This window comes from Aureimonas endophytica (assembly GCF_014642635.1).
Taxonomy (GTDB): domain Bacteria; phylum Pseudomonadota; class Alphaproteobacteria; order Rhizobiales; family Rhizobiaceae; genus Plantimonas; species Plantimonas endophytica.
Window position 1 is genome coordinate 1,057,000 of sequence record NZ_BMIQ01000001.1, and the last position, 109,454, is coordinate 1,166,453.

Genomic DNA, 109,454 nt, shown 5'->3' on the forward strand with positions numbered 1-109,454 from the left:
CACGGCCGGGAAAGACGAACTCATTTTGGCGGAGCTCTGCTGCCGCTTTCAGGATCGCGATAGCGCGTTTCGAGAGAGGAACCCGGTGCTCTTTGCCCATCTTCATCCGCCTTGCCGGGATCGTCCAAACTTCGTCTTTCAGGTCGATCTCGGACCAAAGCGCTCCGTGTACCTCACCAGAGCGGGCCGCTGTAAGAATGGCGAATTCGAGCGGTGCGGCGCCAAGCGCCGCTGCAGCTCGGATTTCCTTCATAAGAGCCGGAAGGCGTTGGTATGGGAGCGCGGCATGATGCCCGCGCGAAAGTCGTGGCCGGGCAGGCAGAATGTTCTCTAGGTGGCCACGCCAAAGCGCTGGGTTCTCTCCCGTTCGCCAACCTCGCGCCTTAGCGAAGTTCAGGACGGTTTCAATTCGACCGCGAAGGCGTGAGGCTGTTTCCGGCTTGCTGGACCACAGAGGGCTGACGACCTTCAACACCTCATCAGTGCCTATTTCTGAGACGCGTATGCCACGGAGGGGCTTTGCATAAATCTCCAACGTCATTTTCCATTGTGCGGCATGCTTCTCATTCCGCCATGACGTCGTCTTCGCGCTGATTACCATGTTCGCGCATTCGCCGAACGTCGGCTCCGTTGCGGCCAGACGTTGCGCCTTTCTTTCCGCGATCGGGTCTCGCCCCGCCCCGACATGCTCCCGGCACTCGGCAGCCAGCTTCCGGGCCTTTGCAAGGCTGATGCTGGGATAGGCGCCCATCCCCATCTCGCGCCGCTTGCCATCGCGGACCCACATGAAGAGCCAGGACTTCGATCCGGCCGGGGCTACGTTCAGGTAAAGCCCACCACCATCCGAGTGCCGACCTGCCTTCAAGTTGGCCGACTTGATCGCCGTATCGGAAAGCTTGTTCAATCCGCGCGCCATATCATCCCACTTCCTTCCCCACTTGAGAATGGGGATGTCTGGACACTATGCGAGACAACGAGAGATAGAAAGCCGCACTGAAGTTGATGCCTGAACTGCCTTTTGAGACGTAGGGATACAAAGAGAACGGTCGGTTGGGCGGTCTCGCCATCCGCCCAGATGCGGCGGATGCCGGCGATCGGCCCCTCGCAGAGACCGATCGCGACATTGCCGAAATAGCGATAGGTGGTGACGCTCGCTCCCCGCGAGGCCCCGCCCTTGCCGCCGCGCCGCTCGGTCGAGCGTTCCTCCTCGAAGCGGGTCGTCCAGATCACCTGGCCCGCGAGACGCGCGGTGCCGTAGACCCGGGCGATGCCGGCGCCCTCGTCGGCATCCTGGATGCGGGAGGCGGCGAGCCGCGCCCCTTCCAGGTGGCGCTTCGGGGACAGAAGCGCGTTGTCGATGGCCGCGCCGCCGAGCGCGCCGAGCGCCCGGCCGACGACGCCGCCGAGCGGGCCGCCGATCAGCGTGCCGAGCGCGCCGCCGGCCGCCTGAAGAAGAATGGTCGCCATGGTTCAGCGCTCCGGGAAACGGAAGACACCGGCGATCCGGCGCGTCCAGGCCGGCACGAGCGGCGAGGACAGGACGGCCATACCTTCATAGGCATGGATCAGCCGCTCGCCCTCGTCGAGAATGCCGCAATGCTTGGCGACCGCGCCGCTCCGCCAGCGGAAGACCAGGACGTCGCCGGGCTGCCGCGCCGCGATGGGCAGGGGTTGCAGATGCCGCGCCGCCGCCGCCAGCAGGCGTTCCGGCCCGCCGCGCTCGGCCCAGTCCGGCGCATAGGGACCCGGCTCCTCCGGCTCCGCGCCATGGAGTTCGCGCCAGACGCCGCGCACGAGGCCGAGGCAGTCGCAGCCGACGCCGCGCCGCGAGCCCTGGTGGCGATAGGGCGTGCCGAGGAAGCCGCGCGCCGCGAGAAGCACCCTCTCCCGCATCACGGCACCACCGGCCCGCCATCGTGGCGCCCGTCCTCCTTGGCGATGGCGAGCGCCCGGTCGTTGCCCGGCAGATGCGGAAAGCCGCGAAAGTTGAGGCCGTTGGCGAAGCGCGCCCGGCAGGTCGCGAAGGACTTGTCGCAGCCCGCATGAAGGCGCGCCGCGTCGCCCGGCGCCTGCCCGCCCGAAAGGCCGCCGAGCGGCACGAGGCGGATCGCGCCGCCTGCCAGGAGTTGCAGGCCGGCAATATCGGAGGAGAGGCCCGCTCCTTCCCCGCTGCGCCAGGAGACGCGACCTTGGGCATAGAGGGCGGGATCGACGGGTCCGGCCGGCGCGAGGATGGCGGCGCCCGCCTCCTCGATGCCGCTCACCACCGCGTCGAGGAAGAGATCGGCGCGCGCGGTGTCGATACCGCAGCCCGCGTCGCCGAACTGCGCGTCGCAGCGCCGACGATAGAGCCGGCCGCGCCGCCGGTCGAGCCGGCTCGCCAGCCCCCGCAATTCGGCGGTGAAGGCGCTGTCGCCGCGCTTCACCTCGCCGAGTTCCGCCTTGTCGACAAGAAGGTGCTGCTCCGGCGCGCTCCAGTTGACGAGAAAGGTCTCGACCTCCGCCCCGTCATAGCGTCCGGCGAGGATGTCCTTCTCCGCGATCGAGGTCGAGGACAGCGCGCCGCTCACCTCGCGCGTCCCGGCGGCGAGACCGAGTTCCGCCTCAGCCTCGCTGGCCGAAAGCCCGCTCGCCGCCTCGAAGACCGTGCCGTCGAAGGCGAGCGCCTCGTCGTGATCGGTGAAGCCGAGGACGGTGCCGTCGCGGCGCGTCAGGCGCCAGCACTGGCAGAGCGTCGTCGCCGAAGCGGCGAGATGCGCCGCGAGAGGTTTGGGAACGGTTCTCACGGACGGATCTCCACGAGCGGGATCGAGGGGATTTCGCCGGCCTCGAAGGCTCGGACATTGAGGACGAGCTGGTCGAGATCGAAGCGGACGGGCACGTCGAACTCGAAACCGGCCGTCACCGCCGCGCCGGCCGTCGGCGCCGTCGCGAAGGTGATCCTCCCGGTCGCGGCCTCCAGCGTGAAACCGGCCTCCAGCGCGGCGCCCGCGAGCCCCGGCTTCACCGTGCCGGGCACGGGCTTGGCGATCGGCCGGACATAAGCCTCCGCGCCGCTGCCATAGGTCTTGGTCAGCGCGAAACTCCTCGTCGCTCCGTCGCCCGTGCCGATGATCTGGTCGAACGGCGTCACCGGCGCGCCGTAAGGGCCGGAGCGATGGTCGAAGGGATCGCGGAAGCGGAAGCCGACGAGCTTGCCGCGCCGCGCCTCGAAGAAGGCGAGCACCGCGCCGAGATCGGCGAGGCTTTTCACTCCGCTGCCCGCGTCGTAGCGACGGAAGGCGTGGCGGTGGCGCTGGTTGCGCGTCTCGAAGCCGGTGGCGAGCCGCACCACCTCGATATGCCGCTCCGGCCCGCCGCTGGCGCCGAAGGCGACGCCCAGCGGAAACCGTTCTTCGCTGAAGGAGGCGAGCCCCATCAGAGCCCCCGCCGTCCGCGCTCGGCGGCGCGCGCCAGCATCGCCTGGATCTGCGCCTCGGAGCGGCGGAAGCTCGCCGCGTCCGCCGTCGTCACGTTGAAGACGATGCCGCCGGTCCCGCCCCGGCCCGGTCCGGCGGCGACGCCGAGCGTGCCGTCCGGCCCGCGCCGAAGCGGCAGGATCGCCTCGGCGCCCGCCTCGCCCATCAGGCCGATCCGGCGGCCGCTCGGAAAATAGCTGGGGCTCGCGACGACGCCGCCCTTGGCGAAGGGCTGCACCTGTCCGCTCGCGGCGCCGCCACCGCCGAACAGCGCTCCGAGCCCGCCGGCCAGCTGGCCGAACAAGCCGCCCGCCGCGTCCGTCACCGGCTTCAGCGCGGCGTTGAGCGCGATCGTGGAGAGGCGCAACGCCAGCTGGCGCAGCACCGTGTCGAGCGACTGCGTGCCGGCCACCGCGCCCTTCAACGCCCCGCTGAAGGCCGCGCCGAAGGCATCCGCCTTCGCCGTCATGTCGCCGAGCGCCTTATCGAAGGCGCTGGTATCGGCCTCGATGCCGATCCGATAGGTCTCCTCGGTCGTCATGCGGGTCTCCGGTGTTGATCGGGAAAGCGCGCGAGAAGCGTCTCGAAGGCATGGCGCGAGGGCGCCTCGCCATGCGTGACGGCGAAGGGGGCGAGCGCCCGGCCGAATTCGCGCGGCGTCATGCGCCAGAAGGCGTCGGGGGCGAGGCGCAACAGGCCGAAGGCGGCCGACATCGCTTCGTCCCAGGGAAAGGGCTCGGCCGCGCCGGAGGCCCCCGGCTCCGGCGCGGCGCTCAAGGGTTTGCGGACCGCGCCTCGCCGAAGGCGGCGCCCAGAAGCTCGGCGACGAGCGCCGCCGCGCCCGCCATGCCGCCTTCGAAACGCATCGCCGCCACGGCCTCGTCGCTGACGGAAGAGCCGGCACCGCGCAGGCCCGCGCCGAGGATGCGGACGATGTCGCGCGCCGCGAGCTGGCCGGAGCCGAAACGGCGCGTCAGGCCGGCCAGATCCTCCGCGCCGAAGGCGTCCTCCAGTTCGGCGAGCGCTCCCAGCGTCAGGCAGAGCACCCGCGCCTCGCCGTCGATGATGGCGCCGACCTCGCCGCGCCGCCGATTCGCCGCCATCAGAGCACCGCGAAGGACAGGGCGCCGGCCGATTCCAGCGTCGCCTCGAAGGTGACCTCGCCATTGAACTCGCCCGCATATTCGAGCGCCGTCACCTGGAACGGCCCGGCGATGCGGCCGAAATCCGGCACCGTCACCTCGAAGGCGCCGATCCTGCCTTCGAAGAAGAGCTGGCGGATCGCGGCATCGGAAGCGGCGTCCTTGAAGATGCCCGTGCCCGAGATCGAGGCGCGCTGGACGCCCGCTCCGCCGAGCAGTTCGCGCCAGCGCCCAGCGCTGTCGGCATCGGTAATCTCGACGGTCTCGGCATTGAAGGCGATGCGCTTCGTCCGCAGCCCCGCGACGGTCTGGAAGCTCGTGCCTCCCGAGGCGTCGAGCTTGAGTAGAAGGTCCTTGCCCCGTTGCGCGCCCATGCGGCCCTGTCCTTTCGGCAAAAGAAAAAGGGCGATCCGCGAGGACCGCCCTTGATGGAATGATCGTGGCGGGGCCGTCTCCGCCTCGCGCCGCCCGTCAGGCCAGCGGTTCGGTCACTGCGCGGAAGCGCAGGATGCCGTGGAAGTTCGGCGAATCCGGCTCGCGCCGCGCCTCGGCGAACTGAAGCTGGAGATTGACCAGCCGATGGCCCTCGACCGGCAGATGCGCGTCGTGCAGCTTCGTCGAGACCTCGTGCATGATCGCGTAGGTCTCCGCCTTGCCGCCGCCCCGCCCCCACACATGGAGCGTCAGGATGTGCTCGGCGCCGTCTTCCGTGCCGGTGGACCAGTCGACCACCGTGGAGCGTCCGAGCGTCAGATAGGGAAAGGCGACCCGATCGGGCGCGCCGTCGAAGATCTTCGGGCCGCCGAGCATCGCGACGATCGCCGCATCGGTGCTCAGGGCCTTGAACACGGATTTCTGCAGTTCAGCGCTCGAATGCATCATGCCGGGCCTTCCTCCTCGCAATCACGCTAGACCTTGCCTCGAAATATGGCGTGACAAGGGCCTTATTTTCGCCGCAAGCCTGAATTCGCCGCGTTCCCGCCTTCGTGATCGCCCGGCGAGCGCCGGCCGATAACCGCAAGCATGGAGCTTCCGGGCAGCGGACCCAGAGTCTCGGCCGTCGCCTGCCGCATCGCCGCGGCGAGCGCGGCGGCGCGGAAGCGGTTCGTGAGCTTCGTCAGGCGCGGCGGCGCGGCGCGGAGGCGCATCACGCCTCCTCCTCGCAGCGGCAGACGAGATAGCGCCCGCTCTCGTCCGGGTCGTGCACCGAGCGGATGAGAAGGCGCCGCGTACCCAGGAGAAAGGCCATGCCGCGCTCGAGCCCGACGCGCCGGCGGCAGATCACCCGATGGGTGATCGTCGCCTCGCGCCGGTCGAAGCGCTCGGCGGCATCGACCGCCAGCGGCTCGACATGGACGAAGAGTTCCGCCACTTCGCGCCAGGGGCCCGCCTGCCCGCCCGCGCCGTCGGACGACAGATCCGCCACCTGGAGCGGCACACGGCGATTGAGGAGGCCCGGATCGATGAAGAGGAGCGCCATCTAGAGCCGGACCTCGCGGAAGGCGGCGATCGCCGCGCGGGCGGCGGGCGGGATCAGCGCCGGCTGCATCTCGGGCGCCAGGGCCGCCCGCGTCTCGTAGGAGACGGCGACCATGCGCTTGATGGCGAGCTTCAGCGCCTCCGGCACGTCGGCCGGCGCGAAGCCGGCCGTCACGTCGATCTCCAGCCCGTTCGCCGCCGCCAGGACGATCTCCGTCAGTCGCACCGTCTCGCCGGCGCCAAACCGTTCCAGAACGGCATTCGCGGCCGCGAAGGCGCGCGGCAGGCCGTCGGCGCCATAGGCGGTGAGGCCGAGGACGGTGGCGACCGGCCGGCGCGGCAAGGCCACGCGGCCGTCCGGCGGCAGGTCGCCGATCGCGATCCGAAGATCGCGGCGCCGGAGCGCCAGACCCGTCTCGCGTTCCACCGTCTCGCGCGCGGCGCCGATAAGGGCGGCGATCAAGACGTCCTCGTCGTCGCGCTCGATGCGGCACCAGGTCTTCGCCTCGGCGAGCGCGACGGGTTCCGGTCCCGCGTTTCCCAGTTCGATCAACACCATGTCCGGCCATCCCTCGCGCGATACGAAAGAAGGCCGGGCATTCTCGCCCGGCCTTCCGCTGGTTCGATGCCGGCCCGTCAGCCGGCGAAGACGAGGAACTTCGCGGCGTCGAAATCCTGGATGCCGCCGCCGACGCGCTTCGTCGTGTAAAAGAGGACGTAGGGCTTCGCCGAATAGGGATCGCGCAGCACGCGCACGCCCTGGCGATCGACGATGAGATAGAAGCGGGCGAAATCGCCGAAGGCGACGGCCTTGGCGCCCGGCGCGATGTCCGGCATCTCCTCCGCCTCGACCAGCGGAAAGCCCATCAGCGTCGCCTTGCCCCCCGCCGTCGCCGGCGGCTGCCAGAGGTAGAGGCCGTTCGCATCCTTCATCTTGCGGATGACGCTCTGGGTGCGCCGGTTCATCACGAAGCCGGCGTTCTGCCGGTAGCCGGCCTTCAGCGTATAGACGAGATCGACCAGCGCATCGCCGGCACCGGGGCCGAAGGTGCCGGCCGCGCCGGTCGCGACCGTGCCGACGCTGCCCCAGGCCCATTTCGCTTCCGCCACCGTCGGGGCGGTCATGAAGCCCTTCGGCTTGTTCACCCCGTCGCCGTTGACGAAGGCGGCGCCTTCCTGCGCGGCGAAGGACTGCTCGACCTCGGCGCCGATCCACTGGTCGATATCGACGGCCGAGTCGTCGAGCAGCGCGTTGGTCGCGGCCGGCATCGCGTAGAGTTCCATCGTCGGGAAGGCGAGCTCGGCGAGCGTCGGAGTCGTGGTCTGCGGCCGGGCGTCCGTCTCGCCCACCCAGCCGGCCTGCGCGCCGGCGATGGAATAGGGCTTCTTCAGAACGGCGGCCGAGACGGTGCGCACCGAGGCGATGGCGCGGATCGGCGACAGCGTGGCGAGCCGCCGGCCGATCTCGCGTTCCGTTTCCGGCGGCACAGTGAAGCCGCCATCCGCGCCGACGAGGCCGGACAGCGCCTTCTCCTCCAGCTGGCGATAGCCGCGCTCGTCGCCGCCGCGCATATCGGCGTCGAAGGCCTGGCGATGCTCGCTCGGCTGCGCGGCCGCCGTCTCGCCCCCGGCGAGGCGCGGGCGCATCTCCTTCAGCGCCAGCCGGTCCATGCGCTTCTGCTGCTCGTCGATCGTGCGATTGAGGCGCTCGACCTTCTCCTCGGTGAGGACGTCGGCGCTCATCCGCTTCTCGATGGCACCGACGCGCTGGTCGTTCTCGCCTCGGAACTCCTCGAGGGCCCGCATCATCGTGGCGAAGGCCTCGTGGAGATCGCCCGTCTGGGCCTTCGTCTCCGGCAGGGAGGAAAACTCGGTCATTCGCTTCTCCTGTTTACGATATGTTCCAGACAGGACGGGATCCCGACCCCGCCCTGCCGATCCGCGCCGCCGCCTCGCGCATCCGCGCCGCCAGCCGCTGAAGCGCCTCGCCCGTTTCCCCGCGCCATTCGGCGAGCCGGGCCCGCTCCTGCATCGGAAAGGTCACGACCGAGACTTCCCAGAGATCGATCCCGACGAGGCGCCGCTTCGCGCCGGGCGCCGAGAGCCCCTGCCGCTCGGCCCACCGCGTCTTGAAGCCGATCGACAGGCCGTCCAGCGCCCCGGCGAGGATCAGTTCGTGCGCCTCGCGCCCGCCGCTCGTTCCGAGCGCCAGACGGCCCTCGGCATAGAGACCGGTCCGGTCCTCGACGAGCCGCGTCCAGACGCCGATCGGCCCGGCGGGATCGTGCTGCCAGAGCATGCGCACGCCCGCCGCGCCGCGCCGGCGCAGCGAGGCGGCGAAGGCGCCTGGCGCCACCTCGTCGCCCGAAAGGTCGACGGCGCCGAAGACGCTGGCATAGCCCTTGATCACGCCCGGCTCGGCGCTCCCGGCCAGTTTCGCCGGCGTGGGGTCCGCCCTCATCGCCCGCCCTCCCGTCCATGCCGCGCCGGAAACAGCGTCGCCGCGAAGCGCGCCAGGATGCCGAGCGCCCACCAGGCGCAGAGGCTGGCGGCGGCCGAGCCCATCAGCGCGAGCTCCGCAGGCGCCAGCCGGTCGGCCAGCGCCAGATGCTCGGCAAGCGCGAGCCCGGCCGGGGCGCCGAAGACGAGGCCGGTGACGAGGCCGATCAGGAAGCGGGCCGCTGCCTCGCGCCGGCCGCGCGGCAGGAGATAGGCGACGGAGATCGCCGAGCCGGCCGCGGCGCCGAGGAACTTGGCGCTCCAGAGCGCCGCGAGCGAACCGCCCTCCACGCTCATGCGTCCCTCCCCGCGCCGGCCTCGCGCGGGCCGTAGCCCACCGCCTCGCGCTTCTCGTCCTCGGACAGGAAGCTTGCCGCGCCGAGCCTTGCCCAGAGCGCCTCCCGCTCGGCGGCGAGCCCCTCGATCCGGTCGGGATCGAAGGCGAGGCGAAGCCCCTCCGCGCCGAACTGCGCGCCGAGCCAATGGCCGAGCGCCGAGGTCAGCCGCGAGAGGAGCGGCAGTACGGTGAGGCGCAGGAAGGCGCGATTGGCTTCCTGGTAATTGGCGAAGGTATTGTCGCCCGGCAGGCCGAGCAGCATGGGAGGAATGCCGAAGGCGAGCGCGATGTCGCGCGCCGCCCCGTTCTTGGCTTCCATGAAGTCCATTTCCTGCGGCGTCAGGCCCATGGCCTTCCAGTCGAGGCCGCCTTCCAGCAGCATCGGGCGGCCGGCGCGGGCCGCGCCCGCATAGCCGCTTTCGAGCTCGCTCTTCAGGCGGTCGAACTGGTCGGGCGAAAGATTGGCGCCGTCGCCCGGCCGATAGACCAGCGCGCCGGAGGGCCGGGCGGAATTCTCGATCAGGGCGCGGTTCCAGCGGGCGGCGGCATTGTGGAGGTCGAGCGCCTGGCCGGCGGCGCCGAGCGGCGCGAAGCCGAGCCCGTCGCTCAACGGATGGAAGAGCCGCAGGTGGAGAAGCGGCCCGACACCTTCGGCCTCCGCCGCCGGAATGCGGCGCAGCGTCGACCCGACCCGGTATTCATAGGCCTCCGGCCAGCCGTCCGCCCCGTCCACCAGCCGCACCCGGTCCGGCCGCAGCGCATGGAGCATGCGCGGCCGGCCGTCGAGGCGCGTCGCCTCGACGAAGGCATTGCCGGACAGGAGCAGGTGGCCGACGATCCGCTCGACGAAGCCCGCGCCGTCGAGTCCGAGCTCCGGCTGGCGCAGGAGGTCGAGAAGCGCATGCTCCGCCAGTTCCTCGCGCCCGTCATAGAGCAGCAGCGGCACCGCCGCGACGGTCTCCGCCACGAGGCGCACCGCGCGATAGACGACCGGGTTGCGCATGAAGCCGTCGCGCGCCAGGGCGCCGTAGGAGCGCTCGCCCTCGCCGGTTCCCGTCAGGCCCGTGAAGAGCAGCGTGCCGCCCAGCGTCGCGGTTTTCGCCTCGCCCGGTCCGCCGCTGGCGCGCCTGTCCGGCGCGCGCGGCCGCCACGCCGCGATCAGCGATCGCAGTCCCATGCCGATCTCCTCAAGGTTCGAAGTCTACAATCCGCGAATGCGCGGTTCGGCGCTCGGCGCGGCGAGCGCCGTCACCGCCCAGACCAGCGCGTCGAGCCGGTCGGGCGAGCGGCCGGAGGTCAGGCCCTCCGGCCCGAAATCGGCCATCTCGTCTTCCAGCGCCGGGAAAGTCCCGGCATGTCGCACGCGGCCCTGCTCGTAGAGCGCGGCGACGGGCTCGGCCCGCAGCCACTTGCCGCGCGTCGCCCGGACCGCCTGGACCGGGATGTCCGGCTGGACGGTGCGAAGCACCGCCTCCACCATGTCGCCGCCCTGATTCACCTCGGCGACGATCCGGTCCGCTTCGAGCCGCACGAAGAGCGCGACGGCGGCCCGCGCCCATTCGGGCGGCTTCAGTCCGCGCCGGCTCTCGTCGGCGAGCACGTAGATCGTCCCGTCGATGCCCATGCCCGCCGCGACGATGCCGCAGGCATCCGATCTCGCGGTGCCGGTCGCCGGCGGGTCGACGGCAACGACGATGCGCCGCAGTTCCGGCGCGTGGCGCAGCCGCAGCCGGTCGATCGAGGCCCGGTCGAACAGCGCGTCCTCGCGCCCGTCGATCATCTCGCCGTCGAGTTCCTGCCGGCCGATGCGCGTCCCGCCATAGAGCGCCCGCATCGCCGCGACGAAGCCGCCGGCGAGATTGGCCTCGTTCGCGGCCGTCGTCATATGGGTCGCGACCGTCGCCGGGTCGGCGAGGAGCCGCTTCAGGATCGGCACCGGGCGCGGCGTCGTCGTGAACAGCGCCCTTGGCCCCGAGCCGAGGCGCAGCGCCAGTTGCAGATTGTCGAAGCTCGCCTCGCCATGCACCCATTTCGCCAGCTCGTCGCCCCAGGCGGCGTCGAACTGGTAGCCGCGCAGCGCGTCTGGGTCCTCGGAGGAGAAGACCTGCGCCACCGCGCCATTGGCGAAGACCAGCCGCCGCCGCGTCGTCTCGAAGACCGGCTTCTCGCCGAGCGCGACGGCGCGGATGCCGCTTTCGCCCTCGATCATCACCTCCCGCGCGTCGCCGAGCGTTTCGGCGACGAGCGCGATCCGGCCGTAGCGGCGGGCGGCGGCGAAGGGCGGCGTTCCGGCGACGAGGCCGAGCACCCATTCCGCCCCGGCCCGCGTCTTGCCGGAGCCACGCCCGCCGATCAGCAGCCATTGCCGCCAGTCGCCCGGCGGCGGCAATTGCTCGGGCCGGGCGATGGCCGGCCAAGGCGGCATCGCCTTCAGAAGCGCCGCGCGGCTATATTGGCCGATCTCGGTCGCCGCGAGGCGCCAGAAATCGGCCTCCGCCAGTTCGCCGTCCCCTCCGGTCAAGCAAGGCTCGCGGTCGTTTCGGCATTGCCGAACAGGCGCCGCCCGCCAAGACGGCGCGCGTCGAGCGCCCGCAGCCGCTTCATCAGCTCGGCCCGCAGCCGCTCGGCCTCCGCTTCGTCGGCCGCCTCGCCCGCCACGGCCGCCGCCTCCGCCCGCGTCAGTTCGAGAAGCTTGTAGAGCGTGCGCGTCAAAGCGCCGATCGCCTCGACGCGGGCCTTGGCGCCCCCCGCCGTTTCCGCTCCCACCCGCGCCGCCTCGGTCCCCTCGCCCCGCGCCTTCGCGATCGAGCGCTCCAGGCCCAGCACCTCGCCCGTCAGGGCGCGCAGCAGGCGCTGCGACAGCGTCCGCCTCGGCTTGCCCGCCTTCGCCTTGTCCGCATCCACCGTGCCGCCGACCGTCATGCCAGCCCCCAAAAACAAAAAGGGCGACAGGACCCTTCGGTCCGCCGCCCGCAATTTCTCGACTGTAGCTGAAGACTACCCAAGCACCGTCACGCAGTCAAGGACAATTTTCCTATCTCATCTTCGTGGCCGCGCGCCGGGGCAACCTTCCCGCTGCCGCCTCATTCGGAAGGGGACAGCCGCAAGGAGACTGCGATGAGCAAGCACCACAAGGCCGGCAGCGCCGCCGCCATTCGTCCGATCGACGATCTCATCCGCAATCCGGGCATCAACAGCTCGAAGGGCATGACCATGGCCGGCGCGGAACCGGAGGACATCGAAGGCGAGTCCACCTTCGAAGGCGATGTCGAGAACGATGTCGTGCCGAACCGGCCGGTCACTGCCAACCAGCGCGGCCGGACGAATTCCTGACGCGATCCGGCCCGGCGTTCCGGCGCCGAGCCGAGCCTCAGCGGCGCGGTCGCCGCATGCGCGGCACCTGTCCCGGCCAGGCGGCGAGATGGTGCTCGAAATCCTCCAGTTCCATGCCCTCCTCGCTGACGGTCCGGCCGCGCACCGAAACGCCGGCCTCGTGCACGCTGTCGGGATCGCCCGACACGAGATGGTGCCACCAGTAGAGGTCGCGCCCCTCCGCCACGAGGCGATAGCCGCAGGTCGGCGGCAACCAGGAGATCTCGCGCACCTTTTCAGGGCTCAGCGGAATGCAGTCGGGCACGGTGGCCTGCCGGTTCGGATAGTCGACGCAGCGGCAGCTCCCGTCGTCGAGGAGGCGGCAGGCGACGCTCGTCCAGGCGATCTCGCCCGTCTCCCAGTCCTCCAGCTTGTTGAGACAGCAGCGACCGCAACCGTCGCAGAGGCTCTCCCACTCCGCCGGAGTCATGTCCTCGAGCCGCTTGGTCTTCCAGAAGGGGCTGTTGCCGTTTTCCATCGCTTCGCCATTCACCGGCACCGCATCCGCGACTTCGTTGTTGCCGCCGCATGCGCGCCATACTTAAACTCGTAGAAGGGAAGAAACCGATAGAATCAAGGCGGGTTAGCTTCTGGCGAGGCCCGCGGAACCATGACGGGTCGATATTGCGCCGCTCTCCCGACCGGAAGATGAAACGCTGGGTCCCGTCGCGTCTCATCGAGATCGACGCCTGGATCGACTCGACGCTGTGGCGCTTCTTCCACGGCTCGGGCGGCCTTTGGGAAAAGATCACCATCGTCTCGCGCCGGTTCCGCGCGCGCGGCTTCAAGAAAGGTCTCGTCGAACTCTGCTGCGAGGGCCTGACGCTCGGCCTCGGCGGTCTCGTCGTCCTCTACGTCCTCGCCCAGCCCGCCATGCGGATGACGGCGAACGGGTTGCCGCGCGAGACCGACTATTCGGTCCTCTTCCTCGATCGCCACGGCAACGAGATCGGCCGGCGCGGCGTGCTGCGCTCCGATTCCGTGCCGGTGGACGAGATGCCGGACCATTTCATCAAGGCCGTGCTCGCGACGGAGGATCGCCGCTTCTTCGAGCATCTCGGCATCGACTTCATCGGCCTGTTCCGCGCCCTCAGCGAGAACGCGCGGGCCGGCGGCGTCGTCCAGGGCGGCTCCACCCTCACCCAGCAGCTGGCGAAGAACCTCTTCCTCACCAACGAGCGCACGATCGACCGGAAGATCAACGAGGCCTTCCTGGCGCTCTGGCTGGAATCGCATCTCACCAAGCGCCAGATCCTCGAGACCTATCTCAACCGCGCCTATATGGGCGGCGGCGCCTTCGGCGCGGAAAGCGCCGCCGAGTTCTATTTCAACAAGGACATCCGCGACGTCAGCCTCGCGGAAGGCGCGATGCTGGCCGGCCTTTTCAAGGCGCCGGCGAAATATGCGCCGCATATCAATCTGCCGGCGGCGCGCGGCCGGGCCAACGAGGTCCTGTCCAACATGGTGCAGGCCGGCTTCATGACGGAGGGACAGGTCGTCGCGGCCCGCCGCCAGCCTGCCACCGCCGTCGATCGCGGCACCACCGCCTCGCCCGACTATTTCCTCGACTTCGCCTTCGCCGAGGTGCAGCGCATCGCGGAGGGCATCCCGCATCGCAATTTCGTCGCGCGCACGTCCTTCGACGCTTCCATGCAGCAGCTGGCGGACGAGTCGATCCAGTATCACCTGCGCCAGTTCGGCAAGACCTTCGACGTGGACGAAGGCGCGATGGTCGTCATCGACAATGACGGCGGCGTGCGCGCCATCGTCGGCGGCCCGGATTACGGCGTCTCGCAGTTCAACCGCGCCACCAAGGCGCTGCGCCAGCCGGGCTCGTCCTTCAAGGCCTATGTCTACGCAGCGGCGATGGAATCCGGCATGAAGCCGAACGACATCGTGTCCGACGCGCCGGTCACGGTCGGCGGCTGGTCGCCGCAGAACTACGGCCGGTCCTATGCGGGCCGGATCTCGATCGTCGATGCCATGGCCCATTCGCTCAACACCGTCGCGGTGCGCCTCAGCCAGAAGGTCGGAATGGCGAAGGTCACGGCCCTCGCCAAGGCGATGGGCGTCGAGTCGCCGCTGCGCGGCGACAAGACCATGGCGCTCGGCACCTCGGAAGTGACGGTGATGGACCAGGCGACGGGCTATGCGGTCTTTGCCGCCGGCGGCATGGATTCGCATCGCCACGCCATCCTCCAGCTCTCCGACACCAATGGCGAGACGCTCTGGGACGCCGCGCGCGACATGCCGCCGCGCCACCGCGTCCTGTCGGAGCCGGCGGCGAAGTCGATGAACGAGATGCTCGTGCAGATCCCGATCCGGGGCACGGCGCGCAAGGCGGCGCTGACGATGACGCGCGCCGCCGGCAAGACCGGCACGACGCAGAGCTATCGCGACGGCTGGTTCGTCGGCTTCACCGGCAATTTCACCGCCGCCGTCTGGTTCGGCAACGACGACTTCCATCCGACGAACAAGCTCACCGGCGGCTCGATCCCGGCCATGGCCTGGCAGCGCGTGATGGAGGCCGCCCATCAGGGCATCGACCTGAAGCCCATTCCCTATATCGCCGACCCGCTGCCCAAGCCCTCCGAGGCGGTGGCGCAGGCGAAGGGCGACGGCCCGCCGCCGCCGGTCCGACCGCCTTCCCTCAATGCCGAGACGCAGAAGGTGCTGAACGGCATTTCCGAACTCATGCGCGGCGCGCCGCCGCTCGCGCCCGAAAAGGTCGCGGCCAATACGGGTCCTTCCGCCGTGGATTCCCGCCCCCAGTGAGCGCCGTTCCGATCGCCCTCCCCGCCGCGCCGCAGCCTGCGGCCCGCTGATGCGTTTCCTGCTTCTCGTTCTCACCGCCGTCGCGATCGCTCTCGGTCTCGGCGGCTGGAGCGCCAAGCGCGCGCTGGATGCCGGCGCCGGCAGCGGTCTCGTCAGGATCGGCGTCTGGACGGCGGACCCGACCGCCGGTTCCGTCGATGCCGACCCTTACGAGAAGGCGCGCCTGTCGCGGGCCGGCAACCTCACGCTCGGCATCGGCGAAGGCGTCCAGTTCAAGGCGGCCGTCGATGCCGGTGGCACGCCGCTGCGCCGCGAATGCAGCTATCGGCTGTCGGGCGAATTGCCGCTCGCCCGGGTCTGGACGCTGGCGGCCTATACGCCGAACGGCCGGCTGATCCAGCCGCGCGCCGGCCGCCCGAGCCGCCTCGTCTCGCATGGCCTGATGCGGGCGGAGGACAATTCCGTGGAGATCGAGGTGGCGCCGGACGCCCGTCCCGGCAACTGGCTGGCGATCGACGGCAAGGGCCCGCTGGTGCTCGCGCTGACGCTCTACGACACGCCCGCCAGCACGTCGAGCGGCCTCGGTCGCACGCCGATGCTCGCCGTCGAGCGGAAGGGCTGCCCCCGTGTTTAAGGCCGTCATCGCCCTGATCGTCGGGCTCGTCGGGGCGGCGATCGTCCATATCGCCGTGATCTTCGCGATGCCCTGGGTCGCGTCCAACAATTCCTGGGGCCGGCTGGCGCGTCTCGGCGCCCTCTTCGACGTCGTCCGCATCGATCCGCAGCTCACCGCCCCGCCGGAAGGCGTCGGCCCGCCGGCCGGCTCGCTGCGCCACGAATTCCCCTTCGTCGATCCCGCCTTCCTCACCGCCAGTTGCCGCTTCTCCCTCGCCGAGGGTCCGGTGCGGCTGCGCAGCGACGTGTCGACCAGCTTCTGGTCGGCCTCGATCTATTCGCGGCGCGGCGACAATCTCTATTCGATCAACGACCGCTCGGCCGTCGGCGGCCGGTTCGACCTCCTCGTCGGCTCGGCCGATCAGCTCGGCGACGCGAAGGCGGCCTCGCCCGATCCGAACGAGACGACGATCCCGGTGGAATTTTCCGAAGGCTCCGGCTCGCTGACGATCCGCGCCCTGGTCGATGGCGAAAGCATGCAGCCGGAGGTCGAAGCCTTCCTGCGCGGCCTGTCCTGCAAGGCCGAAGCGCCGCCCGAGGACGGCGACGCGACCGAGGACGCGCCGGCCGGCGGCTGACGCGGCCCGGCCGGCGCCGTCAGTTCGCCTTGGCCACCAGCGCTTCGCGGCGCACGCAGGGCAGGATCACGATCGCTGCGGATGCCCGCTTCATCGCGGCATCCAGGGTGCCCGGACGCGGGGGGATCTGCTGCGGAAAGCGAAGGACCGTCGCCATTTCCATCAAAGCCTTCTGTGCCGTTGGCGTTACTTCGTTATAAAATCAAGACCTTATCCGAGCCTTGGAACTCGTCGCGGCGACCAGGAATGCGTTTCGCGCCGCCCCGGTCCCGGCGACGTCCCATGAAAGCGCCGGCAGGGTTAACAGCTTGCTAAGGCTTGCCCGATAACGTCGGCGCCAGTGTCATCGCTTTCGGACTCCGCATGTCGGACGCCAGCCCGCGCATCTTCCGCAATCTCGAACGCAGCGCCGGCCGCGACGGCTTCGACACGATCGTGCGCGCCGCCGTGGCGGCCTATGCCGCGCTGCGCCGCCCGACCGATCGGCAGTGCCGGGATTTCGGAGGCCTCGTCGGGCCGGTCTTCGCCAAGACGGATCGCGAGACCCGCCGCATCGTCGCCGCCTCGCTCGCCAATGCTCCCAAACTGCCGCAGGCCCTCGTCGAACGTCTGCTGGCCGAGCCGGTGGAGATCGCCGCGCCCTTTCTGCTCGGCAGTCCGCTTCTGACGGAAGCGGATCTCGCCCGCCTGCACGCCCGCAACGATCCGGCCCTGTCCCGCATCCTCGAGGCGCGGCGCCCGACGCCTGCTGCCGCCCGCCCGGAAGCCGCCGCGCCGCGTCGGCCGCCGGTCGCCCGGACGCCGACGACGGACGCGCCTCCGGTAAAAGGCGGCGTGTCGCGGCAGGCGGCACTCCTGTCGCTCGGCTCGGCCGAGACGAGCGAGCCCGTGCCGGCACCGAACGCGCCGGAACCGCAGTCGCCGGCGCCGCCGCGCAGCGCCGCTTCGACCCGGGAATGGCTCCGCCGTCAAGCGACCGGCCAGACGCGCCCCGCCGCCGAGCCCGCGCGGCCGGAACCGGACCTCACCGGCCTCGGCGATCTTGTCGCCCTCGCCTCGGTCGGGGATCGCGACGGCTTCGCCGCCGCGCTCGGCCGCCGCCTGCTGATCGACGCCGCGACGGTGGCCGAGATGCTGGACGACGCGAGCGGCGCGCACCTCGCCACGGCGCTGAAGGCCTGCGATTTCGGCACAGCGGATGCGATGACGGTGCTGATGACGCTGGCGCCGAAGCTCGGCACCGACGTCGCCGCCTTCAAGGAGATGCAGCGGCGCTACGAGGCGCTGGATGCCGAGGCCTCAGCCGCGCGCTTCGGCCTTCTCGCGCCGCCGGAAACGCGCGCCGCCGCGCCGGTGCCGCAATATGCCGCCGAAGCGCCGTCCATCCGCCGGCCGGGCGCGCGCGCCGCCTTCGGCCGCCGCAAGCCCGTCGCCATCGAGACCGGACGCCTGCGCAACGATCGCTGAGCGCTCAGCCGACGAGAGGCAGATAGTCGCCGGCGCGTTCCGTCTCGATCTCGATCACCCAGAAATCCGGGTCGAACCGCGCCTCCCGCGCGAAGCGCGCCTCGATCGCCGCTTCGTCCGCGATCGGCTCGGCGAGGAAGCGGCGCTCGCCGCCATCCTCGTCCGAGGCGAAGCTCTGCGGCGCCGGACCATAGAGCGTCACCGCCCCGTCCCGCGCCCGCGCGACGACGAAGATCGCGCCGGCCGCCTCGGCGCCCTTGCGCAGGATCGCCGCGAAGCCGCCATCCTTGAAGATCCGGCGGGTGAGCTGCGCGACGAAAAGCTCGGAGGTGATCCTCACTTGCGGGTGCCGAGCGCCTTCAGCCGCTTGGCCAGCGCCTCGTCGGGCACGCCGTTGACGTTCAGCCCCTGCGAGGCCTGGAAGGTGCGGATCGCGGCTTCCGTGCGCGCGCCCATGATGCCGTCCGCATCGAGCTCGGCCACCTTCGCCGCGCGCAACCCTTCCTGCACGCGCCTGACGAGGTCGCGCGACGGACCCGCCGGCACGGCGGCCGGTACGGCGGCGGCCGGCACCGGCGCGCGGCTGGCATCGTCGCTGCGCCCGGTCTCGAGGCTCGCGACGCGTTCCGTGCGCTGCGGCAGGCTGCCGGTCTCCTCGTCCGTCGGCCGCGCCGCCGCGCGCAGCGCCGCGAGAAGGCGCGGCGAGGCGTCGCCGTCGACCGCGAGGCCGTGATCGGTCTGGAAGGCGCGGATCGCGGCCGCCGTCGCCTTGCCGGGCCGCCCGTCCGGGGCCGCCGTGTAATAGCCGGCCTCGGCGAGCGCGTCCTGCACGTCCTTCACCAGCGGCACCGGCAGGCTCGGCAGGTCCACCGCCGCGTCGCCGGGCTGCGGCCGCGTCGCGAGCAGCGGGTGCGAATGGCGGCCGGACTGGCCGGTGAGCGCATTCGTCCCCACCCAGCCGGACAGGACCGCGAAGGCGAAGAGGCTCCCAGCGAGAACCGGGCGCGCGCGGACGGGCGCGACCAGCGCGCGAAGCGCGTGCCGCGACCCGCCGAGAAGGCGCTGGCCGAGGCTAGGCGGAGCGGCGCGTTTCGCCGGCCGCCGTGGGGAGATCGTCTGTACGGGCATGCTTCAGGGCTACAACTCGTTCCGTCGTGTCTTTCGTGGCTGTCGGCACCGCCGCCGTTCCGTCCCGCCGGATGCGGACGAGGACGCTTGTACCATATCCGAGCTCGCTGCGGATCGTCATCGAGCCGCCGTGGAGTTCCGCCAGCCCCTTCACCAGCGACAGGCCGAGACCCGTTCCGGTATGGCGGCGCGCGAGACCGGCCGAGCCTTGCACGAAAGGCTTGCCGAGGCGCGTCAGATCGGCGGGGGCGATGCCGGCGCCCGTGTCGCGCATCTCGATGTCGAGATAGGCTCCGTCGAAACGCGCCGCGAGCGTCACGCCGCCGGCATCGGTGAACTTCACCGCGTTCGACAGGAGGTTGAGCAGCATCTGGTAGACCGCCCGGCGGTCGGCGGTGACGAGCGCATCGCCGCAGGCGCTGTCGAGTTCGAGCGTCAGCCCCTTGCGCTCCGCCTCGTCGCGCATCGCCGCCAGCGCCTCGGCGAAGAGCGCGTCCACCGCGAAGCTCTCCATCATCAGCTCGTAGCGGCCGGCCTCGATCTTCGAGACGTCGAGCAGCCCGTTCACCACGCAGAGCAGATGCTCGCCCGACTGGCGGATCAGGCCGACATATTCCTTCTGGCGCGGCGTCTCCAGCTTGCCGAAGAATTCCTGGTCGAGAATGTCCGAGAAGCCGATGATGGCGTTGAGCGGCGTGCGCAGCTCGTGGCTGATCATCGCGAGGAAATTGCTCTTGGCCTCGGAAAGGCTGCGCGCCTCGTCGAGCTCGCGGCGCAGCGCGTCGGCGGCCAGCCGCTCGTCGGCGCTCGGCCGGACGACGACGAGGAGGATCGATGCGAGCCGGCCGGCGCCGTCGCGGATCGCGGTGAGTTCGAGCGCGATCTCGGAAAAAGCCGGGGCGTCCTCCGCCATGACGCGCACCGTGCAGGCGGCATGAGACGCGCCGGCCCGGATCTCGCCGAAGGCCGAGAGATAGCGGACACGATCGGCGACATGGACGCAGGCCATCAGGAAGGGATGGCGCGGATCGCGCGATTCACCGCCGAAGATCCGCGCGGCCCCCTCGCAGGCATGGATCAGCGTGCCGTCCGGCGAGAAGCGCAGCACCGCCTCGCCCAGCATCGTCTCGACGACGCGCCGCTCCATCGCCTCCGCCTCGGTGGCGCGACGTCGGCGCGCCTGGCGGGCACGAAACCGCAAGCCGTGGAGGCCGAGATAGAGAAGCGCCGCAGCGGCGCTCGCCAGCGCGACGGACGGCGGCACCTGGCCGCCGATCGGCAGCACCTGTTCCGCGCCGAGCACCAGACAAGCGGCGAAGCTCGCGATGCCGAGCGAGACGCGCGTCAGCGCGGCCCGGCCGGCGAGAAGACATTCGGCGGGGGCGACCGCGAGCAGCCAGAGAAGCGGCGAGCCGAGGCCGCCGGTGGCGAGCGAGGCGAGCGCGATCAGCATCGACAGCGCGGCGATCGCCGTGCCGAGCACCACCTCGAAGGCACCGGTCGCGGCGAGCACGGCGGCGAGGACGAGGCAGAGACTGGCGACGAGGGCGGGCAGCGCCACCAGCGCCATGGCCGCGCCGAAGAGCGCCGCCACCGGCAGCGCCAGCGCGATCGCGAGGCCGGCCCCGGTCAGCGCCAGGAGCAGCACGGCCTGTCGGCGCCGGGCGGTCCTGCCGCGAATGCGCGCGGCGACGATCGCCTCGAACCGGCCGATGGTCGCCGCCTCAAGCGTCTGGATGGGGAATATGCTCTCTCCCCTTCTGTCGCGCGCTCGACCCATCACTCACTCTTCGTCGCCGCCCGGCCCGATCGCGAGACGCGTGCCGGAGCATGGCCCTTTATGCCCCTCAACCCTTCAAGGAAGCCTTAAGCGGTGGTTGCGAAGCGGGGCGCGATCTTTGCGTCTCGCAAAGCATATCCACCGAAGCGATCCTGTCGGATGGGCCGGATTCATCCTGTTTTCGTCAAATTCAGCGTGAAGTTTGGCGAAGGGCCGCGCGCGCGGTAGATCAGTCCGCGCGGCCGCAGATTCGCGAACCGAAGGACCGGCAGGAACAGGTCGACGTGATCCGCTTCGTCATCAAATGCGCCCTCGGTCTCGGCCTCGTCGCGATGGTGCTGCCGCTCGGCCGGGCGACGGACGCCGCCGCGCCGGCGCTCGATCCCTTGCGCATGTTCGCCGGCATCCAAGAGGCCGCCGCCGATATCGGCAGCTTCTGCACGCGCGCCCCGGCGGCCTGCGCCGCCGCCCGCGATCTCGCGGCCTTCGCGGGCGATCGGATCGAGGCGGGCCTGCGCATCGGCTATCGCCTGATGGATGACGGCCTCGCATCGCGCGAGCCGGGTGCCGCCACACCGCAGAACTCGGCCGAGGCGGCGCGCGAGGCGGCGGCCGATCCGGCCGCGCTCCATCCCGAGATGCCCCTGCCCCAGCCCTATCAGCCGCCGCGCCATCCGGGCCCCGCCGCCACCGCTCTGCCAGAGAAGATAGGAGAGGCACGCCCCGCCGCCGTGCCGATCCCGACGCCGCGCGGCTGACGCGCGCCTCTCGAAGGCCTATATGACGGACATCGCGCCGGCCTCGCGCCGACGCTGGCGATGGATAGTCCGATGCAGAGCTTTGCCGATATCGAAGCGGATTTCGACCTTCTCGACGATTGGGAGGATCGCTACCGCTATCTGATCGAACTCGGCCGACAGCTGCCGCCGCTCGGCGCGGAGGAATGCAACGAGGCGACGAAGGTGCGCGGCTGCGTCAGCCAGGTCTGGCTGGTGAGCGAGACGGACGGCGCCGAGCCGCCGCATCTCCGCTTCCGGGGCGAGTCGGATGCCCATATCGTGCGCGGTCTCGTAGCCGTGGCGATCGCGCTCTTCTCGGGCAGGACTGCGGCGGAGATCGCGGAGATCGACGCGGAAGCCGCCTTCGGCCGGCTCGGCCTGAAGGAGCATCTGACCCCGCAGCGCTCCAACGGGCTGAAATCCATGGTCGCGCGCATCAAGGCCGATGCGCGCGAGGCCGTAGCGGCCTGAGACACTATAAAGACGACGGTCCCTTCGGCTTGGCGTCGGGGGCCGCCCAGCGGCGGATGCGGCTGTTGCCGGCTTCGGCCTGCCGCTCGAAGCCGTAATGGCGCGCCAGCGCGCCGAGCGCCGCCTTCAGGAGAAGCTTCGCCGAGCGCGCCGGCCAGCGCCTTTCGCGCTCCACCAGTTCGAGCCCCTTCAGGAAGCAGCAGATATCGAGAAGGATGTCGGCGAGCTCCGGGCCGACGGCATGAAGCGCGGCATCGACCCGGCGCCGCGCGTCGAGCGCCGAGAGGGCCAGATCCCCTGCCCCGCCCGCCATGCCCTTTCCGGCGCGCGGCGTACCGTCCCAGCGCTGCGTCACCGAGGGCATCAGCCCGCCGCGGGTGAAATCGGCGCGCAGCCGTTCCCCCGCCATCGCCTCCGCCGGCGCCAGAAAAGGCTGGCCGTCCGGGCCGCGCCGCGTCGCCAGCCGCGCCAGCGGCGATTCGTTCTCGTTGAAGCCGGGCGTCGCGTTCATTCGGGCTTGGTCTCGTCGAGGAGGGTCAGACAGCTGGCGGCCAGGGCTTCCAGCCGCTCCAGGCAATGATCGAAGGGCGGATCGTCGCGTCGGTCCTCCACCCGCCGGATGGCATGGCCGACACTGGTGCGATCGCGGCCGAATTCCTGCGCGATGACGACGAGCGGGATCTGAAACACCACATTCGCCAGATACATGGCGGCATGCCGCGCCTCGCAGCTCGCGGCCGCCGCGCGATTCGGCCGCTCGATCTCGACCAGCGGCACGTCGAAGAAGGCGCTCGCGATCTGCCGGGCCAGACGGCACAGGAGCCTGGCCCGGCGGAATCCATTCTGCAAAGGCGGGGTTGCGTCCCGCATCGGCACTTGTTCCCTATTTGTTCTAGTCGTCGGTTCGGGCATCATGGATCTCGCGCCGCATGGCAGACCCCGACTCCTACACCCGCCACACGATAGTAGGATAACTTTCCTATATCTGCAGCGTTTCAATCCCCAGCATTGATGGGCATGCGCCTTGAAAATGCAGGCCCGGCTCGCCGCTCGCGCCCTGTCCGTCGCGCTCGCGGATGTTCCCGCCCGGATGGCCGCCGCCATGCTCGCAGGCGTTTCGCATTCGGAGCCTGTCCATGCCACTGACGCAACCGCGCCGCGCCATCACCGGCTTTCGCCTGGAGCCGATCGGCGGTGCCGCCTGTCGATTCCTACTCCTGACGCTCGGCGTGACCTGGAGCGAGGCGGAAGCCCTGACCGAGGCGCCCTCTTCCGCGACCCTGCCCGCCGCCCTGCGCCAGCGCTGCGCCGAGCGGCTCGGGCGCGAGCGCCAGCGCCTCGCCCGGCTGGCGCGAGTGGGAAGTCCGGCCTACGATCTCAACCGGCATCTCGCCGTCCATGCGGCGGCGCGCTGGCTCGGCGCGCTGCGAACGGGCGGCGCTCCGGCCGCGCCTCAGGCGGTGAGCAGCGAGGTGTCGAGGGCGGGCGCGTTCGAGGCGCCGCGATCGAGCGAGAATTGCATCATGAAGCGCGGCAGGTCGGACAGCGGCATCGGCCGGGCGAAATAGTAGCCCTGCATCTCGACGCAGGATTCGGCGAGAAGCGTTTCCATCTGCCGCCGCGTCTCGACGCCCTCCGCCATGACCGACAGGCCCATCGCCTTCGAGAGCCCGATGATCGCGCGCACGATCATCAGGTTCTCGCGTTTGGCGAGGTCGCGCACGAAGGACTGGTCGATCTTCACCTTGTCGAAGGGGAAGCGGTTCAGATAGCCGAGCGAGGAATAGCCGGTGCCGAAATCGTCCATCGAGATGCGCACGCCGAGCCGGCGAAGCTCGGTCAGGGTGGCGAGCACCTGTTCGGAATCCTGCAGGAACACGCCTTCCGTCACTTCGAGCTGCAGCCGGTAGGGCTCGAAGCCCGTCCGCCGCAGGATCGCGGCGACCTGGGCGAAGAGATCGTCGTTCTTGAACTGGATCGGCGAGAGATTGACCGAGACGATGAGGCTCTTCGGCCAGTTGGCGGCATGCTGGCAGGCGGTTTCCAGCACCCAGAGGCCGATCGGATCGATGAGGCCCGATTCTTCCGCCAGCGGCACGAACTCGCTCGGCGAGACGAGGCCGTGCTCGGGATGGCGCCAGCGCAAGAGCGCCTCGAAGCCGGCGATCGTGTGCATCGGCACGTCGATGAAGGGCTGGTAGAACAGCTCGAACTCGCCATTCTCCAAACCCTTGGACAGGTCGATCAGCATCTGGCGGCGGCGCTGGCTTTCCCGCTCCATCGCCGGCTCGAAATAGCGGAAGCGGTTGCGCCCGGTCTCGCGCGCGGCGGCGAGCGCCAGTTCCGCCTGGAGGATCAGCGCGTCCGCCGAGGCGGGCATTCCCTCCGGCGCCAGCGCCGGGGCGATGCCGATCGAGGCGCCGACCGAGATCTTGCGCCCTTCGATCTCGAAGGGAATGGCGAAGACGCCGAGAATCGCGGCGGCGAGCACGCTCATGTCCTCGCCGCGCTCCAGCGCCGTGCGCGCGATGGCGAAGTCGTCGCCGCCGATGCGGGCGACGAGGTCGCCGGCGCCGGCCAGTTCGCAAAGGCGGTCTGCCACCGATTTGAGGAGCGCGTCGCCGATCGGGTGGCCGAAGACCTCGTTGACGCTCCGGAAGCCGTCGATGTCGAGCACGAGAAGGCCGAGGCGGCTCGCGTCGCCGCCCTCCCGGATCGCCTCGAGGAGATGCTTCGTCAGCGCCACGCGATTGACGAGCCCCGTCATGCCGTCGTGATTGGTGACATGGTCGATGCGGGCCGCCGCGAGATGGCCGTCGGTCACGTCGTCCACGGCGATGATGCGCCCGCCGTCGGGCGCCGTGCGGCGGCTGATTGCGAGCACCCGTCCATCCGCCGTCTGATGGGTGAAGGGCGCGGTCTCGCCGAGATCGCCGAGCACCTCCCGGAGTTCGGGCAGCTGAGCGAGCGAGCCGAAGCTCGCGCCCGCATGGATCTCGTAGCCGACGATCTCCAGGAAATGCTGGTTGACGATGGTCACCCGCTTCTGCCGGTCGAACATGCAGAGGCCCTGCGACACGCTCTCGACCGTCGTCTGCAGCTTGCCGTTCTGCGAGGAGCGCTCAGCGTCGAGATGGCTGGCCTGGGTGGCGACGGTGCGCTCGAACCGGTCGAAGCGATCGGCGAGCGTGTTCTGCATGCTGGCGAGCGCGGTGAGAAGGTCGCTCGCCTCGCCGGTGCCGGCCTGGTCGATGCGCGTCGAGAGATCGCCCTTGGCGATGGAGCGGATCACGTCGGAGGCCCGCCGCAGGGTGGGCACGATGGTGCGCGACAGGAACCAGGAGACGAGGCCGAGGAGCACGAGAGCGGCTCCGATCAGCACCCGCGTCTGGGTGATCGAACTGTGCACGATGGCGCCGACATCGCCCTTGACGCCGTAGGCATCGGCGGCGAAGACGCGCACGGCCGCGTCGATCTCGTCCTGGGCCTGCGACAATTCGCTGCGCACGAAGCGCAGCGTCGTCGCCTCGCCCGAGATCGGCAGCTTGCCGAGCCGCACCCGCGCCGCGTCGACGATGTCGCGCCCGTTGGCCGAGATCGAGCCCATGCTGGCGAGTTGCAGATCGGCCTCGATGGTCGCGACGCGGTTGGTCAGCCGTTCGGTGGCCTGCGCGTCCAGCGCCACGCCCTCGCCGTCCTGCTCCGCCAGCTTCTGGGTGTCGAAGGCGACGGCGATCAGCGCCGTCTGGGCCGAACGCAAGGCATTGGTGGAGACGAGCGCATTGTCGTAGAGGCTCGCCGCGAGATCGCCGACCTCGCGCTGAGAGGATTGCGAAAGCAGACCGATCAGGAGCGTCAGCGTCGAGAGGCAGAAGCAGCCCAGAAAGATCTTGATACGGATCGACATCAGGTCGCCTGCCGGTTGTCTTGCCGCTTCGGACAGTTCCAAAGCTTGGACGAGGGGCATCCAAACCGAAAAACTTCAATTTTTTCTTCAAATCGCCGCATATGCGGCAAAGTCGCGACGGCTCCCTATCTCCCCGCCCCGTCGCGAGCCGGTGCCGGAGGCTCGCCATTCGGGGAAGAGCGGGCGCATATGGCGGAACACGGTTCGACCAAAGTCATCTATGCCGCCCTTGCCGGCAATCTCGGCATCGCCGCCGCCAAGTTCGCCGCCGCGCTTTGGACCGGCTCCTCCGCCATGCTCAGCGAGGCGATCCATTCGCTGGTCGATACCTGCAACCAGGGCCTCCTGCTCACCGGCACGAAGCGGGCCGCCCGTCCGCCGACGCCGGCCCATCCCTTCGGTCACGGCATCGAGATCTACTTCTGGGCCTTCGTCGTCGCGCTGATGATCTTCGCGCTCGGCGGCGCCTTCTCGATCTACGAAGGCATCGCCAAGCTTTCCGCGCCCGAGCCGATCGAGAATGTCTCGATCAGCTTCGCCGTCCTCGGCATCGCCGTCTGTCTGGAGGGCTATTCCTTCTCGGTCGCCTGGCGGGAACTGCGCGCCGTCCATCCCGACCGCCCGGCGCTGGAAGCGGTGCGGCGCAGCAAGGATCCGAGCGTCTTCTCGGTGCTCTGCGAGGACGCCGCCGCGCTCGCCGGGCTTCTCGTCGCCTTCTGCGGCGTGGCGCTGTCGCATTTCGCCGGCCTGCCGGTCTTCGACGCCGTCGCCTCGATTCTCATCGGCCTCCTTCTCGTCGCCGTCGCCGCCTTCCTGGCGCGCGAGACGCTGAGCCTCATCACCGGGGAGAGCGCCTCGCGCGAGGTCCTGGCGGATGTGCGCCGCGTCCTGTCGTCGGATCGACGCATCGTCGAGATACAGGAGGTGCTGACCATGCAGCTCGGCCCCGGCGAGATCCTGCTCGGCGTCTCGCTCGACCTCGACGATCGCCTGTCCGGGGCGGAGATCGAACGGACCCTGCGCGACGTGACGAAAGCCCTGTCCGAAACCCGGCCCGAGATCACCCGCGTCTTCGTGCGCCCCGTCTTCCGCGCGGACGCGCCGGGGGCAGAGAATGCCGGGGGCGCCGTCGCCGAGGCGGGTTGATGAACGCAGGCGACGCATTTACGACGCAATCCCATTGTCATCCCCGGGGGCCCTTCGGTCGCCTCCGCCGGGGCGACGCCCGGTCAAACTCGCACGACGGAAAGTGAAACGATGTCGGTCAGCGCACCGCGCCGTGGCGATGTCGCCCAGGAACGCGATGAGTCCGCGGCGGAAGGCTGGTTCCAGCGCAACCGCGTGCTCGTCAATCTCGTGGCGATGCTCTTCGTCCTCGTCGTCGTCGGCATCGCCATCTCGCGGCTGACGGAGGAGGTCCGCTACGACGAGATCGTCGAGGCCTGGACGGGCACGAGCTGGTGGACGCTCGGGCTCGCGGCGCTTCTGACGCTGGCGAGCTTCCTCGCCCTCACCTTCTACGATTTCGGCGCCCTCGCCTATATCGGCCATCGCCTGCCCTTCCCGGCCGTCGCCGTCACCGCCTTCTGCGCCTATGCCGTTGGCAACACGGCGGGCTTCGGGCCGCTCAGCGGCGGGGCGATCCGCTACCGCGCCTATTCGCGCATGGGGCTGGCGCCGGAAGAGATCGCGAAGGTCATCGCCTTCGTCACGCTCGCCTTCGGCCTCGGCCTCGCCGGGGTCGGCGCGCTGGCGCTCCTCTTCATCGCCGATCAGGTGGCGCCGCTCATCCGCGTCGAGGCGCCGCTCCTGCGGCTCATCGGCTTCGCGATCCTCGCCCTTCTCGTCGGCCTGCCCTTCGCCGGGCGGATCGGCGGCGAATCGCGCTTCGGCCGCCTGTCGCGCTTCGCGCTGCGCCTGCCGAAGCCCCGCGCCGTCGGGCTGCAATTCGTCGTCACGGCGCTCGACGTCGCCGCCTCGGCCGGCGTCCTCTATGTGCTGCTGCCGCCGACGGAGATCGGCTATCCGGCCTTTCTCGCCGTCTATGCGGTGGCGGTGGCGCTCGGCGTCCTCAGCCACGTGCCGGCGGGTCTCGGCGTCTTCGAAACGGTGATCATCGCCGCGCTCGGCCAGCGGATCGAGGTCGACCAGGTGCTCGGCGCCCTCGTCCTCTACCGCATCGTCTACCATCTCGTGCCGCTCGTCCTCGCGACGCTCTGCGTCAGCGTGATCGAGCTTCAGCACGCCGCGACGACGCCGCTCGGCCGCAGCATCCGCAGCGCCGGCGGGCGCATCTCGCCGCTGCTTCTCGCCACGCTCTCCTTCACCCTCGGCGCGATGCTGATCTTCTCCAGCGTCACGCCGACGCCCGACGACACGCTGCAATATCTCGCCTCCTTCATGCCGCTGCCGGTGGTGGAAGGCGCGCATTTCATCGTCAGCCTCATCGGCCTCCTGATGCTCGTCGTCTCGCGTGGCCTGGCGCAGCGCCTCGACGGCGCCTGGTGGGCGGCGCTGGTCGCGGCCGGGGCGGCCCTCCTCCTGTCCATCGTCAAGGCGGTAGCCCTCTTCGAGGCCGCCTTCCTGATCTTCTTCGTCTTCACCCTCTTCGCCACGCGGCGCGAGTTCACCCGCTCCGCCTCGCTGCTGCGGCAGGCGCTGACGCCGTCCTGGCTCCTCGCCATCGCCACGATCGTCATCGGCGCGATCGTCGTCCTCTTCTTCGTCTATCGCGACGTCGACTATTCGAACCGGCTCTGGTGGGAATTCGAATTCTCGTCCGAGGCGCCGCGCTCGCTGCGCGCGACGCTCGGCGTCACGATCCTCGCGATCTGCGTCGCGGTCTGGAGCCTGCTCCGCCCCGCCGTCGCGCGGCCCGTGCCGCCGACGGCGCAGTCGCTGGACCATGCCGTCGCCATCGTCGAGGCGCAGGACAGCGCCGACGGCAATCTCGTGCGCATGGGCGACAAGAACATCCTCGCCTCGCCGGACGGTCGCGGCTTCATCATGTATGCCAAGCAGAACCGGTCCTTCGTCGCGCTGTTCGATCCGGTCGGCCCGCGCGACTGCTGGCAGGAGCTGATCTGGCGCTTCATCGAGATGGCCCGCACCGAAGGCTGCCGCGCGGTCTTCTATCAGGTCTCGCCGGAAGGCCTGTCCTTCTACGCCGATGCCGGGCTCCAGGCCTACAAGCTCGGCGAGCTCGCCATCGTCGACCTCGCCGATTTCCATCTCACCGGCGGCAAGCGGGCCAATCTGCGCCAGTCGGTGACGCGCGGCGCCCGCGACGGGCTGGTCTTCGAATATGTCCCGCCCGAGGGAACGGCGGCGATCATGGACGAGCTCGAAGGCGTCTCCGACGCCTGGCTCGACCATCACAACACGCGCGAGAAGGGCTTCTCGCTCGGCGGCTTCGATCGGGCCTATATCGCCTCGCAGCCCGTCGCGCTGCTGCGCGTCGAGGAGCGCATCGTCGCCTTCGCCAACGTGCTCGTCACCGGCACGAAGCGGGAAGGCTCGATCGACCTCATGCGCTTCTCGCCCGACGCGCCGAAGGGCGCGATGGACTTCCTGTTCATCAAGCTGATCGAGCATCTGAAGGCCGAGGGCTTCGAGACCTTCAATCTCGGCATGGCGCCCTTGTCGGGCATGTCGGAGCGGCAGATCGCGCCGATCTGGAACCGCGTCGGCCGCACCGTCTTCGAGCATGGCGAGCGCTTCTACAATTTCCGGGGCCTGCGCGCCTTCAAGGCGAAGTTCCATCCGAGCTGGCAGCCCCGCTACATCGCCGTCTCGGGCGGCATCAATCCGGTGCTCGCGCTGATGGATGCGACCTTCCTCATCGGTGGCGGCCTCAAGGGAGTGCTGACGAAATGAAATTGCAGCCCTTCGCGGCCGCCGCCTTCGTCGCGGCCGCGCTCGCCGGCACCGGACCGGGCGTCGTCGGCTTCGCCCATGCGCAGAACGCCCCCGCCGCGCCGCAGCAGCCGACCACCGCGGCACCCGCCGCACCGGCTCCCGCTGCGCCCACCGCTCCGGCGCCGGCCTCCTCCGACGACGACGAGGAGGATCCGGGCTTCCGCATGGACGTGACGCTGCCGAGCGGCGCCAAGGCGACCGTCAATACCGGCATGATTCCCTCGCCGAAGATCCTCTTCCCGAAGGACGGCACGATCGCCGCCGCGGTCGTCCTCCTGTCCGACGAGGACGGCTGGGGCGAGGCCGAGGACCAGCTCGCCAACGATCTCCTCGAACAGGATGCGATCGTCGTCGGCGTCGACCTGCCGCGCTATCTCGCTGAGCTGGAAAAGACCAAGGACGAGTGCGTCTACACGATCTCCGACATCGAGCAGCTGAACCAGCAGCTGCAGCGGGCGGTCAGCGACAACAGCCTGCGCCTGCCCATCGTCGCGGGCGTCGGCGCCGGCGGCTCGCTGGCGCTCGCCATGCTGTCGCAGACGCCGGACAACACGATCCAGGCGACGGTCGCCGTCGATCCCGACGGCGGAATCACGCTCAAGAAGGATCTCTGCACCGACGCCAATCGCGAGGATCGCAACGGCAAGGCGCTCTACGGTCTGGAGGACCGGCCCCTGCCCGATCCGACGACGGTGATCTTCACGCCCGGCGCCACCGATGCCGGCCGCAACCGCGCGGCGGCGCTGTCGGAGCAGGCGCAGGGCATCGAGATCGAGGATACGGACAACGACGATCCGCAGTCGCAGCTCGGCCTTGCCATCGGCGATCTCATCGACAAGTCCAAGGATGTCGATCCCGACACGATGGGCCTGCCGCTGACCATTCTCGACGCCAAGCCGACGCGGGACACGATGGCCGTCATCTATTCGGGCGACGGCGGCTGGCGCGATATCGACAAGAGCGTCGGCGACATCTTCCAGAAGGACGGTCTGCCGACGGTCGGCGTCGATGCCCTGCGCTATTTCTGGAAGAAACAGACGCCAGACCAGACCGCCGCCGATCTTTCCAGGATCATCGACCGCTTCCGCAAGCGCTGGGGCGTCAGCAAGGTGCTGCTCGTCGGCTATTCCTTCGGGGCCGACATCCTGCCGACCACCTTCAACCATCTGCCGCCGGAACAGCAGAAGGACGTGGCGATGCTCTCGCTCCTCGCCTTCTCGTCGACGGGCGATTTCCAGATCTCGGTGTCGGGCTGGCTCGGGGTCGGCAAAGCGGGCGACACGGACGGCGTCAAGGATGCCGAGAAGATCGACCCGAAGCTCATCCAATGCGTCTACGGCACGGAGGACGAGGACGATGCCTGCAAGTTCCTGAAGGACCGCGGCGTCGAACTCGTCGGCATCGAGGGCGGCCATCATTTCGACGAGGACTATCCGGCGCTCGCCAACAAGATCCTCGCCGCGCTCGACCGGCGGCTGAAGCCGGAATCGGCCTCGAAATAATCCCGGATGGGGCAAGGGCGCCGCGTGCTTCGCGGCGCCCTTGCGTCGGTCACTTGTCCTTCGGATCGTGGCTGTGGTGGCGGTCCTGCTCGCCGCCGCCGCCGGAAATGCGGCTGTCCGGCCCGTTGGTCGGCTCGCCCGGCCGGGGGCCGCGCCCCGCCGTCGGGTCCGGCCGGTCGGGCCGCTGATGGCTGCTGCCGGGGCCGCCGTGATGGCGGTCGGCGGACTGGCTCTTCGACGAAGTCGACATGATCATCGGTCCTGCTGATATCCCTGATGCGTCGTGTTGACGTGGGAATTGCCCTGCTGCCCCTGCTTGTCGGGATTGCCGGCTCCCTTCGACGCCGCCGCGCCGAGATCGGCCCGCACTTCGCCGCCGGGGCCCTTGGGGCTGCGGTTGTCGCTGGGCACGGGAGGCGCCTTCGCGCTCATGAGATCCTCCATCGCTTGATATGAAAGGGGAATCACGCAAACGGCCCTCGGTTCCCGCCTCATCGCGACCGCGTCCCTGGCGCGTCCCCGCCCCTCCTCTATCTGCGCACTGCATCGGCCCGCGCGCGCGGGGCATGGCAGGAAACGGACCGGCGCCTTGGATATCGTCACCTCGCAGAAGCTTCGGACGGCCCTGCCGCTCTTCAACGCGCTGGCGATCAGCCTCCTGATCCTCGCCGTCGGCACGATCCTCTATCTCGGGCGCGAGATCTTCGTGCCCTTCGCCCTGGCGATCCTCCTGTCCTTCTCGCTGGCGCCGATCGTCAACATGCTGCTCTTCCTGCGCGTGCCGCAGGGGCTCGCCATCGCCGGCGCGGTGCTCACCGCCCTCGTCGCCATCGGCCTCGTCGGTTTCGTGATCCTCAACCAGCTTTCCGCGCTGGCGACGGAACTGCCGACCTACCAGACGACGATGCAGAAGAAGATCGAGGGCCTCGCCTCCTCCACCGACAGCCAGCGCGGCCCCTTCGGCAATCTCGTCGTCATGCTGAACGAGATGCGGGAGAATGTCGTCAATATCGGCGAGGCGCACCGGGAAACGGCGGCGCGGGAAGCCGCGCCGGAGCCGACCGTCGTGCGGCTGGAGGAGAATTCCAGCCCCTTCGCCACGGTCGGCACGGTCGTCTCGCCGCTGCTCCACCCGCTGGCGACGGTCGGCATCGTCTTCATCTTCGCCATGTTCATCCTCGCCCAGCGCGAGGACCTGCGCAATCGCTTCATCCGCCTCGCCGGCACGGACGACCTCCAGCAGACGACGGCGGCGATCGACGACGCGGCGCGACGGCTCGGCAAGCTGCTGCTCACGCAGCTCGCGGTGAATACCTGCTTCGGCCTCGTGATCAGTCTCGGCCTGCTCGTCATCGGCGTGCCGAGCCCGTTCCTGTGGGGCATCCTCGCCGGCATCCTGCGCTTCGTGCCCTATGTCGGCGCGGTGATCGGCGGCTCGCTGCCGCTGGTCCTCGCCTTCGCGGTCGATCCCGGCTGGTCGATGGCGATCTGGACGGTGGTCCTGTTCCTCGCCGTCGAGCCCATCCTCGGCCATGTCATCGAGCCCCTGCTCTACGGCCATTCGAGCGGGCTCTCGCCGATCGCCGTCATTCTCGCGGCGGCGATCTGGGCGCTGATCTGGGGGCCGGTCGGCCTCATCCTCGCGACGCCGCTCACCATCTGCCTCGTAGTGATGGGCCGCTACGTGCCGCGCCTCAAGGTGATCGACATCATGCTCGGCGACCGGCCGGCCTTATCGCCCTCGCAGATCTTCTACCAGCGCATGCTCGGCGGCGCGACGCGCGAGGCGGCGAGCCAGGCGCGCGACTTCCTCAAGGAACGCGCCCTCGCCACCTATTACGACGAGATCGCGCTGGAAGGCCTGCGCCTCGCCCACGAGGACGTCGCGCGCTTCGCCGTCCAAGGCGAGCGCCTCGAAACTCTCCGGCGCTCGACGCTCGGCCTCGTCGCGACGCTCGACGCGATCGACAGCCCGCTGCCGAAGGGCGGCTCGCTCCGGCCGGAAGCGGCGGCGGCGGTCGATGCGGTCGGCCCGGATTCGATGCCGGCCCGCATCGTCCGCCATCGCAACGAGCTGGCGCCGGAATGGCGCGGCGAAATCCCCGTGGTCTGCGTCGCCGGCAACAATCCGCTCGATCTGCCGATCGCCGCGATGCTCGCCCAGGTCCTCACCAAGCACGGGCTGAAATCCGACGTGACGACGGTCCAGGACCTGGCGGATTCCCTGCCGCAGCAGGATCGCGTCGCCAGCACCGCCCTCGTCTGCCTCTGCTTCGTCGAGCCCCTGTCGACGCTCCATCTGCGCCACATGGCGCGGCAGGTCCATCGCAAGGCGCCGCATGCCCATGTGATGATCGGCATCTGGCGCCAGCGCGACCCGCAGATGGTGGCGACGCTCCAGCAGAAGCTGCATGTCAGCGGCGTCGTGACCTCGCTCACCGAGGCGCTGGCGGCGGTGCTGAACCTTTCCGGCACCAAGCGGCTGCCGGCGACCGCGCCCGCTCTTTCGATGCAAAAGGCCGGCGCGCTGGTCGAGAGCACGCCGGCCGAATGAGATGAGGTGACGGTTCGGAGTCGCCCCGTCGGTCTTAGCCGACGGGCGCGGCCTCCTCGGGAACCAGCGCGTCGATCTGCGACAGGAGCTTGGCGAAATCGAGGGGCTTGGCGTGATAGTCGTCGCATCCCGCCGCGATCGTCTTCTCGCGGTCGCCGGACATGGCATGGGCCGTCAGCGCGATGATCGGCATGCGCGGGATCGAGGAATCGGCGCGGATGGTGCGCGCCGCCGTCCAGCCGTCGAGCACCGGCAGGTTCATGTCGAGAAGGATCAGGTCCGGTTGCGCCACCTTCGCCTTTTCGACCCCGTCCTGGCCGTCGAAGGCCAGAACCACGTCGAAGCCGCGACGTTTCAGGCGGCGGGACAGGAAGTCCCAGATTTCCTCGTGGTCCTCGACCAGCAAGATCCGCCTCATCCGACGTGCTCCGATTCGATGTTGCCGACGGCGTCGCGTTTCGGCTCGCCGTCACCCCTGCCGAGCGTAACGCGTAACTGAGCAATAAGGTCCTTCATGCCGACGCGCGCCTTGTTCAGCACCTTGTCGGCCTGGCCCTGGAGCGCGCGCCAGTCCTCCCGGTCCATATCCTTCGAGGTGAGGACGATCACCGGCACGTCGGCCCAGTCGGGATTGGCGCGGAACTCGCGCAGGAAGTCGAAGCCGTCCATCACCGGCATCATTAGGTCGAGCAGCACGAGGCCCGGCTTGCGCTCCCGCGCCCGTTCGAGCCCTTCCCGCCCGTTCGCGGCGGTGCGCATCTCGAAGCCGGCGCGGCCGAGCATCGCCACGGCCCGCTCCAGCGCGTCCTCGTCGTCGTCGATCGCCAGGATCTCCACCGGTTCGGCCAGACTCAGCCGGTCGACGACGCCGCGCAGCTTGTCCCATTCGACCGGCTTGATGAGATAGTCGGCGGCGCCGAGCGAATAGCCGAGATGATGCTCGTCGATCACCGTCACCATCACGACAGGAATCGACTGCAGGTCCGGGTCGCTCTTCAGGCTGCGCAGCACGGCCCAGCCGTCCATGCGCGGCATGGTCACGTCGAGAAGGATGATCGAGGGCCGGAGATCGCGCGCGAACTGCAGCCCGCTGAGACCGTCGGCCGCCGTCTGCACCGCGAAACCCTCGCGCGCGAGGAAGCGGGTCATCAGGTCGCGGGCCGACTGATCGTCGTCGATCACCAGGACCAGCTTCGCCCCTTCCGCCGGCTCGGGGCCGGGTTGCGCCGGCGCGGCCGCCTCCTCTTCCGTCGCCGCGACATCGAGCTCCGCCGGGATCAGGATGGTGAAGCACGAGCCCTTGCCCTCCTCGCTCGCCACGCTGATGTCGCCGCCGAGCATGCGGCAGAAGGAGCGCGTGATGGCGAGGCCGAGCCCCGTGCCGCCGAAGCGCCGGGTGGTCGAGGCATCGACCTGCGTGAAGCGTTCGAACAGCTTCTGCGTCTGTTCGAGCGACATGCCGATGCCCGTGTCGCTGACGGCGAAGGACAGCCAGTCGCGCCCGTCGCGCAGCGATCGCCGGGCGACGAGCCGGATCGTTCCCTTCTCGGTGAATTTCGCCGCGTTGCTGAAGAGGTTGATCAGGCACTGGCGCAGCTTCACCTGGTCGGTATGCATGGAACCGAGCGCGCCGTCCGCCTCGATCTCCAACCGGTTCTCCTTCTTCTCGATCAGCGAGCCGACCGTCGAGGCGACATCGGCGATCATCTCCGAGACGTCGAAGCTCTCGGGAAACACCTCCATCCGATCGGCCTCGATCTTCGACAGGTCGAGTACGTCGTTGATGAGGCTGAGGAGATGGCGGGCATTGCCCTTGATCTTGCGCAGGTCGCCGAGAAGGCTCGCCTCGCCGAGCTCCTCGACCTCCTCCTCCAGCATTTCCGTATAGCCGATCACGGCGCTGAGCGGCGTGCGAAGCTCATGGCTCATATTGGCGAGGAACTGGCTCTTGGCCCGATTGGCGTTTTCCGCCGCGTCGCGCGCCGCCGCGAGTTCCTCCTCGAAGGCCCGCTGGCGCGTCACGTCGGTATTGGTGCCGAACCAGCGGAAGACCCGGCCGGTATCGTCGCGGATCGGCAGGGCCTGCGACAGGAACCAGCGATAGCTGCCATCGGCGGCCCGCAAGGGAAAGGTGTCCTCCCACACCTCCCCGATCTGCAAGGCCTTCTGGAAATCGGCGACGACGCGCGCCTCGTGATCGGGATGGTGCACCTTGCGCCAGCCGAGGCCCTGCATCTCCTGAAGCGTCGTGCCGGTGAAGTCGAACCAGCGCTTGTTGTACCAGGAGATGTGGCCCGTATCGTCGGCGATCCAGGCCATCTGCGGGATCGAGTCGGCGATCATGCGGAAGCGCGCCTCGCTGTCGCGCGTGCGGCGCTGGGCGTCGATCGCCTCGGTCTGGTCGGTGGCGACGAGACCGGCGCCGTGATCGATCGACTTGTCGCCGCGCCGGGTGAGGAACAGCGGGAAGATGCTGACCGCGAGGATGCGCTCGCGCTCGCCCCCGGTCGGCAGCAGCACCTCGACATTGGTGGTGCCGGCCCGGCCGTCGATCACCGCCCGCAGCGGCTGCTCCAGATTGCGTCGGAGGTCGGGATAGGCCTCGAAGAGGTTCTGGCCGACAAGGGCGTTGGCATCGCCGCCCACCATGCCGGCGAAGAGTGGATTGGCGCGCTTCAGCCGCCCTTCGGCATCGACGAAGGCGAGGCCGACCGGCGCGTTGTCGAGCACCCGCGACAGGAGTTGCGCCGTGCGGCGGCCGTCGCGATGGCGCCAGAAGGCGAGCCAGGCAAGCGCGAGGCCGACAAGGACGGCGATGGTGAACGCGATCGCCGCGATGCCGCCGCTGCGCCGGTCGGCGGCCTCGGCGATGCCGATCCGCTTGCGGGCGCCGTCCTGCGCCTCGCCGATATCGGCGCGGAAGACATCCATATTGGCCTTGCCGCGACCGCTGCGCACCACCGTCGCCGCCGGCTCGAAGCCCTCGTCGCGGCGCACGCGGATCACCTCCTCGATGAACTCGATCTCGGTCCGGGCCGAGGCCTCGATCCGTTCGAGGATCGCCGGATCGGCGGCCGTCCTGCCCCAGTCGTCGCGCAGCTGCGCGAGGGAGGGCTCGATCTGCGGCCGTGCGGCGCGGTAAGGCTCTAAAAAATCCTCGAGGCCCGTCAGCACGAAGCCGCGCTCGCTCGTCTCGATCGTGGTCAGGCCGGCGAGGAGCCGCTCGGTGGAATTGAGCAGCGCCGTATCCGCGTCGATGTCGCGGGCGCGCTCGCTCGTGCCGATCCAGGCCCAGGCATAGGCGGCGAGCGCCAGCACGAGAAGGATCCCGGCGACGATGAACGGCCAGCTTCCGTGCCGTCCCTGCGGGTTCTCCGAAATCGCTGCGCTCACGTCCGCTCCCGCTTTCCGCGTCGGAGGGACGGCCGGCGCGCCAAGCGATCCGCCCACCCTTCCGGCTCCGTGACCGGATGTCACGGCAGGACAGGCAAGATCGGCCGGTTCCAAGGTTTTTCCAGTCCGTGACCCATGATCTCTCATCGGAAAAGCCGCGCCCACGGCCAAGCCGCCTTCCGTCACACGAGCGTCGAAGGCGTTGGAACCATTGGCCTTCGCGGATGTTTTCCGCCCAACAATTCATTGAGCGGATGGACGCCATGCATTTTCGGGAAACCCGTATCGAACGAGCCGAGCGCCGCGTGCGCGAAGCGGAAGCCAATGTCGAACGTCAGAAGGCGCGCCTCGCCGCGGTCGAGGCGCGGGGCGACCGCTCCGCGCATCGCAGCGCGCGCGAGGTGCTGCAATCCTTCAAGGATGCGTTGCAGGCGATGAAGCTGCGCCTGCGCGAGGCGCGGCGCCGGCACGACCGCCCGGACGACGGGTTGCCCTCCTCGGCGGCCTGACCGACCCGACCCGCTCGATCGATCCCATACCCCTTCGCCCCATTGGGCGAAGGGGTTTTTTCATGTCCGGTTCATCCAAGACATGGCCTTGTCGCTTCCGCGCCTCGACGGTCGGCGCGGAAGCGGAGCGACATCGGTTTGCGTGTCGGATGCGATTTGAGATGGAGCCGAAACGGAAAGGCGGGCGTTCTCCCGCCCGCGTTCGATCTGGCACGGCTATTGCAGGCCTTTCCCCCAAAAAGAACACAGAACCGGGGAAACGACCGATGATCGATCATCTCGGGACACATGACCTCGAGAGACGTGCCGAAAGGAAACAGCGGCTCGTGAAGATTCTCGTTCTGGGAATCGCGATGGGTGTCGGCAGCGCCATCCTGCTCCTTTGGGCGGGATTTCTGCTCTGGTGCGCGGCGAAGTTCGCGCTCTGGCTCTTTTCATATATGTGATCGGGCGGGAGATGGGGATGGAGTCTCGGAGACGGATCATGGGCTTTTGGCTCCTCGCATTGCCCGACGGGAGGAGTTCCAAGGGCCGGCCGCGTCGAGTCGTCGCGGCGTGAGGCACGGCCGGCGGGGCATTTTCAGCCCATGGCGAATAGCGCGCCGGCGCGCGAGCAGGAGACGCGCCGGACGAGTGTCATGCGAATGTCGTCAATCAGGCGTTAAGGATGCCCGCGCATATCAGGCGCGCAGTACGACGAGGGCGCCCAGCCAGATGATCGTGCTTGCCATGAATGCGGTGATCATACCGGCGGCTGGGCTTGGCGCCAGCATCGGGGCGATCGACTTCTTATAATACGGGATATGCTGCACTGCGGAGCCCTCCCAAGCTCTTGAACGTGACGTTACAGCATTCTGGCGCGATGACTACGGGCGCCGGCGATTTTTCGTTCGCTTCGATAACCAGTATCGCGGAGACACCCTAAAGCCGCGTTTCTATGGCGGACCTTTCTCCCGGACCGACATCGTTAGCAACACAATCAAATTTGATCATCATTCGCCACTCGGCAAGATGGTCCGCGCCGCGTCCGTCAAAATTTCTCGGTCGGGCAAGACGGCGAGTGATCGAAGCTTCGGCCGGCGCGCCGCCGATTCCCGATGGCAACAGTTGCCGGTTTTCTGTCGGCTCCGGGTTGGCAAGGTCGGCGCCCTGCCGCACAAGGTCGGCGACAGGCATTCATGAAATGTGGACGATCGGATGTATTATCGAGTGACGGCCTGCCTGATGGCGGCTTTCCTGACGGGCTGCGTCGGTGCCTCGGAAACCGCGACGGGCGGACGGAACCAGCTCTTCGGCTATCCCGCGACCCCCGTCACGCCCGAGTCGGTGGTGACGCAGGCGCCGCTTCCGGCGCCGCAGCCGCGCGAGGCCGAGCGCGGCATCGCGGCGCGGCGCGCGGTACCCGTCACGACCGCTTCGACCGCTTCAACCGCTTCGACCGCTTCGGCCGAACCGATTTCGGTGAGCGCGGCTTCGTCCATCTATGACGACAGCAAGGATCCGGCCGTCACCGCCGTGCTCCTGCCGAAGGGCTCAGAGCGAACCGTCGCGGAGGTCTATCGCCGGGGTCGCGACGGCAAGATCGTCCTCCCCGCCCCTGCCTCGATCCCGATCATCGAGACCACCTCGTCCCACAACGTGCTGATGGAAGGCGCGCGGTCCGACTCGGCCGTCCAGGCCAGCGAGGCGACGACGACGACGGCCTCCATCGAGACCGGCTCGCCGCTGCCGGAGCCGCAATCGAGGTAGCGGCGACGGCGGCACCGGCTCGGATCGGCCGGCGCTAAAAGTTCACTGCGCTCCTTAAATACTCACTGGTCTTTTAACTCTAGACGTTGGATTCTGGCGAAGCGATTCTCCCGTCGCTTTGTCCGGATTCCGACGCCGATGCCCCGCCGCTCAAACCCGACATTCCTCGACGACACCCGGAAGATGGCCTTCGCCGCCGAGTACCGGGACGGCACGACGCTCCAGGACCTCGGCACGCGGTTTCGCCTGACGGCCCGAGGCGTGCGGCAGCTCGTGGACGAACTCGGCCTGCCCCGGCGGCAGTCGCTGCGGGCCGGCCGGCGGCATCTGGAAATCGGCGAAGGCGAACACGCCTTGATCGTCGGCGCCTATCGGGACGGCGCCTCGATCGCCGCCCTGCGCGACCGCTTCGAACTGCCGCTGTCGCAGCTCTACGAGATTCTGCGCCGACATGGCGTCGCCCTGCGCCGACGCGTTCCGTCGACGATCGACCAGATCGCGGACGAGATCCAGTTGCAGGCGACCGAGCTGTTCCGCGACGAGCGCCTGACCGCCGAACGGATCGCCGACCGACTTGGCCTCACCGTCTACCAGGTCCGCGCGATCCTGAAGCGGCGCCTCGAAAGCCGGCGCGCGACCCAGCTGCACGGCGCGGCCGGCGAGGCCTTGAAGGCGCGTCTGGCGGAGCTCTACCGTGATCCGAGCCTGTCGATCGGCGCGATCGCGTTCACATTGGATGTCAGTCCGTCCACCGTGACGCGCCTCGTGCGGCAATTGCGGATTCCACAGCGCGGCAAGGGCAGCGGACGCCGCCTGGCGATGGCGAAGCCGGCGGACGCGCTGGCCGATGCCGCGCGGCGACTGAGCCCGGCGGAATTCAACCAGTCAGGCAGACAGGACGAGCGCAACGTCGCCTGAACAGGTCGGATCGGCGAAAACAGAAAGGCGGCCGCCACCAGCGCGCCGCCTTTTCGCGTTTGGGACACACCCTTGCGGGCGATGCGACCACTGCTAAGGCGGCAAGTCGCGGCCTGCAGCGATCGGCATCTTCGCAGAACAGCCGCAAACGAACGCAGCCCCTACAAACGAAGAAGCCCGGCATCGCTGCCGGGCTTCCGATGGTCATCCGATCGAAGGATCGATCAGAAGGTGCGCTTGAACTCGACGAAGCCGCGGGTCTGGCTGAGATTGTCGCCGACCGGGATGTCGAGATTGACGTAGGACACGCCACCGAGAACCGAGAAGTTCTTGGTGACCTGGTAGCCGAGGTCGCCTTCGACCGCCCAGTAGTTGACCGAGCCGGTGCTGTCCGAAACGGCCGTGCCGTTATAGGTCGAGGCCTTGGTCGGGGCAGCGGTATAGTAGTCGTACTTCAGATCGAAGGTCTGACCATAGGCGCCCGACACGGCCGCGAAGACCTTGCCGATCGTCTGCTGGTAGCCGGCACCCACCTGCCACTCGCTCGGCAGGGCAAAGCCCGAACCGGTCGAAACGATCAGGCCCGTCGTCGGATCGACGACGCGGCCGAAGTTGTTCGAGCCACCGTTCGAGAAGGTGAAGACGTCGCCGACCACCGCGTATTGCGACGGATCGAAGGCGTAGTGACCCTCGACCTTCAGGATCGAGTCGGCGGCGACGAGGTTGTCGAGCTGCACGCCAGCCTTGAGGGCGAAGGTCCCGTCCTTGGCGTCGTTGTTGTACTCGTTGGTGAAGAGCTTGTAGTTGCCGTAGGTGTTGCCCGCACCGGCGCCGAAGTAGTTGACCGACTGGTCGCCATAGGCGTCCTCGTCATAGACGCCGATCAGGTAGGCGCCACCGAAGCCGCCCTTGTAGGCGAGCTTGGCGAGAACGTCCGGGATGAAGTCGCCCGAACCGTCGTCTTCCACCGACAGCGTGCCGGAGAAGCCGTTATAGGCCGCCGTGTAGGAGATGCGGTTCTGGCTGATACCGCCGGCCGCCCAGTCGGTGTCGGTGAGGAGACCTTCGGAGATGCCGCCGTCATCCGCCGACCAGACCGAGTCGAGGTAACCGATCGTCAGACCGCCGAGCTGGAGATAGGCGAACTTGGCGGCATAGGTCGCGCCGTCGGTGCTGGACGAGGTGCCGTTCAAAGACGAGTTGTTGGTCGCGGCGGGCGCGTTGGTCGCCTCGACGCGGAACTTGGCGCGCAGCGTGCCGAGCTCGGTCTCCTCGCGGGCGTCGAAGTCGAGGCGGGCGCGGGTGCGGGTGCCGACATTGTAGTTGTAGCCGACCTTGTTGGCATCGGTCGGGCCATTGCCGTCGATGTCCGCGTTGTACTGGTGGTCGTTGCCCTGAACGCGCATGCGGACATAGCCGCCGATCTTCAGGCAGGTTTCGGTGCCGGGGATGTAGAAGAAGCCGGTGCCGTAGACGTCGCAGACGCGGACATATTCGACCGGTTCCGGCTCGACCTGCGTCACGGGGGCGTCGGCGGCGCGGGCGCCGGAAACCGCGACCAGGGCCGCGGCGGAGCCAAGGAGAAGGCTCTTGATGTTCATTTCCTGACCTCCAGTCAGATTGCGAAGGTAGGGGGGGCTTTTTGTCGGAAGGTCAGCCTTCCCTACCCGTTCCCCTGGTTCGAAAGCCCAGGCTCGCCCGGGGACTTCCGGTTCGCAAAATTACGGAGCCGGCAAAATAGCGCAATAGCTCACTGAATTTTATCAGGACAGGATGTCACAGTTGTTGCGCCAATATCACATTATCGATGGGCAATATTCGGATTATCTCGCTGATCCACCACGCTTATCGGCATCTTTTCGGAAAAAATCGCCCGATATGTGGTCAATCCCTCAGAGTCCTCAAACTGATTGGTTGGCTCAGGGCAAGGCTCCTGTGCCTCGCGGCCTGATCGCGCTTGCCCGAACGGCGTTCCGTGCCGGCGGCATGCTGATTCCCTGCATGGGGAGGCGATCCGGGGAGCGGGACAGGACGCGACCGCCGCGATCGACGCCACGGCCGAGCGCGGCGGATCGTCCGCCATCCTCGGCGGAGTCGGGAGGGATGGATCGCGCGAGCGATCGGGCGACGCGGCTTATCGGCGGAGCGGGAGGAGCAGCTGGATCGAGACGCGGCGCGACAGCGTGGCTGTCATAGGCGGCCGAAGCGGGAAACGCGTCGCGGTAACGGGACGCCTCGCCCCCTGCCCGCCGGACGAGGATCGCGGGCCGTCCGATCGGACGGACGGCCCGAAAGCATCGGGCGCCCGCTCAGAGCCCGGCGATGTGGAAGGCTTTCACCTCCAGATATTCCTCGATGCCGAGTTCCCCGCCCTCGCGGCCGAGGCCCGACTGCTTGACGCCGCCGAAGGGCGCGACTTCCGTGGAGATCGCGCCGGTATTGAGGCCCACCATGCCGAATTCCAGCGCCTCGGCCACGCGCCAGGAGCGCTTCAGGCTCTCGGTGAAGAAATAGGCGGCGAGACCGAAGGGCGTGCCGTTGGCGAGCGCGATCGCTTCCTCTTCCGTCTCGAAGCGGAAGAGCGGCGCCACCGGGCCGAAGGTCTCCTCGCTCGCGACCAGCATCTCGGTCGTCGCTCCGCCGAGCACGACGGGCGCGGTATATTGCGGCCCTTCCGGCAGGGCGGGCAGGCGCGACAGGAGCTTCGCGCCCTTCGCCATCGCGTCGCTTACATGGCGGTCGATCTTGTCGATCGCCGCCCGGTTGATCATCGGGCCGATATCGGTGCCCTCCGCCGTGCCGGGCCCGACCTTCATCGCCGAGACGCGCGCCGCCAGCGCTTCGGCGAAGCGGTCGTGGATGCCGGCCTGGACGAGGATGCGGTTGGCGCAGACGCAGGTCTGGCCGCCATTGCGGAACTTGGAGGCGAGCGCGCCCTCGACGGCGCGGTCGAGATCGGCGTCGTCGAAGACGATGAAGGGCGCGTTGCCGCCGAGTTCGAGGCTGAGACGCTTGATGGAGTCGGCCGACTGGCGCATCAGCAGCGCGCCGACGCGGGTCGAGCCGGTAAAGGAGATCTTGCGCACCGTCTCGTTCGCCGTCAGCTCCGCGCCGATCGCCTCCGGGCGGCCGGTGAGGATGTTGACGACACCGGCCGGAATGCCGGCCTCCTCGGCGAGGACGCCGAGGGCGAGAGCCGAATAGGGCGTGAGATCGGAGGGCTTGATCACCACGGTGCAGCCGGCGGCCAGCGCCGGAGCCACCTTGCGGGTGATCATCGCGTTCGGAAAGTTCCAGGGCGTGATGATGCCGCAGACGCCGACCGGCTCCTTCAGAACGACGATGCGCCGATCCGGCGTCGGAGACGGAACGGTGCCGCCGCCGATCCGCCGCGCCTCCTCGGCGAACCATTTGACGAAGGAGGCGCCGTAGCGGATCTCGCCCCTCGCTTCGGCGAGCGGCTTGCCCTGCTCGGCCGTCAGGATCCGCGCCAGATCCTCCAGATTGTCGATCATCAGCGCATACCAGCGCTCCAGAAGCGAGGCGCGCTCGGCATGGGTCTTCGCCCGCCAGGGGCCGAAGGCGGCGGCCGCGGCACCGATCGCGGCGCGCGTGTCGCCCGTGCCGGCATCCGGCACGGTGCCGAGCGGGCGCTGCGTCGCGGGGTCGATCACCTCGATCACCGCGCCGTCGCCAGCCGCGTCCCAGACGCCGCCGATCAGCTGCCGTTCGCGAAAGAGCGCCTCGTTGCGCAATCCGTTCATGGGGTCCGTCCTTGTTCTCCGGGCGCGCCGGTCCGGCATCGATAGGGCGATTTGCCCGTCCGACGCCAGCGCTTTCGGCGCCTGCCCGTCAGGTCGCGGCGACCTTTCCCCGCGCCGGCGCCTTGATGCGGAACCAGGCGACATAGAGCGCCGGCAGGAAGAGCAGCGTCAGAACGGTGCCGACGATGATGCCGCCCATCATCGCATAGGCCATCGGGCCCCAGAAGATCTCCCGCGAGATCGGGATGAGGGCGAGGCTCGCCGCCGCCGCCGTCAGGAGGATCGGGCGCATGCGGTGCTCGGTCGCCTCGATCACGGCATCGAAGGCCTCGACGCCCTCGCGCCTCAGGGTCTCGATCTGGTCGACCAGGATCACCGAATTGCGGATCAGGATGCCGATCAGCGCCAGAATGCCGAGGATCGCGACGAAGCCCATCGGCGCGCCGCTCGGCAGCAGCGCCGCGACGACGCCGATGATGGCGAGCGGCGCGACGGCGAAGACGAGGATCAGCCGGCTGAAGCTCTGAAGCTGGACCATCAGGATCGTCGCCATGACGAAGAGCATCAACGGCACCACGGCGGCGATCGGCCCCTGGCTCTTCTCGCTCTCCTCCACGGCGCCCGCCGTCGCGACGCGGTAGCCGGCGCGCAGATCGCGCGTGAATTCCGCCACCCGCGGCGCCAGCTGCTGCACCACCGTCGCCGGCTGCACGGTGCCCGAGACGGCGGCGCTGACGGTCACGGTCGGCACGCGCGAGCGCGTCCAGACGATCGGCTGCTCCACGTCGTAACGGAAACTCGCCACCGCCGCGAGCGGCACGGACTGGCCGCTGCCCGTCGGCAGCTGCAGGTCGCGCAGGGCCTCGATCGAGCCGCGCTCGGCCTGGACGGCGCGGCCGATGATGTCGACGAGATAGATGTCGTCGCGCACCTGGGTCACCGTCGTGCCGCCGACGATGCCGTTCAGCGTCGAGGCGATGGTCTCCGACGAGATGCCGAGCTGGCGGGCGCGATCCTGCATCACGTCGATCTTCACGACGCGCGCCGGCTCGTTCCAGTCGAAGGCGACCTCGCCGAGGCGGGGATCGGTCGCCATGACATTGCCGAACTTCAGGGCGAGCGCCCGCACCGTGCCGATGTCCGGGCCGCTGATCCGATAGGCGACGGGCCGGCCGACCGGCGGGCCGATGTCGAGCAGCTTCACATAGGCGTCGGTATTGGGGAAGGTGCGCTTCAGATAGGCGGCGAACTCGCCCTTCAGGCGGTTCCGCGCCTCGATGCTCTTCGTCACGATCACCGTCTGGCCGAAGGCCGGGCTCGGCGGCTGCACGTCGTAGGACAGGACGAAGCGCACGGCGCCCTGCCCGACATAGCTCGACCAGCGCTCGATCCCGTCATTGCCGGCGAGCTGTTCCTTCTCGAAGCGCGCGATCTCGGCCGATGTCTCGGCGATGGACGCGTTCTGCGGCAGGTTCCAGTCGACGATCAGTTCCAGGCGGTCCGAGGACGGGAAGAACTGCTGCTGGACGAACTGCATGCCATAGACGGAGGCGCCGAAAACGGCGAGCGTCACGGCGATCGTCACCCAGCGCCAACGCATCGCGACGCGGAGCACCGCCGAGAACAGCCGGCCGAAGCGGCCCTTCGCCCCGTGATGCTGCTTCATCGCCTTCGGCAGGATCAGGACGCCGAGAAGCGGGGTGAACAGGACGGCGACGATCCAGGACAGGATCAGCGCCGTCGCGATCACGACGAAGAGCGTGAAGGTGAACTCGCCGGCATTGCTGCTGTTGAGACCGACGGGAATGAAGCCCGCCACGGTGACGAGCGTGCCGGTCAGCATCGGAAAGGCGGTGGACGTATAGACATAGGTCGCGGCGCTGCGCAGCGTGTCGCCCGCCTCCAGCCGCGCCACCATCATCTCCACCGCGATCATCGCGTCGTCGACGAGCAGGCCGAGCGCGATGATGAGCGCGCCGAGCGAGATGCGCTGCAGCGAGATGCCGGCATATTCCATCACGACGAAGGTCATGGCGAGGACGAGCGGGATCGCGACGGCGACGACCAGCCCGGCGCGCAGGCCGAGGCTGACGAAGCTGACGGCGAGCACGATCACCACCGCCTCGAACAGCGCGCGCGTGAAGCCCGAGACCGCCTCCTCCACCACCTGCGGCTGGTTGGAGACGAGATGGACGCCGATGCCGACCGGCAGTTCGCCCTCGATCTTCGTCATCTCGTGATCGAGCGCCTCGCCGAAGGCGAGAAGGTTCGCGCCGGCCTTCATGCCGACCGCGAGGCCGATCGCCGCCTCGCCATTGTAGCGGAAGAGCGCCGAGGGCGGATCGGCATAGCCGCGATGGATCTCGGCGACGTCCGACAGGCGGAAGAAGCGGTCGTTGACGCGCAGGTTGAGGCTGCGCAAACTGTCCTCGGAGGCGAACTGGCCGCCGACGCGCACGCTCACCCGTTCGGGCCCGGCCTGGATCACGCCGGACGGCGTCACCGCGTTCTGCGCCTGGAGGGTCTCGACCACGCTCTGCTGGCTGATGCCGTAGGCGGCGAGCCGGCGCGGCGAGAACTCGAGGAAGATCACCTCGTCCTCGGCGCCGATGATGTCGACCTTGCCGACATTCGGCACCGTCAGGATCTTCGAACGCGTGTCCTCGACGGCGTCGCGCAGCTCCCGCCGCGAGAAGCCGTCGGAGGTGAAGGCATAGATATTGCCGTAGACATCGCCGAAATCGTCGTTGAAGAACGGCCCCTGCACGCCGCTCGGCAGGTCGCCGCGAATGTCGCCGACGAGATTGCGCACCCGCAGCCAGGTGGCCGCCACCTCCGGCCCGCGCGTCGTGTCGCGCAGGTTGACGAAGATCGTCGTGCGGCCGGCGCTCGTCATGCTCCTGGTATAGTCGAGCTGCGGCAGTTCCTCGAGCTTCTTCTCGATCCGCTCGGTGACCTGGCCGATCGTCTCGTCCACCGTGGCGCCCGGCCAGGTCGCCGTGATGATCATCGTCTTGATGGTGAAGTTCGGGTCCTCCTCGCGCCCCAGATTGAGATAGGAGAACAGGCCGGCCAGCGAGAAGACCAGCATGAAGTACCAGAGCAGCGAGCGATGGTTCAGCGCCCATTCGGACAGGTTGAAGCGCTTCATCGCACGCCCTCTTGCAGCTTCACGCTCTGGCCCTCGGTCAGGCTGTTGACGCCGGCCGTCACCACCCGCTCGCCTTCCTTCAGCCCGTCGCGCACGAGCCAGCGCCCGTCCGCCGCCGCTTCCAGCGACACCGGCCGGGTGGCGACGCGGTCGCCCGTGGGCGCGACGACCCAGACCATGGTCGCGCCGTTCCGGCGCAGCACCGCGCTGTCCGGCAGGGCGAGCGAGCTCGCCTCGCCGCCCGGCAGGGCGACGGTGACGATCGAGCCGAGGCGGAAGCCCGGCGGCGGCGCCTTCAGCGCGATCCGCACTCGGCGCGAGCGCGTCACCGGATCGGCCAGCGGCGCGATCTCGCGCACGCGGCCCTCGGCCGTCGCGGCGGCATCGAGCTGCAGGGCGACGGGCAGCGGCATGCCGGTGGACAGCGTGCTCGCCATCCAGTCCGGCAGGTCGACGACCGCGTCGCGCAGGTCCGGCCGGGCGACGGTCAGCACCGTCTGGCCCGCCGCGACGACCTGGCCGGCTTCCGCCGCGACCGCCGTGACGATGCCGTCGAAGCCCGCCGTCAGCCGGGCATAGCCGAGCTGCTCCCGCGCCTTGGCCAGCGCCGCCTCGGCCTGGATCTCGGCCGAGCGGGCGGCTTCGAGCGCCTGTTCGGCATTGTCGACATCGGCCTGCGTCGCCGTGTTCGACTGGCGGAGCGCCCGCTGCCGCTCGGCGACGCCGGTGGCATTCGCCAGCGTCGCCTTGGCGCTGGCGACGGAAGCCTCGGCCGCGTCGACGCTCTGCTGGAGCACGGTCGCCTCCAGCGAGGCGAGCATCTGGCCCTTGGTCACGGCGTCGCCGATATCGACGTCGCGGCTGACCATCCGGCCGAGGATCTGGAAGCTGTAATCGGTGCGCACCTGCGATTCGACGGTTCCGGCGAAGACGGGCGCCTCGTCGGCGAAGGGCTTCACGACGGTCGACTTCACCGGGCGGACGACCGGGGCTTCCGCCTTCGGCGCCTCCCCCTGGCAGCCGGCCAGCACGAGGGCGAGGCCGCAGATCGGGAACAGGCGGGTCATCGGGCCGCGACCTCCGTGGCGCGGACCGTCTGGCCGGGCCGCAGAAGCTTCGTCCCCTCCGTCACGACACGGTCGCCGGCCTGCAATCCCTCGTCGAGAATCACCGCGTCCGTGCGATAGGCGGCGACGCGCACCGGCCGCGCGGCGACGGTGGCGCTGGCGGGATCGAACAGCCAGACGGCCGCTTCGCCCTTTTCCGCCGTCAGCGCCGCGGGCGGCAGCACGAAGACGGGCCGCGAGGGCAAGGTGCCGGTGCCGCTCACCGTCGCGCCGAGCGTCATCGCCGCCGGCACGCTCTCCAGTCCGACCTTGACGCGGACGGTGCCGGTCTTCGGATCGACGCTGGGCGCGATCTGCCGGATCCGGCCCGTCGTCGTGACCGAGGGATCGGCCAGGAGCGCGACCGTCACGGCCGGCGGCTCGTGCCCTTGGATCAGAAGCGCCTCGTAGATGTCGAAAAGCGCGTCGCGCGGTCCGTCCCAGGCGATGGTGAAGACGGTCGCGGCGGCCTGCGCCGTTTCGCCGACATCGAGATCGCGCGCGGTGACGAGCCCGTCCGCATCCGCCCGCAGCTCGGTGAAGGACAGCGTCTCCAGCGCGCTGGCGAGACGTGCCTTCGCCGCCTCGACCTCCGCCGCCGCCACCTTCTGCGCCTGATCGGCCTGATCGAATTCCCGCCGTGTGGTGAAGCCCTGGCCGAACAGGCTCTGGGCCCGCGCGAAGGCCGCCGCCGCCTGCTTCGCCTGCGCTTCCGCCGATGCCAGCCCCGCCTTCGCCGATTCGGCATCGGCCGCCTGCACCCGCGCGTCGAGCCGCGCCAGCACCTGCCCCTTCGTCACATGGTCGCCGGTATCGACGAAGCGCTCGACGATCTGCCCGCTGGTGCGGAAGGAGACGTTGTTTTCCGCCCGCGCCGCGATCGTGCCGGTCAGCGTCACCGCTTGCGGCAGGGTGACGGGCTGCGCCGCCACGAAGGCAATGGCGGGCGCCGGGGGCACGGGCGGCGCCGTCTCGCCCTGGCATCCCGCCACGGCGAGACCCAGAGCCGAAATGCCGAGCGCTGCGATTCGACTTCGCTTCTGCACGACCGACCGCCTTCCCGTCCCGTATCGACGCACGGCTCATGGCCGAAAAGCCACGGCGCATGCCATAGGGGTTCACGACTACGGAAACCGACGAGTTTCCCTATTGACGGAGGAAACTCATCGGTTTCCAATTGTCAAGATGTCTTCCGATCGGCTGTTTCCCTTCTGCCCCCTCTCGCGCCGGCCCGGTCGTCCTCCGACTTTGAGCGAGGGCGAGCGGCGGCAACGCATTCTCGAAGCCGCCGGCGAGGTCTTCGTGGCGCGGGGCTATGCCGCCGCGCGGATGGACGATGTCGCCAAGGGCTGCGGCATGTCGAAGAAGACCGTCTACCAAGCGTTCGAGACGAAGGAGCGGCTCTTCACCGAGCTGGTCGCCGCCGCGCTCGGCGCGATGCCGGCCCTCGATCTCGGCGAGGAGGCGGGACGGGAGGATGGCGAGGCCTTCCTGCGCAAGGCGCTGCAGGACCTGACGGAAATCCTGCTGCATCCCCGGCAGATCGCCCTCGCGCGGCTCGTGATCGCCGAAACGCAGGCCGCGCCCGAGCTCGCCCTCGGCCTGCACGAGAAGGGGATGGGCGGCGCGAAGGCGATCCTGTCGGAAGCCGTGATGATCCTGAAGCGGCGCGGCCTCCTGGCGCCGCAGGCGGATGCGGATCTCGGCAGCTTCCTGCTCGGCGCGGTGATCGGCGATGCGGCGATTCTCAGCCTGATCGGCCGGGCCCCGCCGCCGACGCCCGCCGCCATCGCCGAGCGCATCGACCGCCTCTTCGCGATGCTGCGCCCGACCCTCTTCGCGCCCTCGCCTGATCATTCCGCGTGATAGGATGCAGGCCGATCGAGAATAAACTCGGCCACCATCGCGTCATTCACAAAAGAGGCGAGCGGTCGTCGAGCGAAAGTAGTCAAACCTTCCGAAGTTTGACAAAAACCGCCGATCAAGTCGCTGGCGCGATTGCAGGAAAAATATACGGATCATGGGGTTGGTTGGTAGCGGGAGAGGGACTTGAACCCCCGACACGCGGATTATGATTCCGCTGCTCTAACCAACTGAGCTACCCCGCCAACCTTCGTCGCCGAAGCGTCGGATGGCGCGATATAGGTTCCCGCCGCCGCGCCTGTCAAGCGGCCTGTGCGGGGATCGTCGCGCCGTGCCGCGCCCTCATCCTTTCGCGCCTTGAGCGCCGAAACCAATTTCTCTATCCCCTCGCGGCAAGAGCGAAGGAGATGGGCATGGCGGTGCGGATCGCGGTGATCGGATGCGGCCAGTGGGGCCAGAACCATGTGCGCACGCTCGCGGAGATCGGCGCCCTCGCCGCCGTCGCCGATCGCGACGCGACGAAGGCCGCGAGCTTCGCCGAGCGCTTCGGCGTGCCGGCGCTGACGCCGGACGCGGCGATCGCCGACCCGACGATCGACGCGCTCGTCCTCGCCCTGCCGGCGGTGCTCCACGGGCCCGTGGCGCGCCAGGCCTTCGCCGCCGGCAAGGACGTGCTGATCGAGAAGCCGATCGCTCTCGATCCCGCCGACGCCAGGGCGAGCGCCGAGGCCGCGCGGGCGGCCGGGCGCCTTCTGATGGTCGGCCATGTCCTGCGCTATCATCCGGTCTTCCAGCGCTTCGCCGCGCTGGTCGCGGAAGGGCGGATCGGCCGGCTCCGCCATATCGTCGCGATGCGCCAGGGGCTCGGCCGCTTTCTCGGCATGGATGCCGTGTGGGATCTCGCGCCGCACGATCTGTCGCTCGTCCTCAAGATCGCCGGCGCCATGCCGGAACGCATCGAGGCGACGCGCCGCACCGTCCTTTCCGACGACACGGACATCGCCGACATCACCCTCGCCTTTCCGGGCAGGGTCGGCGCGGAGATCCACGTGTCGCGGGCCTCGCCCTATCGCGACCGCCGCTTCTCGGCCATCGGCGACGAGGGCATGCTCGTCTTCGACGATCTCGCGCCGGAAGGCCAGAAGCTCGCCTGTTATCGCCACGAGGTGCGGCGGCAGGCGGAAGGCGGCTTCGCCTTCCGTATGGCCGATCCCGACTATATCGAGACCGAGCCCGGGCTGCCGCTCGACCGCGAGCTGCGGCACTTCATCCGCTGCATCGAGACGCGGAGCGAGCCGGAAACCGGCGCGGCCGAAGCGGTGGAGACGGTGCGCATCCTCGCCCTCGCCTCGCCGCCGCGCTGATCAGAGCGCGGCGAGGAGCGATGCGTCCCGGGCGGGCTCCAGCGCCGGCGGAAAGGACCGCGCGATCGTGCCGCCGCCGAGAACCGTCGCGCCGACGCCCTCGCCATCATAGAGAACCGCTGCCTGGCCGGGCGAGACGCCCTCTTCGGTCGCGGCGAGTTCCAGCGTCACGATACCATCCGCGTCGCGCAGGACACGGGCCGGGGCCGGCGGCCGGGTGGAGCGCACCCGGGCGAAGACGTCGCGCGCCGAGGCTCCTTCGAGAAAGGCCAGGTCGCCGAGCCAGTTCACGTCGCGCAATTGCAGCCGCCGCGTCGCCAGCGCGCTGCGCGGCCCGACCGTGACGCGCGCCGCGCCCGCATCGATCGCCACGACATAGAGCGGCTCCGGCGAGGCAAGGCGCAGGCCGCGCCGCTGGCCGATGGTGAAGTGCACGATGCCCTCGTGCCGGCCGAGCACCCGTCCGTCGAGATGCACGATGTCGCCGGGGAGCCCGGCATCGGGGCGCAGCTTCTGGATCACGTCGCTATAGCGGCCGCGCGAGACGAAGCAGATGTCCTGGCTGTCCGGCTTGTCGGCGACGGAAAGGCCGTGCCGCTCGGCGAGGCGCCGCGTTTCGGGCTTCGTCAGCCGGCCGAGCGGAAAGCGCAGGAAGTCGATCTGCGCCTGGGTCGTGGCGAAAAGGAAGTAGCTCTGGTCGCGGTCGAGATCCTGCGGGCGGAACAGCGCGCGCCGGCCGGTCCCGGCATCGACCAGCCGGCTATCGATATAATGGCCCGTGGCGAGCGCGTCCGCGCCAAGCTCGCGGGCGAGCGCCAGGAGATCGCGGAACTTCACCGTCTGATTGCAGGCGATACAGGGCACGGGCGTCTCGCCCGCGACATAGCTCGCCGCGAAGGGATCGATGACCGAGCGCCGGAACGCCTCCTCGTAGTCGAGAACGTAATGCGGAATGCCGAGCGTCTCGGCGACGCGGCGGGCGTCGCGAATGTCCTGGCCGGCGCAGCAGGCCCCGGCCCGACGCGGAACCGCACCGGAATCATAGAGTTGCAGCGTCATGCCGACGACATCGTAGCCCTCCGCCTTGAGAAGGGCGGCGGTCACGGACGAGTCGACGCCGCCGGACATCGCGACAACGACGCGGCAATGGGCCGGCGCCTTGGGCAGATCGAGAGAGTTCAGCATTCCTTGCATCCGACAGCGCGGCTCGGGGACCGATCGGGAGCCTCCATGTAGCGAGGCCCGGCGGAAAAGCCAAATCACGTCCGCGGCTTGCAGACGGGGCGCCGCGCCGGGAAGCAGGCGACCGGAATCTTTAAGAAAAACCCATCGCGCCGACTGGGAGTCTTATCGAATTATTACAGGGGGTTTAGCCGAATTTTAAAAGCGCCCCTCTAGGCTCGTGGCAAGATTGGTACTGTGAGTTTTGTCGAGAGTACAATGACCGATCAGATCAGACCCCGCGTGAAATACGTCATCGGGCCGGATGGAAGCCCGCTGACGATCGCGGATCTGCCCCCGCCCAACACCCGCCGCTGGGTCATCCGGCGCAAGGCGGAAGTGGTGGCGGCCGTGCGCGGGGGGCTTCTCAGCCTCGACGAGGCCTGTTCGCGCTACACGCTCACCGTGGAGGAGTTCCTGTCCTGGCAGTCGTCGATCGACAGCCATGGACTGGCCGGCCTCCGCACGACGCAGATCCAGGAATATCGCAAGAAGATCGATCTCCACTGATCGATCCCCTTCGAGAAACGAGAATGGGCCGGCATCGCGCCGGCCTTTTTTGTTTGTGGCGCCCGCAAGCCGGACCCGCCGCTCCGCCTTGCTAGACGACGAGGCTTGCGCGAATCCGTCGTTTGGCGAAGCGACAGCCGCACCGGCACCTCGCAGAAACCATGCGGCGTTTCGATCGGCGGCTATGGAAATCGGAGGGACGGGGCGATCGCCGCATGGCGATCGGACGCGGCGGGCCGGGCGGTCTCCGCCGACGCCGCCAAACGGCGCGATGGGCTCCCGGCCTTTCCGGCGGCTTCCTTTACGAAGGGACGCGGCACACGATCGGCATGATTGAGAAGTGGAGCGCGGCCCATCATCGATCGCGGATCGTCGGCGCCGCAGCGCGCGGAGCGCCAAATCCTTCGACGGCCCCTCCCCGTTCGGGACCGCGGCGCCCGGATCGGAACCGGGCTTCGTCTTCCGGCGGCTCCGCCGCCGGGTGCTGCATGGCTCGATGGCGCCGCCTCAGGCCGAGGCGCGGCGCTCCTCCACCATCTCGTCGCGCTGGCCGAGCTTCTCGGCATTGGCGAGTTCGTTCTCCGCTTCCTCCTGGGAGAGCTTGGCGGCATTCAGCTGGACCCGGAGATCCTTGACGGAATTGGTCAGATTGTCGCGCCGTCCCCGCGCCGCCTTCGCGAAGGTGGGATAGGCGAAATGCGTCACGTCGGTGATCCCGGCGCGCTTCTCCTCGTTCTGGATCTGCTGGTCCAGCTCGCCCGCCATGCGCGCGAATTCGGCCATCATCAGTTCGAGCTGCTCCACCTGTCGCCGCTTTTCGCTGACCTTGAATCGCGCCAGTCGTACGAGATTGTCCCTCTTCATGGTGCCCTTTCCCGTTCCATCCTCGGCCAATGCCGGCGTCATGCACGGCAGCGCATGGAGGGTTTCGGGCAAGGCCCGCGCAGTAGCTTTAACCGTCCGTTTACGCGCGACATTAATCATAGGAGCGAGGGCTTAAGGCCGGGTAAATCCAAGCCAATCCGACGATTGCGCCATTCGGGCGCAGGCGGCGGGGCAAGGATGGACGCGGCCCTTGGTCCGGCGAACATCGTCCCCGACGATTTCGACGGACCGGCTGGAGAATTGTTAACCATTGCATGTCAGATTTCACGAACGGACACGATGACGATGGGAAAAGCGCCGCATTCGCTCGGTGCGCGCATCCCACGGAGAGGAACACCTGATGCGCGTTCTTTTGATCGAGGATGACAGCGCGGTCGCGCAAAGCATCGAGTTGATGTTGAAGTCCGAAAGCTTCAACGTCTACACGACCGATCTGGGCGAGGAAGGCGTCGACCTCGGCAAGCTCTACGACTACGACATCATTCTTCTGGATCTCAACCTGCCGGACATGTCCGGCTACGAGGTGCTGCGGACGCTGCGCCTGTCGAAGGTCAAGACGCCGATCCTCATCCTCTCCGGCATGGCCGGCATCGAGGACAAGGTGCGCGGTCTCGGCTTCGGCGCCGACGACTACATGACGAAGCCCTTCCACAAGGACGAGCTCGTCGCCCGCATCCACGCCATCGTCCGCCGCTCGAAGGGCCATGCGCAGTCGGTGATCGTCACCGGCGAGCTGACGGTCAATCTCGATGCGAAGACGGTGGAGGTGAACGGCCAGCGCGTGCATCTGACCGGCAAGGAATATGCCATGCTGGAGCTCCTGTCGCTGCGCAAGGGCACGACGCTGACCAAGGAGATGTTCCTCAACCATCTCTATGGCGGCATGGACGAGCCGGAACTGAAGATCATCGACGTCTTCATCTGCAAGCTGCGCAAGAAGCTCGCCAATGCCACGGACGGCAAGAACTATATCGAGACGGTCTGGGGTCGCGGCTATGTGCTGCGCGAGCCGGACGCCGACACCCGCGCCGCCTGATCCTTCCAGATTCGATGACAGGACGAAGCCCGCCGGCGACCCCGGCGGGCTTCGTCTTTATGGGATACGATACCGTGATGCGCTGCCGATCCGCAGGCGGGAGCGCAGCCCCTCGTTCCGTTTGCTCTTCGATCTTCGAGGTTCCGTCGTCAGCCTAGCCGAGTTCCTCAGAGCGGCGGACGGACAGCGATAGCGCGACGGCGCGCCGCGATCAGGCGGCGGCGGGCAGGCTCAGATAGGGCTGGAGCCGCATCGACAGCGAGGCGCGGTCGAAGGGTTTCAGCACGAAGGCGCTTGCCCCGGCCCGCTTCAGCCGCGTCATCTGGCCGAGATTGCTTTCCACCAGCAAGCCGACGACCGGCGCATCGCCATGGGCCGGCAGGGCGCGGAACTTGCGCACGAAATCCTCGCCCGGCATGTCGGACAGATTGGCGGCGACGAGAACGAGGGCAGGCCCCGCCTCGCCGGCAACCACGAGCCCTTCCGCCCCGGTCGCCGCCTCGACCATCGTGAAGCCGAAGCTCGACAGGATCCGGCTCGCCACCTTCCGCACGACGCTGGAATCGTCGATCACGAGGCATATGCGCATTTCGCCGCTCCACCGCTCGGCGCCGGCGCCTTCCGCCGACCCGTCCATCATCGGCGAAGCCTAGCCGAGCGCGATTGCGCCTTCGTTCAGCGAAATGGGAAATATCGAGTGAAGGCCGCCCCGCCAGTGGGGACGGCCGCGCGGCTCAAGCCGCAGAGCTGACCTTGAACACCGCCGTCTCGCCTTCGGAGGTCAGTTCCACCTTCAGCTTCGCCTCCTGCGCGAGGAGCAGCGTGTAATAGGGCTGCACGGCATGGGCGTCGATCAGGTCGGCGAGCGGTTCGCCGGCCAGCAGCGTGCGGAACTTCAGCGGCACGCGCAGCGGCGCGCCGGTCGCGGTGATGGTGATGCGCGGCGAGGCGCCGAGCTCCTCGATCTCGATCTTCACCTCCCGCCCGCGCGGCACCGAGGCATTGGCGACGACGAGGAGGTTGAGGATCAGCTTGGCGACGTTCTTCGGCACATAGGCGCGCTCGCCGGACCAGACGAGATTGGCCCGCTCGAAATTCATGAAGCCTTCGGCGACGGAACGCGCGTCGCCGAGATCGATCTCGGCCGTCGGCGAGCCGGAAGCGCCATAGGCGATGCGGGCGAATTGCAGCTTGGCGACCGCGCTCTTTGTCGAATTGCGCACCAGCGCCATCGACTCGGGGTCGTTCGGCATCTCGTCGAGAAGCTCCAGCCCGCTCTGCACCGCCCCGACCGGCGAGATGATGTCGTGGCACAGCCGGCTCGCGAGAAGGGCCGCGAGATCCGGCGCGGAGACTGGAGGCAGTTCCATGAGTGCTTGATTCCTCTAGCTTCCCCGGAGCGGCGAACGGGCCCCTGCCCGCGATCGGCCGCCCGCCCTCGTCGCGAGAATGATTCGGGCGTCGAGCGCCGTCAATCGCGCCCTGCCGCCGGGAATGCCGGCTCCGTTAGGCTTTCGGCAACCATGCCATGATCAAATAGCGGGAATGTTGCGGTTCGGCCGCAGGATGCGGGGCTCGCCGCGTCCGCGTGCCGCCCCTGCCGAAAGGATCCGACAGCATGCCCATCTCCCGTCGCAGCGTCATCGGCGGCGCGCTCGCCGCCCTCTCGCTTTCCGCCCTGCCCGCCGCCGCCCAGGAGCAGCAGAACGGCTATTCGATGGGCGAGATCGTCAACGAAGGCCACCGCTTCTTCGGCGCGACCTCCGGCGGTCTCGCCAGCGTCATCGAGAATGCCTTCCAGAAATACGGCCTGCCCAACGGCTATATCCTCGGCGAGGAAGGCGCCGGCGCCTTTCTCGGCGGGTTGCGCTTCGGCGAGGGCACGCTCTTCACCAAGAATGCCGGCGACCACCGCATCTTCTGGCAGGGCCCCTCGCTCGGCCTCGATATCGGCGGCGACGGCGCCCGCACCATGATGCTGGTCTACAATCTGCCCTCGGTGGACGGCATCTATGGCCGCTTCGGCGGCGTCAGCGGCAGCGCCTATCTCGTCGGCGGCGTCGGCATGACGGTGCTGAAGCGCGACGACGTCATGATCGTGCCGGTGAAGACCGGGCTCGGCGCCCGCCTCGGCATCAATATCGGCTATCTGAAGCTGACGCCGATGCCGACCTGGAACCCGTTCTGATCGCACGGCTTCCGCTTCGATCGAGCCAAGGCGAGTCCGGCCGGCCAGGCGCGTTTCGCGCGGGGGGTGCCCCGTGCTATCGCCGCATTGCCGTGGTCGGAACGCTAGAGGCCATCGAAGGACGTTGATGATCGCGACCGCCCTCACCTTTCTGCTCGGCTTCCTTCTGGCGCTGCTTCTGGCGCTGCTCTTCGCGCCCGTGCTCTGGCGCAAGTCCCGCAGCTTCGCCCGCCGCGAATTCGAGGCGACGATGCCGGCCAGCGCCAACGAGATCCGCGCCGAATTCGACTTCGTGCGCGCCGAAGCCGCGTTGAAGGTGCGCCAGGCCGAGATCGGCATCGCCGAGATGCGCGACAGAATGGCGCGGGCGCTCGCCGAGCTCGGCTCGGCCCGCACCGAGATCGCCGATCGCTCGCGGACGCTGCGCGAGCTCCAGGCCGAGATGGCGGGCTATGTCGCCGAGCGCGACAAGCTGCGCCAGACCTTCTTCGCGCTGGAAGGCCAGGAGCGCGATCTCGCCGCCGGCCTCGACGAGGCGCGGCGCGACGGCGCGCTCCAGGCGGAAGAACTGGAGGCGCTGGCGCTGCGCTTTCGCGAGACCTCCGATCTCGCCGAAGAGCGCAAGGTGGAGCTGGTGGCGGCCGAAACGCGCATCGAGCGCCTGGAGGACTCGCTGCGCGCCCTGGAACGGGCCAGCCTGGAGAAAGACACGCTGATCCGCCTGCTTCGGCACGAGGCGGAAAAGGGCACCGCGCCGGGCAAGCCGCATGGCGGCCCACTGAAGGCCGGCGCGATCCCCGGCCTCGCCGGACGCACTCCCGTTTCCACCCCCAGCCCGCCGCCGCGCGCCGAGGATCCGCTGGGTGACGCGCTTGCCCGGCCCCGTCCCGAGATCGGGCTCGGCCCGGCCGCCGCCGGCATGGACCCCGGCGAGCGCCTCGCCGAGATCGCGGCGCATGCCATCGTCGCGACCGCCCGGCGCGAAGGGCCCTCCTCGCCGCTGGCGCCGCTTCTGGCACCCGGCTCCGAGGCATCCTCCGTCCCCGATCTCGCGGCGCGGGCACGCCGGCTCGCCGCCGCGTCCGATCGCGAGGCGCCGGTTCAGGCCGAAGTCCCGGTCCGGCGCGCCGAATAGAGCCGCTGCAGGGCGATCGCCGCGCTCGTCGCGACATTCAGGCTGTCGAAGCCCGGCACCATGTCGATGCGCAGCCGGCGCATCGCCGCCATCAGCTCTAAGGGCAGCCCCTCGCCTTCGGTGCCGAGAAACAGCGCCGCCGGACCCGCGCGGTCGAGCGCCGCGAGATCCGGGTCGCCGGAGGGCGACAGCGCGAAGGCGCTGAAGCCGGCTTGCGTGAGGGCGGCCAGCGCCGCCAGCGGTTCCGCCCGCAGAAAGGGCAGATGCAGCACGGCGCCGGCCGAGACGCGCAGCGCCTTGCGGTACAAAGGATCGCACGAGGTCTCGTCGAGGATCGCGAGCCCCGCGCCGAAGGCGGCGGCATTGCGGAAGATCGCGCCGATATTGTCGTGATTGGCGATGCCGACCGCGACGACGACGATCCCACCCGTTTCGGCCAGCCCGGCAAGGCGGGTGGCGAGATCCTCCGCGCCCGGTCTCGCCACCCGCGCCACGCCATGGGCCAGCACGCCGCGATGCATCGGAAAGCCGGCGACGGCGTCGATCACGTTGCGCCCGGCGACGAGCACCGGCACGTCCGGCGGCAGGGCGGCGAGAAGATCGGCGAGGCCGGCGACGCGGTTCTCCAGCACCAGGAGGCGTTCCGGCCGGAAGAAGCGCGAGCGGACGAGGCCGTCGACGACGACCGTGCCTTCCGCGATGAAACCGCCGTCGCGCACGAGATCGCGCTCGCGGATGTCGCGAAACACCGCGACCCGGGGATCGTTCGGATCGCTGATCCGCAGCAACTCTGCCAAAACCGCCGCCTCGCCCTAGATCCTCATGCGGGATCGCTTCACGTCATGCTTCGCGGTTTCATGCTTCTTGTGCGGAGCCACCCGCAAGGTTTCTTTACATCTGCGGCAAATCCGCGATGAGAGTCGGGCCATGCAGTGTCGTCACGCCGCCCTTATCGTCTGCGCCAGCGCGCTCTCGGCCTGCACGCCGCAGGTGCCGACGATCGACATGTCGGGCATGACGCTCTCGCGCTTCGAACTGTTTCGCTACGGCGTCACCGATCCGCATGTGCAGACGACGCCCTATCGCCTGACGCCGCAGAACCTCACTGACATCAAGACGCATTTCTCCGCCAACTTCACCGACGGGCGGACGCTGGAATTCGGGCCGATCTCGGCGCGGCAGAAGGCGGATGGCAGCCTCGCCATCTGCGGGCTCGTCAGCGTGCGCAATCCGGATGCCTGGGCGACCGGCATGAAGCTCTTCGACGGCAGCGCCAGCTTCGACCAGTTCGGCGTGCTGCGCTTCAAGCCGAACCGCCTCGCCGACGCCAATGCCAAGACCCTCGACATCTATACCGACTGCCGCGATCTCGGCGTTCTCTGAAGCGGCCCGTCACGGCCGGATGTCGATGACGCCCTCGACCCGTTCGCGCCCCGCGTCCCTCGTCTCGATCTCGATGCCGATCGTCCAGCGCCCGCCGGACGGCAGGTCGGCCGTCGCCCGCAAGGTGCCGTCGCCGGGCTTCTCCGCCGGTCGGCGGATCGGCGCGACGCCCGGCTCCGGCGCGGTGAAGGTGATGCTCGCGGCGGCGGGATCGACCGGCGCGTAGTCGATCGTCGCCAGGGTCGCGGTCAGCGTCACCGGGCCGGCCTGGCCGGGCGTCACCGTGACATCCGCCTGAAGCCGGCCGGTCGTCAGATGGGCGACCGCCGGCCGCGCGGCGGCTTCCGCGAGCGCCCGAGGCGGCGGCGTGAAGCGCCAGAGGCCGACCAGCGCGAGGATCAGGAGAACCAGCGCCACTTCCATGCCGATGGCGCCGACCATGCGCTCGCCCGCCCCCCGGTCGGCTCCGCCGAGAACCGGGGCCGTGAGGCTCCAGCGATTGGCGGCGGCGATGAGGAGAAGCAGCCCGACGAGCGCCAGCTTGGCGAGGAGAACCCAGCCATAGGCCGTGGTCCAGAGCGCCGCGACGCTCTCAACCTGCACCACGGCGAGCAGCGCGCCGGAGGCGACGAGCAGGGCGAGAGCCGGCGCGATCCGGTCGGAGAAGCGGCGCAGCGCCGCGCGCCCGGCTTCCGAACCGGACTGGAGCGCGAGGCCGAGCGGCAACAGGCTGCCGAGCCAGAAGGCGAGCGTCACGCCATGCAGGAAGACCGCCGGCCGCGTCAGCCATTGCGGCGGCGCGGTCGCGGCATGCCCGGCGGCGGCGAGCGCGAGGCCGGCGCCGGCCAGCGCGAGCCCCGCCAGGATCGCGCCGGGCCGCGTATCCTTGCAGCGCAGCGCCAGAAGGCCGAGGCCGAAGGCGAGGATCGCGATCGTCACCGTGCGGCCGAAGGCGGTCTCATAGCCGGTCGCCCAGATCGCCGGCCGCAGCACGTCGCCGAGCGGCGCTTCCAGCGCGTCGAGCCCCTGCGCCGCGAGGGCAAGCGGCGCGGCGGCGAGGCCGGTGAGGAGGAAGCCGCGCACGATGCCACGCGCCGTGCCGGCGAGAGGCTGCACGAAAAGCCCGTAGGACAGGCCGCCGAGCCCGAGGAACAGGCCGAGATAGAGGAGCAGTCGCGAGGCGAAGACGAAGACGGTGACCGGCCAGTCGAGCCCCTGCGCCCGGCCGGGCGCCCCGCTCGACGCGCCGATGGAGAAGAGCAGCGTGCCGCCGACGGGATGGCCGTCGGCGGAGACGATGCGATAGGTCAGCGCATGCGTGCCGCGCGCCATCGCGGGCGGCGCGGCGATGGTGAGCACCGCGCCATCCGCCTCTTCCGCCCGCACCACCGTGCTCGCGCCGTTCGGCGCGACGAGGCGTAGGACGAGCGGCGTCACCGGCTCGGAAAAGCGCAAGCTCAGCCGCGCCGGCGCCTGTTCCACCACGGCGTCGTCGGCCGGTTCCGAGCCGATCAGCGTCGCATGGGCGAAGGCCGGAGCGGAGAAGGCGACGACGAGAAGGACGAGCGCCAGAAACAGGGCCGACAGGCGCTGGAGAATACGAGGCATCCGTGAGGCGCTCCGGACATGGCCGGCCGGCGCGGACGAGCCGCACGCGGCCGGCCTGTCCCATGAGGAATCAATGGGCGTCGTCGGAACCGGTGGCGCCCATCTTATCGACCTGCAGATAGACGTCGACCTTGCCGCCCTTCTCGAAGGTGAGGGTCAACGGCACCTTGTCGCCGAGCTTCAGGGGCGCCTTCAGATCGATGAGCATCAGATGGAGGCCGCTCGGCTTGAAGGTGACGGTCTTGCCGGGCGGGATCTCCAGGCCGCCCGTAACGGGCCGCATGGTCATGACGCCGTTGTCCAGCGCCATGTCGTGGATCTCGACGCGCTCGGCGGCCGGGCTCGCCATGCCGATCAGCCGATCGGCGGCGCTGCCCTCGTTCTTGAGGCCGAGATAGCCGGCGCCGACCTTGGCGCCCGGCGGCGTCGCGCGGCTCCAGGGATGCTCGATCTCGACCGAGCCGGCCTTGAACTCGTGGGCGGAGCTGGCGGACGCGCCGAATGCGACGCCGAGCGCCAGGGCGAGCGGGGTGGCGAGGCCGCGAAGCGCTCGAAGACGGGGGAGAAAGGACATGCGAAACTCTCTGGAATTCGGGCGCGTGCCGGCCGGCGGCCAGGAACGACGACGCCCGTCGATCGAAACGATGCCGGCGGGCCGAAGCCGGCCGGGCGAAGACGATCAGAGACGACGCGGCGGCGCCCGCGCATTCAGCGGCGCGGCGGGCGCGCCCGGGGCGACGCCCACGCGAAGCGGCCGGCCGGCCGCGAGCGGCAGACGGGCGGGCAGCGGCAGGCTCGCGGCCGTTGGCGGCGGCACGGCGGCCGCACCCAGCAGACAGCCAAGCCCGCAGCAGGCGACGCGCCCGCCATGCGAATCGTCATGGCCGGAGGCGGCCCGATGCCCGTGGCCCTCGCTCCCGGCGGCACAGATGACATTGCCGAACTGGTCGCGCGGCGGGGCGCCAGCCTCGGCGCCGAGCGCGGCGGCGAAGAGCAGCGCCTGGACGGCCAGAAGCAGCGCGGCGAATTTCGCCGCCGGCCGCCGCCATCCGATCCGTCGCTGCCTCAAGATGCCAGCCCCTCTCGTGAGGACCGAGGCTCTAGCATGGCCTCCCGCCGGAAGGAAACGCGGCAAGATGGCGGCGCAAGACCGGAGGACCCAAGCCGAACACATCGGCCGGGGGTCTATCGATCGATCAGATTTTGAAGGGAAGGACACTGGTACGCCCAAGGGGAATCGAACCCCTGTTTGCGCCGTGAGAGGGCGCCGTCCTAACCGCTAGACGATGGGCGCGTAACCAGTGTGGCGTCCGTATAGCCGGGCTTTTCCGGCTTGGCAAGCGCCTTTGTGACGGTTTCGTTCAGGGCTTCACGAGGTCGTAGCGCGCCACCACACGGCCCGTCGCGAGATCGATGCGCAGGAGGCGCTCGGCGGCCCCGTCGCGCAGGCGCAGCAGCGCCTGGCCGTCGCCCATCGCCATGTCTTCCACCTCGGCCCCCGCCGGCAGCTCGACCTTGAGGGGAACGTTCGGATCGAGCGCAGCGGGCCGATCGCGGCCGATCTTGTAGACAACCGCCGCCAGCACGGCCATAACCGCGACCATCATCACTCCGACCGAGACGGCCAGCAACCGGACCATCTTGCGGCGCAGCCGTTCCGTCGCAGGATCGAGGGGCTTTTCCGCCTCGTCGTCGAGGTCCGCTTTCGCCATGGCATCATCCCGTTCCCGCCCGGGCGCTTCGCCCGCCTCCGCTCCTAGCGTCGCGCTCCCCGCCGAGGCAAGCCACATCGCCGAGACGGAGGACGGCGCCGAGGCGGGCCGCTTCGTCGCCGACGCGCCGGCTGCGGGGCAGCGGCTCGACCAGTTCCTCACCGCGCGTCTGGCCGGCGCCTTCTCGCGCAGCCGCATCCAGGCCGTGATCGAGAGCGGCGGCGTCCGCATCGACGGCCGCCCCGTCGCGTCCCCGAGCCGCCGCCTTACGGAAGGCGAGACGGTGGAGATGACCGTGCCGGAGGCCGAGGAGCCCGATCCGCAGCCGGAGCCGATTCCGCTGACGATCCTCTACGAGGACGAGGCGCTGATCGTCATCGACAAGCCGGCGGGGCTCGTCGTCCATCCGGGCGCCGGCAACTGGACCGGCACGCTGGTCAACGCGCTGCTGCATCATTGCGGCGACAGTCTCTCGGGGATCGGCGGGGTGAAGCGCCCCGGCATCGTGCACCGCCTCGACAAGGATACGAGCGGCGTCATGGTCGTCGCCAAGACCGATCTCGCGCATCGTTCGCTCTCGGAACAGTTCGCCGCCCATGGTCGCGACGGGCGCATGGAGCGGGCCTATCTCGCCGTGGTCTGGGGCGTGCCGGCGCGGCCGAAGGGGCGAATCGAGGCCGCGCTCGGCCGCTCCAGCCTCGACCGGCTGAAGCGTCAGGTGGTGCCGGAGAGTCGCGCCGATGCACGCCATGCCGTCACTCACTACGAAGTGATGGCGCGCGGCGTCGGCGACAGCACCGCCCTCCTCCGCTGCATTCTGGAGACTGGCCGCACCCATCAGATCCGCGTGCACATGGCCCATGCGGGCCATCCGCTGATCGGCGACGAGCTCTACGGAAAATCCTTCCGCACCAAGGCCCTGCGCTTGCCGGAGCCGGCCGGCGCGATCGCCGCCGCCTTCCCCCGGCAGGCCCTCCACGCCGCGAGCCTCGGCTTCGAACACCCACTGACGGGCGCGCCGCTCCGCTTCGAGACCGCCCCGCCGGAAGACTTCCGGACCCTCGCCGAGGCCTTGGAACTTGCGAGATGAACGAAGCTTTAGATGCAGGCGCGGCCGGAACCGCGCATAATGGCGCTCCGAACGTTCGGTGAACGATGCGTTCGACGATGGTTGCCGAACGCCCGCTGAAATTTGACGGGACAATCCCCATCTGAAGCTACGCGGGGGTGGGCGTTTCGCGATCTCCGCACGCGGCCGGCCCGGAATCGGGCGGCCGACTTCGATTATGGAGGGTGCATCATGGCCCAAGCCAACTTGCCGAGCATCGCGTCGGGCGAAGGGGGTCTCAGCCGTTACCTGGAGGAGATCCGGCGTTTTCCGATGCTGGAGCCGCAAGAGGAATACATGCTGGCGAAGCGCTATGCCGAACATGGCGACCGCAACGCCGCGCAAAAGCTCGTCACCAGCCATCTCCGCCTCGTGGCGAAGATCGCCATGGGCTATCGCGGCTATGGTCTGCCGATCGGCGAGGTCGTCTCCGAGGGCAATGTCGGTCTCATGCAGGCGGTGAAGCGCTTCGACGCCGATCGCGGCTTCCGCTTGGCCACCTATGCCATGTGGTGGATCAAGGCGGCGATTCAAGAATATATCCTGCGGTCGTGGAGCCTCGTGAAGATGGGCACGACGGCCAACCAGAAGCGGCTGTTCTTCAACCTGCGCAAGATGAAGAGCCGCATCCAGGCGCTGGACGAGGGCGATCTGAAGCCCGATCAGGTCCATCTCATCGCCACCCAGCTCGGCGTGTCCGAGGAAGAGGTGGTGTCGATGAACCGGCGCCTGTCCGGCGACGCCTCGCTCAATGCACCGATCCGCGCGACGGAGGGCGAATCCGGCGAATGGCAGGACTGGCTCGTCGATCAGGCCGAGAACCAGGAAGAGATGCTGGTCGAGCAGGACGAGATGGAGCAGCGGCGCGGCATGTTGCAGAACGCCCTCGGCGTGCTGAACGAGCGCGAGCGCCGCATCTTCGAGGCCCGCCGCCTCGCCGAGGAGCCGCTGACGCTGGAAGCTCTGTCCGGCGAGTTCGACATTAGCCGCGAGCGCGTGCGCCAGATCGAGGTTCGCGCCTTCGAGAAGGTGCAGAAGGCGGTGCGCGACACCGCCGAAGCCGCCCGCCGCGCCCTGCGGCCGGTGACGGCGTAAGACCGCGAAACGCGGAGATCGACCGAGTGAATCGGTCGGTCTCCGCGCCGCGCTTCTAAAGGCGGCAAACCTGGCCTGTCTTCGGGCCCATGTCTCGCCATCGTCTGGGTGTCATTCCCATACCCAGTTCCCCGAGCGTGCCGTCAGGCGCGCGGCAGAACGACGACCGCCTCGACCTCGAACAGCATGGGGTCGATCGCGAGCTTGGGAACGGGAACGAGCGTTTGCGCCGGCAGCGCCGCCCCGAACATCTCCGTGACCGCCTGCGTCAACACGCCGAGCTTGGACATGTCGTGGTCGACGACGAAGACCGTCAGCTTGGCGACATGTTCCGGCTTGGCTCCCAGCGCATCGAGGGCGAGACGGAGATTGCGATAGGCCTGGCCAACCTGCGCGGCGAAGTCCGGGGACAGGGCGCCGGTGGCGTCCTGGCCGCCCTGGCCAGAAACGAAGGCCAGCCTCGCGCCGCCCGGCACGACCACCGCCGTGCTGTAACCGTTGGGCGACGGGTCGTGGAGCGCCGACGGATTGACGATGGTCAGCGCGTCGGCGGCAAGCGCCGGAGAAGCGGCCAGCATGGGATGTCCTCCTGAGACGAGATGCTTGACGAGGCCGGGCACGGTCTTCCCGCGACCAAACCGGAACGGAATTCTCCGCCGGCCCGACCGGGAAAGCCGTGTGACGGCGTGAGACATCGCACGGTGACTCGTACGATGTACGTCTTGTAGTATCGTACGCTGTACGAGTCAAGTTCGCCTGTCGACATAGCCCCCGTCGGCGGCCACAACCGGGGTCTGGATCGAGGGACAAGGCCGATGGCAGGCAAGCGCGGCAAGGCGCGGACCGATGGGGGCGGAACGGGCGAGGACGCGCCAAGCGACCCGCCCCTCACCCGCGAACGCATCGTGGCGACGGCCGTCGACCTTCTGGATGCCGAGGGCATCGGCGGCCTGACGATGCGCCGGCTGGCCGACCGCCTCGGCGCGGGCGTGATGAGCCTCTACTGGCATGTCGAGAACAAGGACGACGTCCTGGCCCTGGCGCTCGATACGGTGCTCGCCTATCGCCCGCCCGCGTCGACGGATGTTCCGGCCGATTGGCGCGGGCAGGTCGTTCATCTCTTGGAGGACTGGCGCGTCGCCATGCTGCGCCATCCCTGGGCCGCGACGCTACTGCCGCGCCAGCCCCTCGGCCGGAACGCGCTCGACCGTCTCGAACGACTAAGCAGGACGCTATCCGAAGCGGGGGTGGCGGACGACGATCTGAACGCCGCGATCTGGTCGCTCTGGAACTCGGTGATGGGCGCCACGGTGACGCGGGCCAGCTACGATCGTTCGGCGGAAGACCGCGCGGCGGCGCAGCGCCGCCTCGAAGACCCGAGCGGGCAGCATCCGACGATCGAACGCTCCCGCCTGCTTCTGGACGACGATTGGGACGGCGTCTTTCGACGCGGCATCGGCTTCCTGCTCGACGGCCTGTCCCGCCGGCCGCGCTGAACGCCTGTTCCGGTCGGACGAGCCTGTCCGGTCAGGTCGAGGCGCTCAGGTCTTGGCGGCCCAGGCTTCCATCGCCTGCTTGAACACGCGGTCGCCCGGCACGCCCTTCTCGATCGAGATCAGCGCCCGCCTGCCCGTGGCATAGGCGATCGGCACGTCGATCCATTCCTGCTTGCCGAGCAGCGCGAGATTGGTTTCCGTCGCCTTGTCGAGATTGTTGAGCGCGACGACGAAGAAGCCGTCCGAGATCTTGCCGGCGACGCCGATCAGCGGCTCGCCGCGCGCCTCCTCGGTCGGCTTCAGCGCGAGACGCTGGACATTGACGATCTGGCCGCCGTCGAAGCCGGGCGGCACGTCGAACTGCAGTTCGATCACATGGCTCGCCGGCAGCGTCGCGTCGAGATTGCGCCGGATCGTCATGGTCATCTTCAGCTTCTCGCTCGGCACGTCGGCGACCGCGCGGATCGCCGGCTCGGGCGGCTGGTCGTCGGCCGGCGGCTCGTTGACGACGCTCCAGACGACATTGCCGAGCTGCTGCGTGCCCTGCTGCGTGTCCGTCCGCTCCTCGTAGAACATGGCGCGCTGCGAGACGGCGGGCGAGGCAGCGTTCGGCTTGGCGCCGGTCGCGGGAGGCGCCGGTGTCTGGGCGGCGGGCGGCGCGGCAGGGCTCGGTGCGGCGCCGGGCGGCACGACAGGCTCCGGCGTCGCGGCGGCGACATTGGTGCCCTCGTCGAAGGCGTTCGGATTGCCGGCGCCCGGCCCCTCGTCCACTTCGCGGCCATCCGGCAGCAGGCGCTGGGTGAAGCGGCGCTTCGACGCCCCGGCGGGCGCCGCCGACGGCGCGGCACCGGTGCCGCCGTCCGTCGCGCCGGGCGTCGCGTCCGGCGCGGCGGTGGACGGGAGGCTGGCGACATCCGGGCTGGAGGCCGAGGGCGTGGCGGCCGGCGTCGCAGTGTTCGCGGCGCTGCCGGTCTCGCCGCCGATGAGGGTCTCGATCTCGCCGCGATAGAGGTAGCCACCCGCGCCGAGCGCGATCAGCGCGAGAGCGGCGACGCCGGCGAAAAGCGGTGCCCGGCTCTTCTTCGGCCGGGGTGGGCGGGAGGGTGCATAGCGCGGCGCGCTTGTATCGGCGCCGGGAATGTCGAGCCCGCCTTCTTCCGGCTCGATCGAGCGGATGCCACTGTCCGGCAGGCCGAGACGCGGCTCACGCCGCTCCGGCCGGGCGCCGCGATCCGGCTCGACCCGCCGCTCGGCCGAGGGGGACGGCGCGGGCGCGCGGGCGAATTCGGCATCGGCGCGCGGCATGCGCGGAATGGGATCGGCAGGCGTCGCCGGCGTCGCCAGGCTGCGGAAGGGCGGACGCCCCTCGGTCTCGCGCGGCGCGCGCGGCGGCTCGGCCGCTGCGGCGGGCGGCGGCACGGGCAGCGGCGAGCCAAGCGGCTCCGGCACCGCATCGACACCATCCACCGCCAGATAATGCGCCTCCGTCGCCTCGATCGCGTCCTCGAGCGCGGCGGTGCGCACCGCCACGACATCGTCGGCCAGCGGCGGATTGGCGTTCTCGATCTGGCGGAGAATGGCGGCGCGCGCCTTCTCGTAGACCTTCGCGCGCAATTCCGGCGTCGCGTTGGGCAGCCCATCGATCGTCTTGCGCAGAACCGCGCCCAAATCCGCCATTGACCGATGCCATCCGTTGCCTGCGCCGCAGGGCCACGCGGCCTCACGCGCCGCATTCCCTTGCGTCAGATCCCGCCCTCCCCCGGCAACGCGGCCGGAGACGGGTTAGAGGTCTGATTCAGTATGTCAAATTTTCGATCAGTCCGCATAAACCATTCCGCGTCCGACCGGAAGCGCGGAACGGCTGGCGCAAGGGGCTCGAACCGCCGCTTCGCTCAATCCTCGAAGGGATCGCGGACGAGGATCGTGTCCTGCCGCTCGGGCGAGGTGGAGAGCAGCGTCACCGGGCAGCCGACGAGCTCCTCGATCTGGCGGACATATTTCACCGCCTGGGCCGGGAGTTCGCTCCAGCTGCGGGCGCCGGCGGTCGTGTCCTTCCAGCCTTCGTAGGTCTCGTAGATCGGCTCCAGCCGCTGCTGGGCGCCGAGCGTGGCGGGCAGGTAGTCGATCTCCTTGCCGTCCAGCCGATAGCCGACGGCGATCTTGATCTCGTCGAGACCGTCGAGCACGTCGAGCTTGGTCAGAGCGAGGCCGGTCATGCCGTTCACCGCCACCGCCTGGCGCACCAGCACCGCGTCGAACCAGCCGCAGCGGCGCTTGCGCCCCGTCACCGTGCCGAATTCGTGGCCGCGCGTGCCGAGGAAGTCGCCGACCTCGTTCTGCTGCTCGGTCGGGAACGGGCCCTCGCCGACGCGGGTCGTATAGGCCTTGGTGATGCCGAGCACGAAGCCGATGGCGGACGGCCCGAGGCCGGCGCCCGCCGCCGCCTGACCCGCGACCGTGTTGGACGAGGTGACGAAGGGATAGGTGCCGTGGTCGATGTCGAGCAGCGTGCCCTGCGCCCCCTCGAAGAGGATGCGGTCGCCGGCCTTGCGGTGCTTTTCGAGAAGCTGCCAGACGCGGTCGATATAGGGCACGATCTCGGCGGCGACGGCGGTCAGCTCGGCGAGGATCGCCTCGGCCGAGACTTCCTCGACGCCGAGGCCCCGGCGCAGCGGATTGTGATGGGCCAGCAGCCGCTCCACCCGCTCCGGCAGGATGTCGGGATCGGCGAGATCCATGACGCGGATCGCGCGCCGGCCGACCTTGTCCTCATAGGCCGGGCCGATGCCGCGCCGCGTCGTGCCGATGCGGGTGCCGATGTTGGAATTCTCGCGCGTCGCGTCGAGTTCGCGGTGGACGGACAGGATCAGCGCCGCATTGTCGGCGATGCGCAGCGTTTCCGGCGAGATGTCGACTCCCTGCCCGCGCAGCCGGTCGCGCTCGGCGACGAAGGCATGCGGATCGAAGACGACGCCGTTGCCGATCACCGACAGCTTGCCGGGCCGCACGACGCCGGAGGGCAGGAGCGACAGCTTGTAGGACACGCCGTCCACCACCAGCGTATGGCCGGCATTGTGGCCGCCCTGGAAGCGCACCACCACATCGGCGCGCTCGGAGAGCCAGTCGACGATCTTGCCCTTTCCTTCGTCCCCCCACTGGGAGCCGACGACGACGACATTTGCCATGAAAGTTCCAATCCTGCGGGCCGTGAGGCGGAGGAGCCGACGAGTTCCCGGCCTTTTATCCGCCATGGCGCGCGACGGGAAGCGGCAACCGCTTCGATGGCGCAAACCATGGGGAAATCCACGGCGAAGGCGCGCCGCAAACGAGGGGCGCGAACGCGCGGGCGATGGCGCGGCACGCGCTTCCCGCGCCGCGAATTTCCGCCTAAAGCCCGGCGATGAAACGCCTTCTCGCCCATCCCTATCTTCTGCTCGCGGTGACATCCTTCTTCTGGGGCGGCAATGCGGTGGCGGGGCGGCTGGCGATCGGCCATGTCTCGCCGATGGTGATCACCAGCCTGCGCTGGCTCGTCGCCGTCCTGATCCTCGCGCCCTTCGCGCTTCGCGACGTGCGCCGCGACTGGCCGGCGATCCGCCCCCGGCTGCCGCTTCTCTTCGTCCTCGGCGCCGCCGGCTTCACGGTCTTCAACGCGATCTTCTACGCCGCGCTGCTGCACACGACGGCGATCAACGTGATGATCGAACAGGCCTCGATGCCGCTCGTCGTGTTCCTCGCCGGCTTCGTGCTTTTCCGCACGCCGGCGAGCCTGCCGCAGATCGTCGGCTTCAGCCTCACCCTCGTCGGCGTCGCCGTGCCGGCGGCGCACGGCCATCTCGCGACGCTGCTGGCGCTCGACCTCAATCGCGGCGACGCGATGATGATGGCGGCCGTGGTGATCTACGGCCTCTACACGATCGCGCTGCGCTACAAGCCGGCGATCCATTGGCGCTCGATGATCTTCGTGCTTTCGGCCTCGGCGCTCGTCGCCTCCCTGCCCTTCCTCGCCTACGAGACGGCGACGGGCACCGCGCAATGGCCGGATCTCGAAGGCGCGCTGATCGTCCTCTACATCGCGCTCGGGCCGTCGCTGGCCGGCCAGACGCTCTATATCAGGGGCGTCGAGATGATCGGGCCGAACCGGGCCAATCTCTTCATCAACCTCACGCCGATCTTCGGCGCCGCGCTCGCCATGGCCGTCCTCGGCGAGGACCTGTTCCCCTATCACATCGCGGCGCTGGTCTTCGTGCTCGGCGGCATCGCCCTCGCCGAGAAGGGACGCCTTTCGGCCGAGGCGCCCGCCGCGCCGCCGGTGCCGGAGGACGGCGAGACGGCATGAAAAAGGCGCGCCGGCCAAAGCCCGCGCGCCCTCGCATCGTTCCGCCGAAGGTCTAATCAGACCTCGAAGGACAGAAGCTTCGCCTGGCCGACGCCCTCGATATTGCGGATGTCGGCGAGCGCCGCCTCGCCCACCGCCTCGTCGAGATAGAGGATGGCGATGGCGTCGCCGCCCTTCGCGTCGCGGCCGAGATGGAAGTTCGCGATGTTCACCTTATTGCGACCGCAGGTCATGCCGATCTCGCCGATCATGCCCGGCACGTCGCGATTGGTGATGTAGAGCATGTGGCGACCGACCTCGGCCTCCAGGTTGATGTCCTTGATCTGGATGAAGCGCGGCTTGCGGTCGGCGAAGCAGGTGCCGGCGACCGAGCGGGTCATCTTCTCGGTCTTCACCGTCAGCTTGATATAGCCGTCGAAGACGCCCGACTTGTCGCGCCGCACCTCGGAGACGATGATGCCACGCTCCTTGGCCATCAGCGGCGCGGAGACCATGTTCACCGTCTGCACCAGCGGCTTCAGGAGGCCGGCGATGGCGGCGCTCGTCAGGGCGCGCGTGTTCATGGCGGCGGTCGCGCCGTCGAACAGGATCTCGATCTCCTTGATCGGGTCCTCCGTCACCTGGCCGACGAAGGCGCCGAGGATCTCGGCGAGCTTGACGAAGGGCGTCAGGATCGGCGCTTCCTCGGCGGTGATCGAGGGCATGTTCAGCGCGTTGGAGACGGCGCCGTTGACGAGATAGTCCGACATCTGCTCGGCCACCTGCAGGGCGACATTCTCCTGCGCCTCCTCGGTCGAGGCGCCGAGATGCGGCGTGCAGACGACGTTGTCGAGCGAGAAGAGCGGGCTTTCCTTGGCCGGCTCGGTCTCGAAGACGTCGATGCCGGCGCCCGCCACCTTGCCGCTCTTCAGCGCCGCGTAGAGATCGGCCTCGTTGACCAGCCCGCCCCGCGCGCAGTTGATGATGCGCACGCCGTCCTTCATCTGCGCGATGGCGGCGGCGTCGATGATGCCGCGCGTCTTGTCGGTGAGCGGCGTGTGCAGGGTGATGAAGTCGGCGCGGCGGAAGAGCTCCGGCAATTCGACCTTCTCGATGCCCAGCTGCTCGGCACGCTCGGCCGACAGGAAGGGATCGAAGGCGACGACCTTCATCTTCAGGCCCGTGGCGCGGGCCGCGACGATCGAGCCGATATTGCCGCAGCCGACGATGCCGAGCACCTTGCCGGTGATCTCGACGCCGAGGAAGCGGTTCTTCTCCCACTTGCCGGCCTTGGTGGACAGATCGGCGGCGGGCAGATCGCGGGCGACGGCGAACATCATCGCGATCGCATGTTCGGCCGTGGTGATGGAATTGCCGAAGGGCGTGTTCATCACGATGATGCCGCGACGCGAGGCGGCCGGGATGTCGACATTGTCGACGCCGATGCCGGCGCGACCGACCACCTTCAGCTTCGACGCCGCCTCGATCACCTTCTCGGTGACCTTGGTGGCCGAACGGATGGCGAGGCCGTCATACTGGTCGATCACGGCAAGGAGCTGGTCCTTGTCCTTGCCGAGATCCGGCAGGTAGTCGACCTCGACACCGCGATCCTTGAAGATCTGCACGGCGGTTTTCGAGAGCTGATCGGAAACGAGAACGCGAGGGGCCATGGGAGGATGCTCCGGTGAGCCTGTGAAGGGGAAAGCGTTGAATGGACGGGCGCCTCCCCCTCTCCCGAGTCGGGAGAGGGTGGGTCGCGTCAGCGAGCCGGGTGAGGGAGCCGTAGGGCGCAAACGCCTGTGCCCTGTCGCTCCCTCATCCGCCTGCCGGCACCTTCTCCCGGTTCGGGAGAAGGCGCGGTGACGACGAAGGCGCCTGTCCGGAATGGACGATAGCGAGACGCGTCAGGCCGCCTTGGCGGCGGACTCGGCCTTCTCGGCTTCGTAGGCATAGGCGAGCCAGGGCAGGAGCGCCTCGACATCGGCGGTCTCGACGGTCGCGCCGCACCAGATGCGCAGGCCCGCCGGCGCGTCGCGATAGGCGCCGATATCGAGGGCGACGCCCTCCTTCTCGAGCCGGGCGACGACGCCCTTGGCGAAGGCCTGCTGCACTTCGTCCGAGGCGCCGGCGATCGCCGGGTCGGTGAAGACGAGGCAGACGGAGGTGTTGGAGCGGATCGCCTTGTCCTTGGCGAGGAAGCCGAGCCAGGAATTCTCGGCGACGAAGCGCTCGATCGCGGCGAGATTGGCGTCGGCGCGGGCCTTCAACACCGGCAGTCCGCCGATCGACTTCGCCCAGCCGAGCGCGTCGAGATAGTCCTCGACACAGAGCATCGACGGCGTGTTGATCGTCTCGCCCTTGAAGATGCCCTCGCTGAGCTTGCCGCCGGAGGTGAGGCGGAAGATCTTCGGCAGCGGCCAGGCCGGCTTGTAGGTCAGCAGCCGCTCGACGGCGCGCGGGCTGAGGATCAGGACGCCATGCGCCGCCTCGCCGCCCAGCACCTTCTGCCAGGAGAAGGTGACGACATCGAGCTTGTCATAGGGAAGGTCCTGGGCGAAGGCGGCCGAGGTCGCGTCGCAGATGGTCAGGCCCTGCCGGTTCGCGGGGATCGCGTCGCCATTCGGCATGCGCACGCCGGAGGTCGTGCCGTTCCAGGTAAAGACGACGTCGCGGTCGAAATCGACCTGCGCGAAATCGACGATCTCGCCATAGGACGCCTCGAAGATGCGGGCATCGGCGAGCTTCAGCTGCTTCACCGCATCCGTCACCCAGCCCGAGCCGAAGCTTTCCCAGGCGACCATGTCGACGCCGCGGGCGCCGAGCAGCGACCACATGGCCATCTCGACGGCCCCGGTATCGGAGGCCGGGACGATGCCGATGCGGTAGTCGGCCGGAACGCCGAGGATGTCGCGGGTGTCCTCGATGGCCTTGGCGAGCTTGGTCTTGCCGAGCTTCGAGCGGTGCGAGCGGCCGAGGGCGGCATCGCCGAGGGCCTCCAGCGACCAGCCGGGTCGCTTGGCGCAAGGGCCGGAGGAGAAATGAGAAACGTTCGGACGAGCGTCCGGGCGCGCGATATTCGCCATCAAAGCTATCCTTCCAGATAGAAGCGCCTCGTTGGGGAGGCGTGTCCCGCTGCGGGCACTACTCTTCGGCGATGTCGGCGTCAAGCCGATGAATGTCGTGAAAAGAAAAATGGCGGGCCGAGGCCCGCCATCCATTCTTTCGTAAGTTTCGGTCTTCGTCAGAACAGCGAGTAGCGCAGGCCCGCCTGGATCGTGTGCCGGTCGAAGCCGTCGTCCTTGAGGGTCGCCGTGCCGCCGCCCGCCGTCACCTTGCCGATCTCGCCACTGTCGATATTCACGTAGCGATAGCCGACATCGAGCTTGAGGTTCGGCGTCAGGTCGTAGGACGCGCCGCCCATGAGGGCGAAGGCGAAGCGCCAGTCGTCCTCGCCGTTCTTCATCGCGACGTCGAAGCCGGCGCCGCAGCTCGTGCCGGTGAGACAGGTGGCGGGCAGCGAGAGATCGTATTTCACCCGCGCCGCGCCGACGCCGGCGCCGACATAGGGGGTGACGCCGACGAAGGTGCCGAGGTCGAGATAGGCATTCGCCATCACTTCCCAGGTCTTCACCTCCGAATCGCCGCCGGAGCAGGCATAGCCGGCGGCGAGCGCGGTCGGGCAGGCCGAGTCGGAGAGGCCGGAGCCGGACAGGGAAAGGTCGGTCTGCCAGTAATGCGCCGTCAGGTCGCCACGCAGGAAATCCGTGACCTGATAGCCGAAGCCGGCGCTATAGGCGGCATTCGCGTCGAGGCTGGCGCCGCCGAGGCTGCCGTCGCGGCCGATCGTGGCGCCGAAGCCGTCCTGGTAGGAATTGGTGAACTTGGTGTCGATGTCGCGCTCGAAATCATAGGCGACGTCGCCGCGCAGATACCAGCTGCTGCCGATTTCCACCGGCACATAGGAGGGGCTCTCGATCGGCTGGTCGAGAATATCCGCCGCGCGCGCCGAGGCGGGCAGGCCGGCGGCGAGAAGGGCGAGAAGAACGAGGCTTTTCGCGGACTGCATCGGAGGGTCCTCGGACGGCCGGCGCCCGGCGCCGGCGGCATTCATCTTTCGGAAACCATACCGGCAATCCCTTAAGGGATGCTTAACCGTGTTTCTTAACCGGACGGCCCTGCCCTCTCGCCCCGAACGAAAAAGGCGCGCCGCAATGGGCGCGCCTTCCTTCGGACCGGAATGAGGCGATCAGTAGAATTCGTAGCGCAGGCCGACGCGCACCGTATGGAGATCGAAGCCGTCGTCGCGGATCTGCGCGCCGGAGGCGCCGGCCAGCTTGGCCGTCTCGTCATAGGCAAAGGCATCGCCGCCGGTGACATGGGTATATTTGTAACCGGCATCGAGTTTCAGGGCGCCGGTCAGGTCGATCGTCGCGCCCGCCATCAGCGAGGCGGCGAAGCGCCAGTCGTCCAGCCCCTCATGCTCGAAGGAGACATTCGTCGGGTCGCCGCATTTGATGCCGCACTGCTCGCTCGTCATCGTGCCGTAATCGACATAGGCGGCACCGATGCCGGCGCCGATATAGGGCACCACGGTCGGGCCGAAGACCGGCAGATCGACATAGGCATTGGCCATCGCTGTCCAGACATCGACATCGGCGCGATCATTGTAGCCGCAGACGATGTTCGGCGCCGCCTGGCCGAATTGCGAGGCCGCGACATAGCTCGGGCATTGCGTGCTGCCCTTGAAGTCCGGGTTGAAGTAGTCGACCGTCGCGTCGACGCGCAGCATGTCGTTGAACCGGTAGCCGACGCCCGCGCCGAAGCTCGCCGCGTCGCCGAGCTCGAAATTCTTGTAATGGAACGTGTCGTCGACGCCCTCGTAGCCGGGATATTCGTTCCAGAAGTCCCAGTTGCCCTTGCTCTTGTCCTTGAAGACATAGCCGACATCGCCGCGCAGATACCAGCCGGAGGCGATCGGCGCCTCTTCCACGGGCAGGGGCTGCTCGATCAGGTCGGCGGCCAGCGCCGACCCGCCGGTCATGAGCAGCAGGGCGAGGGTCGAAAGAATTCGGGAACGCGACATGGCTGCTCCGGGCGAAACGACCGGCCCGATGCCGGTGAAGTCCGAACCAAAGTGCTTTGTTAAGGTTAATAAGGCCCTAATTCGCGCCCGGCAGGACGCTTAGGCGGCCACCTGTTGCAGCGCGCCGATGATGTCGTCGACCACGCGGTTGACGAGGATCGGGTCGTCGCCTTCCGCCATGACGCGGATCAGCGGCTCGGTGCCGGAGGGCCGGATGACCAGTCGTCCGCCATTGCCGAGACGGTCGCGGCCCGAATTGATCGCCTTCTGCACCCCCTCGCCTTCCAGCGGCTGGCCGCCGGCGAAGCGCACGTTCTTCAGCACCTGCGGCACCGGCTCGAACTTGCGGCAGGCCTCCGAGACCGGGCGCCCGCTCTTGGCGACGACCGACAGGACCTGGAGCGCCGAGACGAGGCCGTCGCCGGTCGTGCCGTAATCCGACAGGATGATATGGCCCGACTGCTCGCCGCCGACATTGTAGCCGTGCTGGCGCATATGCTCGACCACATGCCGGTCGCCGACCTTGGTGCGGGCGAGCTGCAGGCCGCGATCCTGCAGGAAGCGCTCGAGGCCGAGATTGGACATGATCGTCGCGACGATGCCGCCGGCCGCCAGTCGCCCGTCCTCGGCCCAGGATTCGGCGATCAGCGCCATGATCTGGTCGCCGTCGACGATCTCGCCGCGCTCGTCGCAGATGATCACCCGGTCGGCGTCTCCGTCGAGCGCGATGCCGATATCGGCGCGCACCTCTCGCACCTTCTCGCAGAGCGCCTGCGGGCTGGTCGAGCCGCAATTCAGGTTGATATTGGTGCCGTTCGGATCGACGCCGAGCTTCACGACCTCGGCCCCGAGCTCCCAGAGAACCTCCGGCGCCACCTTATAGGCCGCGCCGTTGGCGCAGTCGATCACGATGCGCAGCCCCTCGAAGGACTGGGCGCGCGACAGGGTCCGCTTGGCGAATTCGGCATAGCGGTCGCGGCCGCCGTCGTCATAGCGCTTGGCGCGGCCGAGCCGGCCGCCGCCGGCCAGATGCGCGCTGAGATCCTGTTCCAGAAGCGCCTCGATCTCGCTCTCGATCTCGTCCGACAGCTTGTAGCCGTCCGGGCCGAAGAGCTTGATGCCGTTGTCCTCGAAGGGATTGTGCGAGGCGGAGATCATCACGCCGATATCGGCGCGCATCGAGCGCGTCAGCATTGCGACGGCCGGGGTCGGGATCGGCCCGAGCATCAGGACGTCCATGCCGACCGAGGTGAAGCCGGCGCAGAGGGCCGGCTCCAGCATATAGCCGGACAGGCGCGTATCCTTGCCGATGACGACACGGTGCTGGTGGTCGCCGCGCCGGAAGGCGATGCCGGTCGCCATGCCGACCTTCATCGCCAGATCCGCCGTCATCATCTTGGAATTGGCGCGACCGCGAATGCCGTCCGTGCCGAAATACTTCTTGCCCATGAGTCCCGCCTGGTTGTGCGAGGGAGGGATTAACGATCGCAGACTGAAGGAAAAAGTAAAAAAGAATATCAACCCTAACATGTCGCCGGGCCAAACATGCGAACGGCGGCCGATCGGCCGCCGTCCATCAGGCTTGGCGTTGGGGAAACCGGCTCAGACCGAGGGCTGCGGCTCGAAGCCGCCTTCTGGCTTCGGACGCGGCATGGAGCCGGTCTTCGGCACGGTCGAGCCGCGCGACGGAGGCGTGTCGTCGCCCATGTCGCGGGACAGCGGCTTGCCCGCGAGAAGGTCGCGCACCTCGTCGCCCGACAGCGTCTCGTATTCGAGCAGGCCCTTGGCGAGCGTGTGCAGCTCGTCGAGATGCTCGTTGAGGATGCGGCGGGCCTTGTTCTCGGCCTCCTCGATGATGCGGCGCACTTCGCTGTCGATCAGCTTGGCCGTCTCTTCCGACATGTTCTGCTGCTGCGCCACCGAATGGCCGAGGAAGATCTCCTCCTGGTTCTGGCGGTAGCGCAAGCGGCCGAGCTTGTCGCTCATGCCGTATTCCATCACCATCGCGCGGGCCATGTTGGTGGCCTGCTGGATGTCGTTGGAGGCGCCGGTCGTGACGTTTTCGAGGCCGTAGATGATCTCCTCGGCGGCGCGGCCGCCGAAGATCATGGAGAGCCGCGCTTCCATCTCGTTCTTGCGCATGCCGTAGCGGTCGCGCTCCGGCAGGTTCATGGTAACGCCCAGTGCCCGGCCGCGCGGAATGATCGTCACCTTATGCAAGGGGTCGTTGAAGGGCTCGTGGATGCCGACGAGGGCGTGGCCGGCCTCGTGATAGGCGGTCAGCGTCTTCTCGTCCTCGGTCATGGCCATCGAGCGGCGCTCGGCGCCCATCATCACCTTGTCCTTGGCATCCTCGAATTCGAGCATGGTGACGAGGCGCTTGGAGCGGCGGGCCGCCATCAGCGCCGCCTCGTTCACGAGATTGGCGAGATCGGCGCCGGAAAAGCCCGGCGTGCCGCGCGCGATGGTCTTCAGATCGACGTTGGGCGCCAGCGGCACGTTGCGCACATGCACCTTCAGGATCTTCTCGCGGCCGCCGACATCGGGGTTCGGCACCATCACCTGACGGTCGAACCGGCCCGGACGCAAGAGCGCCGGGTCGAGCACGTCCGGCCGGTTGGTCGCGGCGATGAGGATGATGCCCTCGTTCGCCTCGAAGCCGTCCATCTCGACCAGAAGCTGGTTCAGCGTCTGCTCGCGCTCGTCATTGCCGCCGCCGAGGCCCGCGCCGCGATGGCGGCCGACTGCGTCGATCTCGTCAATGAAGATGATGCAGGGCGCGTTCTTCTTCGCCTGGTCGAACATGTCGCGGACGCGGCTGGCGCCGACGCCGACGAACATCTCGACGAAGTCCGAACCCGAGATGGTGAAGAAGGGCACGTTCGCCTCGCCGGCGACCGAGCGCGCAAGCAGCGTCTTACCCGTGCCGGGAGGGCCGACGAGCAGCACACCGCGCGGGATCTTGCCGCCGAGGCGCTGGAACTTCTGCGGCTCGCGCAGGAATTCCACGATCTCCTCGAGATCCTGCTTGGCCTCGTCGACGCCCGCCACATCGGCGAAGGTCACCCGGCCATGCGCCTCGGTGAGCAGCTTCGCCTTGGACTTGCCGAAGCCCATGGCCTTGCCGCCGGCACCGCCCTGCATCTGGCGCATCAGGAAGATCCAGACGCCGAGGATGAGGAGGATCGGCCCGAAGGACAGGAGCATCGACCAGATCGGATTGGAATTGTCCGACGGCGCCGCCGCGTTGATCTGGACGTTCTTCGCCTCCAGACGGCCGACGATGTTCGGATCGCCCGGCGAATAGGTCTGGAACGAATTGGCCGAGTCGCTGTATTTGCCGGTGATGCGCGGCCCCTGGATCGTGACGGTGCGCACGCGGCCCGAATCCACGTCCGACAGGAACTGGGAATAGGCGATTTCGGAGGCGTTGCCGCTCTGCGACCCGTTCGAGAAGAGCTGGAAGAGGGCGATCAACAGCAGCGCGATGATCGCCCAGAGCGCAAAATTGCGAAAGTTCTGATTCATCTCAAGTCCCAGGCGTCACGCGCCAGCGCCGGGAAGGCGCGAAGCGAAGATAGGCAGGCGGAAGAGCTATGCCAACGGCACCCGGCCGTTTTGCGGCATTTTTGCTTCCCGCGCTCTCAAGCATTTTGGAGGAATTCGGCCTTTTTCGGCAAGTCCTCGTCAATCCGAAACGAGAGACGCTCGGTGATCGGCAGCGGGAAACAGCCCGGCCCCGCCTTGCGCGCGAGGGCTTCGGGCGCGGCGATGAGACGGTCCTCGGCATCGAGCAGCACGGGCAGAACCCGCTCCGCGGGATTGCCGCGGTTGAGATAGCCGAAGGCGGCGAGCCGGCTCGCGGGTGGAAAGAGTCCCCCGATGGGTCCGGCGACCTCGAAGCGCCGATCGAAGACGAGCGCGCCCGCGCCGCCCGCCGGAATCGTCGCGAGCCCCTGCCGCCCATATTCGCGCCGGATAACGAGCGGCCCGCGCGTGTCGAGGACGGCGCCGCCGAGCGTCGCTCCCTCCGCCGCGTCCGATCCCAGCCGCGCAAGGAGCCGCGCCAGGGCCGCGCGGGGCGGCGGATAGTCGGCGCCGCCGGCGGCGCGCAGGATGCGACCGAGAAGAAGCGGCGCCAGCGACGGCGGCGCCTCGCGGAGTGCCGTGGCCTCCAGCCTGATGCCGCCCAGCGCGTCGATCCACAGGGCGCCCTCTCCGCGCAGCCGGCCGAGCCAGGCGGCCAGGGCCGCGTCCTCCGCGTCGCGTCGCGCGGCATGGGCGGCGATGCGGGCGAGACAGGCGCGGCGCTCCGCCGCCGGGAGATCAAGCGCGGCGCGCAGCCGGGCACGGTCGAAGCGCGGATCGCGATTGCTCGGATCGTCGACGGCGCGAATTCCCCGGATCGCGACGGCCGCCTTCAGGGCGGCGCCCGGCACCGCGAGAAAGGGTCGCAGCAGCGAGAGGCCCGGCGCGAGGTCCCGCGCCGCCCGCATGCCGGCGAGGCCGCGATCGCCGGCGCCCCGCGCCGCCGCCAGAAAATGCGTCTCGATCTGGTCGTCCTGATGATGGGCCGTGAGGATCGCCGGCGCGCCAAGCGCGCGCGCCGCATCGGCCAGAAGCTCGTAGCGGGCGCGGCGGGCGGTGCCCGCGAGATTGCCGGCCAGCTTCGGCCCGGTCCAGAGAAGGGTGCGATGCGGCAGGCCGAGGGCGGCGCAGAGCCGCGCGACGAAGGCGGCCTCCTCGCGCGAGGCGGCGCGCAGGCCGTGATCGACGGTCGCGACATGGAGCGCGTAACCGGCGGCGAGAAGCGCGGCGCGGCATTCGGCGAGAAGCAGGAGAAGGGCGAGAGAATCGGGGCCGCCGGAGACGGCGAGCAGCAGTGCCTGTGACCCCGCCGATGTCGGCAGGCGTTCGAGCAAGGGACGGAGGCAGCCGAGCGCCTCGTCGGCGGACAGCGCCTCGCCGGAGGCGGTCAGGCGGTCGTCCGGCTCAGCACTTCGCAGCCTGAGTCTCCGTCTGGAGCTTGCGCTTGACGGTGGCGCTCATCTGCGGATAGCGGCGCGCCACTTCCTTGAAGGTCACGCAGGCGGTGTCGCGATTGTCGAGCTTGGCGAGCGACATGCCGAGCTTCAGCATCATCTCCGGCGCCTTCGGGCTCTTCGGATAGTCCTTCTGCGCGTTGAGGAAGACCTCGGCCGCGTCCGTGAACTTCGACTGCTGGAACAGGCTCTCGCCGAGCCAGTAGCGGGCGTCCGGCACGTCCTTCGCGTCGGGATAGGTCTGGGTATATTGGCGGAAGGAATTCTCGGCCAGCTGATAGTCGCCGGCGAGGAGGTAGTTGTAGGCGAGGCCGTAGAGCTCGCCCGCATTGCCGGCGCGCACCGAGGCGATGGTGTTCGAGCCGGCGGCGGGCTTGGCCGGCGCGGCGGCCGGGCCGGTCGTGCCGGTGCGGCCCGGGTCGAGACTGGCCGCGCCGTCGAGGATCTGGCCGATCTGATCGTCGCCGCCCGGCGCCGGCGCGGCGGAGGCGGACTGCCCCCCGCCCTCGCCAACGGCCGGCCCGGCATCGCTGCGGCGCGGCGCGGGCGCCGCTCCGGCGGCGCCGGCCGGCTTGGCGCCGCCGGTCGCGGCGGGCTTCGCCGCGCCCCCTTCGAGTTCCTGGAAGCGGAACTCGTTGTCCTCCTGCATCTTGCGCATCTGCTCCTGCATCTGGAGCACCTGGAAGGAGAGTTCCTCGAGCTTGCCGTTGAGGCGGCGGTTCTCCTCCTCCAGCTGGCTGAGGCGCTGGCCGGCATCCGACATCTGCGCCATCTGCACCGGACGCTCCGCCGACGAATCGGCCGGGGCGCTCGCCCGCTTCTCGCCGAGGCTGACGCCGAAGGGCAGGTTCAGCGCGGCGGCCGGCCAGACGCCCGCGACCAGCGCCGCGCCGAAGACCCCGGCCCGCAAGGCCTTGACCATATTCGTTTTCAAGCTCGATCCCCGTCGCCTGTCCGGCCCGCCGTCGCCGGCGGGCGTGAAGCCCCTGCCGCGAGGCGATGTCGCCTTTCGCTTGGAAGGTGGCTTTTCGGCATAAGTTTGGCCGCCGCGAACCGCAAGCACAAGCGGGATCGGCGACGGGCGCGGCCCCAACGAAAAAGGGCGGCCCGACCGGACCGCCCTCTCTCATGAAATGCAGCGCAGGATGCGATCAGCTGCCGGCGCCGTTCAGCACGGTGACGGCGCGGCGGTTCTGCGACCAGCAGGAGATGTCGTCGCACACGGCCACCGGACGCTCCTTGCCATAGGATATGGTACGCATGCGGTTGGCGGCGACGCCCTGGCTGGCGAGGAAGTCGCGGGTCGCGGCGGCGCGGCGGGCGCCGAGCGCGAGGTTGTATTCGCGCGTGCCGCGCTCGTCCGCATGGCCCTCGACCGTGATCGAATACTGGCGATACTGGTTCAGCCAGCGGGCCTGGGAGGCAAGGGTCTTCTGCGCGTCGGCGCGGACCACCGAGGAGTCCGTGTCGAAGAAGATGCGGTCGCCGACATTGACGGTGAAATCGCCCGGCGTGCCCGGCGCGGTGCTCTGCCCGCCGGCACCGCCCGCGCCGCCATTGAGGCCGAGCCCGGCCGCATCGTTCGGCAGGCCGCCATTCTTCTTGGCGCAGCCCGCGATGGCGAGCGCGGCGACGAGGGCGATTGCGACGCGGCTCTGAGCCAAAACAGCGATCCGGCTCATGGCCTTCTCCTTCGATTGAGATGATTGTTTCTAACCGGGTATTTACCCTGTTCACTCTTAAAACCGGGTAAACAGGGGTCTTCGGCCATTGCGGAAACGCGGTTTAATCGAACTGTCGGCGGCCGAGAATCACTCACCACCCTTGCGGCGCCCCGCCCCAACGCTTTCCCGGCCGGCCTGTGGCGGATGCGTCACAAGCCCTTGGCCGGCAAGCCGTTCTGCGAAGACGGGCGGCTATTCGCGAGCCGGCGACCAGGCGGGGTCGGAGGCGTAGCCGGGCGTCGTCACCTTCTGCTCGTTCCGGCCCGTGAGGTCGATCGAATAGAGCTGCGGTCCGGGGCCGGCATCCTTGAAGAACATCAGGACGCGGCCGTTCGGCGCCCAGGTCGGCCCCTCGGCATGGAAGCTGGAGGTGAGGATGCGCTCGCCCGAGCCGTCCGGCTTCATAACGCCGATCTGGAACTGCCCGCCGGACTGCTTGGTGAAGGCGATGAGATCGCCGCGCGGCGACCAGACCGGCGTCGAATAGCTGCCCTGGCCGAAGGAGATGCGCTGCTGGCCGGAACCGTCGGCGCCCATCACGTAGATCTGCGGCCGGCCGCCGCGATCGGATTCGAAGACGATGCGGGAGCCGTCCGGCGAGAAGCTCGGCGCCGTGTCGATGGCGGCGGTCGAGGTCAGGCGCGTCGTCGCGCGCGAGCGCAGGTCCATCGCGTAGATATTGGCCGAGCCTTCCTGCTGGAGGCTCATCACGATCTTCTGGCCATCCGGCGAGAAGCGCGGCGCGAAGGTCATGCCCGGGAAATTGCCGACCATCTCGCGCTGCCCGGTCTCCAGTTGCAGGAGATAGACGCGCGGCTCGGAGCGGCCGAAGGACATGTAGGTCAGCTCCTGCCGGTTCGGCGAGAAGCGCGGCGTCAGCACGAGATCGTCGCCGCCGGTCAGATAGGCGACGTTGGCGCCGTCCTGGTCCATGATCGCCAGCCGCTTCACGCGCTTCTGCTTCGGCCCGCTTTCCGAGACGAAGACGACGCGCGTGTCGAAATAGCCCTTCTCGCCCGTCAGCCGCTCGTAAATCGCGTCGGCGATGATATGGGCGACGCGGCGCCAGTTGTCGGGCGTGGCGTAGAACTGCTGGCCGTCGAGCTGGCTGTTGGCGAAGGTGTCCCAAAGGCGGAACTCGGCGCGCAGCCTCCCGTCCGCCTCGGAGGCGACCTTGCCGGTGACGAGCGCCTGGGCGTTGATCACCGTCCAGTCGGGAAAGCGCGGCGTCGCGTCCGGCGAGACGTCCTTCTGGATGAAGGCGGAGGGATCGATCGGCGCGAAGAGGCCGGAGCGCTTCAGATCCGCCGCGACGACATCGCTGATCTGGCTCGCCAGCTTGTTGCCGCCGAAACTCGGAATGGCGATCGGCAAGGGCTGGACATTGCCCTTCGTGATGTCGACCGTGATATCGGCGCGCGCCGGGACCGCAACCGTCGCCAACGCGACCGACAGGGCGAATGCGGCACCGAGAGCCCGCAAAAGCTTCGTCATCAACAACATCATCCCAATTTCGGGGCGACGGGCCGGCGCATCCGGCGCCGACCCTTCCCCTTGACCATTCGACTCGACCGACGAGACGCGATCAGAACATCTCGCTCGGGTCGAAATTGAGGTTCGTCACTTCCCAGCCGCCGGCATACATCTCCGCCGGCAGGTTGAAGGGCGCGCAGCGGCGGATGGCGCGGATCGCCGCTTCCGCCGCGATGCGCTGCGCCCCGGAGCCGCCGCCCTGGGTGATCTCCGGCACGCCTTCCACCTCGCCCGACGGGTTGAAGTGGATCTTGATCGCGACCTTCAGCGATTCGCCGGCCTCGATGCCGGCGGGCGGATTCCAGCACTTGGCCATCTGCTCCTGGATCATGCCCTGAAGCTGGCCCACCTGGCTGCGCGACAATTTGGTGCCGGTCGTCACCTTCGAGCCGAGCGAGGCCGATTCCGTCGACCGCTTCGCGCCACCGCCCGACGGCTTCGCCTTGGTCAACTGCGCCATGATCTCGTCGGCGTTGAAGTCGGACTTCTCCTCGGAGGCCTTGGCGGCGACCTCCTTCTTCGGCTTCTCCTTCGCCTTGGAATCGGACTTCTGCGTCTCGGCCTTGTCGGCCTGCGCAACCTCGGGCTTCGGCGGCGCCGGCTTCACGACCGGCTTCGGCGCTGGCTTCGGCTTTTCCTCCGCCTTCTTCTCTTCCGGCTTCGGCTTCTCCTCGGCGGTCTTGATCGCCTCGGCGAGCGGGTCCTCCTTCGGCGGCTCGGGCTGCTTCTGCGGCTCCGACGGCTTCTGGGGCTCCGGCGGCTTCGGCGGCTCGGGCTTCGGCGGCGGCGGGGTGGGCGTCGGCGGCGCCTTCTCGGCGACCTTGGTCTCCGGCTTCGGCTCGGGCTTCGGTTGCGGCGGCGGCAGGTCGGCCTGCTTCGGCTGGGGCTTGGCCTCCTCCTTCGAGGGCTTCACGTCCGGCACGGGGGGCGTTTCGAGATCCGCCTCGTTGTCGCCGGCATTCTTGGCGTCCATCGGCAGGGTCTGCGGCTTGGTGGTCGGCTTCGGCGCCGGCTTGTCCTTCAGCGGCGCGTCCTTCTCGCCCTTCACGCCCTCGAACGTGTCGGACATGATGACCTCGACCGGCAGCGCCTCGGCATATTGCGCGTCGAGGGGCTGGGGGGCCGACAGCGACCAGAGGCCCCAGGTGAGGAGCACGAGGTGGATGGCCGTGGAGGTGGCGACGCCGGTACGCATGGCCAGCCGTCAGCTCGTCGTCTCGGGCGCGGTGATGAGGCCGATATTCTTGTAGCCGGCCGCCGAGATGAGCGCCATCACCTTGATGACGGAGCCATAGTCGGCCGACTTGTCGGCGCGCACGAAGATACGCTCCTCGTAGCCGGTCTTGGCGACGGCCTGGAGCTTGGCGACGACCTCTTCGGCCGCGATCTCGGATTCGCCGATGAACACGGTGCCGCCCTTCTGGACGGAAACCTCGATCGGCTGCTTGTCGGCGTTCAGCGCCTTCGCCTGCGTTTCCGGCAGATCGAGCGGCACGCCGACGGTGAGCATCGGCGCCGCGACCATGAAGATGATGAGAAGGCACAGCATGACGTCGACCATCGGCGTCACGTTGATCTCGCTGACGGGCTGGCGCCGCCGCCCGCCCCTGCGCCGGCGGGAGCCCCCGCCGCCCGCGCCACCTACGGCCATGCCCATGTCGGTCGTCCTCCTGGCGGGATCAGCGGGCCGAGGCCGAGCGCTCGTCGATCTGCCGCGACAGGATCGCGGAGAACTCGTCGGCGAAGGATTCGAGACGCAGGCCGAGCTTGCCGGCATCGGCCGACAGCTTGTTGTAGGCGATGACGGCGGGAATGGCGGCGACGAGGCCGATGGCGGTCGCGAGCAGCGCCTCGGCGATGCCCGGCGCGACGACGGCGAGATTGGTCTGCTTCGAGGCGGCGATGGCCTGGAACGAGGTCATGATGCCGATCACCGTGCCGAAGAGGCCGACGAAGGGCGCGGCCGAGCCGACGGTGGCGAGGAAGCCGAGGCGCGATTCCAGATCGTCCATCTCGCGGGCGAGCGTCACGTCCATCGCCTTCTCGATCCGGCTCTGGAGGCCCATGGGCGAGCGGGCGCCCTTCTCGAAGCTCTTCTTCCATTCGCGCATGGCGGCGACGAAGAGCGCGCCCATGCCGTTGGTCTTGCGGTCGGACAGCGTGTGGTAGAGATCCTCCAGCGACTGGCCGGACCAGAAATTATTCTCGAAATTGTTCAGCTGACGGCGGAAGCGGCCGTAGCGCATCGTCTTGTCGATGATGATCGCCCAGGTCCAGACGGACGCCGCCAGAAGGCCGATCATCACCAGCTTGACGACGAAGCCCGCCTGCATGAAGAGGCCCCAAAGCGAATGCGACGCTTCCGGTGCCGCCAAAGCGCTTTGCGCGATCTCGTTCATCTCCGACGCCCCTCGAACCCCTTGACCGATGCCATGTCGCGCGAAACCCGTGGCTTCGGCACATCGTCCTATCCCGGGCGCCGGAACGTTCGGTTCCACCGGCATCCCGCCTCGACATCCCGATGATTGCCGATGACACGTTCCGGTCTTTCACCGCTCGAATGGAGCGAAAGAATGGCGTGCGCCGCAGCAATATCGCTCGCGCATTCAAACAGCATTAAGGTTAAGCGAAGGTTGCGGCGGCGACGAAAAGCCGATCACTCTTCGCGCGGGCCGGGCTCCAGCAGGGCCGCGACGGCCGGCGGCATGCGGCGCGGCCGGCCGTCCGGCGAGATCACCGCGACCTTGACCCTCGCTTCGAGCAGCAAGAGCTCGCCGTGGAAGATCCTCTGATCGAGCACCACCCGCGCCCCGCCAAGGAGCAGCGTGCGCGTTTCCACCCGCACCACGTCGTCGATGCGCGCCGGCCGCAGGAAGTCGATCTCCATATGGCGAACGGCGAAGGCCATGGGCTCGCCGAAGGCCCCTTCCGCGAGCCCGCGATGGCCGATGCCCTTCAGCCGCAGGAAATCGCTGCGGGCGCGCTCCAGAAACTGGAGGTAGCGCGCGTGATAGACGACACCGGAAAAGTCGGTGTCCTCGAAATAGACGCGGAATTCGTGGGCATGTCCGAAATCGGTGAGCCGTCCGGCGAGAAAGGCGTTCATGGCTGGCGGTTAGCCGATCGCCGACCGGATGTCATGCGGCTCCCCCTCAATCCCGGTCGTCGTCGAACAGGCCGGACTGGACGCCCTGGTAGGTGGAGGGCACGGCGAGGCCGAGATGGCGGAAGGCATGCTGGGTGAGCACCCGGCCGCGCGGCGTGCGCTGCAGGAAGCCCTGCTGGAGAAGATAGGGCTCGACGATGTCCTCGATCGCGTCGCGCGGCTCGGACAGGGCGGCGGCGATGGTCTCGATGCCGACCGGGCCGCCGCCGAAGTTCAGGGCGATCAGGTCGAGATAGCGCCGGTCGAGCTGGTCGAGGCCGAGACTGTCGACCTCGAGCCGCGTCAGGGCCGCGTCGGCGATCTTGCGGTCGACGATCTCCACCCCGGCGACATCGGCGAAGTCGCGCACGCGGCGCAAGAGCCGGCCGGCGATGCGCGGCGTGCCGCGCGCCCGGCGCGCGATCTCGCGCGCGCCGTCCTCGGCCAGCGCCAGCCCCATGATCCGCGCCCCGCGCCGGACGATCAGCTCCAGTTCCTCCACCGTATAGAAGTTCAGCCGCACCGGAATGCCGAAGCGGTCGCGCAGGGGCGTCGTCAGGAGGCCGAGCCGCGTCGTCGCGGCGACGAGCGTGAACTTGGCGAGGTCGATCTTCACCGAACGCGCCGCCGGCCCCTCGCCGATGATGAGATCGAGCTGGAAATCCTCCATGGCCGGGTAGAGGATCTCCTCGACCGCCGGGCTTAGGCGATGGATCTCGTCGATGAAGAGCACGTCGCGCTCTTCCAGATTGGTGAGCAGCGCCGCGAGATCGCCGGCCTTGGCGATGACCGGGCCGGAGGTGGAGCGGAAGTTGACGCCGAGCTCCTTCGCCATGATCTGCGCCAGCGTCGTCTTGCCGAGACCGGGCGGCCCGACGAAGAGCGTGTGGTCGAGCGCCTCACCCCGGTTCTTCGCCGCTTCCACGAAGACCTTCAGATTGGCGCGGGCCGCCGCCTGCCCGACGAAATCGTCGAGGCGTTGCGGCCGCAGCGTCGCGTCGACGTCTTCGTCGCGCTTTTCCGGCGTGAGGAGGCGGGAGGGCTTGCTCATCCTTCAGGTCTACCGGCTCAGGGCCTTGAGGGCGAGGCGGATCAGCGTGGTCGAGGGCGCGTCCTCGCCCACCTCCTTCACCGCCACCGTCACCGCCCCCGCCGCCTGCTCGCGCGAATAGCCGAGATTGGCGAGCGCCGAGATCGCGTCCGCCACCGGCAGGGCCACACCGCCCGGCAGCGGCTCGGCGAGCGCCCCGGCCGGCAGGTCGATCCCGCCGGAGAGCGCCGGGATCTTGTCCTTCAGTTCGGCGACGATGCGGGCGGCGACCTTCGGCCCGACGCCCGGCGCCCGCGCCACCATCGCCCGGTCCTGGAGCGCCACGGCATTGGCGAGTTCGGAGGTCGTCAGCGTGCCGAGCACGCCGAGCGCCACCTTGGCGCCGACCCCCTGCACGCTCTGGAGGAGACGGAACCAGCCGCGCTCGACTTCCGAGGCGAAGCCGTAGAGCCGCAGCATGTCCTCGCGCAGGAAGGTCTCGATGAAGAGCACCGTCGCCTCGCCCACCGGCGGCAGGTTGCGCAGGGTGCGCGCCCCGCAGAAGGCGACATAGCCGACGCCATGGACGTCGATGACGACGTGATCCTCGGCGATCTCGTCGACGAGGCCTTTCAACTTGCCGATCAAGGATGCGTATCCGGTGCGATGATGTCGAGGGTCGGGAAATAGGCGCGATAGCGCGCGGCGTCGCGGGTGAGGAGCCGGTGCCCGGCGACCAGCGCATGGGCGCCGATGAGAAAATCCGGCAGCGTCCGCTCCCGCCTGCCGCCGCGCTCGCGATAGACCCGGTGCGCCCGCCCGGCCGCGAAGGCCGCCGCGAAGGGAAACGGCTCCCGCCTCGGGTTGAGATAGGCGAAGATGGTGGTCAAGGCGTCCTCCGAAAGGGGAGAGCAGCAGAGCTCCGCCCAAACGACGGCACCAAGGACGACCCCGCCGGACTTCGTCGCTTCCCGCAGACGTCGAAGCGACCAAGGCCGCATCGCATCCTCTTCGGGTCGAAGGACATCCACGAGGACGTTGGTATCAATGAGGGTCGAGATCGTCACGCGGCCCCCTCAGCCAATCGACATATTCCTTGCCGTCCATGCCCATCGTTTCGATCGCGCCCGCCACGCCTGCCGCCCATTCGTCGAAGCTGCTCGGTTCCCCGGAAGGGCCGGGACGGCGTTGCAGGATCACGCGATCGCCCCGGTCCACGAACTCCACCTCGCTGCCGGGGCCGATGCCGAGCTTGTCGCGAATGGCCTTCGGGATGGTGACCTGGCCCTTCTCGGTGACGCGCATGAAGTAATACCTCCTGGGTATTACCTACTCGAATGCCGTGAACATTGCAAGAACGTCACAGCGCGGCGAAGGCGGCGCGGGCGGCGGCCGACTGGCGGTGATGGGTATGGCAGATGGCGATGGCGAGCGCGTCCGCCGCGTCGTCCGTATCGAAGGTCGCCTTTGGCATCAGCACCTTCACCATCATGTGGATCTGCCGCTTCTCGCCGTGGCCGACGCCGATCACCGCCTTCTTCACGGCGTTCGGCGCATATTCCGCCACGGGCAGCCCGGCCAGCGCCGGCACGAGCATGGCGATGCCGCGCGCCTGGCCGAGCTTCAGCGTCGCGGTCGCGTCCTTGTTGACGAAGGTCTGCTCCACCGCCGCCTCGTCCGGCTGATAGGCGCGGATCACCGCCGAAAGCCCGTCATGCAATTCGCGCAGGCGGATCGCCAGACCGTTCTCGGCATCCGAGGTCACGGTGCCGGAGGCGAGGAAGCGCAGGGAATTGCCGGTCGTCTCGACGACGCCCCAGCCGGTACGGCGCAAGCCCGGATCGATGCCGATGACGCGAATGGGAGCCCCCTGCAACATTATCTTAAATCCTAGCCGTACCCGAATCGTTGGCGAGGATGAAGACGAAAAGTGAACGAAGAGAAAACATAACGGGAAGTCGGCGCGGCGATCATCTTTCGATCATCTCGCGGTGATTCGCATGGCCTTCCAGCGCACCGAAACCCAACTTCGTTCGATGCGAAACGTCCTGCCGCTCGCCCTTGCCGTCCTTCTTCTCGCCTCGCCGGTCCAGGCGCAATCCCGGCCGGCCGCCGGGCCGCCGACCTCCACTGAGGCGAGCGGCACCGCGGCGGTCGTCGCGCGGGCGAAGCGCCTGCCCGCGCTGGAGACGCTGATCGTCGGGCGCGACGGCACCGTGCTCGTCGAGAAGGGCTTTCACGGCGCCGCCACGAGCCGGGCCACCAATATCAAATCCGCGTCGAAGTCGATCGTCGCCGCGCTGGTCGGCATCGCCATCGACAAGGGCATCCTCTCCGGCACCGACCAGCCGATCGCGCCGCTTCTCGCCGACAAGCTGCCGCCCGCCCCCGATCACCGCATCCGATCGATCACCATCGGCCATCTCTTGTCGATGCAGGCCGGGCTCGACCGCACTTCGGGACCGAATTACGGCGCCTGGATCGCCAGCCGCGACTGGGTGCGGGCCGCCCTCGCCCGGCCGATGGTCGCCGATCCCGGCGGCGAGATGCTCTATTCCACCGGCTCGACGCATCTCCTCTCCGCCATCCTGACCAGGGCGAGCGGCCGCCCGACCCTCGCGCTGGCACGCGACTGGCTGGGACCCGCCGGCATCGACATCGCGGCCTGGGAGCGCGATCCGCAGGGCATCCATCTCGGCGGCAACCAGATGGCGATGACGCCGAAATCGCTGTTCCGCTTCGGCGAGCTCTACCGCAATGGCGGCCGGACGCCGGAAGGGAGGCAGATCGTGCCGGAGGCCTGGGTGAGGGAATCCTGGATCAAGCGCACCACGACCCGCTGGTCGGGCGACGATTACGGTTATGGCTGGTTCGGCCTCAGCCTCGCCGGTCACTCGGTGCATTACGGCTGGGGCTATGGCGGCCAGATGATCTATGTCGTGCCCGATCTCGGTCTCACCGTGGCGATGACCTCCGACGACGGCGCACCCTCGGCCCGCAACGGCTACAAGGAGGATCTGCACGGCCTTGTCGCCGATCTCATCGCGGCGAGCACGGCACAGGCGGCGCCCGCCGCGGCGCCTTCCGCCGCTGGCGCGGAGGCCCTATAATGTCTTCGGATCGTGGGCGGCGGCGATGAGCGAAGCGAAGGTCATCAAGCGCATGACGCCGGACGAGTTCTTCGTCTGGCAGGCCGGGCAGGACGTCAATTACGAGCTGGTCGACGGCCTTCCGATCCTGACGCCCAAGGGAATGACCGGCGCATCGCGCCGGCACGATGTCGTGACGGTCAACATTCTTCGCGAGCTCGCCACGCAGCTGCGCGGCCAGCCCTGCCGGCCGCATACGGACGACATCGCCGTCCGCAATCCCAATCAGAACGTGCGCCGGCCCGATATCGTGGTCGATTGCCGCTCGGCGCCGGACCGCGCGACCGAGGCGAGCCAGCCGCGCGTCCTCATCGAGGTCCTGTCGCCCTCCACCATGCGCTTCGGCCGGCTGACCAAGGTGGAGGAATACAAGGCCCATCCCGCCGTCGAGGTCGTGCTCCTCGTCGGCTCGGAGAGCGCCAGCGTCATCGTCTGGCGCCGGCAGGGCGCGCATTGGGTGTCCGACGTGGTCGAGGGCCTGGGGCAGACGATTTCCTTGCCGGAGATCGGCGCCAGCCTGGCGCTGGCCGACATCTACGAGGATGCCGGCCTTGAGGCCGAGGCCTGATCAGGCGGCCGAGAGCTTGGCCATGACGGCCTCGTCGATCTCGAAATTGGCGTAGACATTCTGCACGTCGTCGTCCTCGTCGAGATTGCCGACGAGCTTCAGGATGCTCTGCGCCTTTTCCTCGTCCACCGGCGTGCCGGTCTGCGGCCGCCAAATCGCCTTCACGCTTTCCGCCTCGCCGAGCGACTTCTCGAGCGCGGCCGAGACCTCGCTCAGCGCCTCGAAGGACGTATAGATGCGATGGCCCTCCTCGTCGGAGACCACGTCGTCGGCGCCGCTCTCGATCGCCGCTTCCATCACCTTATCCGCGTCGCCTGCCTTCGGGCCGTAGACGATCTCGCCGACATGATCGAACATGAAGGAGACCGAGCCCGTCTCGCCGAGCGCGCCGCCCGCCTTGGTGAAATAGGAGCGGACATTGGAGGCGGTGCGGTTGCGGTTGTCGGTCAGCGCCTCGACGATCACCGCGACGCCGCCCGGGCCGTAACCCTCGTAGCGGACCTCGTCGTAATTCTCCGTGTCGCCGCCGAGCGCCTTCTTGATGGCGCGGTCGATATTGTCCTTCGGCATGGACTCGGCCTTGGCGTTCTGCACCGCGAGGCGCAGGCGCGGGTTCATCGCCGGATCGGGCATGCCGGTCTTGGCGGCGACGGTGATCTCGCGGGCGAGCTTCGAGAACAGCTTGGAGCGCATCGCGTCCTGCCGGCCCTTGCGATGCATGATGTTCTTGAACTGTGAATGGCCGGCCATGAGGGCACCCTTGCTGCGAGCGTCTTGGTGGAAGTGAGCGTCATATAAAAAATCGCCGCCGATCCGTCCAGAACGGGCCGATGCCGGGAAAATGATGCGGCGCGGGCGCGGGCCGGGCTTAGGCTCGGCGCAACGTCACGGCCGGAGCCAGACCCATGCCGCGTTTCCGCCTGCTTCTCGCGCTGCTGGCGCTTCTCGCCCTCAGCCCGCTCGCCGAGGCGCAGTCCCCGCCGGACGGAGCGGGATCGGGCCGTTCCCAGCCGAGCACCTGCCATGCCGTCGCCGAGGCGCTGCCCACGGCAACCTTCGTCGCGCTGAAGCGCGAGGCCCGTCCGCGTCTCGCCGCCGGCGAGCGGCGCGACGAGGTGCGGATCACCTTCATCCAGCACGCGACCTATCTGATCGAGAGCCCGGACGGCGTCACCATCGCCACCGACTATACCGGCAATGCCGGCGGGATCGTGCCGCGCGTCGCGACGATGAACAAGGCGCATTCGACCCATTACACCAACCATCCCGATCCCGGCATCGAGCATGTGCTGCGCGGCTGGAACCCGGAGGGCGGCCCGGCGAGACATTATCTCACCGTCGGCGACGTCCTCGTCCGCAACGTGCCGAGCGACATCCGCCTCTGGGGCGGCGGCATGGAGAAGGACGGCAATTCGATCTTCGTCTTCGAGACCGCCGGGCTCTGCATCGGCCATCTCGGCCATCTGCACGAGAAGCTGACCGATGCGCAATTCGCCGAGATCGGCCGGCTCGACATCGTCATGGTGCCGGTGGACGGGTCCTGGACGATGAGCCAGGAGGGCATGGCGGCGATGGTCGCGCGGCTCCAGTCGCGACTGGTCCTGCCCATGCACAATTTCCGCGGCCGGATGGATCGCTTCCTGGCGCAGCTGCCGGATTTCGCCGTCGAGCGCCGGGCCTCGCCCTCGCTCGCCGTCTCGCTGCGCAGCCTGCCGAAGCGGCCGACCGTCGTGCTCCTCGAAGGGATCTGACGCGGGCGCCTCAGTTCCAGAAGCTCGGAACCGCCTCCGCGAGGCGCGGCCCGAGCCGCAGCGGCGCGAGCTTCTCGGCAAGACCCGTGCGGTCGGAGATCTCGACGGCGAGACCGCAGATCGTCGCCGGCCCCTGCGCCACCTCGAAGCGGCCGGAGGGCACCTTGGTGAGAAAGCGGTTCAGCGGCTCCTCCTTCTCCATGCCGAGCGAGGAATCGTAGTCGCCGCACATGCCGGCATCCGACTGATAGGCCGTGCCGCCGGACAGGATCTGATGATCGGCGGTCGGCACATGGGTATGCGTGCCGACGACGACGCTGACCCGCCCGTCGAGGAAATGGGCGAAGCACTGCTTCTCGCTCGTCGCCTCGGCATGGAAGTCGAAGACGATCGCATCGGCCTGTGCTCCGAGCGGGCAGCTCGCCACGATGTCGCCGGCCCGCCGGAAGGGATCGTCGAGATCGGGGCTCATGAAGACGCGGCCCATGACATTGGCGACGAGGACGCGCGCGCCGTTGCGCGCCTCGAACAGGCCGGAGCCGTAGCCCGGCGTGCCGTCGGGAAAGTTCGCGGGCCGCAGGAAGCGGTCGTGGCGGCGCGCGAAGTCGAGCGCCTCGCGCTGGTCGAAGACGTGGTTGCCGGTGGTGACGACATCGGCGCCGGCCCGGCGGGTCTCCTCGAAGATCTCCTCCGTGATGCCGAAGCCGCCGGCGGCGTTCTCGCCGTTCACCACCACGAAATCCAGCCGGAAATCCGAGACGAGGCCGGGCAGCCGGTCGTAGACGGCGTTGCGTCCGGTGCGGCCCACCATGTCGCCGAGAAACAGGAAGCGCATCAGAGTTCGGCTTTCGCCGCCTGGAGCTTGTCGAGGGCGCGGATCACCGCCGGCCGGGCGCCGATGCGCTTCACCCAGCCCGCGAGCATCGGGAAGGTCTCCCAGCCCTCCACGGCTTCGAGGCCGGAGCGCGCCCAGGACCAGTTCATGATGTCGGCGATCGAATAGTCGCCGGCCAGCCACTCGTTGCGCTGGAGCCGGCTTTCGAGGACGCCGAGGAGACGGCGCGATTCGTCCTCGTAGCGCTTCAGGGCGTAGGGAATCTTCTCCGGCGCGTTGCGGAAATGGTGGAGCTGGCCGACCATCGGTCCGGTGCCGCCGACCTGGAAGAAGGTCCAGGACAGGGCCTCGGCCCGGTCGCTGCCGGACTTGGCGAGGAACCTGCCGGTCTTCTCGGCGAGATGGACGAGGATGGCGCCGGATTCGAAGATGCGCTGCCCGTCGTCGGAAATCGCCGGAATCCGCCCGTTCGGATTGAGTTCGAGGAAGGCCGCCTGCTTCTGCACGCCGGTCGAGATGTCGATCAGCGCCATCTCGTAGTCGAGGCCGAGCTCCTCCAGCATGATGACCGGCTTCTCGCCGTTCGGAGTCGTCCAGGTATAGAGCTCGATCATCGCGGGCTTGTCTCCGACGCATTGGGGCGTCAAAGACCTAGCGCGGCCCGACAGGGGTGTCACCGGGCCGATGGGGAATGGGACATGATACGACCGACGCGAGCGCTGCCGGCGCTCGGCCTCCTCCTTTTGTCTGCCTGCACCTCGGTGCTCGCGCCCGAACCGCCGCATCCGACCGACAATGTCGGTTTCGACCAGGAAAGCGCCCTGCGCGCCGTCAACGCCTTCCGCGCCGAGAACGGCCTGGCGCCGCTGAAGAGCGAGGCGCGGCTCGTCGCGGCGGCCGAGGCGCAGTCGACCGCGATGGCCCGGCGCGACCGGATGGACCACTATGTCGACGGGCCACTGCCCGAGCGCATCAAGCGCTTCGGCTATCCCTTCGCCACGGCGGCGGAGAACATCGCGCGCGGCCAGCCGAATTTCGCCAGCGCCATGACGGGCTGGGAACATTCGCCGGGCCATCGGCGCAACCTTCTCGATCCGAAGATCACCGAGGCGGGCTTCGCCGCCGTGCGCGAGAAGACGAGCGGGCGCATCTACTGGACGCAGATCTTCGGCCGCCCGCGCGCCGACCAGCCGACACGGCCGGAAATGGGGCGGACGGTCATGACCCTCGGTGGATACCACATTCCGTCGCGATGAGGTCGAGCGCCGCGTCATGCGGCTCGTCCGGCACCCTCGGCACCTCCTGGACGGCGAAGCCGAGGCCGAGCGTGCGCGGCGGCCGGCCGGCCGAGGCGAGACGGGCGATCGCCCGATCGTAATAGCCTCGGCCGTAGCCGATGCGGTGGCCGCGACGGTCGAAGGCGGCGAAGGGCACCAGCATGATCGCCGGATCGAGAACCGGCGCATCGGCGCCCGGCGCATAGGTGCCGAAGCCCTGCGGCTCCAGCGCCGCGCCGCGCCGCAGCTCGCGGAACTCCAGATCCTCGCCGACGATCGCCGGCACGCAGAGCCGCGCGCCGCGATCGGCGAGGATCGCCATCAGCGGCCGGAGGTCGATCTCGCTGCGGATCGGCAGGAAGCCGGAAACGACCGTGCCGGGCTCGAAGGCGAGATCCGCCGCGACGGTCTCGGCGACCGCGAAGCCCGCCTCGATCCGCGCCGCGCCGTCCATCGCGTCGCGCCGGGCCAGGGCCTCGGCCCGCAGCCGCGCCTTCTCGCTCAAGGAACCCGACATTCGATCCCGCCCTTATCCTGTCGACCGATCCTTGCTTAGCAAGCCCGATGGAGTACGGGAAATGACCGAAGAGCCGAAGACCCTCACCGTCGATCTCGGCGACCAGCAGAACGCGCTCGACGAACTGATGGCGACCGGCCGCTACGCCTCGCCGAGCGAGGTGGTGCAGGAGGCCCTGCAGGCGCTGGAGCGCGAGGACGCGCTGATCGAGGAGCTGATGGAGGACAAGCTGCAAGGCGTCCTCGACGAGGCGCCGGCACCGGCCGACGCGACGGAGCCGGCGCGCGGCTGACGCGCTGTCTCGCCCGCGCGAGTTACGGCGTTCCTTGCGGATGAAAATGGTGCGGAGGAGTGGCGAGCCACCTCGGCCGATGAGAATGTCGATCCCGGGAACCTACAGAGTAGGTGGGCGCCGTGTGTCCCGGCCCACGGACCAGGACAGGAACAGCTCCCTAAGGGATGCGTAAGGCCCCGGGGAATAAGTTATCCCTGTCGCACCGCGCAGCCCGCCGAGGGCTTAGATAGTCCCCTCTCCGCCGATGCGCCAGAGCGGGCGGGACGATTTCGCTTTTTCCGCCGTTCCGCTAGATAGCCTCCCGCCGGCGCGAGGACCGGTCCCATCCGAGACACCCATGCCCGTTGCGGAGACGACCGCCGGCGAGCGCCCCCCGATCATCGCGATCGACGGCCTCGCCAAGCGCTATGCCAGCGGCCAGGACGCGCTGAAGCGCATCGACCTCACCATCCGCGAAGGCGAGATCTTCGCCCTGCTCGGGCCGAACGGCGCCGGCAAGACGACGCTGATCTCGATCATCTGCGGCATCGTCAATCCGAGCGAGGGCCGGATCACCGTCGTCGGCCACGACATCAAGCGCGACTATCGCGCCGCGCGCGCCGCGATCGGCCTCGTGCCGCAGGAACTGACCACCGACGCCTTCGAGAGCGTCTGGGCGACGGTCTCCTTCAGCCGCGGCCTGTTCGGCAAGGCGCCGAACCCGACGCACATCGAGAAGGTGCTGCGCGACCTCTCGCTCTGGGACAAGCGCGACGCCCGGATCATCACCCTGTCGGGCGGCATGAAGCGGCGCGTCCTCATCGCCAAGGCGCTGGCGCACGAGCCGCGCATCCTCTTCCTCGACGAGCCGACGGCGGGCGTCGACGTGCAGCTGCGCCAGGAAATGTGGGCGATGGTGCGGGAGCTGCGCCGCGCCGGCACCACCATCATCCTGACCACCCACTATATCGAGGAGGCGGAGGAGATGGCCGACCGGATCGGCGTCATCCGCAAGGGCGAGATCATCCTCGTCGAGGAGAAGGCCGAGCTGATGCGCAAGCTCGGCAGGAAGCAGCTCATCCTGTCGCTCGCCGAGCCGCTGACCGAGATCCCGGACAGCCTCGCCGCCTACGGGCTCGACCGCTCCTCGGACGGCGCGACGCTCACTTATACCTACGATACGCAAGGCCAGCGTACCGGCATCACGCGCCTCCTCGCCGATCTGTCGGAGGCGGGCCTGCGCTACCGCGATCTCCAGACCCGGCAAAGCTCGCTGGAGGACATCTTCGTCGGGCTTCTGAAGGAGCGCGCATGAACTGGCAGGCGATCAAGGCGGTCTATCGCTTCGAGATGAACCGCACCTTCCGCACGCTCTTCCAGAGCATCGTGGCGCCGGTCATCTCGACCGCCCTCTATTTCGTCGTCTTCGGCTCGGCGATCGGCTCGCGCATGCAGGAGATCGACGGCATCGGCTACGGCTCCTTCATCGTGCCCGGCCTCATCATGCTGTCGCTCCTGACGCAGAGCGTCTCCAACGCCTCCTTCGGCATCTATTTTCCGCGCTTCTCCGGCACGATCTACGAGATCCTGTCGGCGCCGGTCTCCTTCGTCGAGGTGACGGCCGCCTATGTCGGGGCGGCGGCGACGAAGTCGATCGCGCTCGGCCTCATCATCCTTCTCACCGCGACGCTCTTCGTGCCGGTGCGGATCGAGCATCCCTTCGTGATGATCGCCTTCCTGGTCCTGACGGCGGTGACCTTCAGCATGCTCGGCTTCATCATCGGCATCTGGGCCGACGGCTTCGAGAAGCTGCAGATCGTGCCGCTCCTCATCGTCACGCCGCTGACCTTTCTCGGCGGCAGCTTCTATTCGATCAACATGCTGCCGCCCTTCTGGCGGACGGTGACGCTGTTCAACCCGGTCGTCTATCTCGTCAGCGGCTTCCGCTGGAGCTTCTACGGCCAGGCGGATGTCGGCGTCGGCTGGAGCCTCCTGATGACGGCGCTCTTCCTGCTCGTCTGCATCGCCGTCATCGCCTGGATCTTCCGCACCGGCTACCGGCTGAAGTCCTGACTTCGGCCGGCGCCCCTCAGCGGCGGGCGTCGAGCCGCTGGGCGGCGCGCTCGATCGCCTCCGAGATCGCGTCGAGATGGGCGACGAGCCGATCCTCGCCCGCCTCGGCCCGGCGCAGCGCGTCCTGGCGCGCCCGCTCGGTCTCGGCGAGCGACTGTTCGAGGGCGGCGACGCGCCGCCGCTGCTCGGCGAGCTCGTCCGTCGCCATGATCGCGGCCATCACGACCAGCCGCTGGTCGCCGATCTCGCCGAAGCTTTTGCGCAATTCGCCGACGCGGGCGTCGACATCCGCCGCGAGCCCGGCGAGGTGATCCTCCTCGCCCTCGGCGCAGGCCATGCGGAAGGTCTTGCCGTCGATGGTGACGATGACTTGCGGCATCAGCCTTCCTTCCGCCGCTCGAGCACGCTGCGAATCGTCTCCATCGCCGAGACGAGCCGGCGGGACACCTCGCGATTGGTGTGCTCCAGGCGCTCGGCCCGGACAAGGGCCGCGTCGAGATCGCCGGCCAGCCGGCCGCGATCGGCCGTCATGCGCTGGATCTCCTCCTCGACGCCGGACACCACCACCTCGCGCTCGGACTGTACGTCGATCGCGGCCTCGAGGCGCCGCAGCGAAGCCTCGAGCCGGGCGCTGGCCTTTTGGAGCGGTGTGTCGGACGGCATGCGGCGAGCCTCGCGCTGAGGTCGAAGAACGGGTTCCAAGAGCCGCGAGCCTTGCGGCATTTGCCGTCCGCTTTCAACTGTGAAACGCAACCGACCGGCCGCCGGACATTCGCCCGGCACCGGATCGGCGCCGATGCGGCGGCGCTTCGGCTTTACCTGCGGCGGAAAACGACTATGAACGGGTCCGTCAGCGGCCGGCCCTTCCGCCGCGCCGTCGAAATTCCGGTCGCCCCCGAGGAGGATGCGAGAATGACTGTGCGCGTGGCAATCAACGGTTTCGGCCGCATCGGCCGCAACGTCCTCAGGGCGATCATCGAATCCGGCCGCACCGATCTCGAGGTCGTCGCCATCAACGATCTCGGCCCGGTGGAGACGAACGCCCATCTCATCCGCTACGACTCGGTCCATGGCCGCTTCCCGGGCGAGGTGAAGGTCGCCGGCGACACGATCGATGTCGGCCGCGGCCCGATGAAGGTCCATGCCCAGCGCGATCCGAAGGCCCTGCCCTGGGGCGCGGAGAACATCGACATCGTCCTCGAATGCACCGGCATCTTCACCGATCCGACCAAGGCCGGCGCGCATCTCGAGGCCGGCGCCAGAAAGGTGCTCGTTTCCGGTCCGCTGACCAACCCGACCCAGGGCGAGAAGACGATCGTCTTCGGCGTGAACCACGACACGCTGAACGGCGACGACCGGATCATCTCCAACGCCTCCTGCACCACGAACTGCCTCGCCCCCGTCGCCAAGGTCCTCAACGAGGCCATCGGCATCGACAAGGGCTTCATGACGACGATCCATTCCTACACGGGCGACCAGCCGACGCTGGACACCATGCACAAGGATCTCTACCGCGCCCGCGCCGCCGCCCTGTCGATGATCCCGACCTCGACCGGCGCCGCCAAGGCCGTCGCCCTCGTGCTGCCGGAACTGAAGGGCCGTCTCGACGGCGTCGCGATCCGCGTCCCGACCCCGAACGTCTCGGTCGTCGACTTCAAGTTCGTCGCCAAGCGCTCGACCACGGTCGAGGAGGTCCAGAACGCCATCCGCGAGGCCGCCGACGGCCCGCTGAAGGGCATTCTCGGCTATACGGACGCGCCGAACGTCTCCTCCGACTTCAACCACGACCCGCATTCCTCGGTCTTCCACATGGACCAGGTGAAGGTCATGGACGGCAATTTCGTGCGCGTCCTGTCCTGGTACGACAACGAGTGGGGCTTCTCGAACCGCATGTGCGACACCGCCGTCGCCTTCGCGAACGCGCGCTGATCCCATGCGCTTCCGGCCCCTCGCGCCCCGCACCCTGCGTTGGCGTCCCGTCGAGGGCGAGGGGCTGGAACATCTCGATCTCCGCCCGGTGACGGGCGGGATCATGGCGAGCGCCGCCGTGATCGGCGAGCGCGGCGGCGTGCCCTACGGGGCGCGCTATCTCATTCTCTGCGACGAGAGCTGGCGCGTGGTCGAGTTCGGCGTCAGCGGCACCGACGGGCGCGGCCTTCTGATGCGCTCGCCCGAGCCCGGCCGCTGGCTCGACAGCCAGAACCGGCCCCTGCCCGCCTTCGACGGCTGCCTCGACATCGATCTCGCCGCGACGCCCTTCACCAACACGCTGCCGATCCGCCGTCTTGGCCTCGGCCCGGACCAGGGCACGGTCGAGCTCGCCATGGTCTATGTTCCCTTCGACAGCCTGGAGCCGCTGGTCGACCGCCAGCGCTACACCGCGCTCCGCGACGGCGAGCTCTATCGCTACGAGGCGGCCGATCGTTCGTTCACCGCCGATCTTCCGCTCGACGCGGACGGCCTCGTCCTCGACTATCCGGGCCTCTTCCGCCGGGTTTGAGACGCGGGTGCGATTTTTCGTCGCCGCCTACAAACCGCCGCGTAAAGTGCCGAGACGGACGAGCGGCGGAGCGATGTGATTCCCTGTCGCGAGACGTCCCGCCTTTCCGCAGGAGACGACGAGCGCGCAATGCTGGAACCCATGTATCTCGGCATTCTCGTCGGCACGGTGCTCGTGCTGATGGCGGCCTTTTCCAGCCTGCTCGCCGCGCGCTTCGGCGCCCCGCTCCTCCTGCTCTTCCTGTCGATCGGCCTCGTCGCCGGCGAGGACGGGCTCGGCCTCCATTTCGACAATGCCGGTCTCGCCTATTTCATCGGCTCGATGGCGCTCGCCATCATCCTGTTCGATTCCGGCATCGGCACGCCGATGGCGGCCTTCCGCCAGTCAGCCGCGCCCGCCCTGACGCTCGCGACGCTCGGCGTGCCGATCACCGCCGCCGTCTTCGGCCTCGCCGCCCATTACATTCTGCACATCCCGCCCTTGCAGGGCCTGCTCCTCGGCTCGATCGTCGGCTCCACCGACGCGGCGGCCGTGTTCTTCCTCCTGCGCATCGGCGGCATCAACGTGCGCGACCGGGTGCGCTCGACGCTGGAGGTGGAGTCCGGCTCGAACGATCCGATGGCGATCTTCCTCACCATCACCTTCGTCGAGATCCTGCGCGGCAAGGGCGGGCTCGACGCGCTCGACTGGCATGTCCTCGTCCTGTTCCTGCGCCAGATGGGTCTCGGCCTCGTCGCCGGCCTCGCCGGCGGCTGGGTGATCGGCCGGCTGCTCAACCGCCTGCGCCTCGAACGCGGGCTGGTGCCGATCTTCACCCTGACGCTGGCGATGCTGCTCTTCGCCGCGACGGGCGCCGCCGATGGCAGCGGCTTCCTCGCCACCTATGTCGCCGGTCTCGTCACCGGCAACAGCCGCATCCGCTCCGGCCCGACGCTGCGCCAATTCTCGGACGGTCTCACCTGGCTCGCGCAGATCATCATGTTCCTCGTTCTCGGCCTGCTCGCGACGCCCTCGCAATTCGGCGCGATCGCGCTGCCGGCGCTCGGGCTCGCGGCGGTGCTGATCTTCGTCGCGCGGCCGATCGCGGTCTGGTTCTGCATGCTGCCCTTCGATTTCACCTCGCGGGAAACGGCCTTCATCTCCTGGGTGGGCCTGCGCGGCTCGGTCTCGATCCTCCTCGCCATCGTGCCGCTGATCGGCGGCATCGACCAGAACCGCATCCTCTTCAACACCGCCTTCATCGTCGTCCTCGCCTCGCTGATGGCGCAGGGCTGGACGATCGGCTTCGTGGCGCGGCGGCTCGGCCTCATCGTGCCGAGGAAGATCGGGCCGGTGGAGAAGTTCGAGCTGGAACTGCCGGGCACGGCGACGCACGAACTCCTGTCCTATCGCGTCGTGCCGGGCAGCCCCGTCGCGCGCGGCGAGCGCCTGCCGCGCTGGGCCCGCCCCTCGCTGGTGATCCGCGACGGCCAGTCGATGAGCTACCAATATGCCGGGCGCCTTCAGGCGAACGACTATGTCTATCTCTTCATCGCCTCGCGCTATCCGCGCCTTCTCGACAGGCTCTTCGCCAGTCCGGTCGAGCTCGGCCCCGACGATACCGACTTCTTCGGCGACTTCCCCGTCGATCCGAAACGACCGATGCGCTTCCTCGCCGCCGCCTATGACGTGGCGCTGGACGAGCGGATCGCGGCGCGTCCGATCGGCGACTACATGGTGGAGCGTCTCGGCGGCCGTGCCGAATATGGCGACCGCGTGCCGGTCGGGCCGATCGAGCTGATCGTGCGCGACACGGACGAGAGCGGCGCGATCCTCGCCGCCGGCCTCGCGCTCGATCCCGATGCCAGCCGCGAGACCGAGATCACGCTGTTCCTGAACCTGCGCGGCTGGTGGCGGCGCCTCAGCCGCGACCGAAGGGCCGCATCCGAGCCGGCGCCGATGGCAGAGACGCGCCCGGCGGACCTCCCTTCGCCGCTTGTCGCGGAAAAGGAAGTCGGCTAATATTTTTCGCGACAGTCTGCCGCATGCACGCTAGGATCACCCATAGGTTGCAAAGACCGCCAACGGATGGATAGCGGCATGGGGTGGGACGAAAACTGGCGCGGTGACGGTGAGACCGGACAATGGCCGCTGGCATCGAATTGGCATGCCGACGGTCCGATGCAGAAGCGAGGCCAAACCGTCCCCCTTGCCCCTGATCATTCACCTCTGGGACGTCGCGGTCGATGACGAGGTCCCGGCTTGAAGGACCGAAGGTCTCTCGACACGCATGAGGAACGAATGAGCGAGACGTTGGAGCCCCCTCCCGCCCTACTTCGAATGATCGGCCGCTATCTCGTCGCCCGCGATGAATGCGACGGCGAGCCCGCGCTCGCCATCCACCGCGCCATCGACGACCTGACGGTGGAGGAGAAGCAGGAGCTTCTCCGCTTCTGCGAGGTTCTGCGCGCACAGCCGGCCACCGCAACCGCGCTGGAAGAGCCGGCCTGACCGACCAGGGCAGCGGAGTCATCGCCCGAACGCCGCCCCGACGCGCTTGCCGCTCGCGCGGCGAGGACGGAACGGGATCGGCCAGCATGGAACGCGCCGGCTCACTCCGCCTCGTCCTCGCAGCCGACAAGATGGAGCGGCCGGGCGCGGATCTGGCGCCTTGCACGGGGCTACTTCAAACCACCGCCGGAAGGATCAGCATGTCCTGAACTTATCCCCGCCGCTTCAGCCTCGCGGAAACTCATCGACGGGTAGCGAGGCCGGAGGTCATGGATACGTGCAGCGAACATCCGAAGACGGCATTCGTGGCAGGCAAGGAAGCGGAAGGCCCCTTCCCTGCTCGCTCTGAGACTCGAGTTGGCATGCGTCAGATTTGCGGCCGAAATCCGTCTCGAACTTTTCCGGCTTCAAGCGTTGCGGCTCGGCCTCCTCGCGTTGAAGGCGAACTTCAATCCGAACGAGCCGCGCATCCCGCAAGGACAGACCGGAGTAGGCCGCTGGACGGACGGGGGGCGGCACTCGACTTTTCGCCCAAGCAGGCTCCAAGGACGGCAAAACGCGTCGCATCCGATATTATCTTCTAGACCTTCGTCAAGAGGAACAACTTGGTGGCCATGCGATCGCAAGGCATGTCGCTAAAACTGACACATTCCTAATCAGCCGAATGCAGTCTGAAAAGGTCGATGGACTGTTTGTGTCATTGGGGATAAAAAGATCAGATAGCTTCTATAGTCTAGAAGCGGCAACCAAACTTGTGAATTCAACGCTCGCAAGAAATGCAGAAGCAGTCGATCGCGTGGCGAGGGGTGAGGAGAAGATTGCTTTTGTGACTTCCGAATTCCCCTATAAGACTGGCCACGAGTTCTATCTAGATGTTCCAGCATTCAGCATTTTCGCACCAAAAGATCAGATTAGACATCGAGACGTCTATGGTGTTGGCGTCGCGATAGTTCATGACTCATCAATACCGAAGGGCTTCCGAATCGACACCGCCTATCCAAAGGACTGACGACTGACATGGATCGCTTCCGCTACCTGTTTCAGCAATTCTCCGCTTGTTTTCACGACGGCTGGTTCGAGCAATATGGCGAGATCGGGGGTATCGAGCGAGCCGTGGGTTTTGGAAATTTAGAAAAGCGCAAAGAGCTTCTGGATTTTCTTCTGGCGGTCAAGGCCGAAAACCCGACGCCCGAGCGATGGAACGAGATTTGGTCTAAAGGCGAGTCACCCTATTACATCACACGTGAGACGATAAATTCGTTCTTCGAACTCATTATCGAAAAGCTCGAAGAGGCCGTGAAGACAAAATAGCTTCGTCAAGAGCGGAGCGGCCGGTTCTTGTCCGGCCGTCGATGAGGGTTCTTAGGAGGCAGCGATGATAGACGGTCGCATGAGTCTAGACGGAACATCTGTCGAGGACCGAATCGAAGGGTCGGTCTACCGCGCGCGCGACGAATTCGAGACTCTCGACGCCATCGTTACGAACGGCATCAGATCCTGGCAATTCCAGGGTGACGATCTCATCGAATTCGTCCGGCGCTGCATCTACGCGATGGTCGATGCAGGCGCGAAGCCTTTCGACGGCGATATCGGCGGCGTCGCCCCAAACTTCTACCCGACCGACCGCTGGGGCACGACGCGCGAGGACATCGCCGACTCGCTCATCGCCGAATGGCAGCGGCAGGGCGGCGGCGAATTGCCGTTCTGGTCCTATGCCTTCGCCTTCGTCGAGGACTACTACCCGGACGGCTGGCCCGAGCCGCGACGCTGACGGCTCACTCCGCCTCGTCCTCGTAGCCGACGAGGTGGAGCGGCCGGGCGCGGATCTGGCGCAACTCGCACCAGCGCACCAGCGCCTCCTCGCGGCCATGCGTCACCCAGACCTCCTGCGGGCGCAGTTCGTCGATCGTCTCGGTGAGTTCGTCCCAGTCGCAATGGTCGGAGAGGATCAGCGGCAGCTCGACGCCGCGCTGGCGCGCCCGCTGGCGCACCCGCATCCAGCCCGAGGCGAAGCAGGAGACGGGGTCGGGAAAGCGCCGCGCCCATTTGTCGGCGAAGGCCGAAGGCGGGCCGACGACGATCGCTCCGGCGAAATCCTGCTTCGATCCGCCCTCGCGCGTCGCGGGCCGCAGCTCGCCGAGATCGATCCCCTGCTCCTGGTAATAGTCGCAGAGCTTCTTCAGCGCACCGTGAATGTAGATCGGCCGCCCGTAGCCCTCGTCGCGCAGCAGGCGGATCACCCTCTGCGCCTTGCCGAGCGCATAGGCGCCGACGAGATGGGCCCGCTCGGGAAACTGCTCGGTGGAGCGGATCAGCCGGCGCACCTCCTCGCCGCTGTCCGGGTGGCGGAAGACCGGCAGGGCGAAGGTCGCCTCGGTGATGAAGACATCGCAATCCACTGGCTCGAAGGGACGGCAGGTCGGATCGGCGCGGCGCTTGTAGTCGCCGGAGGCGACGATGCGCGTGCCGCCCATCTCCACCGCGATCTGCGCCGAGCCGAGCACATGGCCGGCCGGGTGGAAGGAGACCGAGACCTCGCCGATCCGCACCGTTTGCCCGAGTTCCGCCTCCTGGCGTTCGGCGCAGAAATCCGCGCCGTAGCGGATCGCCATGATCTCCAGCGTCTCCTTCGTCGCCAGCACCTTGGTGCTGCCGGCCCGGGCATGGTCGGCATGGCCGTGGGTGACGAGCGCCCGCTCGACCGGGCGCACCGGATCGATGAAGAAATCGCCGGGCGGGCAGTAGAGCCCCTTCGGCGTCGGGCGGAGGAGATCCTCGAAGCGCGGCATGCGGACCTTACGCCAGCGCGTCCCATTCCGCCTTGCGGGCGGCCATCAGCATCTCGTTGCGCTTGACGAGCAGCGTCTCGTATTCGCCCCGCGCCTCGGCATAGCGTTGCGGCTTCACGTTCTCGATGACGATCTCCCCGGCCTCCGGCTGGCGTTCCAGAAGTTCGAAGGTCTCGGCGAGATAGCGGTCCAGCGGCATGGCGTTCTGGTCGCTCGCCTGCCGGTCGCCCATCAGGCCGGTGCGGACATAGGGCGGGATGAGCTCGATCACCTGGACGTTCGTCTCCCTCAGCTGGAGGCGGATCGCGTCCGTCCAGCCGCGAATGGCGAATTTCGTCGCCGTGTAGCTCGGCGTCATGGCGAAGGGCAGGTAGGCGATGCCCGACGTGACGGTGAGAATGGCGGCGCGCGGCCGGGAGAGAAGATGCGGCAGCAGCGCCGCCGTCAGGCGCATCGGCCCGAGAAGATTGGTGGCGACCGTCGCCTCCGCCACCTCCAGCATCGCGCCCGGCTTCGTCAGACGTTCGTTCTGCATGATGCCGGCCATGTGGACCACGGTGTCGAGCGCTGGAAAGCGCCGGACGATTTCCGCCCCGAAGGCGCGCACGGCTTCGGCGTCGCCGATATCCAGCGCCATCGCCGCCATTCCGGGATTGGCCGCCACCACCTCGTCCAGCGCCGACTGGCGGCGGCCGGCGATGATCACCTCGTTGCCGCGCCGCAGGAATTCCTCGGCCATGCCGCGCCCGATGCCCGAGCCGCCGCCGGTGACGAGAATGGTATTGCCGGTCATCCGCATCGGATCCGTCCTCTTTGCCTCGCGCGGCGCCCCGCGCCCGCCGGCCGCCGCCGGGCAAAAGCTATGGCCGTTTCGCGGCGTGGAAAGGCGTGCCTTGTCAAAGCTCGGGCGAAGGCCGCATAGCGGCGGCGCATCGAACGCTCCTCGCCGCAGGAAGACCACCGCCATGCCGCTCGCCCTGTCCTCGAACAATCCGCGCGCGGACCAGCGGGCGGCCTATGCGCAGGGCTATGCCGAGGGCGGCGATTTCGCCGCCGCCGCCGATCTGATGCGCCAGGCGCTGGAACTCGCGCCGGACTGGGCGGCGGGCTGGACCACGCTCGCCCTCCATCGGGAAAAGGCCGGCGATCGGGAGGGCGCGATCGCGGCCCTGCGGCAAGCGGTGGAGCTCGATCCGGCGGACGGGCTCGGCGCCGGCGCCAAGCTCGCGGCCCTCGGCGAGGCGCCGCCGCCGAGCGCCCTGCCGCCGGCCTTCGTGCGCGGCCTCTTCGACCAATATGCCGAACGATTCGAGCAGCAGTTGCGCGACCGGCTCGCCTATCGCGCGCCGGAGCTTCTCGGCGAGGCGATCCGCGCCGCCGGCCCCGGCGCCTTCGCGGCGGTGCTCGATCTCGGCTGCGGCACCGGCCTGATGGGAACGGTGCTGCGCCCCCTCGCGACGCGCCTCGTCGGCCTCGACCTCTCGCCGGCGATGCTCGCCAAGGCGCGGGCGAAGGGAGTCTATGACGCGCTCCACGAGAGCGACATCCTCGCCTTCGCGGCCGAGGAGGACGGTTTCGATCTCGTCGTGGCGGCCGATGTCCTGAACTATCTCGGCGATCTCGCCCCGGTCTTCGCCCGCGCCCGCCGCTGGCTGCGGCCCGGCGGGCTTCTGGCCTTCACGCTGGAGGCCCATGCCGGCGCGGAGCCCTTCGTCCTTCGCGAGACCCTGCGCTACGCCCATGCGGCGGAGGCGGTTTCCCGCCAACTCGCCGCCGCCGGCTTCGCCGCATCGGCGCCGCGGCACGTTCACCTGCGCGAGGATCGCGGCGAGCCGGTGGAAGGGTTGATATTCACCGCACGGGGGTAAAGCCGCCTCCCTTCTCCCGAGTCGGGAGAAGGTCCCGGCAGGGGGATGAGGGAGTGACGGATGCCGGCGCCCCACGGCTCCCTCACCCGCCTCCCGAGCTTGTCGAGGGGCGGCACCCTCTCCCGGTTCGGGAGAGGGAAGGCGGCGTCGCCGCCGTGCCATCCCGCAAGCCAGGGCTGGACCCGCATTGATTGTCGCATCTCCCGGAGTCACAGTCCGCCCTGGGAGGGATGGCGACGACAAGACGAGAGAGCACCGTGCCGAGCGAAGCCGAGCGGATCGAACTGGAGGCGACGCGCAAGGCGCATCGCTTCGGCAACTGGGCGGCGACGGCGACGCGGCACAGTCCCTGGGAAGACGTGCTCGGCATCGTCGCGGGCACGGCGCTCACCGCCCTCGGCATCGCGATGCTCGGCTCGCTCGGCTTCCTCACCGGCGGCATGGCGGGCCTCGCCTTCGTGCTTCACTATCTC

The 109,454-nt window shown here is 68.6% G+C and carries 118 protein-coding genes, 2 tRNA genes, 1 other RNA gene and 1 pseudogene (2 of these 122 only partly in view); 43 read left to right on the plus strand and 79 right to left on the minus strand.

The genetic code is table 11. The annotated features are described in order from the left end of the window. The 19 genes and pseudogenes from IEY14_RS05290 to IEY14_RS05380 form a co-directional block, all read right to left on the minus strand. On the minus strand, positions 1-916 hold the 5' portion of the coding sequence (locus IEY14_RS05290) for a tyrosine-type recombinase/integrase (protein WP_188907122.1). Its footprint begins 287 nt before the window's first position; the window shows 916 of its 1,203 coding nt (coding positions 1-916); the start codon lies at positions 914-916; its stop codon lies off the left edge, out of view. 146 nt (positions 917-1,062) lie between these two features. Continuing rightward, positions 1,063-1,467: pseudogene (locus tag IEY14_RS05295) on the minus strand (baseplate multidomain protein megatron); the annotation flags it as partial. A 3-nt stretch (positions 1,468-1,470) separates the two neighbouring features. Beyond that, positions 1,471-1,893 (minus strand): NlpC/P60 family protein, encoded by a 423-nt coding sequence (locus tag IEY14_RS05300; RefSeq protein ID WP_188907124.1) that lies wholly within the window; start codon positions 1,891-1,893, stop codon positions 1,471-1,473. Then, on the minus strand, positions 1,893-2,786 hold the full coding sequence (locus IEY14_RS05305) for a phage/gene transfer agent baseplate hub protein (protein ID WP_188907125.1): 894 nt from the start codon (positions 2,784-2,786) through the stop codon (positions 1,893-1,895). The genes IEY14_RS05300 and IEY14_RS05305 overlap by 1 nt, the downstream gene beginning before the upstream one ends. Next, positions 2,783-3,418 carry a DUF2460 domain-containing protein gene (locus IEY14_RS05310; RefSeq protein WP_188907126.1) on the minus strand — a complete coding sequence of 212 codons (636 nt, stop codon included), beginning with the start codon at positions 3,416-3,418 and terminating at the stop codon, positions 2,783-2,785. Before IEY14_RS05310 ends, IEY14_RS05305 begins: the two co-directional genes overlap by 4 nt. Continuing rightward, on the minus strand, positions 3,418-3,999 hold the full coding sequence (locus IEY14_RS05315; protein ID WP_188907127.1) for a phage tail tape measure protein: 582 nt from the start codon (positions 3,997-3,999) through the stop codon (positions 3,418-3,420). Before IEY14_RS05315 ends, IEY14_RS05310 begins: the two co-directional genes overlap by 1 nt. Continuing rightward, on the minus strand, positions 3,996-4,235 hold the full coding sequence (locus IEY14_RS05320) for a rcc01693 family protein (protein WP_244639297.1): 240 nt from the start codon (positions 4,233-4,235) through the stop codon (positions 3,996-3,998). The genes IEY14_RS05315 and IEY14_RS05320 overlap by 4 nt, the downstream gene beginning before the upstream one ends. Continuing rightward, positions 4,232-4,561: a gene transfer agent family protein gene (locus IEY14_RS05325; RefSeq protein WP_188907128.1), complete on the minus strand. Its 330-nt coding sequence runs from the start codon at positions 4,559-4,561 to the stop codon at positions 4,232-4,234. The genes IEY14_RS05320 and IEY14_RS05325 overlap by 4 nt, the downstream gene beginning before the upstream one ends. Beyond that, positions 4,561-4,974: a phage major tail protein, TP901-1 family gene (locus IEY14_RS05330; RefSeq protein WP_188907129.1), complete on the minus strand. Its 414-nt coding sequence runs from the start codon at positions 4,972-4,974 to the stop codon at positions 4,561-4,563. Before IEY14_RS05330 ends, IEY14_RS05325 begins: the two co-directional genes overlap by 1 nt. 97 nt (positions 4,975-5,071) lie before the next feature. After that, positions 5,072-5,482, minus strand: a complete 411-nt coding sequence (locus IEY14_RS05335; protein ID WP_188907130.1) for a DUF3168 domain-containing protein — start codon at positions 5,480-5,482, stop codon at positions 5,072-5,074. Positions 5,483-5,544: 62 nt separating this feature from the next. Next, positions 5,545-5,748 carry a hypothetical protein gene (locus IEY14_RS05340; RefSeq protein ID WP_188907131.1) on the minus strand — a complete coding sequence of 68 codons (204 nt, stop codon included), beginning with the start codon at positions 5,746-5,748 and terminating at the stop codon, positions 5,545-5,547. After that, positions 5,748-6,080 (minus strand): phage head closure protein, encoded by a 333-nt coding sequence (locus IEY14_RS05345; RefSeq protein WP_188907132.1) that lies wholly within the window; start codon positions 6,078-6,080, stop codon positions 5,748-5,750. Before IEY14_RS05345 ends, IEY14_RS05340 begins: the two co-directional genes overlap by 1 nt. After that, positions 6,081-6,638 (minus strand): head-tail connector protein, encoded by a 558-nt coding sequence (locus IEY14_RS05350; RefSeq protein ID WP_188907133.1) that lies wholly within the window; start codon positions 6,636-6,638, stop codon positions 6,081-6,083. Between the two features lie 77 nt (positions 6,639-6,715). Then, positions 6,716-7,957, minus strand: a complete 1,242-nt coding sequence (locus tag IEY14_RS05355) for a phage major capsid protein (protein WP_188907134.1) — start codon at positions 7,955-7,957, stop codon at positions 6,716-6,718. 13 nt (positions 7,958-7,970) lie between these two features. Continuing rightward, complete coding sequence (locus IEY14_RS05360; RefSeq protein ID WP_188907135.1) at positions 7,971-8,540, minus strand: HK97 family phage prohead protease; 570 nt, start codon at positions 8,538-8,540, stop codon at positions 7,971-7,973. After that, on the minus strand, positions 8,537-8,875 hold the full coding sequence (locus IEY14_RS05365) for a DUF6107 family protein (RefSeq protein WP_188907136.1): 339 nt from the start codon (positions 8,873-8,875) through the stop codon (positions 8,537-8,539). The genes IEY14_RS05360 and IEY14_RS05365 overlap by 4 nt, the downstream gene beginning before the upstream one ends. Continuing rightward, a complete protein-coding gene (locus IEY14_RS05370; protein ID WP_188907137.1) occupies positions 8,872-10,092 on the minus strand; it encodes a phage portal protein in 1,221 nt (406 codons plus the stop codon). Before IEY14_RS05370 ends, IEY14_RS05365 begins: the two co-directional genes overlap by 4 nt. 24 nt (positions 10,093-10,116) lie before the next feature. After that, positions 10,117-11,340 (minus strand): DNA-packaging protein, encoded by a 1,224-nt coding sequence (locus IEY14_RS05375; protein ID WP_188907401.1) that lies wholly within the window; start codon positions 11,338-11,340, stop codon positions 10,117-10,119. 92 nt (positions 11,341-11,432) lie between these two features. Next, positions 11,433-11,837, minus strand: coding sequence for a hypothetical protein (locus IEY14_RS05380; RefSeq protein WP_188907138.1), 405 nt, complete (start codon positions 11,835-11,837; stop codon positions 11,433-11,435). A gap of 195 nt (positions 11,838-12,032) precedes the next feature. Here IEY14_RS05380 and IEY14_RS05385 point away from each other — a divergent pair, with 195 nt between their 5' ends. Next, on the plus strand, positions 12,033-12,248 hold the full coding sequence (locus IEY14_RS05385; RefSeq protein ID WP_188907139.1) for a hypothetical protein: 216 nt from the start codon (positions 12,033-12,035) through the stop codon (positions 12,246-12,248). A gap of 37 nt (positions 12,249-12,285) precedes the next feature. Here the strand turns inward: IEY14_RS05385 and IEY14_RS05390 are convergent, their stop codons facing one another. Then, complete coding sequence (locus IEY14_RS05390) at positions 12,286-12,765, minus strand: YcgN family cysteine cluster protein (protein ID WP_188907140.1); 480 nt, start codon at positions 12,763-12,765, stop codon at positions 12,286-12,288. Positions 12,766-12,935: 170 nt separating this feature from the next. On the opposite strand from IEY14_RS05390, the gene IEY14_RS05395 reads away from it, so the two are divergent. Genes IEY14_RS05395 through IEY14_RS05405 form a run of 3 tightly spaced genes read left to right on the plus strand, consistent with a single transcriptional unit; the run spans position 12,936 to position 16,315 of the window. Beyond that, positions 12,936-15,062 (plus strand): transglycosylase domain-containing protein, encoded by a 2,127-nt coding sequence (locus IEY14_RS05395; protein ID WP_188907141.1) that lies wholly within the window; start codon positions 12,936-12,938, stop codon positions 15,060-15,062. A gap of 49 nt (positions 15,063-15,111) precedes the next feature. Further along, a complete protein-coding gene (locus tag IEY14_RS05400) occupies positions 15,112-15,696 on the plus strand; it encodes a DUF1214 domain-containing protein (RefSeq protein WP_188907142.1) in 585 nt (194 codons plus the stop codon). Continuing rightward, a complete protein-coding gene (locus tag IEY14_RS05405) occupies positions 15,689-16,315 on the plus strand; it encodes a DUF1254 domain-containing protein (protein WP_188907143.1) in 627 nt (208 codons plus the stop codon). Before IEY14_RS05400 ends, IEY14_RS05405 begins: the two co-directional genes overlap by 8 nt. Positions 16,316-16,334: 19 nt before the next feature. Here the strand turns inward: IEY14_RS05405 and IEY14_RS05410 are convergent, their stop codons facing one another. Continuing rightward, positions 16,335-16,478, minus strand: coding sequence for a hypothetical protein (locus IEY14_RS05410; RefSeq protein WP_188907144.1), 144 nt, complete (start codon positions 16,476-16,478; stop codon positions 16,335-16,337). 200 nt (positions 16,479-16,678) lie between these two features. Here IEY14_RS05410 and IEY14_RS05415 point away from each other — a divergent pair, with 200 nt between their 5' ends. Next, complete coding sequence (locus IEY14_RS05415) at positions 16,679-17,782, plus strand: hypothetical protein (RefSeq protein WP_188907145.1); 1,104 nt, start codon at positions 16,679-16,681, stop codon at positions 17,780-17,782. A 4-nt stretch (positions 17,783-17,786) separates the two neighbouring features. On the opposite strand, the gene IEY14_RS05420 is transcribed toward IEY14_RS05415, so the two are convergent. Genes IEY14_RS05420 through IEY14_RS05430 form a run of 3 tightly spaced genes read right to left on the minus strand, consistent with a single transcriptional unit; the run spans position 17,787 to position 20,690 of the window. Beyond that, positions 17,787-18,122 carry a DUF1491 family protein gene (locus IEY14_RS05420; RefSeq protein WP_188907146.1) on the minus strand — a complete coding sequence of 112 codons (336 nt, stop codon included), beginning with the start codon at positions 18,120-18,122 and terminating at the stop codon, positions 17,787-17,789. Then, complete coding sequence (locus tag IEY14_RS05425; protein ID WP_188907147.1) at positions 18,119-18,910, minus strand: peptidoglycan-binding domain-containing protein; 792 nt, start codon at positions 18,908-18,910, stop codon at positions 18,119-18,121. The genes IEY14_RS05420 and IEY14_RS05425 overlap by 4 nt, the downstream gene beginning before the upstream one ends. Beyond that, a complete protein-coding gene (locus IEY14_RS05430) occupies positions 18,855-20,690 on the minus strand; it encodes a sensor histidine kinase (protein ID WP_188907148.1) in 1,836 nt (611 codons plus the stop codon). Before IEY14_RS05430 ends, IEY14_RS05425 begins: the two co-directional genes overlap by 56 nt. A gap of 284 nt (positions 20,691-20,974) precedes the next feature. Between IEY14_RS05430 and IEY14_RS05435 the strand changes: the two genes are divergently transcribed. Further along, positions 20,975-21,448: a DUF5330 domain-containing protein gene (locus tag IEY14_RS05435; protein WP_188907149.1), complete on the plus strand. Its 474-nt coding sequence runs from the start codon at positions 20,975-20,977 to the stop codon at positions 21,446-21,448. 72 nt (positions 21,449-21,520) lie between these two features. Next, positions 21,521-21,940 (plus strand): SufE family protein, encoded by a 420-nt coding sequence (locus IEY14_RS05440; RefSeq protein ID WP_188907150.1) that lies wholly within the window; start codon positions 21,521-21,523, stop codon positions 21,938-21,940. Between the two features lie 4 nt (positions 21,941-21,944). Here IEY14_RS05440 and IEY14_RS05445 read toward each other — a convergent pair whose 3' ends face one another. Further along, the gene (locus IEY14_RS05445; RefSeq protein WP_244639299.1) at positions 21,945-22,451 is read right to left on the minus strand and encodes a DUF6456 domain-containing protein; all 507 of its coding nucleotides are present in this window, start codon (positions 22,449-22,451) and stop codon (positions 21,945-21,947) included. Then, positions 22,448-22,810, minus strand: coding sequence for a helix-turn-helix domain-containing protein (locus IEY14_RS05450; protein WP_188907152.1), 363 nt, complete (start codon positions 22,808-22,810; stop codon positions 22,448-22,450). The genes IEY14_RS05445 and IEY14_RS05450 overlap by 4 nt, the downstream gene beginning before the upstream one ends. Before the next feature lie 266 nt (positions 22,811-23,076). Between IEY14_RS05450 and IEY14_RS05455 the strand changes: the two genes are divergently transcribed. Continuing rightward, positions 23,077-23,508: a hypothetical protein gene (locus IEY14_RS05455; RefSeq protein WP_188907153.1), complete on the plus strand. Its 432-nt coding sequence runs from the start codon at positions 23,077-23,079 to the stop codon at positions 23,506-23,508. Here the strand turns inward: IEY14_RS05455 and IEY14_RS05460 are convergent. Further along, on the minus strand, positions 23,394-25,847 hold the full coding sequence (locus IEY14_RS05460) for a putative bifunctional diguanylate cyclase/phosphodiesterase (protein ID WP_188907154.1): 2,454 nt from the start codon (positions 25,845-25,847) through the stop codon (positions 23,394-23,396). The two genes, IEY14_RS05455 and IEY14_RS05460, sit on opposite strands and share 115 nt — an antisense overlap. Before the next feature lie 189 nt (positions 25,848-26,036). On the opposite strand from IEY14_RS05460, the gene IEY14_RS05465 reads away from it, so the two are divergent. The 3 genes from IEY14_RS05465 (at position 26,037) to IEY14_RS05475 (ending at position 31,267) form a co-directional block, all read left to right on the plus strand. Next, positions 26,037-26,993, plus strand: a complete 957-nt coding sequence (locus IEY14_RS05465; RefSeq protein ID WP_188907155.1) for a cation diffusion facilitator family transporter — start codon at positions 26,037-26,039, stop codon at positions 26,991-26,993. A 111-nt stretch (positions 26,994-27,104) separates the two neighbouring features. Continuing rightward, positions 27,105-29,723 (plus strand): bifunctional lysylphosphatidylglycerol flippase/synthetase MprF, encoded by a 2,619-nt coding sequence (gene mprF, locus IEY14_RS05470; protein WP_188907156.1) that lies wholly within the window; start codon positions 27,105-27,107, stop codon positions 29,721-29,723. Further along, on the plus strand, positions 29,720-31,267 hold the full coding sequence (locus IEY14_RS05475; RefSeq protein WP_188907157.1) for a virulence factor family protein: 1,548 nt from the start codon (positions 29,720-29,722) through the stop codon (positions 31,265-31,267). Before mprF ends, IEY14_RS05475 begins: the two co-directional genes overlap by 4 nt. Before the next feature lie 49 nt (positions 31,268-31,316). On the opposite strand, the gene IEY14_RS05480 is transcribed toward IEY14_RS05475, so the two are convergent. Then, entirely contained in the window at positions 31,317-31,517 is a 201-nt protein-coding gene (locus IEY14_RS05480) for a hypothetical protein (protein ID WP_188907158.1), read from the minus strand. Positions 31,518-31,519: 2 nt separating this feature from the next. Next, positions 31,520-31,699 (minus strand): hypothetical protein, encoded by a 180-nt coding sequence (locus tag IEY14_RS05485; RefSeq protein WP_188907159.1) that lies wholly within the window; start codon positions 31,697-31,699, stop codon positions 31,520-31,522. Positions 31,700-31,856: 157 nt separating this feature from the next. Here IEY14_RS05485 and IEY14_RS05490 point away from each other — a divergent pair, with 157 nt between their 5' ends. Continuing rightward, positions 31,857-33,821 (plus strand): AI-2E family transporter, encoded by a 1,965-nt coding sequence (locus IEY14_RS05490; RefSeq protein ID WP_188907160.1) that lies wholly within the window; start codon positions 31,857-31,859, stop codon positions 33,819-33,821. 34 nt (positions 33,822-33,855) lie between these two features. Here IEY14_RS05490 and IEY14_RS05495 read toward each other — a convergent pair whose 3' ends face one another. Both IEY14_RS05495 and IEY14_RS05500 read right to left on the minus strand, forming a co-directional pair. Further along, the gene (locus IEY14_RS05495; RefSeq protein WP_188907161.1) at positions 33,856-34,239 is read right to left on the minus strand and encodes a response regulator; all 384 of its coding nucleotides are present in this window, start codon (positions 34,237-34,239) and stop codon (positions 33,856-33,858) included. Next, the gene (locus IEY14_RS05500; protein WP_188907162.1) at positions 34,236-37,214 is read right to left on the minus strand and encodes a response regulator; all 2,979 of its coding nucleotides are present in this window, start codon (positions 37,212-37,214) and stop codon (positions 34,236-34,238) included. The genes IEY14_RS05495 and IEY14_RS05500 overlap by 4 nt, the downstream gene beginning before the upstream one ends. A 263-nt stretch (positions 37,215-37,477) precedes the next feature. On the opposite strand from IEY14_RS05500, the gene IEY14_RS05505 reads away from it, so the two are divergent. Then, positions 37,478-37,723, plus strand: a complete 246-nt coding sequence (locus IEY14_RS05505) for a hypothetical protein (RefSeq protein ID WP_188907163.1) — start codon at positions 37,478-37,480, stop codon at positions 37,721-37,723. Positions 37,724-37,989: 266 nt separating this feature from the next. After that, a complete protein-coding gene (locus IEY14_RS05510) occupies positions 37,990-38,169 on the plus strand; it encodes a hypothetical protein (RefSeq protein WP_188907164.1) in 180 nt (59 codons plus the stop codon). Positions 38,170-38,403: 234 nt separating this feature from the next. Here the strand turns inward: IEY14_RS05510 and IEY14_RS26105 are convergent, their stop codons facing one another. After that, positions 38,404-38,535, minus strand: a complete 132-nt coding sequence (locus tag IEY14_RS26105; RefSeq protein WP_280515018.1) for a hypothetical protein — start codon at positions 38,533-38,535, stop codon at positions 38,404-38,406. A gap of 385 nt (positions 38,536-38,920) precedes the next feature. Here IEY14_RS26105 and IEY14_RS05515 point away from each other — a divergent pair, with 385 nt between their 5' ends. Beyond that, positions 38,921-39,472: a hypothetical protein gene (locus IEY14_RS05515; protein ID WP_188907165.1), complete on the plus strand. Its 552-nt coding sequence runs from the start codon at positions 38,921-38,923 to the stop codon at positions 39,470-39,472. 138 nt (positions 39,473-39,610) lie between these two features. Continuing rightward, positions 39,611-40,390, plus strand: coding sequence for a hypothetical protein (locus tag IEY14_RS05520; protein ID WP_188907166.1), 780 nt, complete (start codon positions 39,611-39,613; stop codon positions 40,388-40,390). Between the two features lie 224 nt (positions 40,391-40,614). On the opposite strand, the gene IEY14_RS05525 is transcribed toward IEY14_RS05520, so the two are convergent. The 5 genes from IEY14_RS05525 to IEY14_RS05545 all read right to left on the minus strand — a co-directional run bounded on the left by IEY14_RS05525 (position 40,615) and on the right by IEY14_RS05545 (position 49,457). Further along, the gene (locus IEY14_RS05525) at positions 40,615-41,991 is read right to left on the minus strand and encodes a porin (RefSeq protein ID WP_188907167.1); all 1,377 of its coding nucleotides are present in this window, start codon (positions 41,989-41,991) and stop codon (positions 40,615-40,617) included. A 708-nt stretch (positions 41,992-42,699) separates the two neighbouring features. After that, the gene (locus IEY14_RS05530) at positions 42,700-44,154 is read right to left on the minus strand and encodes an NAD-dependent succinate-semialdehyde dehydrogenase (RefSeq protein WP_188907168.1); all 1,455 of its coding nucleotides are present in this window, start codon (positions 44,152-44,154) and stop codon (positions 42,700-42,702) included. Positions 44,155-44,242: 88 nt separating this feature from the next. Beyond that, on the minus strand, positions 44,243-47,305 hold the full coding sequence (locus IEY14_RS05535) for an efflux RND transporter permease subunit (protein WP_188907169.1): 3,063 nt from the start codon (positions 47,303-47,305) through the stop codon (positions 44,243-44,245). Beyond that, positions 47,302-48,372 carry an efflux RND transporter periplasmic adaptor subunit gene (locus IEY14_RS05540; protein ID WP_188907170.1) on the minus strand — a complete coding sequence of 357 codons (1,071 nt, stop codon included), beginning with the start codon at positions 48,370-48,372 and terminating at the stop codon, positions 47,302-47,304. The genes IEY14_RS05535 and IEY14_RS05540 overlap by 4 nt, the downstream gene beginning before the upstream one ends. Further along, positions 48,369-49,457 (minus strand): efflux RND transporter periplasmic adaptor subunit, encoded by a 1,089-nt coding sequence (locus IEY14_RS05545; RefSeq protein WP_188907171.1) that lies wholly within the window; start codon positions 49,455-49,457, stop codon positions 48,369-48,371. Before IEY14_RS05545 ends, IEY14_RS05540 begins: the two co-directional genes overlap by 4 nt. Before the next feature lie 139 nt (positions 49,458-49,596). Between IEY14_RS05545 and IEY14_RS05550 the strand changes: the two genes are divergently transcribed. Beyond that, positions 49,597-50,277: a TetR/AcrR family transcriptional regulator gene (locus tag IEY14_RS05550; RefSeq protein WP_188907172.1), complete on the plus strand. Its 681-nt coding sequence runs from the start codon at positions 49,597-49,599 to the stop codon at positions 50,275-50,277. A 165-nt stretch (positions 50,278-50,442) separates the two neighbouring features. Here IEY14_RS05550 and IEY14_RS05555 read toward each other — a convergent pair. Continuing rightward, positions 50,443-50,519: transfer RNA gene (locus tag IEY14_RS05555), tRNA-Met, on the minus strand. A gap of 168 nt (positions 50,520-50,687) precedes the next feature. Here IEY14_RS05555 and IEY14_RS05560 point away from each other — a divergent pair. Then, positions 50,688-51,638, plus strand: a complete 951-nt coding sequence (locus IEY14_RS05560; RefSeq protein WP_188907173.1) for a Gfo/Idh/MocA family protein — start codon at positions 50,688-50,690, stop codon at positions 51,636-51,638. Here the strand turns inward: IEY14_RS05560 and mnmA are convergent, their stop codons facing one another. Further along, positions 51,639-52,823, minus strand: coding sequence for a tRNA 2-thiouridine(34) synthase MnmA (mnmA, locus tag IEY14_RS05565; protein WP_188907174.1), 1,185 nt, complete (start codon positions 52,821-52,823; stop codon positions 51,639-51,641). A gap of 255 nt (positions 52,824-53,078) precedes the next feature. On the opposite strand from mnmA, the gene sciP reads away from it, so the two are divergent. Next, positions 53,079-53,369, plus strand: a complete 291-nt coding sequence (gene sciP / locus IEY14_RS05570; protein WP_188907175.1) for a CtrA inhibitor SciP — start codon at positions 53,079-53,081, stop codon at positions 53,367-53,369. Between the two features lie 507 nt (positions 53,370-53,876). On the opposite strand, the gene IEY14_RS05575 is transcribed toward sciP, so the two are convergent. Beyond that, positions 53,877-54,233: a flagellar export protein FliJ gene (locus IEY14_RS05575; protein ID WP_188907176.1), complete on the minus strand. Its 357-nt coding sequence runs from the start codon at positions 54,231-54,233 to the stop codon at positions 53,877-53,879. Between the two features lie 361 nt (positions 54,234-54,594). Here IEY14_RS05575 and ctrA point away from each other — a divergent pair, with 361 nt between their 5' ends. Beyond that, positions 54,595-55,290, plus strand: coding sequence for a response regulator transcription factor CtrA (gene ctrA, locus IEY14_RS05580; protein WP_188907177.1), 696 nt, complete (start codon positions 54,595-54,597; stop codon positions 55,288-55,290). Positions 55,291-55,501: 211 nt separating this feature from the next. Here ctrA and IEY14_RS05585 read toward each other — a convergent pair whose 3' ends face one another. Continuing rightward, positions 55,502-55,879 (minus strand): response regulator, encoded by a 378-nt coding sequence (locus tag IEY14_RS05585; protein WP_188907178.1) that lies wholly within the window; start codon positions 55,877-55,879, stop codon positions 55,502-55,504. A gap of 145 nt (positions 55,880-56,024) precedes the next feature. Beyond that, positions 56,025-56,660: a histidine phosphotransferase ChpT gene (chpT, locus tag IEY14_RS05590; RefSeq protein WP_188907179.1), complete on the minus strand. Its 636-nt coding sequence runs from the start codon at positions 56,658-56,660 to the stop codon at positions 56,025-56,027. 248 nt (positions 56,661-56,908) lie between these two features. Here chpT and IEY14_RS05595 point away from each other — a divergent pair, with 248 nt between their 5' ends. After that, positions 56,909-57,478 (plus strand): DUF1134 domain-containing protein, encoded by a 570-nt coding sequence (locus IEY14_RS05595; protein WP_188907180.1) that lies wholly within the window; start codon positions 56,909-56,911, stop codon positions 57,476-57,478. A 127-nt stretch (positions 57,479-57,605) separates the two neighbouring features. After that, entirely contained in the window at positions 57,606-58,613 is a 1,008-nt protein-coding gene (locus IEY14_RS05600) for a coiled-coil domain-containing protein (RefSeq protein ID WP_188907181.1), read from the plus strand. On the opposite strand, the gene IEY14_RS05605 is transcribed toward IEY14_RS05600, so the two are convergent. Beyond that, positions 58,580-59,410 carry a TrmH family RNA methyltransferase gene (locus tag IEY14_RS05605; protein ID WP_244639300.1) on the minus strand — a complete coding sequence of 277 codons (831 nt, stop codon included), beginning with the start codon at positions 59,408-59,410 and terminating at the stop codon, positions 58,580-58,582. The two genes, IEY14_RS05600 and IEY14_RS05605, sit on opposite strands and share 34 nt — an antisense overlap. A gap of 130 nt (positions 59,411-59,540) precedes the next feature. Between IEY14_RS05605 and IEY14_RS05610 the strand changes: the two genes are divergently transcribed. Further along, positions 59,541-59,996: a hypothetical protein gene (locus IEY14_RS05610; RefSeq protein WP_188907182.1), complete on the plus strand. Its 456-nt coding sequence runs from the start codon at positions 59,541-59,543 to the stop codon at positions 59,994-59,996. A 9-nt stretch (positions 59,997-60,005) separates the two neighbouring features. Here IEY14_RS05610 and IEY14_RS05615 read toward each other — a convergent pair whose 3' ends face one another. From IEY14_RS05615 to IEY14_RS05635, 5 genes are all read right to left on the minus strand, one after another. Next, entirely contained in the window at positions 60,006-61,604 is a 1,599-nt protein-coding gene (locus IEY14_RS05615; protein WP_188907183.1) for a copper resistance CopC/CopD family protein, read from the minus strand. Between the two features lie 70 nt (positions 61,605-61,674). After that, on the minus strand, positions 61,675-62,178 hold the full coding sequence (locus tag IEY14_RS05620) for a copper chaperone PCu(A)C (RefSeq protein WP_188907184.1): 504 nt from the start codon (positions 62,176-62,178) through the stop codon (positions 61,675-61,677). Between the two features lie 105 nt (positions 62,179-62,283). Next, complete coding sequence (locus tag IEY14_RS05625) at positions 62,284-62,673, minus strand: DUF2946 family protein (protein ID WP_188907185.1); 390 nt, start codon at positions 62,671-62,673, stop codon at positions 62,284-62,286. 150 nt (positions 62,674-62,823) lie between these two features. Further along, positions 62,824-62,898: transfer RNA gene (locus IEY14_RS05630), tRNA-Glu, on the minus strand. Positions 62,899-62,965: 67 nt separating this feature from the next. Beyond that, the gene (locus IEY14_RS05635; protein ID WP_188907186.1) at positions 62,966-63,316 is read right to left on the minus strand and encodes a DUF6476 family protein; all 351 of its coding nucleotides are present in this window, start codon (positions 63,314-63,316) and stop codon (positions 62,966-62,968) included. Here IEY14_RS05635 and IEY14_RS05640 point away from each other — a divergent pair. Together IEY14_RS05640 and rpoH are read left to right on the plus strand one after the other, a co-directional pair. After that, entirely contained in the window at positions 63,315-64,406 is a 1,092-nt protein-coding gene (locus IEY14_RS05640) for an RluA family pseudouridine synthase (protein ID WP_188907187.1), read from the plus strand. The genes IEY14_RS05635 and IEY14_RS05640 overlap by 2 nt on opposite strands. Before the next feature lie 210 nt (positions 64,407-64,616). Further along, positions 64,617-65,519 (plus strand): RNA polymerase sigma factor RpoH, encoded by a 903-nt coding sequence (rpoH, locus tag IEY14_RS05645; RefSeq protein ID WP_188907188.1) that lies wholly within the window; start codon positions 64,617-64,619, stop codon positions 65,517-65,519. A gap of 143 nt (positions 65,520-65,662) precedes the next feature. Here rpoH and IEY14_RS05650 read toward each other — a convergent pair whose 3' ends face one another. Next, complete coding sequence (locus IEY14_RS05650; protein WP_188907189.1) at positions 65,663-66,097, minus strand: RidA family protein; 435 nt, start codon at positions 66,095-66,097, stop codon at positions 65,663-65,665. Between the two features lie 237 nt (positions 66,098-66,334). Between IEY14_RS05650 and IEY14_RS05655 the strand changes: the two genes are divergently transcribed. Beyond that, complete coding sequence (locus IEY14_RS05655; protein ID WP_188907190.1) at positions 66,335-67,015, plus strand: TetR/AcrR family transcriptional regulator; 681 nt, start codon at positions 66,335-66,337, stop codon at positions 67,013-67,015. 45 nt (positions 67,016-67,060) lie between these two features. Here IEY14_RS05655 and IEY14_RS05660 read toward each other — a convergent pair whose 3' ends face one another. Both IEY14_RS05660 and IEY14_RS05665 read right to left on the minus strand, forming a co-directional pair. Beyond that, positions 67,061-68,692 carry a hypothetical protein gene (locus tag IEY14_RS05660; protein ID WP_188907191.1) on the minus strand — a complete coding sequence of 544 codons (1,632 nt, stop codon included), beginning with the start codon at positions 68,690-68,692 and terminating at the stop codon, positions 67,061-67,063. Positions 68,693-68,907: 215 nt separating this feature from the next. Then, a complete protein-coding gene (locus tag IEY14_RS05665) occupies positions 68,908-70,200 on the minus strand; it encodes an adenylosuccinate synthase (RefSeq protein ID WP_188907192.1) in 1,293 nt (430 codons plus the stop codon). A gap of 215 nt (positions 70,201-70,415) precedes the next feature. On the opposite strand from IEY14_RS05665, the gene IEY14_RS05670 reads away from it, so the two are divergent. Next, complete coding sequence (locus IEY14_RS05670) at positions 70,416-71,354, plus strand: DMT family transporter (protein WP_188907193.1); 939 nt, start codon at positions 70,416-70,418, stop codon at positions 71,352-71,354. A 56-nt stretch (positions 71,355-71,410) separates the two neighbouring features. On the opposite strand, the gene serA is transcribed toward IEY14_RS05670, so the two are convergent. From serA to ruvC, 19 genes are all read right to left on the minus strand, one after another. Continuing rightward, positions 71,411-73,003: a phosphoglycerate dehydrogenase gene (serA, locus tag IEY14_RS05675; RefSeq protein WP_188907194.1), complete on the minus strand. Its 1,593-nt coding sequence runs from the start codon at positions 73,001-73,003 to the stop codon at positions 71,411-71,413. Between the two features lie 234 nt (positions 73,004-73,237). Next, complete coding sequence (locus IEY14_RS05680) at positions 73,238-74,416, minus strand: phosphoserine transaminase (RefSeq protein WP_188907195.1); 1,179 nt, start codon at positions 74,414-74,416, stop codon at positions 73,238-73,240. Between the two features lie 158 nt (positions 74,417-74,574). Then, entirely contained in the window at positions 74,575-75,399 is an 825-nt protein-coding gene (locus IEY14_RS05685; RefSeq protein ID WP_188907196.1) for an outer membrane protein, read from the minus strand. 180 nt (positions 75,400-75,579) lie between these two features. Further along, positions 75,580-76,416, minus strand: coding sequence for an outer membrane protein (locus IEY14_RS05690; protein ID WP_188907197.1), 837 nt, complete (start codon positions 76,414-76,416; stop codon positions 75,580-75,582). A gap of 99 nt (positions 76,417-76,515) precedes the next feature. After that, positions 76,516-77,865, minus strand: a complete 1,350-nt coding sequence (glmM, locus tag IEY14_RS05695; protein ID WP_188907198.1) for a phosphoglucosamine mutase — start codon at positions 77,863-77,865, stop codon at positions 76,516-76,518. Positions 77,866-78,018: 153 nt separating this feature from the next. Beyond that, positions 78,019-79,944, minus strand: coding sequence for an ATP-dependent zinc metalloprotease FtsH (gene ftsH / locus IEY14_RS05700; protein ID WP_188907199.1), 1,926 nt, complete (start codon positions 79,942-79,944; stop codon positions 78,019-78,021). A gap of 116 nt (positions 79,945-80,060) precedes the next feature. Next, positions 80,061-81,338 carry a tRNA lysidine(34) synthetase TilS gene (gene tilS / locus IEY14_RS05705; RefSeq protein ID WP_188907200.1) on the minus strand — a complete coding sequence of 426 codons (1,278 nt, stop codon included), beginning with the start codon at positions 81,336-81,338 and terminating at the stop codon, positions 80,061-80,063. 70 nt (positions 81,339-81,408) lie between these two features. Further along, positions 81,409-82,380 carry a tol-pal system protein YbgF gene (ybgF, locus tag IEY14_RS05710; protein ID WP_210318278.1) on the minus strand — a complete coding sequence of 324 codons (972 nt, stop codon included), beginning with the start codon at positions 82,378-82,380 and terminating at the stop codon, positions 81,409-81,411. Positions 82,381-82,609: 229 nt separating this feature from the next. After that, positions 82,610-83,140: a peptidoglycan-associated lipoprotein Pal gene (gene pal, locus IEY14_RS05715; RefSeq protein ID WP_188907202.1), complete on the minus strand. Its 531-nt coding sequence runs from the start codon at positions 83,138-83,140 to the stop codon at positions 82,610-82,612. 234 nt (positions 83,141-83,374) lie between these two features. After that, positions 83,375-84,676, minus strand: coding sequence for a Tol-Pal system beta propeller repeat protein TolB (gene tolB, locus IEY14_RS05720; protein ID WP_188907203.1), 1,302 nt, complete (start codon positions 84,674-84,676; stop codon positions 83,375-83,377). 91 nt (positions 84,677-84,767) lie between these two features. Further along, complete coding sequence (gene tolA / locus IEY14_RS05725; protein ID WP_188907204.1) at positions 84,768-85,910, minus strand: cell envelope integrity protein TolA; 1,143 nt, start codon at positions 85,908-85,910, stop codon at positions 84,768-84,770. 9 nt (positions 85,911-85,919) lie between these two features. Further along, complete coding sequence (gene tolR / locus IEY14_RS05730; protein ID WP_188907205.1) at positions 85,920-86,372, minus strand: protein TolR; 453 nt, start codon at positions 86,370-86,372, stop codon at positions 85,920-85,922. 22 nt (positions 86,373-86,394) lie between these two features. Then, a complete protein-coding gene (tolQ, locus tag IEY14_RS05735) occupies positions 86,395-87,105 on the minus strand; it encodes a protein TolQ (RefSeq protein ID WP_188907403.1) in 711 nt (236 codons plus the stop codon). A 266-nt stretch (positions 87,106-87,371) separates the two neighbouring features. Further along, positions 87,372-87,821 carry a YbgC/FadM family acyl-CoA thioesterase gene (locus tag IEY14_RS05740; RefSeq protein WP_188907206.1) on the minus strand — a complete coding sequence of 150 codons (450 nt, stop codon included), beginning with the start codon at positions 87,819-87,821 and terminating at the stop codon, positions 87,372-87,374. Positions 87,822-87,867: 46 nt separating this feature from the next. Next, a complete protein-coding gene (ruvB, locus tag IEY14_RS05745) occupies positions 87,868-88,911 on the minus strand; it encodes a Holliday junction branch migration DNA helicase RuvB (protein ID WP_188907207.1) in 1,044 nt (347 codons plus the stop codon). 9 nt (positions 88,912-88,920) lie between these two features. Then, positions 88,921-89,538 (minus strand): Holliday junction branch migration protein RuvA, encoded by a 618-nt coding sequence (gene ruvA / locus IEY14_RS05750; RefSeq protein WP_188907208.1) that lies wholly within the window; start codon positions 89,536-89,538, stop codon positions 88,921-88,923. After that, complete coding sequence (locus tag IEY14_RS05755; RefSeq protein WP_188907209.1) at positions 89,535-89,957, minus strand: type II toxin-antitoxin system VapC family toxin; 423 nt, start codon at positions 89,955-89,957, stop codon at positions 89,535-89,537. Before IEY14_RS05755 ends, ruvA begins: the two co-directional genes overlap by 4 nt. Continuing rightward, the gene (locus IEY14_RS05760; protein ID WP_188907210.1) at positions 89,935-90,195 is read right to left on the minus strand and encodes an AbrB/MazE/SpoVT family DNA-binding domain-containing protein; all 261 of its coding nucleotides are present in this window, start codon (positions 90,193-90,195) and stop codon (positions 89,935-89,937) included. Before IEY14_RS05760 ends, IEY14_RS05755 begins: the two co-directional genes overlap by 23 nt. A 55-nt stretch (positions 90,196-90,250) precedes the next feature. Beyond that, positions 90,251-90,769, minus strand: a complete 519-nt coding sequence (ruvC, locus tag IEY14_RS05765) for a crossover junction endodeoxyribonuclease RuvC (RefSeq protein WP_188907211.1) — start codon at positions 90,767-90,769, stop codon at positions 90,251-90,253. Between the two features lie 157 nt (positions 90,770-90,926). Between ruvC and IEY14_RS05770 the strand changes: the two genes are divergently transcribed. Both IEY14_RS05770 and IEY14_RS05775 read left to right on the plus strand, forming a co-directional pair. Further along, complete coding sequence (locus IEY14_RS05770) at positions 90,927-92,000, plus strand: serine hydrolase domain-containing protein (protein WP_188907404.1); 1,074 nt, start codon at positions 90,927-90,929, stop codon at positions 91,998-92,000. A gap of 25 nt (positions 92,001-92,025) precedes the next feature. Continuing rightward, complete coding sequence (locus IEY14_RS05775; protein WP_188907212.1) at positions 92,026-92,607, plus strand: Uma2 family endonuclease; 582 nt, start codon at positions 92,026-92,028, stop codon at positions 92,605-92,607. Here the strand turns inward: IEY14_RS05775 and IEY14_RS05780 are convergent, their stop codons facing one another. Further along, positions 92,608-93,357 (minus strand): YebC/PmpR family DNA-binding transcriptional regulator, encoded by a 750-nt coding sequence (locus IEY14_RS05780; protein WP_188907213.1) that lies wholly within the window; start codon positions 93,355-93,357, stop codon positions 92,608-92,610. 155 nt (positions 93,358-93,512) lie between these two features. Between IEY14_RS05780 and IEY14_RS05785 the strand changes: the two genes are divergently transcribed. After that, positions 93,513-94,358: an MBL fold metallo-hydrolase gene (locus IEY14_RS05785; protein WP_188907214.1), complete on the plus strand. Its 846-nt coding sequence runs from the start codon at positions 93,513-93,515 to the stop codon at positions 94,356-94,358. A gap of 10 nt (positions 94,359-94,368) precedes the next feature. Here the strand turns inward: IEY14_RS05785 and IEY14_RS05790 are convergent, their stop codons facing one another. Together IEY14_RS05790 and IEY14_RS05795 are read right to left on the minus strand one after the other, a co-directional pair. After that, positions 94,369-95,193: a TIGR00282 family metallophosphoesterase gene (locus tag IEY14_RS05790; RefSeq protein WP_188907215.1), complete on the minus strand. Its 825-nt coding sequence runs from the start codon at positions 95,191-95,193 to the stop codon at positions 94,369-94,371. Continuing rightward, on the minus strand, positions 95,193-95,807 hold the full coding sequence (locus IEY14_RS05795; protein WP_188907216.1) for a glutathione S-transferase family protein: 615 nt from the start codon (positions 95,805-95,807) through the stop codon (positions 95,193-95,195). The genes IEY14_RS05790 and IEY14_RS05795 overlap by 1 nt, the downstream gene beginning before the upstream one ends. 84 nt (positions 95,808-95,891) lie before the next feature. On the opposite strand from IEY14_RS05795, the gene IEY14_RS05800 reads away from it, so the two are divergent. Further along, positions 95,892-96,449, plus strand: coding sequence for a CAP domain-containing protein (locus tag IEY14_RS05800; RefSeq protein WP_188907217.1), 558 nt, complete (start codon positions 95,892-95,894; stop codon positions 96,447-96,449). Here IEY14_RS05800 and IEY14_RS05805 read toward each other — a convergent pair. Further along, positions 96,412-96,987, minus strand: a complete 576-nt coding sequence (locus tag IEY14_RS05805) for a 5-formyltetrahydrofolate cyclo-ligase (protein WP_188907218.1) — start codon at positions 96,985-96,987, stop codon at positions 96,412-96,414. The genes IEY14_RS05800 and IEY14_RS05805 overlap by 38 nt on opposite strands. Positions 96,988-97,048: 61 nt before the next feature. Between IEY14_RS05805 and IEY14_RS05810 the strand changes: the two genes are divergently transcribed. Next, entirely contained in the window at positions 97,049-97,279 is a 231-nt protein-coding gene (locus IEY14_RS05810) for a ribbon-helix-helix domain-containing protein (RefSeq protein WP_188907219.1), read from the plus strand. Positions 97,280-97,339: 60 nt separating this feature from the next. Here IEY14_RS05810 and ssrS read toward each other — a convergent pair. Further along, a non-coding RNA gene (ssrS, locus tag IEY14_RS05815) (6S RNA) lies at positions 97,340-97,498 on the minus strand. A 121-nt stretch (positions 97,499-97,619) separates the two neighbouring features. On the opposite strand from ssrS, the gene IEY14_RS05820 reads away from it, so the two are divergent. Both IEY14_RS05820 and IEY14_RS05825 read left to right on the plus strand, forming a co-directional pair. Then, positions 97,620-98,576 carry an ABC transporter ATP-binding protein gene (locus IEY14_RS05820; protein ID WP_188907220.1) on the plus strand — a complete coding sequence of 319 codons (957 nt, stop codon included), beginning with the start codon at positions 97,620-97,622 and terminating at the stop codon, positions 98,574-98,576. Beyond that, the gene (locus tag IEY14_RS05825) at positions 98,573-99,334 is read left to right on the plus strand and encodes an ABC transporter permease (protein WP_188907221.1); all 762 of its coding nucleotides are present in this window, start codon (positions 98,573-98,575) and stop codon (positions 99,332-99,334) included. Before IEY14_RS05820 ends, IEY14_RS05825 begins: the two co-directional genes overlap by 4 nt. A gap of 16 nt (positions 99,335-99,350) precedes the next feature. On the opposite strand, the gene IEY14_RS05830 is transcribed toward IEY14_RS05825, so the two are convergent. Next, entirely contained in the window at positions 99,351-99,713 is a 363-nt protein-coding gene (locus tag IEY14_RS05830) for a cell division protein ZapA (protein ID WP_188907222.1), read from the minus strand. Then, entirely contained in the window at positions 99,713-99,997 is a 285-nt protein-coding gene (locus IEY14_RS05835) for a DUF4164 domain-containing protein (protein WP_188907223.1), read from the minus strand. The genes IEY14_RS05830 and IEY14_RS05835 overlap by 1 nt, the downstream gene beginning before the upstream one ends. Before the next feature lie 249 nt (positions 99,998-100,246). On the opposite strand from IEY14_RS05835, the gene gap reads away from it, so the two are divergent. From gap to IEY14_RS05870, 7 genes are all read left to right on the plus strand, one after another. Further along, the gene (gap, locus tag IEY14_RS05840; RefSeq protein ID WP_188907224.1) at positions 100,247-101,263 is read left to right on the plus strand and encodes a type I glyceraldehyde-3-phosphate dehydrogenase; all 1,017 of its coding nucleotides are present in this window, start codon (positions 100,247-100,249) and stop codon (positions 101,261-101,263) included. Between the two features lie 4 nt (positions 101,264-101,267). Next, a complete protein-coding gene (locus tag IEY14_RS05845) occupies positions 101,268-101,834 on the plus strand; it encodes a putative glycolipid-binding domain-containing protein (protein WP_188907225.1) in 567 nt (188 codons plus the stop codon). Positions 101,835-101,963: 129 nt separating this feature from the next. Beyond that, a complete protein-coding gene (locus IEY14_RS05850; protein ID WP_188907226.1) occupies positions 101,964-103,835 on the plus strand; it encodes a potassium/proton antiporter in 1,872 nt (623 codons plus the stop codon). Between the two features lie 279 nt (positions 103,836-104,114). Continuing rightward, the gene (locus IEY14_RS05855) at positions 104,115-104,324 is read left to right on the plus strand and encodes a hypothetical protein (RefSeq protein ID WP_188907227.1); all 210 of its coding nucleotides are present in this window, start codon (positions 104,115-104,117) and stop codon (positions 104,322-104,324) included. Positions 104,325-104,943: 619 nt separating this feature from the next. Then, positions 104,944-105,333, plus strand: coding sequence for an RNase A-like domain-containing protein (locus IEY14_RS05860; protein ID WP_280515023.1), 390 nt, complete (start codon positions 104,944-104,946; stop codon positions 105,331-105,333). Between the two features lie 8 nt (positions 105,334-105,341). Beyond that, positions 105,342-105,635, plus strand: a complete 294-nt coding sequence (locus IEY14_RS05865) for a hypothetical protein (RefSeq protein WP_188907228.1) — start codon at positions 105,342-105,344, stop codon at positions 105,633-105,635. Between the two features lie 64 nt (positions 105,636-105,699). Next, positions 105,700-106,095: a hypothetical protein gene (locus tag IEY14_RS05870; protein WP_188907229.1), complete on the plus strand. Its 396-nt coding sequence runs from the start codon at positions 105,700-105,702 to the stop codon at positions 106,093-106,095. Between the two features lie 4 nt (positions 106,096-106,099). On the opposite strand, the gene IEY14_RS05875 is transcribed toward IEY14_RS05870, so the two are convergent. Beyond that, on the minus strand, positions 106,100-107,113 hold the full coding sequence (locus IEY14_RS05875) for a ligase-associated DNA damage response exonuclease (RefSeq protein ID WP_188907230.1): 1,014 nt from the start codon (positions 107,111-107,113) through the stop codon (positions 106,100-106,102). A gap of 7 nt (positions 107,114-107,120) precedes the next feature. Beyond that, positions 107,121-107,906 carry an SDR family oxidoreductase gene (locus IEY14_RS05880; RefSeq protein WP_244639304.1) on the minus strand — a complete coding sequence of 262 codons (786 nt, stop codon included), beginning with the start codon at positions 107,904-107,906 and terminating at the stop codon, positions 107,121-107,123. 172 nt (positions 107,907-108,078) lie between these two features. Here IEY14_RS05880 and IEY14_RS05885 point away from each other — a divergent pair, with 172 nt between their 5' ends. Next, positions 108,079-108,981, plus strand: a complete 903-nt coding sequence (locus tag IEY14_RS05885; protein WP_188907232.1) for a class I SAM-dependent DNA methyltransferase — start codon at positions 108,079-108,081, stop codon at positions 108,979-108,981. A gap of 257 nt (positions 108,982-109,238) precedes the next feature. Further along, positions 109,239-109,454, plus strand: the start of a protein-coding gene (locus tag IEY14_RS05890) for a YitT family protein (protein ID WP_373288916.1). The gene runs 453 nt beyond the window's last position; the window shows 216 of its 669 coding nt (coding positions 1-216); it begins with the start codon at positions 109,239-109,241; its stop codon lies off the right edge, out of view.

Coding starts and splice junctions, on each gene's coding strand:
- IEY14_RS05660 (WP_188907191.1), bottom strand. CDS start 68,692: ATGGCGGATTTGGGCGCGGTTCTGCGCAAGACGATCGATGGGCTGCCC.
- IEY14_RS05870 (WP_188907229.1), top strand. CDS start 105,700: ATGATAGACGGTCGCATGAGTCTAGACGGAACATCTGTCGAGGACCGA.
- IEY14_RS05520 (WP_188907166.1), top strand. CDS start 39,611: ATGCCCCGCCGCTCAAACCCGACATTCCTCGACGACACCCGGAAGATG.
- IEY14_RS05665 (WP_188907192.1), bottom strand. CDS start 70,200: ATGGCAAATGTCGTCGTCGTCGGCTCCCAGTGGGGGGACGAAGGAAAG.
- IEY14_RS05325 (WP_188907128.1), bottom strand. CDS start 4,561: ATGGCGGCGAATCGGCGGCGCGGCGAGGTCGGCGCCATCATCGACGGC.
- IEY14_RS05480 (WP_188907158.1), bottom strand. CDS start 31,517: ATGTCGACTTCGTCGAAGAGCCAGTCCGCCGACCGCCATCACGGCGGC.
- ctrA (WP_188907177.1), top strand. CDS start 54,595: ATGCGCGTTCTTTTGATCGAGGATGACAGCGCGGTCGCGCAAAGCATC.
- IEY14_RS05530 (WP_188907168.1), bottom strand. CDS start 44,154: ATGAACGGATTGCGCAACGAGGCGCTCTTTCGCGAACGGCAGCTGATC.
- pal (WP_188907202.1), bottom strand. CDS start 83,140: ATGAGCCGGATCGCTGTTTTGGCTCAGAGCCGCGTCGCAATCGCCCTC.
- IEY14_RS05390 (WP_188907140.1), bottom strand. CDS start 12,765: ATGGAAAACGGCAACAGCCCCTTCTGGAAGACCAAGCGGCTCGAGGAC.
- IEY14_RS05865 (WP_188907228.1), top strand. CDS start 105,342: ATGGATCGCTTCCGCTACCTGTTTCAGCAATTCTCCGCTTGTTTTCAC.
- IEY14_RS05455 (WP_188907153.1), top strand. CDS start 23,077: ATGCCACTGACGCAACCGCGCCGCGCCATCACCGGCTTTCGCCTGGAG.
- IEY14_RS05485 (WP_188907159.1), bottom strand. CDS start 31,699: ATGAGCGCGAAGGCGCCTCCCGTGCCCAGCGACAACCGCAGCCCCAAG.
- IEY14_RS05375 (WP_188907401.1), bottom strand. CDS start 11,340: ATGCCGCCTTGGCCGGCCATCGCCCGGCCCGAGCAATTGCCGCCGCCG.
- chpT (WP_188907179.1), bottom strand. CDS start 56,660: ATGGAACTGCCTCCAGTCTCCGCGCCGGATCTCGCGGCCCTTCTCGCG.
- IEY14_RS05685 (WP_188907196.1), bottom strand. CDS start 75,399: ATGCAGTCCGCGAAAAGCCTCGTTCTTCTCGCCCTTCTCGCCGCCGGC.
- IEY14_RS05835 (WP_188907223.1), bottom strand. CDS start 99,997: ATGCCGTCCGACACACCGCTCCAAAAGGCCAGCGCCCGGCTCGAGGCT.
- IEY14_RS05510 (WP_188907164.1), top strand. CDS start 37,990: ATGATCGATCATCTCGGGACACATGACCTCGAGAGACGTGCCGAAAGG.
- ruvC (WP_188907211.1), bottom strand. CDS start 90,769: ATGTTGCAGGGGGCTCCCATTCGCGTCATCGGCATCGATCCGGGCTTG.
- IEY14_RS05850 (WP_188907226.1), top strand. CDS start 101,964: ATGCTGGAACCCATGTATCTCGGCATTCTCGTCGGCACGGTGCTCGTG.
- IEY14_RS05875 (WP_188907230.1), bottom strand. CDS start 107,113: ATGCCGCGCTTCGAGGATCTCCTCCGCCCGACGCCGAAGGGGCTCTAC.
- IEY14_RS05635 (WP_188907186.1), bottom strand. CDS start 63,316: ATGGCGAAAGCGGACCTCGACGACGAGGCGGAAAAGCCCCTCGATCCT.
- IEY14_RS05330 (WP_188907129.1), bottom strand. CDS start 4,974: ATGGGCGCGCAACGGGGCAAGGACCTTCTACTCAAGCTCGACGCCTCG.
- IEY14_RS05400 (WP_188907142.1), top strand. CDS start 15,112: ATGCGTTTCCTGCTTCTCGTTCTCACCGCCGTCGCGATCGCTCTCGGT.
- IEY14_RS05430 (WP_188907148.1), bottom strand. CDS start 20,690: ATGGGTCGAGCGCGCGACAGAAGGGGAGAGAGCATATTCCCCATCCAG.
- IEY14_RS05690 (WP_188907197.1), bottom strand. CDS start 76,416: ATGTCGCGTTCCCGAATTCTTTCGACCCTCGCCCTGCTGCTCATGACC.
- IEY14_RS05775 (WP_188907212.1), top strand. CDS start 92,026: ATGAGCGAAGCGAAGGTCATCAAGCGCATGACGCCGGACGAGTTCTTC.
- IEY14_RS05575 (WP_188907176.1), bottom strand. CDS start 54,233: ATGAAGAGGGACAATCTCGTACGACTGGCGCGATTCAAGGTCAGCGAA.
- IEY14_RS05385 (WP_188907139.1), top strand. CDS start 12,033: ATGAGCAAGCACCACAAGGCCGGCAGCGCCGCCGCCATTCGTCCGATC.
- IEY14_RS05655 (WP_188907190.1), top strand. CDS start 66,335: ATGGCAGGCAAGCGCGGCAAGGCGCGGACCGATGGGGGCGGAACGGGC.
- IEY14_RS05560 (WP_188907173.1), top strand. CDS start 50,688: ATGGCGGTGCGGATCGCGGTGATCGGATGCGGCCAGTGGGGCCAGAAC.
- IEY14_RS05380 (WP_188907138.1), bottom strand. CDS start 11,837: ATGACGGTCGGCGGCACGGTGGATGCGGACAAGGCGAAGGCGGGCAAG.
- IEY14_RS05790 (WP_188907215.1), bottom strand. CDS start 95,193: ATGCGCTTCCTGTTTCTCGGCGACATGGTGGGCCGCACCGGACGCAAC.
- IEY14_RS05350 (WP_188907133.1), bottom strand. CDS start 6,638: ATGGTGTTGATCGAACTGGGAAACGCGGGACCGGAACCCGTCGCGCTC.
- IEY14_RS05830 (WP_188907222.1), bottom strand. CDS start 99,713: ATGCCGCAAGTCATCGTCACCATCGACGGCAAGACCTTCCGCATGGCC.
- IEY14_RS05315 (WP_188907127.1), bottom strand. CDS start 3,999: ATGACGACCGAGGAGACCTATCGGATCGGCATCGAGGCCGATACCAGC.
- IEY14_RS05650 (WP_188907189.1), bottom strand. CDS start 66,097: ATGCTGGCCGCTTCTCCGGCGCTTGCCGCCGACGCGCTGACCATCGTC.
- IEY14_RS05550 (WP_188907172.1), top strand. CDS start 49,597: ATGTCTTCCGATCGGCTGTTTCCCTTCTGCCCCCTCTCGCGCCGGCCC.
- tolB (WP_188907203.1), bottom strand. CDS start 84,676: ATGACGAAGCTTTTGCGGGCTCTCGGTGCCGCATTCGCCCTGTCGGTC.
- gap (WP_188907224.1), top strand. CDS start 100,247: ATGACTGTGCGCGTGGCAATCAACGGTTTCGGCCGCATCGGCCGCAAC.
- IEY14_RS05360 (WP_188907135.1), bottom strand. CDS start 8,540: ATGAGGGCGGACCCCACGCCGGCGAAACTGGCCGGGAGCGCCGAGCCG.
- IEY14_RS05300 (WP_188907124.1), bottom strand. CDS start 1,893: ATGCGGGAGAGGGTGCTTCTCGCGGCGCGCGGCTTCCTCGGCACGCCC.
- IEY14_RS05365 (WP_188907136.1), bottom strand. CDS start 8,875: ATGAGCGTGGAGGGCGGTTCGCTCGCGGCGCTCTGGAGCGCCAAGTTC.
- tolR (WP_188907205.1), bottom strand. CDS start 86,372: ATGGGCATGGCCGTAGGTGGCGCGGGCGGCGGGGGCTCCCGCCGGCGC.
- IEY14_RS05805 (WP_188907218.1), bottom strand. CDS start 96,987: ATGTCGGGTTCCTTGAGCGAGAAGGCGCGGCTGCGGGCCGAGGCCCTG.
- sciP (WP_188907175.1), top strand. CDS start 53,079: ATGACCGATCAGATCAGACCCCGCGTGAAATACGTCATCGGGCCGGAT.
- mnmA (WP_188907174.1), bottom strand. CDS start 52,823: ATGCTGAACTCTCTCGATCTGCCCAAGGCGCCGGCCCATTGCCGCGTC.
- IEY14_RS05460 (WP_188907154.1), bottom strand. CDS start 25,847: ATGTCGATCCGTATCAAGATCTTTCTGGGCTGCTTCTGCCTCTCGACG.
- tolA (WP_188907204.1), bottom strand. CDS start 85,910: ATGCGTACCGGCGTCGCCACCTCCACGGCCATCCACCTCGTGCTCCTC.
- IEY14_RS05425 (WP_188907147.1), bottom strand. CDS start 18,910: ATGCCCGTACAGACGATCTCCCCACGGCGGCCGGCGAAACGCGCCGCT.
- IEY14_RS05335 (WP_188907130.1), bottom strand. CDS start 5,482: ATGATGCATTCGAGCGCTGAACTGCAGAAATCCGTGTTCAAGGCCCTG.
- IEY14_RS05340 (WP_188907131.1), bottom strand. CDS start 5,748: ATGCGCCTCCGCGCCGCGCCGCCGCGCCTGACGAAGCTCACGAACCGC.
- IEY14_RS05355 (WP_188907134.1), bottom strand. CDS start 7,957: ATGACCGAGTTTTCCTCCCTGCCGGAGACGAAGGCCCAGACGGGCGAT.
- IEY14_RS05525 (WP_188907167.1), bottom strand. CDS start 41,991: ATGAACATCAAGAGCCTTCTCCTTGGCTCCGCCGCGGCCCTGGTCGCG.
- ybgF (WP_210318278.1), bottom strand. CDS start 82,380: ATGGTCAAGGCCTTGCGGGCCGGGGTCTTCGGCGCGGCGCTGGTCGCG.
- IEY14_RS05345 (WP_188907132.1), bottom strand. CDS start 6,080: ATGGCGCTCCTCTTCATCGATCCGGGCCTCCTCAATCGCCGTGTGCCG.
- IEY14_RS05600 (WP_188907181.1), top strand. CDS start 57,606: ATGATCGCGACCGCCCTCACCTTTCTGCTCGGCTTCCTTCTGGCGCTG.
- IEY14_RS05670 (WP_188907193.1), top strand. CDS start 70,416: ATGAAACGCCTTCTCGCCCATCCCTATCTTCTGCTCGCGGTGACATCC.
- IEY14_RS05465 (WP_188907155.1), top strand. CDS start 26,037: ATGGCGGAACACGGTTCGACCAAAGTCATCTATGCCGCCCTTGCCGGC.
- IEY14_RS05610 (WP_188907182.1), top strand. CDS start 59,541: ATGCAGTGTCGTCACGCCGCCCTTATCGTCTGCGCCAGCGCGCTCTCG.
- IEY14_RS05595 (WP_188907180.1), top strand. CDS start 56,909: ATGCCCATCTCCCGTCGCAGCGTCATCGGCGGCGCGCTCGCCGCCCTC.
- IEY14_RS05800 (WP_188907217.1), top strand. CDS start 95,892: ATGATACGACCGACGCGAGCGCTGCCGGCGCTCGGCCTCCTCCTTTTG.
- IEY14_RS05410 (WP_188907144.1), bottom strand. CDS start 16,478: ATGGAAATGGCGACGGTCCTTCGCTTTCCGCAGCAGATCCCCCCGCGT.
- IEY14_RS05535 (WP_188907169.1), bottom strand. CDS start 47,305: ATGAAGCGCTTCAACCTGTCCGAATGGGCGCTGAACCATCGCTCGCTG.
- IEY14_RS05760 (WP_188907210.1), bottom strand. CDS start 90,195: ATGCGCGTCACCGAGAAGGGCCAGGTCACCATCCCGAAGGCCATTCGC.
- ruvB (WP_188907207.1), bottom strand. CDS start 88,911: ATGAGCAAGCCCTCCCGCCTCCTCACGCCGGAAAAGCGCGACGAAGAC.
- IEY14_RS05495 (WP_188907161.1), bottom strand. CDS start 34,239: ATGAGGCGGATCTTGCTGGTCGAGGACCACGAGGAAATCTGGGACTTC.
- IEY14_RS05855 (WP_188907227.1), top strand. CDS start 104,115: ATGAGCGAGACGTTGGAGCCCCCTCCCGCCCTACTTCGAATGATCGGC.
- IEY14_RS05640 (WP_188907187.1), top strand. CDS start 63,315: ATGGCATCATCCCGTTCCCGCCCGGGCGCTTCGCCCGCCTCCGCTCCT.
- IEY14_RS05780 (WP_188907213.1), bottom strand. CDS start 93,357: ATGGCCGGCCATTCACAGTTCAAGAACATCATGCATCGCAAGGGCCGG.
- IEY14_RS05475 (WP_188907157.1), top strand. CDS start 29,720: ATGAAATTGCAGCCCTTCGCGGCCGCCGCCTTCGTCGCGGCCGCGCTC.
- IEY14_RS05505 (WP_188907163.1), top strand. CDS start 37,478: ATGCATTTTCGGGAAACCCGTATCGAACGAGCCGAGCGCCGCGTGCGC.
- IEY14_RS05810 (WP_188907219.1), top strand. CDS start 97,049: ATGACCGAAGAGCCGAAGACCCTCACCGTCGATCTCGGCGACCAGCAG.
- IEY14_RS05680 (WP_188907195.1), bottom strand. CDS start 74,416: ATGGCGAATATCGCGCGCCCGGACGCTCGTCCGAACGTTTCTCATTTC.
- serA (WP_188907194.1), bottom strand. CDS start 73,003: ATGGCCCCTCGCGTTCTCGTTTCCGATCAGCTCTCGAAAACCGCCGTG.
- IEY14_RS05615 (WP_188907183.1), bottom strand. CDS start 61,604: ATGCCTCGTATTCTCCAGCGCCTGTCGGCCCTGTTTCTGGCGCTCGTC.
- IEY14_RS05370 (WP_188907137.1), bottom strand. CDS start 10,092: ATGGGACTGCGATCGCTGATCGCGGCGTGGCGGCCGCGCGCGCCGGAC.
- IEY14_RS05445 (WP_244639299.1), bottom strand. CDS start 22,451: ATGAACGCGACGCCCGGCTTCAACGAGAACGAATCGCCGCTGGCGCGG.
- IEY14_RS05880 (WP_244639304.1), bottom strand. CDS start 107,906: ATGACCGGCAATACCATTCTCGTCACCGGCGGCGGCTCGGGCATCGGG.
- IEY14_RS05415 (WP_188907145.1), top strand. CDS start 16,679: ATGTCGGACGCCAGCCCGCGCATCTTCCGCAATCTCGAACGCAGCGCC.
- IEY14_RS05825 (WP_188907221.1), top strand. CDS start 98,573: ATGAACTGGCAGGCGATCAAGGCGGTCTATCGCTTCGAGATGAACCGC.
- IEY14_RS05770 (WP_188907404.1), top strand. CDS start 90,927: ATGCGAAACGTCCTGCCGCTCGCCCTTGCCGTCCTTCTTCTCGCCTCG.
- IEY14_RS05450 (WP_188907152.1), bottom strand. CDS start 22,810: ATGCGGGACGCAACCCCGCCTTTGCAGAATGGATTCCGCCGGGCCAGG.
- IEY14_RS05310 (WP_188907126.1), bottom strand. CDS start 3,418: ATGGGGCTCGCCTCCTTCAGCGAAGAACGGTTTCCGCTGGGCGTCGCC.
- IEY14_RS05795 (WP_188907216.1), bottom strand. CDS start 95,807: ATGATCGAGCTCTATACCTGGACGACTCCGAACGGCGAGAAGCCGGTC.
- IEY14_RS05785 (WP_188907214.1), top strand. CDS start 93,513: ATGCCGCGTTTCCGCCTGCTTCTCGCGCTGCTGGCGCTTCTCGCCCTC.
- IEY14_RS05845 (WP_188907225.1), top strand. CDS start 101,268: ATGCGCTTCCGGCCCCTCGCGCCCCGCACCCTGCGTTGGCGTCCCGTC.
- IEY14_RS05395 (WP_188907141.1), top strand. CDS start 12,936: ATGAAACGCTGGGTCCCGTCGCGTCTCATCGAGATCGACGCCTGGATC.
- IEY14_RS05820 (WP_188907220.1), top strand. CDS start 97,620: ATGCCCGTTGCGGAGACGACCGCCGGCGAGCGCCCCCCGATCATCGCG.
- IEY14_RS05585 (WP_188907178.1), bottom strand. CDS start 55,879: ATGCGCATATGCCTCGTGATCGACGATTCCAGCGTCGTGCGGAAGGTG.
- IEY14_RS05540 (WP_188907170.1), bottom strand. CDS start 48,372: ATGACCCGCCTGTTCCCGATCTGCGGCCTCGCCCTCGTGCTGGCCGGC.
- IEY14_RS05620 (WP_188907184.1), bottom strand. CDS start 62,178: ATGTCCTTTCTCCCCCGTCTTCGAGCGCTTCGCGGCCTCGCCACCCCG.
- IEY14_RS05440 (WP_188907150.1), top strand. CDS start 21,521: ATGCAGAGCTTTGCCGATATCGAAGCGGATTTCGACCTTCTCGACGAT.
- ftsH (WP_188907199.1), bottom strand. CDS start 79,944: ATGAATCAGAACTTTCGCAATTTTGCGCTCTGGGCGATCATCGCGCTG.
- glmM (WP_188907198.1), bottom strand. CDS start 77,865: ATGGGCAAGAAGTATTTCGGCACGGACGGCATTCGCGGTCGCGCCAAT.
- IEY14_RS05515 (WP_188907165.1), top strand. CDS start 38,921: ATGTATTATCGAGTGACGGCCTGCCTGATGGCGGCTTTCCTGACGGGC.
- mprF (WP_188907156.1), top strand. CDS start 27,105: ATGTCGGTCAGCGCACCGCGCCGTGGCGATGTCGCCCAGGAACGCGAT.
- rpoH (WP_188907188.1), top strand. CDS start 64,617: ATGGCCCAAGCCAACTTGCCGAGCATCGCGTCGGGCGAAGGGGGTCTC.
- IEY14_RS05740 (WP_188907206.1), bottom strand. CDS start 87,821: ATGAACGCCTTTCTCGCCGGACGGCTCACCGATTTCGGACATGCCCAC.
- IEY14_RS05885 (WP_188907232.1), top strand. CDS start 108,079: ATGCCGCTCGCCCTGTCCTCGAACAATCCGCGCGCGGACCAGCGGGCG.